Raw genomic sequence first — 115,343 nt, 5'->3', positions numbered from 1 at the left:
CCTTTATCGTTGGGGGTTTGAATATTGACTTGCGGTAGTCCGTTGGCCGTTTGTAGTACGATTGGCTGCTGGTTTTTCGGGGCAGACTTATCAGCTTGGATAATTAAGGTTTCAGCGACTGCACCCTCTGAAAATGCGACAAAACCCAAAACGCAAAATAGACTAAACGCTAAGGGTTTTAATCGAACCGACACATGAGACAGACTAACATCATGTTTTTCAGTTGATTTTCCCTCGGATTTAGCTAACTCGGAGACGACAACAAAACGTTGCAAAGTTTTACTGAAAATGACACGGAAACATTGTTTGTTCATACCTTAATCCTCAAATTTTATCCAAATTGATTTCGCTGAAAAATAAATTAAAAACTATATCCGATATTAAAACCGGCAACCGCATTAGAAGTTCTGAATCCTTCGGGTTTACGTATAGGTTTACCTACAAAGACATCATAACTAAAGCCTTTTATTCCTCCTCGCAAACCGATCGCTGTTCCCATTAAATGGCGACCAAGTTGATTTTCTGTGGACCAGCCTGACACTCGCCCTCCGTCAACAGCCCAATAAGCGGCATGATTGGGGTTAAATTGCCAACTTAGCTCGTTTCGCCAGTTCCAACCACGTTCACCGGAAAGAGAAAGTTCACCATCAAAACCGCGTACGGTATAACGTCCACCAATTGAGAAACGGTCTTGAGCGATCAGTGGGGTTTTATTCCACTGGGCATTCAAGCTGCTTTGCCATTGCCAAGCTTGGCTACCCCATTTAAAGGGTTTTATTAGGTTGATACTTGCTGTAATAATTTTAGGACGAGAGGTGCCTTCACCGAATAGCTCTTCAGGGGCAGATAATGCTCTCCGCGCAGCAGTTCCTCGTTTGAAATTAATTGAAAAATCTACGGTGGCTGTTGGGAAATATTCTTTGTGATTAATCCCGGCTTCCCAGCCGGCCATTCGTCTTCTTTGTACGTCAATTTCTGCACCATCGATATAATTTTGAGATTGACGAGACCAAAAAGAACCTGAAACCAAGGTTTTACGTTTGGCATCACGATAGAGCAGATAGGAGAGTGTCAACTTATCCGTTTCACTTTCACCCGAGTAGATATAACTATTATCAAAAGCACCAAAGACTTCCTGATGATATCTGCTCTGATTATGGGAAAACGCTAAATTCCAGTAACCAAACGGAATAGAATAGTAAAGTGTGAGGTTTTTACTGGCACGGCGACCTCGGTCATCTCCTTTTTGTTTTATCGAATGCGTAAAAGAGGTGTAGAAAAGATCATTTGCTGAAAAAATATTGTCTATGGAGAGTGTGCCATTGGCTTGCCATTTACCAGTAGAAGTCGAGCCGGCATCGTCTAATCCGACATTTAAACGAAATGGAAAGGCTTGATTGTAACTAATTTTTAAATCACTCTCCCCCACCTCTGCTTTATCGCTTTCACTCGGTAAAATTTCGATGTTTGCCTCAACAGTCGGTGCACGTTTTAAGTTTTCAAGGGATTGCTCAATATCTCGAATATTCAGTACATCGCCGGAATGAAACGTCAATCCGGTTAATGCATGTAAGCGGGTAAAACGAGGCACATAACTGCTATCAGCAACAATCGTATTACGCACTTTCCCCGGAATGACGGTTAATACTAATTTCCCATCACGTAAATCTTGTTCTTCTGTCACCACACGTGTTGTCACATACCCTTTCTCAATAATGTTATTTTGAATCTGTTTCATTAAAACACCTAAACCCGCACCACCAAAACAGTGAGGTAACGTCAGTTTTAATGATTTCGCTGCTTTATCAAACGCCCATTGAAATTGACTTTTTAGCAAAGAAGAGTGGTAATCCGTTAAAGTAATTTGATGAATGGTATAACAGGGAGATTCTGCAGAAGAAAGTAAAAGTGATTCACTGTGAGGCGAATCTAGACGAATATCAGGTTGAGTCTGCAATTTGTCTGCTTGTGCCTGTTGATATTGTTTCTGTCGCTGTTGTTGTGCCGCATCAATGTTGTTTAATTGAGGGTCACGCGTATCGGCGAAAGCTACTGTTGATAGTGTAGAAGAAATTAAGCTTAAAACGAATGTTCGATAGTATTTCATAGTTAATAGGCCTCATATTCAGTTTGTAAAGTCTAGAGTGTTTTCCATTTTCTTTCAAATTAATCAAAAAAACCACACTCTATAAGTGCGGTCAAATTTAAAGTCGTTATTCTTTCGCCACAATATGTGGGAATCCACCGAGGGCTTTTAGGTGATTTACCATATAACAAAACAGCTCGGCGGTGCGTTCTGTGTCGTAAAGGGCGGAATGTGCTTGTCGGCTATCGAAAGGAATATTCGCCGCTTGGCAGGCTTTGATCAGCACCGTTTGACCGAACATAAAACCGCTTAATGTGGCGGTGTCGAAGGTGGAAAAGGGATGAAATGGGTTGCGTTTAGCATTGGTGCGCTGTGCGGCTGCCATAATAAATCCCTGATCAAAGGCGGCATTATGCGCCACAATAATAGAACGTTGGCAGTCCGCCTCTTTTTGCGCACGTCGCACCATTTTAAACATCTCGCTGATGGCAATATTTTCACTCACGGCGCCACGCAATGGGTTATCAACATCAATGCCGTTAAACTTAATCGCTTCCGGGTTGATATTGGCGCCTTCAAAAGGTTGAATATGAAAATGGCATTTTTGATCAGGTAAGAGATTACCCTGTTCATCCATTTTGACCGTAATCGCCGCTAATTCTAATAGCGCATCGGTTTTTGCGTTCAAGCCGGCGGTTTCCACATCAATAATGACCGGTAAATACCCCCGGAAGCGGTGTTTTAATAAATGATAGTTGATAGTTTCTTGCGTGTCAGACATACCTATTCCTAAAAATAAAACGTGGATTATCGTTCATAATCCACGTTAAAAAACAGTTGAATTTTTCACCGCACTTTTAGCTTAAGTTTAGCTTAGTTGCCTAAACCGGCTTGTGCGCTTTTATTCTCAATGAATTCGATTTTGTAACCATCCGGATCTTCGACGAAAGCAATCACGGTGGTTCCGCCTTTCACCGGGCCCGGTTCACGGGTAACATTGCCGCCCGCTTGACGCACGGCTTCGCAAGTAGCGTAAATATCATCAACCCCAATGGCGATGTGGCCGTAGGCATTGCCCAAGTCGTATTTCTCGACACCCCAGTTATACGTTAATTCCAAGACGGACGCCTTGTCTTCATCATCGTAGCCTAAAAATGCTAAAGAATATTTATATTCAGGATTCTCGCTGGTACGCAATAAACGCATTCCCAACACGTCTTGATAAAATTGAATGGAACGTTGTAAATCACCGACACGTAACATTGTGTGTAAAATTCGCATTTGGTTTCCTCACTGTGAATAAATCTTGTCAATTATGCCACAGAATGAATGGATTTGCCTGATGAAATTCGTGTTAAAGGTTATCGTAGTTTGTCGTAGGAATACGCAAGGAGGCGCACTAAAAGCACAAAGTGCGGTGAAAATTCACCGCACTTTTAGCCCGCCTTTTTATCGACTTACAACAAAATCTCCGCACACAACCCGATGCGTTCGCCGGCAGCATTTTTACGGTTAGACAGGTTGAGTTGGTAATGATGCAATTCGGCAATGCGGCGAACAATGGACAATCCCAAGCCGCTGCCTTTTTCGTTTTGGCCGGCTGGGCGATAGAACCGTTGACCGAGTTTAGCCAGATCGGCTTCATCCACACCGCCACCGTTGTCTTCCACCAAAATCTTGTTTTTTTCCAACCGCACTTTGACCTGACTGCCCTCCGGGCAATAACGAATGGCGTTGTCTATCAGATTACGCAACATAAGCGCCAACAACAACGGCTGCCCCATTTTTACAGGAGGCGCAGCGATGGGCTCAAATGCCAGCGTGATTTGGTGTTTTTCCGCATGAAAATACAATTCCCCCATCAACGACGGAATTAACTGTTCCCAATGAATTTCCTGTAAATTCTCCAGTTCTTTCAAATTATCTAAACGGGCAAGAGTTAATAATTGCTCGATCAGCTGGGTTGCGCGATCGATACCTTTGGTCAGATTTTCCAATGCCTGTTCACGCAAGTGAGCGTCATCACCGGCAAGTTGTGCCACTTCCGTTTGAATACGCAAAGCGGCAAGTGGGCTACGCAATTCATGGGCGGCATCGGAAGTAAAGCGGCGTTCACGCAATAAGGTGGCAGAAGTGCGGTCAAAAAATTGATTTAAATTTTGAATTAACGGCAAAATTTCCATCGGCAAATTGTCGGTCGGTAACAACGAAGTGTCGTCCGGCGGGCGTTTCGCCACTTGTTCGCCCACTTCTTTTAGGCTGCGTAATTCTCGGCGAATAATCAATCCCAGTGCCGCCAATAAAAACGGCAAACCGGCAAACCAAATCCACATCTGCCCGAATACCATTTTATTGATCAGTTCATCGCGATATTCCTGTTCCTGCCCCACGGCGACCATTAAACGACCACCGGCAACAGGTAACCAGAAAATACGCCAGTCATCGTCGTCCTCACGAATTTTACTGAGTGAAAAACCTTTTTGAGGCGCATAAATAAAGTTTTCGCCATTTTCACCGTCACTCAGCACAATAGTGCCGTCTGTAGTAAAAATCGCAAAGGCCAACGCATCATCGTCAAAACGATGTTTTTTAAAAGGACGGCGTGGTTGTGGGTTGTGACGATCGATTAAAAGATGACGTAAATCAGAAGAAGCAAGCCGTTCGGCAAAGAGAATTTGTTGTGCATCAAAAACTTGATTCACTTCTTTGCGAACTTGAAACCACGCTACCGCCGTGGAGATCAACCACACCAAAACAGACACCAAGGACAAGGTGGCAATTAATCGAAAGCGGAGGCTGCGCTTGTGCCAATTAAGCTTCTTCATCATTTTTTCCTAAGGCATAGCCCACGCCATGCACGGTGCGAATAAACTGTTTACCGAGTTTTTGGCGTAAGTTGTAAATATGCACTTCCAAGGCATTGCTGTTGACTTCGTCATCCCAGTTGTAAAGTTTTTCTTCAATAAAATCACGGGTGAGGACGCGTTCTTTATTCAGCATAAACAGCTCAAGCAGTTTGTATTCGCGTGTGGTTAATGCAATTTCTTGTTCATTCAACAATACTTTACGTTGATTCGGATCGAATTTGACGCAGCTATGCTGAATAATCGGGCTGGCATGCCCATAACGACGACGAATCAATGCTTGCAATCGTGCCACCACTTCCGCCAACGCAAACGGCTTGCATAAATAATCGTCTGCACCGCGTTGTAAGCCGGTAATGCGTTCATCTAAGGTATCTCGCGCCGTTAAAATCAACACCGGCACATCCTGCCCGTTTTTACGCCATGCCTGCAGCACGTCTAAACCGTCCATTTTCGGCAACGTTAAATCTAACACCACCGCATCGTAAGGCGCGGCTTGCGCAGCTGCCAATCCGCTTTTGCCGTCAGTAAACCAATCCACTGCAAAGCCCGATTTGGTCAAACCGATTTGAATGCCGTTGCCAATGAGTGCATCGTCTTCGATCAATAAAATTCGCATAAAAAAATCACCGCACTTTTCACTTGAGAAATTGCTATCATCAAAACAAACAAAAAGTGGCTCATCACCACTTTCTGTTTTTGGTCGGATTATTTTACAATTTTTTCGACACGATCAATATCGACTTCCATTTTATCCCAAGATTTATCCACTTCGCCGTAAAGTTTCACTTCATCGCTTGGGGAAATATCCTGACCTCGCCATGCTTTACGGTCGATTTCCACTTGGATTTCGCCACTGGCATCTTTGAAAATAAAGTCATCCTTGTCTACTTGTTTGATGATGTTACCTTGCAAAATGATGTATTGATCGTCTTTCCAGGTATTTGCATCTGCTGCTTTGCTGACGGTTTGATTACCGTTGACAAAGCCTCCGTGTTTAAATTCACCTTTGTGGTGATACTGTGCATATTGTGCCTGTTGTGTCTGCGGATCTTGGAAACCACCTTTGGCAAAAGCGCCGCTTACGGCAACGGTTGCTAATACGAAAATTGTTGCTAAACTACGTTTCTTCATTTGAAATCTCCTTCATAAAGTTCATTATCACAAAGCCCCCTTGCTTTGTTGAGAGCTATTAAATCAAGTAAAACTGAAGAAAAGATTAAGAAAGCTTAAAATTTTTTAAAAAAGAGAAAAAGGAAATATTATGCGTTACGACAATATGTCTGCGTTTATTGTGATGGATATTGTACGAGAAGCCGCGAAATACCCGAACGCCATTCATTTTGAAATCGGTCAGCCGGATTTACCGCCGTCGGATAAGGTCAAAGCCGCACTGCAAAATGCCGTGCAGAACAATCAATTTAGTTATACGGAAAGCCTTGGGCTTCTGGCGTTGCGAGAAAAAATTGCAGCGTATTATGACCGCACTTATCAGGTAAAAATTAACCCGAATCGGATTTTACTTACGCCCGGCACCAGCGGGGCATTCTTAGTGGCTTATGCCCTTACCTTAAATCACGGTGACAAATTGGGTTTAACGGATCCGTCTTATCCTTGTTATAAAAATTTTGCCTATATGATGGATATTCAACCGGAATTCATGCCGGTGGATAAACAAGATTGTTATCAATTAAGCGTGGAACAATTAAAACGCCATCAAATTAAAGCGTTACAAATTTCCTCGCCGGCAAACCCAACAGGCAATATTTACACCACCGAACGCTTGAAAGCGCTTAACGACTATTGTCGTGAGCACGACATTGCCTTTATTTTCGATGAGTTGTATCACGGTTTGGTGTATGACGAAGCTGCTGCAACAGCATTGCAATTTAACGATAAGGCTTATGTCATTAACGGTTTTTCCAAATATTTCTGCATGCCGGGCTTACGTTTAGGTTGGATTATCGTGCCGGAAGATAAAGTGCGTGAAGCAGAAATCATTGCGCAAAATATCTTTATTTCCGCACCGACATTAAGCCAATATGCCGCATTAGAGGCCTTCGATGACGTGCATTTAGCGCAGGTAAAACAGCAATTCCAAGCGCGTCGCGATTTTTTATATAACGCCTTAAAAGACATTTTTACCATTGAATTTAAACCGCAAGGCGCTTTTTATTTGTGGGCGGATGTATCTAAATACACCGATGACAGTTACGAATTTGCCAAACAAATGCTCCATGAAATTCAGGTCGCGACTACGCCGGGCATTGATTTTGGGCAAAATGGTACGAAGCATTATTTGCGTTTTGCTTACACTAGCAACATCGAGCATTTGCAAGAAGGGGTAAACCGCATTAAACGCTGGCTGGCAAATAAATAAAAATTACCCATTCCAGTCATTGAACCACAAAATTATGCGCCTATAATAGGCGCGAATTTTTACTTTCTATTAACAATAAGCCCTAAAATTATGAGTATTCGAATTCTACCTGAAAATGAAATTAAACAAGCGGCAGCCTCTTATACTGCGCCGCCACTGTTGTTTTCCAGCCCGAAAAATTTATATCAACGTCGCGCTGCGCGTTTAAGAGAGTTAGCCCAAGATCACCCGCTTGCTGATTATCTGCTATTCGCTGCAGCGATTGCTGATGCGCAATTAGAACTGCTTGAAAATATGCCGATTCCGCAAGATCCGAGACTGGAAAAACTGTCCGGCGAACAATTAGCGCATCAACCGTTAAATGCACAACATTGGCAGCGTGATCCAATTTGGCGCAAATTATTGACCGCACTTTTAGAGAAATTAAAACCTTCTGCCAACGACCAGATTCTCACCACCATCGAATGGTTAGAAAAAGCCGCTGACAGTGAATTGGAAGACCTTGCCGATAAAGTCTTGGCGCAAGAATTTGCCACCATTTCCAGCGATAAAGCGGTGTTTGTATGGGCTGCATTATCCTTGTATTGGCTTCAATTAGTGCAACAAATTCCTCATAATGCGAAACAAGAAAGCACGGAAAACCTTCATTGTTGTCCGGTGTGTAACACTGCGCCAACGGCAAGTTTAGTACATTTTGGCAGCCAACAAGGTCTGCGTTATTTGCACTGTGCGCTTTGTGAAAGCGAATGGAATATGGTACGTAGCCAATGTTCTAATTGTGGACAAAACAAAGAATTAGATTATTGGTCAATTGATGATTATATGGCAGCCATTCGAAGCGAAAGCTGCGGCAGTTGTAAAAGTTATTTAAAAATTATGTTCCAAGAAAAAGAACCGAAAGTGGAAGTGATTGCCGATGATTTGGCTTCTCTTTTCTTAGACATGGAAATGGAAGAAAAAGGCTTTATGAAAAGTGGCTTAAATCCGTTTATTTTTCCGGCGGAATAAGCACGAATTTCTACCATGCGCAGTGCAGGATTTCGTTTTAAGCAATTTCATGTCAATCATGATCGTTGCGCCATGAAAGTGGGTACTGACGGTGTTTTATTAGGTGTTTGGGCGGATGTAAATTACGCCCAACAGATTTTAGATTTAGGCACCGGCAGCGGATTGATTGCGTTAATGTTAGCGCAACGCAGTGCCGCAGAAAGTCAAATTCATGCCGTTGAATTGGATCCTGCCGCCGCACAACAGGCACAAGAAAATGTCGCCGCCTCGCCTTGGGTGGAAAAGGTTCATGTGTATCAACAAGATGTTTTTACGTTTTGTCAGCAAACCCCAGTAAAGTTTGATTTAATTGTGGCGAATCCGCCCTATTTTGAAAGTGGCATTGCTTGCCGAGACACTCAGCGCAACACCGCACGCTATGTGATTCAATCTCATGTTGCGTGGTTGGAGGCAGCACATTCTTGCCTCACGTCACAGGGCAAAATCAGCTTTGTCTTACCTTTTGAGGCCGCCGAAACGTTGCTAAAATCCACCGCACTTTCTTGCATTGCCCGTTGCGATGTAGTGACGAAAGCCGGAAAAACACCTCAGCGCGTGTTATTGACTTTTTCTGCGCAAGCACAACAAACGGCATATCAACAACTGACGATTTATGATGCGCAAAATCAGTACCATGAGGATTTCATCGCATTAACGAAAGACTTCTATTTGGCGTGGTAAGTCATGGCAGGGCAAGCATCATGCGTTTTGCTTTACCCGCTCCTCTTATTCAAACTCCAATTCCACCGCACTTTCACCAAGCAACGTCACAAGTTCTGTCAGCAATTCATCGGTTGGATTGACCGACCATTGCACGCCCATTTTGACTAAGGCTCTGCCTTGTGGGCTTTGGTAATAAATATGCACTGGCAGGGAATTGCCGCTGTAAGGCTGTAAAACCCGTTTAAATTGCTTAATGAATTGCGGTGTGATTTGTTCTTGAGACAGGCAAATCGCCAGGCTTTTCGCATAACGCGCACGCGCTTCATCAATCGTCATCAAATCCCGCACAGACATACGCAAACCTTGTGAGAAATCGTCAAAACTGACCTGTCCTGACACCACGATCACCGTGTCTTTTTGCAGTTTCTCACCGAATTTATCTAGCGCTTCGCCAAACAAGGTTAAATCTAAACGACCGGAGCGATCATCAATGGTGGCAATGCCGATATGGTTGCCTTTCTTGGTCACGGCAATGCGAGTATTCACCACCAAACCGCTGGCGGTGCTCATTTGTCCACGATAATTCGGGGTGAGTTCTTTCAGACGAACAGGACTATAATGGGACAATTCTTTCAAATAACGACTCACCGGATGGCTGCTGAGATACAGTCCGAGAGTTTCCCGTTCACCGTCTAAAATCGTTTTTTCCGTCCAAGGGGCAATATTGGCATAGGAATGTTCCACTTCCTCGTTAGTTTCTGTCAACACGCCAAACATATCCGTCTGCCCTAAAGCTTCGTCTTTCGCATGTTGATCGGAAGCACGCAAGGCATCTTCCAGATTTTGCTGCAAGGCAGCGCGATGTGGCCCAAGTTTATCGAAAGCACCGGATTTAATCAGGCTTTCAAACGTGCGTCGATTGATTTTCTTTAAATCCACCCGGGCACATAAATCAAACAAGTTTTTGAAAATACCGTCTTTCTCACGGGCTTCTACTAGCGCCGCAATCGGCCCTTCGCCCACGCCTTTAATGGCACCGATGCCGTACACAATTTCGCCGTTTTCATTCACACTAAAATGATGTTTTCCGGTGTTAATATCCGGTGGAACCACATTCAAGCCCATGCGCATACATTCGTCGTACAAGCCAACGATTTTATCGGTGTTATCCATTTCCGAGGTCATGACCGCCGCCATGAATTCGGCAGGGTAGTGCGCCTTCAGCCACAGGGTTTGATAGGACACTAAAGCATAAGCCGCAGAGTGGGATTTATTAAAACCATAGCCCGCAAATTTTTCCACCAAATCAAAGATTTTCATGGCAAGATCGCCGTCCACGCCGTTCTTGATAGCGCCTTCTTTAAATACGGAACGCTGTTTGGCCATTTCTTCCGGTTTTTTCTTACCCATCGCACGACGTAATAAGTCCGCACCACCTAGCGTGTATCCCGCCAACACTTGCGCAATTTGCATGACCTGCTCTTGATACAAAATAATGCCGTAGGTTGGCTCTAAAATTGGTTTAAGAGATTCATGTTGATAGTTGGCATCCGGGTAAGACACTTCTTCACGCCCGTGTTTACGGTCGATAAAGTTATCCACCATGCCCGATTGCAACGGGCCCGGTCGGAACAAGGCTACTAACGCGATAATATCTTCAAAACAGTCCGGCTTGAGGCGCTTAATCAAATCTTTCATGCCGCGCGATTCCAACTGGAACACCGCCGTGGTTTCGGCATTGAGTAACACTTCAAAAGATTGATGATCATCCAATGGAATAGCACTGATATCCACCAACGGTTTGCCTTCTTTTTCCATACGCGCGTTAATCATGTCCAACGCCCATTTGATGATGGTTAAGGTACGTAAGCCTAAGAAGTCAAACTTCACCAAACCCGCATATTCCACGTCATTTTTATCGAAGTGGGTGACCGGATGTTTGCCTTCCGAATCGCAATACAGCGGCGAGAAATCTGTAATTAACGTCGGCGAAATTACCACTCCACCAGCATGCTTACCGGCATTTCGAGTGACGCCTTCCAGCTTGCGCGCCATATCAATGATGGCGCGGACTTCTTCGTCCGCATCGTAAATTTCTTGCAGTTTTGGCTCGGCTTCAAAGGCTTTAGCAAGTGTCATACCGGGATCCGGTGGCACTAATTTGGAAATGCGATCCACAAAGCCATAAGGTTGTCCCAGCACCCGCCCCACATCACGAATCACCGCTTTTGCCGCCATGGTACCGAACGTAATAATTTGCGACACCGCACCGCGCCCATACATTTCGGCAACGTGCTCAATCACGCGGTCACGTCCGTCCATACAGAAATCCACGTCAAAGTCAGGCATGGAAACCCGTTCCGGATTGAGGAAACGCTCAAAAAGCAAATCGAATTCCAACGGATCCAAATCGGTAATTTTTAACGCATAAGCCACCAAAGATCCTGCCCCGGACCCCCGCCCCGGCCCCACCGGAATATCATTATCTTTTGACCATTGGATAAACTCCATCACGATCAAAAAGTACCCCGGGAAGCCCATTTGGTTGATGACATCCAGTTCCACCTGCAAGCGTTCATCATATTCCGAACGGCGCGCTGCACGCAGTTTTTCATCAGGAAACAGCACCTTGAGGCGCTCTTCCAAGCCCTCTTTGGCGCGTTTCACAAGGTAATCTTCGGTGCTTAAATCACCGGTTGGAAATTGCGGTAAGAAATATTCGCCCAATCGAATGGTGACATTACAGCGTTGTGCAATCAGTAGCGTATTCTCCAAGGCACTTGGCACATCGGCAAACAAATCACACATTTCTTGTTCAGAACGGAAATATTGTTGACTAGTATAATTTTTAGGACGTTTCGGATCGTCTAACGTGAAACCGTCATGAATCGCCACGCGAATTTCATGGGCTTCAAAATCTTCTGCCTGTAAAAAGCATACATCATTGGTCGCCACCACGGGCAATTGTTCCCGTTCAGCCAGTTCTAACGCGGCTTGGATGTAACGTTCTTCATCAGGGCGACCGGTACGAGTAAGCGTCAGATAAAAATGATCAGGGAAAAATTCGTGGTAAAAATCCACCGCACTTTTGAGTTCGTCAGTATTGCTGCGCAGTAATTTTTTACCTACATCGCCATTGACGCCGCCGGATAAAACAATCACCCCGGCACGATGTTCTACTAGCCACTGCTGATCAATATACGGCACATCGACATAACCGCGCTCATAGGCTTTTGAAAGCAACAACGTGATATTTTTATAACCTTCATTATTTTTTGCCAAGAGGGTTAAACGGAATCTTTCCTCGCCACACAACTCACTTTGCACCAGCACATCCGCCCCGATAATCGGCTTCACGCCGGAAGATAATGCCTCACCATAAAACCGCACCAAGCCACAAAAATTCGTGAAGTCCGTTAACCCCATCGCCACCATGTTATTTTCCACGCAGGCTTTTACCAACGGTTTCACTTTGGCGATACCGTCAATCATGGAAAAATCACTGTGAACCTGCAAATGAACAAAACGTGGCGGTGACATAAACATCCTTAAAATAACAAAAAGTGCGGTCAAAAAATCCAATGGATTTTGCGCGTTAGCTTGAGCAACGGTGGCAAAGCCATAGTGGGTAATTTTAGCGGTATTTTGGGAAATTGTAGAGAAAAAATACGTGGCTTATGACGTTCTCTCTCGGCATCAAAGGGGACTGTATGGCATGGTTGAGATAAAAATACGGCGAAAAATACTGAGATTTTTCACCGTACTTTGCTTTTAGGTAATTTAATGCAACGTGGTTACTTTACTTCGCGGAACATAATTTCGCTCGGAATCACCGATCCTTGCCAGTAAAGTTCGCTTGCCACTTTTTCGGCCAATTGCATGAAGGATTTGGCAATGTCGTCTTCAGGCGCAGCGATAACTGTCGGTTCGCCGCGATCCAGATCTTGACGAAGACGGATGTGTAACGGTTGTTGTCCTAATACTTTGATATTGTATTTATCCGCAATGCGTTCTGCACCGCCGGTGCCGAAAATGGCTTCTTGATGGCCACAGTTGCTGCAAATGTGCATGGACATATTTTCTACAATACCTAATACCGGCACGGAAACGCGCTCAAACATGGCAATACCTTTCACTGCATCTAACAAAGCGATGTCTTGAGGTGTTGTCACGACAATGGCGCCGGTTACCGGGATTTGTTGGGATAGCGTCAGCTGAATGTCACCGGTGCCTGGAGGCATGTCGATCACAAGATAATCCAAGTCAGGCCATAGGGTTTCTTGTAATAGTTGGCTTAATGCGCTACTTGCCATTGGACCGCGCCAAATGGTGGCGTTGTCTTCGTCCATGAGGAAACCGATAGAGTTAGCATACAAACCGTGTGCTTCGATCGGGGTGATGTGTTGGTTATCCGGTGAGGTTGGGCGTTGATGCGGTGCACCAAGCATGTGCGGAATAGAAGGACCGTAAATATCCGCATCTAAAATCCCTACGCGCGCACCTTGTTGTTGTAATGCAATGGCAAGGTTGACGGAAACGGTAGATTTACCCACGCCGCCTTTACCGGAGCTCACCGCAATAATATTTTTTACACCTTTCACAGCAGGATGGTTGTTGGCGCGTTTGAGGGTGGCGATTTGGTAGTTTAGTTGCCATTTGACATTTTCTACGTCTGCCGCCGCTTTTAACGGTTCGGTTAAGGCGTTTTTTAATTCGGCAAACGCTGTGTTCCAAGCGAAAGGCATGGATAATTCCACGCGTAGCGTATTTCCGCCTTTTTCGACTTTTTTCAACGCGTTGAGTGAAACAAGATCTTTTTGCAGAGTAGGATGTTGAAAGTGTTTAAATAGCTGAACAAGGTGTTCCTTTTGCTGTTCCGTTAAATTGTCGGAAAATAATGTCGCCATAATGCTTCCTTTTTTATGTCATAAATTCGTCGGGCGCTATTTAATCATGCACGCCTTTATCTGTTAAGTTAAAAATGCGTAAACCGTGATTAAACTAGAAAAAATACCCTCAATAAGGTAACATAAACGCCAATTTTTTTCTGTATTTTTAAGGATTCTGAAGGTCAATATTATGTCGAATTCCAAGCGTAAAATTTTAGTCACTTGTGCCTTGCCGTATGCCAATGGCCCTATTCATTTAGGTCATATGTTGGAACATATTCAGGCGGACATTTGGGTGCGTTTTCAACGGATGCGTGGCAATGAAATTTATTTTGTGTGCGCCGATGACGCACACGGCACGCCAATCATGCTAAAAGCTGACCAAATGGGCATTACGCCGGAACAACTTATTGACGATGTACGCCACAAACATATGGCGGATTTTGCCGGTTTCAACATCAGTTTTGATAACTACCATTCCACACACAGCGAAGAAAATCGCGAGTTTTCAGAGTTTATTTATAACCGCTTAAAAGAAAACGGTTTTATTAAAAGTCGCACGATTTCCCAACTCTATGATCCGGAAAAAGGGATGTTCTTGCCCGATCGTTTTGTGAAAGGTACCTGCCCGAAATGTAAATCGCCGGATCAATATGGCGATAACTGCGAAGTGTGCGCGGCAACCTATAGCCCGACAGAACTCATTAACCCACGTTCTGTGGTATCCGGTGCAACGCCGGTCATGAAAGATTCCGAGCATTTCTTCTTTGATCTGCCAAGTTTTGAAGCCATGTTGAAAAACTGGTTGGGCTCCGGATCTTTGCAGCCGGAAGTGGTGAATAAAATGCAGGAATGGTTTGAAGCGGGTCTTCAACAATGGGATATTTCACGCGATGCGCCATATTTTGGTTTCCAAATTCCGAATACGGAAGGCAAATATTTCTACGTTTGGTTGGATGCGCCTATCGGTTACATGGCATCTTTCAAAAATCTGTGTAAACGTGAGAACCACATTGATTTCGACAGTTTCTGGCGCAAAGACAGCGATGCCGAGCTTTATCACTTCATCGGCAAAGACATCATGTATTTCCACAGCCTGTTCTGGCCAGCGATGTTAGAGGGTGCAGGTTTCCGTAAACCGAGCAATATTTTTGTACACGGCTATGTGACGGTAAACGGCGAGAAAATGTCAAAATCCCGCGGTACATTCATTCAAGCGGCAACTTATTTGAAACACTTGGATCCGGAATGCTTGCGTTATTACTACGCGGCGAAATTAAGTAACCGCATTGATGATTTGGATTTGAACTTAGAAGATTTCGTTCAGCGCGTGAACACGGATTTGGTGAATAAACTGGTGAATTTGGCTTCCCGTAACGCCGGTTTTATCCAAAAACGTTTCGACGGCAAGTTGGCGGCAGCATTAGATGATCAGGCTTTATTTGATGAATTTATTGCACAATCGGAGCAAATCGCCACGTATTACGAAAATCGCGAATTTGGTAAAGCTATTCGTGAAATCATGGCATTAACCGATAAAGCCAACAAATATATCGACGATAAAGCGCCTTGGGTGATTGCGAAAGAAGAGGGCAAAGACGCGGAGTTGCAAGCAGTGTGTTCCATGGGGATTCAATTATTCCGCGTACTGATGGGCTATTTGAAACCGGTGTTACCAAAATTGGCAGAACGTGCAGAGGCTTTCTTGCTGGCGGAATTAACCTGGGCAAATTTAGCGCAGCCATTGTTAAATCATCAAATTGCACCGTTTAAAGCCTTGTTCTCCCGTTTAGATGGTAAGCAAATTGAAGCGATGATTGAGGCGTCTAAAGCGGAAAACGCGCAAGTGAATGCCGCGCCTGCTGCGAAAAGTGCGGTTCAAAATGTCAATGAATCTGCAGGAGCTATCGAGCCGATTGCAGAGACCATCACGATTGATGATTTCGCGAAGCTTGATCTACGTGTAGCGAAAGTATTGAAATGTGAAGCTGTGCCGGAGTCCAATAAATTATTGCGCTTTGAACTGGATTTGGGCGATCACAAACGCCAAGTTTTTTCCGGTATCAAGGCGGCTTACGATAAGCCGGAAGAGCTGGAAGGACGCTTTGTGATTATGGTGGCAAACCTTGCACCACGCAAAATGAAATTCGGTATGTCCGAAGGCATGATTTTAAGTGCGGGCACCGGCGGCGCGGATTTATTCCTGTTGTCTGCTGATGCAGGCGTGAAAGCGGGAATGCAGGTGAAGTAAGCATCATTCCACATTGTGGGGACAGACGTTATGTCTCTCCGACAATCTGATGATACGAATAGGACAGGCATAAAGCCTGTCCCTACGATTAAAGTTTGCGATCAAAGTGCGGTGACTTTTCTGAACGAATTTCTACTCGTATTCTTCCAACCACTTCAGCAAAATAGCTTCTAAAATCCCTTCGTTTGATTTTTGCGGATCATCGTCAAAATCCTCTAACTCACAAATCCAGCGATGTAAATCGGTAAAACGCACAGTTTTTGGATCAAGCTTCGGATTGTTGTCATACAATGCTTCGGCAATGAGTTGGGCGTCCGTCCATTTCATTAGTGGGCTGCCTCGTTTGCGTGGTTAATGTTGTATTTCGGGATTTCGACGACTAAGTCTTCATCACCGACAATACATTGGCAAGACAAGCGGCTGTCCATTTCTAAGCCCCAGGCTTTATCTAACATATCTTCTTCTTGATCGCTTGGTTCATTTAAAGAATCGCCTCCTTCACGCACTACCACATGGCATGTGGTGCAAGCGCAAGAGCCATCGCATGCATGGTGAATTTCTACGCCGGCATTGAGCGCCAATTCAAGCAAATTGTCGCCAGCAGCGGCATCAACCACCATGCCTTCCGGGCAAAATTCTTCATTGGGTAAAAAAATCACTTTTGGCATTTTAACATCCTTACTTTCCTACAATATCGTCAACGGAGTGACCTGCTAACGCAGTGCGAATGGATTTATCCATACGACGGGCAGCAAATTCCTGCGTTGCTAAATCCAGCGCTTTGATGCCTTGTTTGATGGCAAGGGAATCATCCTGCTGTTTTAATTGTTCTAACGAAATAATCGCGTTTTTGACCGCACTTAATTCGTCGTCATCTAATAAATCATAATCTTGTGCCAGAGCAGAGCGTACGCTTTCCAGTACACGTTCCGCTTCTACGCGCTGTTCCGCCAATAAACGCGCTTGAATATCCTCTTTGGCGTTTTCCATGGAGGCTTTTAGCATGTTGGCAATTTCATCGTCCGTTAAACCATAAGACGGCTTCACCTGAATAGAGGATTGGACACCAGTGGTTTTTTCCATGGCGGTAACACTAAGCAATCCATCGGCATCCACTTGGTAGGTCACGCGAATATGTGCAGCACCCGCCGCCATCGGTGGAATGCCGCGCAGCGTGAAGCGTGCAAGAGAACGGCAATCGTTCACCAGTTCCCGTTCACCTTGTACGATATGCACCGACATTGCGGTTTGTCCGTCTTTGAAGGTGGTGAATTCTTGCGCACGCGCCACAGGAATAGTGGTGTTGCGCGGAATAATTTTTTCCACCAAACCGCCCATGGTTTCGATGCCGAGAGAAAGTGGAATGACATCCAACAACAATAGCTCAGAATCCGGTTTGTTGCCGGCAAGAATATCCGCTTGAATGGCCGCGCCAAGAGCGACCACTTTATCGGGATCGATAGAGGTCAGCGGTTGTTTTTGGAAAAATTCGCCCACTTGTTCGCGCACATAAGGCACTCGGGTAGAACCGCCCACCATCACCACTTCATTCACCTCTTCCGCTTCTACACCGGCATCTTTTAAGGCGCGACGACAAGCAAGTAAAGAACGTTTAACCAACGGTTGAATCAGTTCGTTAAATTGTTCTCGGCTGATGTTGCCAAGCCAATTGCGATACTGAATTTTAGCTTCCGTTACGTGAGTTAATTCCACTTTAACGTGATTAGCTAATTCAATCAGTTCGCGATATTGGCTGTCATTTTCCGGTTTTACGGTAGACTGTTCGATAATCCAATTAGCTAAGACCAAATCGAAATCATCACCGCCTAGCGCCGTGTCGCCGCCGGTCGCCAACACTTCAAACACGCCGCGGGAGAGGCGCAAAATGGAAATATCAAAGGTGCCACCGCCTAAATCATACACGGCAATCACGCCTTCTTGTCCGCTATCCAAGCCGTACGCAATGGCTGCCGCAGTCGGTTCGTTTAATAAACGCAGAACATTGAGCCCTGCCAATTTCGCCGCGTCTTTGGTACTTTGGCGTTGTGCATCATCAAAATAGGCAGGCACAGTAATTACTGCGCCGACAAGGTTTCCGCCCAAGCGTTGCTCACCAAGTGCGGTCAATTTTTTCAGTATTTCTGCGGAAATTTCAATCGGGCTACGTACACCTTGGTGTGTTGCTAATAAAGGCAAACCGTTTTCACTGGCGACAAATTGATAAGGTAAATTCGGATAACGTTGTTGAATATCCGCAAGACTGCGACCGATTAAGCGTTTGACGGAAATCACCGTATTTTGCGGATCTTGCGTGGCAAGTTCGGCGGCTTCGTAGCCGACAATCACGTTGTCATCTTTGCCAAAATGCACAACAGAGGGCAATAACGGGCGATTTTGTTCGTCCAATAAAACATCACTGTGGCCGTTGCGTACGGTAGCAATCAGGGAGTTTGTGGTGCCGAGATCGATGCCCACGGCAAGTTTTTGTTGATGGGGTGCGGCACTTTGTCCCGGCTCTGCAATTTGAAGTAACGCCATGTTGTTTCTCGATATGCTTTACATTAAAAATCTAAAAGAGTCTCTTCAACTCGCTCAATTTCTGTTTGAAGTTTTTTGATAAAACGTAATTTGTCTGTTATTGCCTGTGCGATGTCCCATTGTTGTGTATCAAGTGCGGTGGATAATTCGCTTAAAATGGCATGACGGATTTGGTTAATTTCTTGGGCAAATGCGGTTAATTCATCCGTGTCTTTACGGTTTTCAATATTTTCTAGGGTTTCACGCCATTCCATTTGCTGCATCAGAAAACCAATGTCTTTGTTGCTTTTTTCTTCCTGGTTTTCTTGTTCGCCGGTATTGAGGGCAATGATACTGTCGGCGCGTGCAATCGGGTCTTTTAAAATACGCAGCGCATCATTAATTTCCGCTGACTTTTGCATGGCAAGGCGTTGTTCTTGCGCAGAGGCCGCTGAAAAATTATCCGGATGAAGGGATTTTTGCAGCGCTAAATAACGCTCATTTAATAACGCGCTGTCCACCTGAAAAGCTACGGGCAAATCAAATAAAGCAAAAGGATTATTCATCATCATCTCGATTACACGTTAAAACTTTCACCGCAGCCGCATTCGTCTTTGACGTTCGGGTTGGTGAATTTGAAGCCTTCATTTAGGCCTTCTTTGACAAAGTCTAATTGGGTGCCATCTAAATACACGAGACTTTTGGTGTCCACGATCACTTTTACGCCATGTTGTTCAAACACTTGATCGTCTTCGTTTAATGTGTCCACGAACTCCAGCATATAAGACAAGCCGGAGCAGCCGGAAGTTTTGATCCCCAAACGTAAACCAATCCCTTTCCCGCGTTTTTCTAAAAATGTTCTGGCGCGATTTGCTGCGCTTTCGGTTAATGTGACTGACATATTTTATTTCTCCAAAATCAAATGCTACTTAAGGGGTTCGCGGTGTTATAAGTAGACGGAAGTAACACTCAGGATATCAAAATACTCTATTCGTCATTATCGTCTTTCCTGACTTAAGGAAAAGACAAAGTGCGGTTCGTTTTCTCAGCATTTAAAAAATGCGTTGAAAACTGACCGCACTTTTATTGTCTTAAGAGCCTTTTTTTGCTTTGTAATCAGCAATCGCTGCTTTGATGGCATCTTCTGCCAAAATAGAGCAGTGTACTTTCACCGGCGGTAATTCGAGTTCTTCAGCAATTTGGCTGTTTTTGATTGCACCTGCTTCTTCTAAGGATTTACCTTTCACCCATTCAGTGATTAACGAGCTGGAAGCGATTGCGGAACCGCAGCCGTAGGTTTTGAATTTGGCGTCTTCGATAATACCTTCGTCATTTACACGAATTTGTAATTGCATCACGTCACCGCATGCCGGTGCGCCCACCATGCCGGTGCCGACGGCGCTGTCTTTTTTGTCCATAGAACCCACGTTACGTGGATTTTCATAATGATCGATCACTTTTTCGCTGTATGCCATTTTTTGTTCCTTCCTAAAATACTCTTTTTATTGGGCGGTTTGCTCCGCCCGTCAAATTAGTGGGCAGCCCACTCAATGGTGTTTAAATCGATGCCTTCTTTGAACATATCCCAAAGCGGAGACAATGCGCGTAATTTTTCCACTGCACTTTTCATTAAGCTGATGGTGTAGTCGATTTCTTCTTCGGTGGTGAAGCGGCCTAAGGTGAAACGAATCGAGCTGTGCGCCAATTCATCATTGCGCCCTAACGCACGTAACACATAAGACGGTTCTAGGCTTGCAGAGGTACACGCGGAGCCGGAAGATACCGCAATGTCGCGTAACGCCATCATTAAAGATTCACCTTCCACATAATTGAAACTGATGTTGAGGTTGTTGGCGACACGGTGTTCCATGGAGCCGTTAACGTAGGTTTCTTCGATATCTTTTAAACCGTTGTATAAACGATCGCGAAGGGCTTTAATGCGTGGAATTTCTGTTGCCATTTCTTCTTTTGCGATGCGGTAGGCTTCACCCATCCCAACGATTTGATGAACAGGCAATGTCCCGGAACGCATACCGCGCTCATGACCGCCGCCGTGAATAATGGCTTCTAAGCGGATACGTGGTTTACGGCGAACATATAACGCACCGATCCCTTTTGGTCCGTATAATTTGTGGCTGGACATGGACATTAAATCCACCGGTAATTCGGCAAGGTTAATCTCCACTTTGCCCACGCTTTGGGTGGCATCTACATGGAAAATGGTTTTATTCGCACGACATAATTCGCCGATAGCTTGAATATCCTGAATCACGCCGATTTCGTTATTCACGTGCATGATAGACGCCAAAATGGTATCCGGACGCAATGCTGCTTTGAATTTTTCTAAATCGATTAAGCCATCGGATTCCGGTTCTAAATAGGTGACTTCAAAGCCTTCACGTTCTAATTGGCGGCAAGTGTCCAACACCGCTTTATGCTCGGTTTTGCAAGTGATAATGTGCTTGCCTTTGGTTTGATAAAAATGCGCCGCACCTTTGATCGCCAAGTTGTCTGATTCTGTTGCACCGGAAGTGAACACAATTTCACGAGAATCCGCACCAATGAGATCGGCAATTTGATTACGTGCAATATCAACGGCCTCTTCTGCTTGCCAGCCGAATTTATGGGAACGCGATGCCGGGTTGCCGAACACACCGTCAATGGTTAAATATTCCATCATTTTTTTTGCAACGCGTTCGTCCACCGGACAAGTCGCCGCATAATCCAAATAAATAGGTAATTTCATTATTCACTCCTAAATAGTTTTATTTTAAACCACACTTCTAGCTATGTTGTGGGGCATTTGTAATCACGAGTAGATTTTCAAAATCCTCGTGTTTATGATGACGAACATTTTGTTTCTCTTTATGTTGAGAAACCAATTCCGCCAAAGTAATTTCATTGAGAAAATCGGCAATGCGTTGGCTAAGTTTGTCCCATAATTTGTGTGTGAGACATTCGCTTCCATTTTGGCAATTACCTTTCCCTAGGCATTTGGTGGTATCGATATTTTCATTAACAGCAGCGATGATCATGCCGATGGAAATTTCATCAGGCGCATAACCCAATTTATAACCACCGCCTGGGCCGCGTACGCTTTTAACTAAATGATTGCGACGTAGCTTAGCGAATAATTGTTCTAAGTAAGAAAGAGAAATGTTTTGGCGCTCGGAAATATCAGATAAACTTACGGGCCCATCATTGGCATGAATGGCAATGTCAAGAATTGCGGTGACTGCATAACGACCTTTTGAGGTTAATTTCATCTTTTATGTTCCTAAATAATAAACTAAACAAAGAAATCTTACATTGTTGACTTTTACAGTCAACTATTATTCTTTTACGATTTAAGCTTTTTTCTCACCGCACTTAGCATTCCGAGCAGAATATTGAGCTCTGTTTTTTCCAACTCGGCACGACCGTATAAACGACGGAGTTTTTGCATAACCCCTTGATTTTGAATAAAGCCAAGGGATTGATAAAGCTGCTCCGTATGATGATAAAAATATTCCAGCTCCTGCATCGATGGATAAATATCGGTATTGACGGATGTGGCTTTCGCTTCTGTCGTGGTGGCTAAATAAGCCATGCGTATTTCATAACTGATCAATTGCACTGCCATAGCAAGATTAAGCGACGCATAATCAGGATTGGCAGGGATAGTGACGTGATAGTGGCATTTGAGCAATTCTTCATTGGTCAATCCCACACGTTCACGCCCAAAGACAATCGCGACTTTTCCGTTTATTGCATGATGAATGGCTTTTTCACCACATTCGCGCGGTTCAATCAGCGAGTTTTGCAAATGACGCAATCTTGCGCTAGTACCAATTACTAAAGAACAATCGGCAACAGCTTCGGAAAAAGTGTTGACGACAACCGCACTTTTCACGACATCTTCCGCACCGGCAGCCAGCGCAATCGCTTGATCGTCTATGCCTTGTTTCGGTGCCACCAACACCAAATCGGTTAATCCCATTGTTTTCATTGCCCGCGCTGCAGAACCGATATTGCCACTGTGCGAGGTTTCAATTAAAACAATTCGAATATTTTTTAACATGATGTTTATTGTATGACTGAAAACGGCGCGTATTTTAGCATAATACCCTTTGTTTTTAGTCAACAATTCTAAAAATTTTTCTGATAGCTATTTTCTTCCAAATCTCTTATACTCTTAGCCCAAATTTGTTCTTTAAAATCCGGTGGAATCTATGAATCCTATGTTAAATATCGCGATTCGTGCAGCACGAAAAGCAGGCAATATTATTGCAAAAAATTATGAGCGTCGTGACGACATCATCACGATGGAAAAAGGTAAAAACGATTATGTGACTAATGTCGATAAAGCTTCGGAAGAAGCCATTATTGAGGTCATCAAAAAATCTTACCCTAACCACACCATCATCACTGAAGAAAGCGGTGCGTTAGAGGGCAGTGATAACGATGTTCAATGGGTGATTGATCCGCTGGATGGCACCACAAACTTTGTAAAAGGTTTGCCTCATTTCTCCGTTTCTATTGCTATTCGTGTTAAAGGCCGCACCGAAGTTGGCGTGGTTTACGATCCTATCCGTAATGAATTATTCACTGCCGTGCGCGGTGAAGGCGCAAAATTAAATGACCTGCGTTTACGCGTGGAAAATAAGCGTGATTTATCCGGCGCTGTACTTGCCACCGGTTTTCCGTTTAAACAAGCTAAATATATGCCAATGCAATTCAATATGATGCAAAGCTTGATTGAAGAGGCGGCGGATTTCCGTCGCACCGGTTCTGCAGCGTTAGATCTTTGCTATGTGGCAGCTGGTCGTGTTGACGGCTATTTTGAATATGGCATTAAAGCCTGGGATGTGGCAGCTGGCGATTTAATCGTTCGTGAAGCCGGCGGTATCGTGACCGACTATCATGCCGGCCATGGCTACTTAAAAGCCGGTCATATTGTTGCCGCCGCGCCGCGCGTGCTGAAAGATATGTTGAATAAAATTCAGCCTTGCTTAGCCGAAGATTTAAAATAAGAAGAAAATCGACCGCACTTTCCACCCAAAGTGCGGTCGTTTTTTTACGTTCCGTGTGTGGTTTGTTCGTGCATCAAGATGCACGCTACGCATAAAATCGATAAAAATCCCACCTGAATTACCTTGCGTTTTAGGGCTAAAGGCGTATTATAGCCGTCTAGATGTAAATCCCTCTAAACATCTTTGCGTTTGTTATTACACAGAATTATTTTGGAGAAGAGTATGAGTCAATATTTATTTACGTCCGAGTCCGTTTCTGAAGGGCATCCGGATAAAATCGCCGATCAAATTTCTGATGCGGTATTAGATGAAATCATTAAACAAGATCCGAAAGCCCGTGTTGCCTGCGAAACCTATGTAAAAACCGGGATGGCATTAGTGGGCGGTGAAATCACCACCTCTGCTTGGGTTGATATTGAAAACTTAGCGCGTGAAGTGATTTGCGATATTGGCTACACCAGCTCTGAAATGGGCTTTGATGGTCGTTCTTGCGCGGTATTAAATGCGATTGGCAAACAATCTGCCGACATCAACCAAGGCGTGGATCGTGAAAGTCCGTTAGATCAAGGCGCAGGCGACCAAGGCATTATGTTCGGTTATGCCACCAATGAAACCGATGTGTTCATGCCGGCCGCTATCACTTATGCGCACCGTTTAATGGAACGCCAAGCACAAGTGCGTAAAAGTGGCAAATTAGATTGGTTGCGCCCGGATGCGAAAAGCCAATTAACCTTTAAATATGAAGATAACAACATTGTCGGCATTGATGCCGTGGTGCTTTCTACTCAACATGCTGAAACCATCAGCCAAAAAGACTTGCACGAAGGCGTGATGGAAGAAATCATCAAACCGGTATTGCCGGCGCAATGGTTATCCAAAGACACCAAATATTTTATCAACCCAACCGGCCGTTTTGTGATTGGTGGCCCGATGGGGGACTGTGGTTTAACCGGTCGTAAAATTATTGTGGATACTTACGGCGGTGCAGCTCGTCATGGTGGCGGTGCATTCTCCGGTAAAGACCCATCGAAAGTTGACCGCTCTGCTGCTTATGCTGCCCGTTATGTGGCGAAAAACATTGTTGCAGCCGGTCTTGCCGATCGTTGTGAAATCCAACTTTCCTATGCGATTGGTGTGGCTGAACCGACATCCATCATGATCGAAACTTTCGGCACAGGTAAAGTGGCCAATGAATTGTTGGTCAATTTAGTGCGTGAATTCTTTGACTTACGTCCGTACGGGTTAATTAAAATGTTAGATTTAATCCAACCGATTTATCGCCAAACAGCGGCTTATGGCCACTTTGGTCGCGAACAATTCCCTTGGGAAAAAATCGATCGCGCAGCAGACTTACGTGCTGCGGCAGGATTAAAATAATCACTCCTGTGAAAATAAAATCCTAATGTGCGTTTGCCCGTTAGGATTTTTTTTGAATCGTAGCGTGCAACTTGTTGCACGAAATCATGAGTGCCAGAAAGGGTTAAATAACGTTCCGTGCGTGGTTTGGTCGTGCATCAAGATTGCACGCTACGCACGAAATCGTGAATGCCAGAAAGGGTTAAATAACGTTCAGTGCGTGGTTTGGTCGTGCAACAAGTTGCACGCTACGGGGGAGGAATCCTCCTGTGAAAATTAAAATCCTAACGCGCGTTTGCTCGTTAGGATTCTTTTTAGTGGTGGCGCTCAATCACAATAAAATGAGGTGCCATTCATTTGTTTTTGTTGATTAGTGGTTACATCCACAGCCACAACCATGGCTTTCATGCGCTTCTTCATGGTGCTCATGAGCGTGATCATGATGGTGGTGATGACCGCCACAACCGCAGCCATGGCCTTCTTCATCGCTGTCATGACCGCCGCAGCAACCGCCTTCTTGGTGTAAATGGCCGTGTGCGATTTCTTCCAATGTTGCTTCGCGTGTATCGATGACTTCTACCGTGAAATGTAACTCTTGACCGGCTAACATATGGTTACCATCGACGACAACATCCTTGTCACCCACTTCCGTAATGACCACAGGCAACGGTCCCATATCGGTGTCGGCAATAAAGCGCATGCCTACCGCCAGATCATCTACACCAACGAAAACGTCTTTCGGCACGCGTTGTACCATGTTTTCATTGTATTCACCGTAGCCTTCTTCCGGTTTTACACGAACTTCAAATTTGTCACCTACCGATTTGCCTTCCAAGGCATTTTCTAAACCGATCACAAGGTTATTATGACCTTGTAAATATTGTAACGGTTGATTTGCCGGTGCTTCATCCACTAACACACCGTCTTCAGTACGAACTTGATAAGCGATACTTACCACCACATTTTTTGCAACTTTCATTGTTTACCTCATTTGTTGAAAGGAAGATTTCTACGGCAATCTTTACCGTAAAAAACATTGTCATTCTATAAAAAATCGCTTTCGGGAAAAAGAGATTAGTTGAATAACTTAATTTGTGCGCTCACTGTCGCTTTTAATTCCGCCTTACTGTGGCTATCTAAGTTAACTTCATCTGCATTTTCTGAAGCGAATGCGCTCGCTTTAGACAGTGGCATCATGCGGCCTTCAAAATAGGGAAGTTCATTTCGGCTATCCAAATTTAAATTGAGAATTTCATAGCCTTTTGCATTGAGTGAAGTTTGGATTAATTGGGCTTTATGTTGGAATTGCGCTAAAGCACTTTTCATCATTTCATCTTCAAATTTAGCCGTAGCTTCTTTGGAGAGTTTTTGCATCACCTCGGCAATGGCGAAGGTGTCATTGAGGTCAGAAATCACTTGAGACAGTGCCACAAAATCCTTGCTTTCTAAGACTAAATCGGCACGCTCAACCCAGCCGGCTTGTTTGCCTTTGTCATCGTAACGTACTTGTGTGTTACGGGCATTTTTCTTAATTTCTACCGCACTTTGTTTTTTAATCACGTCTAAGGCGACATTGACTTTTTCATTGATGGTTTGGTTTAAGGCTTTTAAGCTTTTATTTTCTTCTTTGATGAAAAGTGTCACGGCCATTACGTCATAATCCACTTCTTTGGACACTTCTGTGCCAAAAGAAATAACATTTTTGCTCGCTTCATCGACAGATTGGGGTTCTGCGTGAGCGGTTAACGCAAGGCTTAAAGGCAAGAGTAATAAAGTGAACGATTTTAATTTCATGCGACTCTCCTACATAACGTGTGGTGGATATAAAGTGCGGTTGTTTTTACGACTGTTTTTTTAATGCTTAATGAACGCTTCTTCGTCATCATCTAAGTCATCTTCATCATCAAAAAACTCGCCATCATCGCCGTATTCATCTTCTTCTGCATTCGGATCTTCAAAATAAGTGCCCCAACCGTCATAGTTGCCTTTATATTTTTCTAACAGTGGCAATAATTCTTTTTGTTGTGCATCAATGATTTCCGGTTTCAGTTCCACTTCGCTGATAATATCGCAACAGAATACCGCTTTGCCATTTTCTTCTTCAAACTCTTCCGCTTCGGACACTTCATAGCCGGCTTTAAACGCCTCCATGACAATTTTTTCTAATTTATCGAAGTCATGATGAGAAATATGGTGTTCAATAATATACAGCGCATCCGGATCGCTGCCGTCATTTAATAAATCAGTAATAATGTCTCGGGTTTCGGCTTTTAATTCATCTAAATGACTCATAGAGATTCCTTGTTAAAAATGGGATGGGCGAGTGCAAATATGATACAGGAATAAAAAGAAAAATCTTCTCACAAGGAGAAGATTTTGATGTGATGTTTCTTATTTTTTCAATAAATCGCGAATTTCGGTTAATAATTTTTCTTCGCCGGTCAATTCTTTGACTTTCTCTTCCGGTTTTTTCAGTTTATTTAACGCTTTAATCATCATGAAAATTGCAAATGCGATAATGATGAAATCAAAAACGTTTTGAATAAACACACCGTAATTTAATGTCACTGCCGGGGTTTCTCCCACAGCATCGGCGAGCGTGATTTTAAGATCTTTAAAATCCACGCCACCGGTTAAAATACCCAATACCGGCATAAAAACATCTGCCACTAATGAGCTGACAATCTTCCCAAATGCGCCACCGATGATCACACCGACAGCCATATCAACAACGTTACCGCGCATAGCAAATTCGCGGAACTCTTTAATAAAACTCATAGCAATCTCCTCATAGTCATGAAAATACGTAGGGCTATTCTCCCTACGGGTTGAAAAGGCGCACATTATAGGCAGTTTATGCCCGAAGCACAATTTTTTCTTGTTTAAATAAAGAACGCACTCGGTTGGAATAATTTCTCCACATCAGAAATGTATTTTTTCTCACTTAAATACACGATGACATGATCGCCCTCTTGAATCAGCGTTTGGCTGTTGCCGATAATCACATCATTGTCACGCAAAATAGCACCGATTAAGGTCCCGGTCGGCAGTTTCAGCGATCCTATTTCACGGCCAATGACATTGGAGGTGTTTTCATCGCCATGAACCACAATTTCTAATGCCTCTGCCAAACCATGGCGTAAAGACACGACGTTTGCCACATCTCCTTTGCGGACATGACCTAGCAAGGCTGAAATCGTGGCTTGCTGTGGCGAAATGGCAATATCAATGGTACCGCCTTGAATCAAATTGATATAGGCCATACGCTGAATTAATACCATCGCTTTCTTCGCACCAAGACGCTTGGCAAGCAAGGCCGACATAATATTCGCTTCATCGTCACTTGAAAGGGAAAGGAACACGTCAATGTTTTCAATATGTTCTTCAAATAATAGGTTTTGATCGGAGGCATCTCCGTGAAACACTAAGGTTTTTGACAATTTTTCTGCCAGCGCGGTTGCCCGTTCGGCATTTCGTTCAATGAGTTTCACCGAGCAATGGGCTTCCAATTGTTTTGCCACGCCGGCACCGATATTCCCACCACTGACAATCATCACGCGCTTATAGGGTTTTTCGAGGCGTTGCAGTTCACTCATGACCGCTTTAATGTGTACGGTAGCACAAATAAAGGTAACTTCATCGCCAGCTTCAATGATTGTTGAGCCCTGTGGGCGAATGACTTTATCTTGGCGCAAAATCGATACGATACGGCAATCAATGTGCGGCAAATGTTCTTTTAGTGTGGAAATGGAATACCCCACCAACGGCCCACCGTAATAGGCTTTCACCACAACCAAACTGATCTTATCTTTCGCAAGATACGCCACCTGTAATGCACCGGGATAGCTAATTAAACGGACAATATCCTGCGTGACCAAATTTTCCGGAGAAATAATGTGATCAATCGGAAAGGCATCGGTAGAAAATAATTTTTCTTTTTCTTTCAAGTACTCACTGTTACGAATACGGGCAATTTTGGTGGGCGTATTAAATAAGGTATAGGCAATTTGGCAGGCAACCATGTTAATTTCGTCAGAACTGGTTACGGCAATTAATAAATCTGCGTCGGGCGCACCGGCATCACGCAAAATTTTAGGCGAGGAGGCGAGGCCTTGCATGACGCGTAAATCATGTTTGTCCTGTAAATGTTCTAAATTCAACGACTCATCGTCAACCAGCGTGATGTCATTATCTTCACTCACTAAATTCGTTGCCAAGGTCGAACCCACTTGTCCGGCGCCTAAAATAATTATCTTCATTTGATTCTCTCCATGGCTAACGTTAGCCCTGACGTTTTACCAATTTCGCATAATAAAAGCCATCGCCACCGTCAATTTGTGGAATAAACTGAAAACCGACCGCACTTTGATTGTGCGCCAGCACATCAGGCGGCAGATCTAGTGCCGCCAATTGTGCGTCCGGCGTCTTTTGCAAAAAGCGCTCAATTTGCTGCGCATTTTCTTCCGCAAGCACAGAACAAGTGGCATATAACAACACCCCGTTGGGTTTTAAATAATGCCACAATGCATCCAAAATCTGCCCTTGCAAAGCGACTAACTGCTCGATATCAGCCTCTTTACGTAACCATTTAATATCAGGATGACGGCGAATTACCCCGGTGGCAGAACAAGGTGCATCTAATAAAATGCGGTCAAAACGCACCGCACTTTTACCCAATTTATCTAGCCATGCTTGTGGATTCGCTGCGTCGCCACACACGATAGTCGCCTGTTGCTGCATGCGTGCTAAATTTTCTTTCACCCGTTGTAAACGGTTTTCTTCCACATCCAACGCCATCACATCAGCCTGCGGCGCCAATTCTAAAATATGGGTGGTTTTGCCGCCCGGTGCCGCACAGGCATCTAAAATAACCTCATGATTTTGTGGCTGTAATAATAACGCAGCCCATTGCGCATGAAGATCTTGGACTGTCACACCACCTTCGGCAAACAACGGTAAATTTTGCACGGCTGTCGGCTGAGTTAACCCCAGCGCCTGCGGATGAGACGTCACCTGCGTTTCCATCTGCTGCGCCGATAATAAAGTGCGGTAAGTTTCCAAGCTGTTTTTTTGCGTATTCACCCGCAACCACATTGGTGGCTTTTGATTATTGGCGCCAATGATCTCACGCCAGTTCGGATAAACCTTTTTCAGTTTATTCACAAACCAATCGGGATGCAGCGTTTGCCAATGTTTATCCACAATCGCAAGAATATCCTCTTGTTCACGCAAAAATCGACGCAGCACCCCATTCACCAAACCACGAAAGCTGTCGGATTTTAAAGATTTCGTTGCATTCACGACTTCATCTACCGCAGCATGCGCTGGCACACGCATATAAAGCAGCTGATATAAACCGACCAACAACAAACAATGCACAATACGCGTTTTGCCTTTAAGCGGCTTATCCACAAGACGCTTAATAATTTGTTCCAAACGAGGCAAGACGCGACATACGCCGAAACAAATTTCTTGCAACAAGGGGAAATCTTGCGCTTTCACCGAAGATTGCGCTTCCGGTATTAACGTGGACAAGGATTTCCCTTCATCCAATACTTGCAAAATCACTTTCGCCGCCATCGCTCGTGTCGAAAGTGCGGTGGTTTTTGGCGGTGTTTTTTTAGAGGAGCGTTGATTTTCCATTAGGCAAGCACCTTACCCACTTGGAACCAATCAGCCCGTCCGTTTAATAAATCCTGAGCAGACATTGGTTTCTTGCCCGCGGGTTGTAATTGCAATAAATTCAGTACACCATCCGCTGTCGCAATTTGAATACCCTGTTTATCAGCGGCTAAAATCGTCCCCGGTATTTTATTCACATGGGGTAACACGGTTGCCTGATACACTTTCAGCGTTTGCGGATGAGTCTGTCCATCCATTAATTCCAAATAAGCGACTGGCCAAGGATTAAATGCGCGAATGTTGCGTTCCAGTTGTGCTGCCGATAACTGCCAATTTAACTTCGCTTCTTCTTTGGAAAGTTTATCGGCATAATTACTTTGGGTGTCATCTTGTTTTTCCGCGGTGAATTTACCGGTTCCTAAATTATCCAATACATCAATTAATGCTGACGGCGCGAGCTCCGCCAGTTTGTTGTAAAGACTTGTGGACGTTTCTGTCGGCAAAATATCACAATACACTTTGTGCAACATATCGCCCGTATCCAAACCGGCATCCATTTGCATAATCGTGACACCGGTCTGTGTATCGCCTGCCCAAATTGATCGTTGAATCGGTGCGGCACCACGCCAACGCGGCAACAAAGAACCGTGCACATTTAAGCAACCATAAGTCGGCATATCCAAAACGGCTTGAGGCAAAATCAAGCCATAAGCCACCACAACCATCACATCCGTATTTAATGCACGCAATTCTGCTTGGGCTTCCGGCTTTCGCAAGGATTTCGGTTGATAGACAGGAATCTGATGTTGCTCAGCTAACTGTTTCACAGGGCTGGCTTGTAATTTTTTACCACGCCCGGCAGGTTTATCTGGCTGAGTGTAAACGCCAATAACGTTATGGGAAGAATTGAGCAAAGCGTGTAAATGCTGTGCAGCAAAGTCCGGCGTGCCGGCAAAGAGAATATTGAGTGGTTTCATCATGTTCTGCGTTATGGTCAGTGTGATTTTACAGTTTGCGGTGCGAATGCTGTGGCGCAGATCTTCTTCTGCAACACGGGGCATACGACAGTGCGTCTTTCTTGAATGTCAATTATTATGCAACAAGGGCAGGCATAAAAAAAGTGCGGTTAATGTTAACCGCACTTTGATGTGGTTGCGTAAATAGCGGAACTTACGCTTCACCCAATAATTTCAAGTCGCGATTTCTCACTTGTGTTTTCAGAATCTCTAAGAATTCTTCCACCGTGAATGTGCCGAGATCTTGACCTTTACGGGTACGCACCGCCACTTTGCCGGCTTCGATTTCTTTATCACCGCAAACCAGCATATAAGGCACGCGGCGTAAAGTGTGTTCGCGGATTTTGAAACCGACTTTTTCGTTACGTAAATCGGTTTTCACGCGTAAACCTGCATCAGATAACTGTTTCGCCACCTGTTGCACATACTCGGATTGAGAATCGGTGATGTTCATCACAACCGCTTGCGTTGGCGCTAACCATGCCGGGAAGAAACCAGCATATTCTTCGGTGATGATACCGATGAAACGTTCGATAGAACCTAAAATCGCACGGTGAATCATTACCGGCGTACGGCGATCATTATCTTCCGCCACATAAGACGCATTTAGACGACCCGGTAGTGCGAAGTCTAATTGGATAGTACCGCATTGCCATTCACGATCTAAACAGTCACGTAATGCAAACTCAATTTTCGGGCCATAGAATGCACCTTCACCCTCTTGAATTTCATATTCAAGACCATTGTGTTTTAACGCGTTGGCTAAACCTTGCTCTGCGCGATCCCACATTTCATCCGCACCGATACGTTTTTCCGGACGGGTTGAAAGTTTAACGAAGATATTGGTAAAGCCAAAGGTACTGTAAATATCGTAAACCATGCGAATACAGCTGGTTACTTCGCTTTCAATTTGATCTTCGGTACAGAAAATATGGGCATCGTCTTGGGTGAAACCGCGGACACGCATTAAACCGTGTAAAGAACCGGAAGGCTCATTACGGTGGCAAGAACCGAATTCCGCCATACGAATTGGTAAATCACGATAAGATTTCAAACCTTGGTTAAAGATTTGAACGTGTCCCGGGCAGTTCATCGGTTTGATGGCGTATTCACGGTTTTCCGATTGTGTGGTAAACATCAAATCACCGTAGTTTTGCCAGTGACCGGTTTTTTCCCACAACACGCGGTCCATCATGAACGGACCTTTCACTTCTTGATAATCGTATTGTTTTAATTTGGTACGTACGAAGGTTTCCAATTCGCGGAAAATCGTCCAACCGTCGTTGTGCCAGAACACCATACCCGGTGCTTCTTCTTGCATGTGATATAAATCTAACGCTTTACCGATTTTACGGTGGTCACGTTTTGCCGCTTCTTCTAGGCGTTGCAAATAGGCATCCAGTTGTTTTTTATCTGCCCACGCGGTGCCGTAAATACGTTGCAACATTTTGTTTTTGCTGTCGCCACGCCAGTAGGCTCCGGCAATTTTTTGTAATTTGAAATGATGGCAGAAACGCATATTCGGCACATGCGGGCCACGACACATATCAATATATTCTTGGTGATGATAAAGCGCAGGCGTTGCAGTACGTTCGATGTTTTCATCTAGGATCGCCATTTTGTACGGCTCGCCACGTTTTTCAAACGTATCTCTTGCTTCTTGCCAACTGACCGGCGTTTTAATCACGTCATAATTGGTTTTCGCCAATTCCAACATGCGTTTTTCAAGGGCATCAATATCTTCTTGGGTTAAAGAGCGGTCTAAATCCACGTCATAATAGAAACCGTTGTCGATCGTCGGACCGATGGCCATTTTGACATCCGGGAATAATTGTTTAATCGCATGACCGAGTAAGTGCGCTGTGGAGTGACGAATAATCTCCAAACCGTCTTCGTCTTTGGCTGTAATAATTTCTAATGTGCTATCTTCAGTAATCAGATCGCAGGCGTCTTTACGTTCGCCGTTGACACGACCGGCAATGGTCGCTTTGGCAAGACCTGCACCAATACTTTGTGCAACTTCTAATACGGTAACAGGTTTATCGAATTGACGTTGTGAACCGTCAGGTAAAGTAATAACTGGCATAATGCATCCTTATACAGTGGTCACCCATACGCAAGGTGGCTTGTTTTCTTTCATTAAAAACGTTTTAAAAAAGCACCGCACTTTTATCGTCCTTACCACGGACAAGCCAAGTGCGGTGCGAAATTCTAGCATATTTTAGAATGACAACCAAATGCTCAAATTTTGACTTATATCACAGTAATTTTCCTTTAATCTTTTACACTGTCCTTATGATTCACCAGCAAAAGGAACAGCGTATGTGGAAGTCGATTTCTCAAGTTTTAGCTGATCAATTCGGGGCGTATTATTCCATCAAAAATAAAACCAAAATTCACACCGGCGAAATGCATGAATCTTGGATCATTGATGACGGCATTCAACCTGTTTTTGTGAAAATGAATGAAAAGTCCTACCGTTCCATGTTCCGTGCTGAAGCGGATCAGTTAATCATGTTGGCAAAAACCAATACCGTTCGTGTGCCACAAGTCTATGGCGTCGGTTGTTCTCAAAATCACAGTTTTCTGTTGTTGGAAGGATTAGCAATACAGCCGAATACGCCACAAAATATGGCAGAATTTGGTGAGCAATTGGCTCGCTTACACCAATATCAAGGTTCTGAAAATTACGGCTTATCTTTTGATACCTGGCTCGGGCCACAATATCAACCGAACGAATGGGGTTCCCATTGGGCGAAATTCTTCAGTGAACAACGCATTGGTTGGCAATTGCAACTCTGCGCGGAAAAAAATCTGCATTTCGGGGATAAAGAAAAAATCATTAAAGCCGCTGCTACATTATTGGCAAAACATCAGCCAAAACCCTCGCTTTTACACGGCAACTTGTGGATTGAAAACTGCGCCAACATTGATGGACACACTGTGACTTATGATCCGGCTTGTTATTGGGGCGATCGGGAATGTGATTTGGCTTTTACCGAATTATTTGAGCCTTTCCCACAAGAATTCTATGAAAATTACCACCGCACTTTCCCGTTAGAGGAAGGGTATCAAGCGCGGAAAATCATTTATCAGCTTTATCATTTGCTTAACTTCAGTAGCCGTTTCCATGGCAACTATGTGGCACTTGCCAATAAGCTTGTGCATGATGTGTTACAACGCTGTGAGGTGCTTGAAAGAAAAATTTGAAGAATTAAGAGGAAAGGTAACATTAAGAAAAATGAAAAAGAAAGGGCAGATTAAATTGCCCTTTCTATGGAATAGCTTGATGTCAATATGACAATGCGTACGTACTTAGTACAAGTATGCTGGATCGCGATGCCCGCTTTGAACACCTTTCAATGTTGGCATTGCGCCTGAGGCGGTGTTGAAAGAGGTAATTTCAACGCGACGGTTAGGGTGTAAACAACGAATTAATTCTTGACCTTTTTCACTGTTACACGCTTTCACTTGGTGCGCTTTACCGTAACCGATAGCCGTAATTGGAAGCGCGATACCACGTTCGATTAAACGTGATTTAACACGTTCTGCACGACGTTGGGAAAGATCCAAGTTATAAGATTCAGAGCCTAAACGGTCAGTATAACCAGCGACTCTTACTTCTTTCGCCGGAGATGATCTTAATTGCATTGCCACGTTATCTACTACGGATTTGCCTTGTTCGGTTAAGGTATCTTTGTCGAAGTCAAACAAGAAATCAGCCGTTAAAGAAAATGTGGAGTTGCCGTTACAGCCGTTTGGATACCAGAAGAAGCTTTGGGCATCCATGTTTTTGTCAAATAAGATCTTGTATTGGCAGATTTTATGCTCACCGTTTTCACGATAGTGAAATACATAATCCCATTCACGAACAGCAAATAAGCCTTCGCTAAAATGAGGTACGCCGATGAGGTTATAAATTTGGTCTTTGTTCATACCTCTTTCGATCATACGAACATTATCCCAATTCGGCCATGAACCGAGTTGTGTGCCATCGTGGTTAAACTTAGATTTTTCAATCTTCGGCCACACTAACTCTGTTCCCTCAACAGGTGTCCCTTCTTTGGATACTTTGCTGAGGTTACCGCAACCAACCAACGTCGTGACTGCGATAGCTGAAAGTAAAAAATGTGATAATTTCATTTAATTTACCTTATAGGTTAGTGAAATGATTTATGTGTAAGTTTTGGTTAAAAGCGACTCATATTAACAAACTTTCCTTACCCATGTAAAACAAAAAACGGAAAAATCACAGGGATTTACATAAAATTGACACCCTAAAAATAACAAGTATAACAAAGTCAATAAGTTATTCTTATTGTCAAGGATCCATGACAACGATCCTTATTTTACATAAGTGTATTTCCATTCTTTTTTAGTAAATTTAATAATAGGTTATCGGCACTTTCTTCCGCTTGTTTACCGATCCTTTGTAATAACGGCTTTTTCACTGTATAGCGAAGCCCCAAAACACGTTTTTCTTTCATTGCCTGTAATAGTACGTCATCGCTTGTGAGGATCTCATCCACTAAATTTAACCGTAACGCCTGCTGTCCAAACCAATGTTCTCCCGTTGCCACACGATCCACGTCTAAGTGCGGTCGATGTTGAGCGACAAATTGTTTGAAAAGTTGATGGGTTTCGTCTAATTCTTGTTGGAATTTTTGTTTTCCCTTTTCCGTATTTTCTCCCAATATCGTCACCGTGCGTTTATATTCACCCGCGGTCATGACATCTACATCCACATCATGTTTTTTCAGTAACCGATGAAGGTTAGGCACCTGTGCCACCACGCCGATTGAGCCGATAATCGCAAAGGGCGCCGAAACGATTTTATCGGCCACACAGGCCATCATATAACCGCCACTCGCCGCCACTTTATCTACCGCGACCGTGAGTTTAATGTCATGCTGTTTTAAACGTGCCAACTGTGAGGCAGCTAAGCCATAGCCATGCACCATGCCGCCCGGGCTTTCTAAACATAACAAGACCTCATCATCAGACTTTGCAGTTTGAATAATGGCACTGATTTCCTCTCTTAACGCCATGGTTTCGCTGGCGGCAATATCCCCTTTAAAATGCAACACATAAAGCGTCGGCTTTTGTTCTCCCTCTGTTGCTTCGCCTTTTTTGCGCTGTGCTTTCAGGGCTTTTGCTTTCATTTTTTCTGCTTTCTTCTCGGCTTTTTCCACCGCTTTTAATTCCTCCTCCGAGAGATGAAATTCGCGCAATGCTTTACCGGTTTCTTCAAAGGCTTGGGATAAATCTGTGATCACCAACTCCCCTTGTTGCGTGTGTTTTTTCTGTTTAATTGAGATGACCGTTGTCACCACGGCGGCAACGATCAAAAGCAACGTAATCACTTCTAAAATAAATACGCCATAGCCAATAAAAATCTCTGACCACATTATTTTTTCCTTACATTAAAGAGATGAAATTCATATTAAATTATAACCGCACTTTTTCGCCGCCGAAGTCGTGCAAGAGGTTTTCAGTGAGCTGACTGAGTAAACCGGTCATCAGCACAAAATCGGCATCGAAACGCTGTGCATAATCTTCTTTTAAAATATCGTCATTTTTTTCCCGGATGGCATTGGCAAATTTGAGACGCTTTAAGCTACAGTCTTCGTTTAACACAAAACTGAGGAGATCTTCCCATTCCAACGCCAGCTTCGTGACATATCGGGAATGGACAAGACTGAGGATGTCTTCGCTATCCAGCGCATGTTGTTTACAACGAATAACCCCATTGTTAACATCGCGCAACTCCGCTTCTTCCAACGGAACCAGCCATTCCGGCACCTGCGTCTGCGCGATCCATTCTTGCATCACCAGCCCGGGTTCATTAGCAAAGGTTAACGGTACGACCGGCAAAGATCCTAACGACTTGCGTAACAACGCCAACGCCTCTTCTGCACGTTTGGCGGATGCCGCATCAACATAAATGAGCCGGTTTTCCGCATCAATCCACAAGGCAGTTTGTTGATATTTACTAAACGCGCGCGGCAATAACGTAGCAATCACGTCGTCTTTTAAGGTTTGTTTCTCCACTTTTTTTAACTTGCGGTTTTCCGCCTGTTCGATTTTTTCTACGCGCGCATCCAATTCACGCTTAATGACGTGTGCCGGCAACATTTTTTCTTCTTTTTGGGCAAGCAATAAAATCTGTTTGCCCACGGCAAAATACAGGGATTCGCTGCCTTTCAACGGCGTTGACCAACCAAACTTAAGGATATCCGATTGTGCGCAAGGCTGATAGCGGTGTTGTTCAAGCTGTGGCGCAAGGGTGTCGATTGACCAATCTAACGGCTTGGTGATTCGATAAATCAGGGCATTTTTAAACCACATGATGAGAGTCCTATAATCATTACATCAACAGGGCGGGATGAAAAAAGTGCGGTTAAAAATCACCGCACTTTGGGAGGTTACTATGCTTTTTGTTTTTCGTGTTGTTTTTTCAATTTAACAAGCTTTTCTTTAATTCGTTGGCGTTTGAGCGGAGAAAGATAATCCACAAACAAAATGCCGTTGAGATGATCGATTTCATGTTGAATACAAATCGCCAATAAGCCGTCTGCTTCCAGCGTAAATTCATGACCATTGCGATCAAGCGCTTTAACGGTGACTTTTTCTTTGCGAGGAATTAACGCACGAAAGCCCGGAATCGACAAACAACCTTCTTCAATACCGGTTTCCCCTTCGGATGCCAAAATTTCCGGGTTGATGAATACCAACTGATTTTGTTTATCGCCCTCAATATCAATGGTGATAATGCGCTGCAAAATATCCACTTGCGGTGCAGCCAAGCCAATGCCTTCTTCCTGATACATGGTGTCGAACATATCATCAATAATGTTGCGTGTGTTATCATTCACATCCACAACCGGATCACACACCACTTTCAGGTGATCTTCTGGGTAAATTAATACATTAAGTGCGGTCATAACTTCTCTTTTAAGGGTTAATAAGTGCGGTATTGTAGCGTTTTTTTCTTGAAATGCCTATGAACAAAAAAAGAGCCAAGGCATTTACTTGGCTCAAATCACTTGGCTGTCTTATTAATAATAAGAATGTTCGCCACGTTGGTGTTCGGTAACGTCTTTCGCGCCCTTGAGTTCGTTCGGGAAGAGGCTGATTAATTGTTTTTCCACGCCGTCTTTCAATGTCACATCTACCATGGAACAACCGTTACAACCGCCACCGAATTGCAGAATCGCATAACCGTCATCGGTGATTTCTAATAAGGTAATTTTACCACCATGGCTAGCTAATTGCGGATTAATTTGGGTTTGAATCACATATTCTACGCGTTCGATTAACGGCGCATCGTCTGCCACTTTGCGCATTTTGGCATTTGGCGCTTTTAAGGTGAGTTGTGCGCCTAATTCTTCCGTCACATAATCAATTTCGGCATCTTCTAAAAACGGTAGGCTAATGTCGTCCACAAAGGCAGAAAAGGTGTCGTATTTCATTTCGGTATCGCTTGCTTCCACCGAATTGGGTGGGCAGTAAGACACACCGCACTCGGCACTTGGCGTACCCGGATTGACAACGAAAATACGAATGTTAGTGCCTTCTTCTTGCTGATCTAATAAACGGCGGAAATGGGCTTGTGCTTCCGCTGAAATGGTAATTTGTTGCATAACGCTCCCACAATAAAACCTAATTAAATTTGTCGGATATGATACGCTTCATGCGGTTTTTTTTCCACCTTTTGGTGTAATAAAAAATGCCGCTGCCTTATCATGCGTTTTATGTTCGCGCCAATCCCCATACTTGAATATGCGCCACATTGGCTTGGCGTAACAGCTTGGCAATTTCGTTTAATGTTGAACCGGTGGTGATCACATCGTCAATTAATGCCACATGACGATACGGAAAATGCCGGCGTTTGGCGGAAAGTTGGAAGGCATTTTTCAAGTTTTTTCGCCGATCTTTGGCGCTCAAGCCCCGTTGGGTCGGCGTCCGTTTGGTGCGAATTAACACATCATTGACACAAGGAATGTGTAACCACTTAGCCAGTTGGCGCGCCAAGAGATCGGCTTGATTATACCCTCGTTGCCACTGTCGAAAATGGTGTAGCGGTACCGGCAGAATCGCCTCAGGCAGCATTAATCTGTGCGTACGACGGGCATTGCGAATAGCTAAATATAATAAACGTGCCAGCGTGCGATCCAGCCAAAATTGCCGTTGAAATTTAAACCGATGAATCAGCGTAGAAAGCGGTTCGTTGTAACGCCCGATAATCACCATGCGATCCCACGCGGGTTCTTGCTGCAAACAGTTGCCGCAGTGCAAGGCGTTTTCCCTCAGTTCCGCACCGCAACAACCGCAATAAGGAAAACGCCGAATCGTTCGATTACAACGGCTACATAAGCCGTGTTTGGCAAGTTTAAGAGGCGCATGACAATGCACACAGCAGGATTGAAAAAGGTTCATAAAAACGCCCGCACTTGATTGAGAGAAAACAGATTCATCATAAAGTGCGGTGTGTTTTTTCGGTGTTTTTGGGCGCAATTTTAGGATCTCCCTCGCAAAAATGCTAAAATCAAGCCGTTTTGCCTGACATTGACAGAAAAGAGAAAGAAGATGACTATTCCGAATTATCGCGACCAAATTAAGCTGGTCTTTTTTGATATCGATGACACGTTGTTTATGAAGCACCGCGATTTCCTGCCGGCAACGGTGCCGGTGTTTATGCGTAAGTTGAAAGAAAATGGCATTATCCCAGCCATTGCCACAGGGCGCACGCGCTGTGCTTTCCCGCATAAATTAAATCAGGTGATTGAGCAGGAAGGCATTGATTTATTTGTGACCATGAACGGGCAGATGGCAACCTATCAAGGGCAAGTGATTGAAAAACATGTGATTCCAATAGAAAAAATTCGCCGTTTAGTGCATTTTTTTGAACAGCATAATATGCCTTATGCCTTTGTGTCGGATCATACGGTCGCGGTTTCGGAGCGGAATTCCGTGGTGCAGTTCGCGATGGATCCGATCTTGAAAGATTACATTGTGGATAAAGCCTTTTTTGAAGGAAACGATATTGGGCAAGTGTTGCCGTTTTATCGTGCAGAGCAGGATGAATTGGTACAAAATTCAGGCGTATTGGATGGCTTGCGTGTGGTGCGTTGGCATGAGGATTCCGTGGATTTATTTGACGCGGAAGGCTCAAAAGCCCGTGGCATTCAAGCGGTGGTCAAGCATTTGGGACTACAGATGGACAATGTGATGGCGTTCGGTGATCAATTAAATGACTTGGAAATGCTCAGCACCGTGGGCGTAGGGGTCGCCATGGGTAACGGCCATGAAAAACTTAAAGCGATTGCCCATCATGTGGCGGAACCGATTGATCAAGACGGCATTTATCGCTTTTTAATGAAGGCGGGTTTGATTGATTAATCACGCCTTTGGGCAATACGCTTTCTGCCTTTTGCACGAATGAAAATATTAACTAAAAACAAACCGCACTTTATCTCGTAAAATAAAGTGCGGTGTTTTATTTTTATGTTTTTACAACAACATTTCTGTCTCGTAGAGCTAACGCTTATTCTTTGAACGAATCTTTCAAACGCTCATCGGCACGGCGCGCTTCGCTTTTGTGTTGTAATTTGTTGAGTTGACGTTCCAGTTTTTCTTCAACGTCATTAATTGCTTTATACATATCTTCTGCTTCTGCCGTGGCTAAAAGATTGCCGTTCGGCGTGCCGATAGAGGCTTCCACAGAAAAACCTTTCGGGGTTTTATTCAAAATAAAATGAGGATTAATCAACTGAGTTTGCCATTTCTCCAACTTGGCAAGACGCTCTTCAACATGTGCACGGATTGCAGGGGTGATGTCCATTTGTTTGCTGGTGATATTCACTGTCATAGCATTTACCTCTTGTGTAATGAGTCGAACGACTCGGTTTGAATCCTTAGTTCTAACATAGTGACCTTGCCTGTGATTTTCAAGCGGAAATGTTTAAAAATATGATCTACGTCTAAAAATAAGGCCGCCTAGTGTGGCGGCCTTGTTTGGGTGGTGAAAATGCGGTCATTTTTAAACGCGTTTTTAATCGCGGAAATTATTGAATTGGAATGGTTGTCCCAGTTCGGCGGTTTTGACGAGTTGAATCACGGCTTGTAAATCATCGCGGGATTTTCCGGTAACACGGACTTGCTCGCCTTGGATTTGGCTTTGGACTTTTATCTTGGAATCTTTGATAAGCTTAGTGAGCTTTTTCGCCATATCGGTTTCAATGCCTTGTTTCAGTTTGATTTCTTTGCTGTATGTTTTGCCGCTGTGTTCATAGTCGGCAGTTCGTAGCGTGCATCTTGATGCACGACCAAATTACGCACGGAACGTTATTTAACTCTTTCGGACATTCATGATTTCGTGCAACAAGTTGCACGCTACGATTCTGCGCTTTTCAAGCGGAAATGTTTAAAAATATGATCTATGTCTAAAAATAAGACCGCCTAGTGTGGCGGTCTTGTTTGGGTTGGTGAAAGTGCGGTCGATTTTGAACGCGTTTTTAATCACGGAAATTATTGAATTGGAATGGTTGTCCCAGCTCGGCGGTTTTGACGAGTTGAATCACGGCTTGTAAATCATCGCGGGATTTGCCGGTAACACGGACTTGCTCGCCTTGGATTTGGCTTTGGACTTTGATTTTGGAATCTTTGATAAGCTTAGTGAGCTTTTTCGCCATGTCGGTTTCAATGCCTTGTTTCAGCTTGATTTCTTTGCTGTAGGTTTTGCCGGTGTGTTCATAGTCGGCAGTTCGTAGCGTGCATCTTGATGCACGACCAAATTACGCACGGAACGTTATTTAACTCTTTCGGACATTCATGATTTCGTGCAACAAGTTGCACGCTACGATTCTGCGCTTTTCAAGCGGAAATGTTTAAAAATATGATCTATGTCTAAAAAGAAGACCACCCGTTGTGGCGGCCTTGTTTTTTATTGTGAAAGTGCGGTCGATTTTGAACGCGTTTTTAATCGCGGAAATTATTGAATTGGAATGGTTGTCCCAGTTCGGCGGTTTTGACGAGTTGAATCACGGCTTGTAAATCATCGCGGGATTTGCCGGTAACGCGGACTTGCTCGCCTTGGATTTGGCTTTGGACTTTGATTTTGGAATCTTTGATCAGCTTGGTGAGCTTTTTCGCCATGTCAGTTTCAATGCCTTGTTTCAGCTTGATTTCTTTGCTGTAGGTTTTGCCGCTGTGTTCATAGTCGGCAGGAATATCCAAGGAATTGGATTCGATGTTACGTTTAATACACGCGTTACGTAAGATGTCGATGAGTTGCTCCACTTGGAAATCCGATTCGCTGCTCACTTTAATGCTTTCGTTTTTTTCGTTAAATTCAATCGCAGCTTGTACGTTGCGGAAATCCCAACGGTTAGTGAGTTCGCGGTTGGCGTTTTCCACGGCGTTGCGGATTTCGTGTCCGCTGATTTCGGAAACAATGTCGAATGATGGCATGGTTTTCTCCTTATTTAATTTTGTCGTTTGCACTTAAAATACATAAAAGTGCGGTTAAATCGGTGAAATTGACGATAACTTGCGCCAATTGTTGTACTTTTGGTTTAGCGTGATAAGCCACGCCTAAATTAGCAACTTGCATCATCGCGAGATCGTTGGCGCCGTCGCCGATGGCAACGGTGTTTTCTTTGGCAATGTGAAATTGTTGTGCCAACTGTTGTAAGGTTTGCGCTTTGTATTGCGCATCCACAATGGCGCCTTGTACGTTGCCGGTGAGTTTGCCGTCAATAATCTCGAATTGATTGGCAGCAATAAAATCTAAGCCGAGTTTTTGTTGTAATACTTCGGCAAAATAGGTAAATCCACCAGACGCAATCGCCACTTTCCAGCCGTGATTTTTGAGCTCTTTGACTGTTTCGACCAATCCCGGCATCAGCGGTAAATGTTGTTTGACCTCTTGCAAAATGCTTTCCGGTGCGTCTTTTAAGGTCGCCACCCGTTGGCGCAGGCTTTGACTAAAATCGAGCTCACCACGCATGGCGCGTTCCGTAATAGCGGAAACCATCTCACCGGTGCCGGCAAGTTTGGCAATTTCATCGATACATTCAATTTGGATGGCGGTGGAATCCATGTCCATCACCAATAATCCTGCTTGCTTCAAACTGGCGTGAAAGTTGAGCGGTGCAATATCCAGTGCTAATTCATGGGCAATGCCAATCCATTCCGCTTTCCAGTTGCCTTTGAGCAACACTACGGTGTTATGCAACACCGTCCATGCAGCAAAACACAAAAAATTTTCACCGCACTTTTGCTGAAAAGCCTGTAGCGTTGTGAAGTTTAGCTTATCGGAATAAAGCACAAACGCCTGTGTGGCTTCACAAGGTTGATCGGCAATTAATGAGGCGGGCAATGAGGGAAAATGACGAAGAATATCGGTCAGATTTTGTGTTTGCATAAAAATCCTGTAAATTGTAGCGATTCTCAAAAAAGCGATTTATTCTAGCTTACTTATCCATCTTTGGGGAAAATAACTTGCATTTAGTAAAAGAAAAAATGATGAAATGGATGATGTTATTCGGCATTATGTTGCTATGTGCCGGCATCATGACGATCATTTTATTTGGTATAAAACAGTTCAAAATCGGCTCACAGCTTTCCAGTGTCAACCAAGTGGCGAACGTGTCCCATTTACTGACGCGCCAACAAGCCAGTTTGTTCTCAATGTTGTTAGTTAATAATGCTAAAACTGAACAACTGGTGGAAAATTTAGATAACTTTGTCAAAGAGGAATTTGTGTTGGATGCCGCCGTTTATGCCCGTAATGGCGAATTATTGGCGCAAAGCACCAACTCACCGAATCTCCGCAGTTTATTGGGATTGGATAAACCGGAAGAAAAAGACACGGATTCACAACAAATTGTCGAACCGATTTATTCTTCAAACGGCGTAGAAGGTTTTCTGCGTGTGACTTTTGATGCCAAATATGCCCAATCGACAAAAAGCAAAATTAATCAGATGTTTCATCGGCTTTATGGCGAAATCATTATTGTGTTTTTAGTGGGCGTCTTATTTGCCGGCAGCCTGCATTATTTCTTCAGCCAGTATCATCGTAGCCGTGTTCATGTTGCAGAAAAAGCCCCAATGCCAAGCAATAAAGCTACACAGTCTATGAGCAAGCTATTTCACCAGCGCAGAAGACGAGTGCGGTAGTTTTTTTAATATAATTTATATGATAAAAGTCATTGTTTAGTCGTTTCTGCCACAATTTTTACATATATAGCTAACTGAATAATTGGAAGGTACTCAAAAATGAGTGAAGTTAAATGCCCCTCTTGCGGAACAAAAATAACGTTCATCACGAAATTAAAACTTATGACAATCCCTGTGTTAGGCGGTCTTTCTGCAGGATATCTCATTGCCGATGCGCCTGAGCTTTTTCAGACAAAAAATGATGTTGTTTTAATGTACGAAAAAATGACGGCTTGTATGAAATATAATAATAACTATGCGGATCGAAATAAGTACCGTGATTTATGCGCTTGTGCATTAATGAAAACTTATGAAGATTTTAAGTTTTTTAATGTGGAAAAACGATTTGAGGAAAATTTAGAAAAGTGTTTGTAAAAAAGCGTGGCTTAATACCACGCTTTTTCGCTATTTTCTAGATGGGTTGTTACCACGACCGCCACCTGACGGATTATCTGTTTTACTTGGCCAATTAGGGTTGGAATTACCAGTGTTATTTTTTGTCATTTTTTTCTCCAATGTCTTTTTATTAATCATAGAAACAAAATTTTGTTTCATTCTTCTGCCTTTCAGCATTGATGGTAAATATAAACACCCACATGTGGACAAAAAGGGACAATATGATGAATAAATCATCAAATGAACAAGAATCTAAAGAATTACTTGATGAACTTAAAGCATTAATTAACTTTTTAAATATAAGTCAATCTGAAGCAGTTTTAATGATAGATGAATATTATTCTGAATGTCGTGAACCTTATGATGTTCATGAAGAGAGTGGATTATCATATGAATCATTTAAAAAAATATTACAGGGGCGTAAAACCTCTCCTGATACATTACGATTTTATATCAATTGTTTGAAACAGAGTAAGAAATATTATCGTATAACAGGGCTTATGGCAGCGAAAGAAGGGGATGTAGAGGTGCTTGGTGTGGAATACCAAAAAGAACTCCATCAGCTAAGTAAGCGTATTCATGATTTTCTTGAACAAGAAAAAAAGCATTCTTCTACTTAATTAAGGTGTTGTAACGGGGAAACAGTTATATTTTAGATAAAAAAGTGCGGAACGAAAGTCTAGGTGAAATCTCCTCAATTTTCTACCGCACTTTTGTCGAGGGCTAAACAGCAGTTAATTCGGTCATTGCCCAGCGCGGATGCACTTCAATGGCAAGATCTTGCTGCTGTCCTTGTTTTAAACGTAGAAAACCGGCATAAGCAATCATGGCGCCGTTATCGGTGCAAAATTGCGGTTGTGGGTAAAACACTTCACCCCCTAATTGTTGCATCAGCTCCGCCAAGGTTTGGCGCAACTGTTTATTGGCGCTCACGCCACCGGCAATCACTAAACGCTTCAAGCCTGTTTGCTTTAACGCACGCTTGCATTTGATGGCGAGCGTGTCCACCACCGCCTCTTGGAACGCATAGGCAATATCTGCTTTGCTTTGTTCGGTTAATTCCCCTTCGTCTTGCATCACTTGATGAAGCGTATTGGCGGCAAAGGTTTTTAAGCCGGAAAAACTGAAATCCAAACCGGGACGATCGGTCATCGGACGTGGAAAGGCAAAACGGTTCGGCGTACCCTTTAACGCTAAACGGGCTAACGCCGCTCCGCCGGGATAATCCAAACCGAGTAATTTTGCCGTTTTGTCAAACGCCTCCCCGGCGGCATCATCAATAGATTCGCCTAATAATTTGTAACGTCCAACACCGTCCACCCGTACTAATTGGGTATGTCCGCCGGACACCAACAATGCCACAAAAGGAAAGTGCGGTGGATTTTCTTCCAACATGGGTGCCAGTAAATGCCCTTCCATATGATGTACCCCAATGGAGGGGATGTTCCACGCATAGGCTAAAGAACGTGCTACGGTAGAACCTACCAACAACGCACCAACCAAGCCGGGGCCACTGGTATAGGCTACGCCGTCAATGTCTTTGGCGGTGAGATGGGCTTCTTCAAGTGCGGCTTGTAATAAGGGGGCAAGTTTGCGGATATGATCGCGCGAGGCGAGTTCCGGCACCACGCCGCCGTAATCGGCGTGCAGCGCAATTTGTGTGTGTAACTGATTGGCAATCAAGCCTTTTTCTTCGTCATAAATGGCAACGCCTGTCTCATCACAGGACGTTTCGATGCCTAAAATTCGCATTTGTATTCTCTGTTTATCTTGGATTTATGCCACAAATTTTACCTTTTTTACTCAGGTTTAACCAGTTTATCAACACGGATTTCAGGAAAAGGTGAATCTTTCCTTTACTTTTCCTGTTAAATTAGATTAAAATTGCGACCTTTATTGAATCTGCCACGACTTGTGGCAACAAATAAAATTTAAATTGCAATTAAATTAATTAAACTCATTGAGGTGATTGGCTTATGCCTGTAATTAAAGTTCGTGAAAATGAATCCTTTGACGTAGCATTACGTCGTTTCAAACGCTCTTGCGAAAAAGCTGGTATCTTAGCAGAAGTTCGTGCTCGTGAATTCTACGAAAAACCAACAACGATTCGTAAACGTGAAAATGCCACCCGCGCAAAACGTCACGCAAAACGCGTTGCTCGTGAAAACGCACGTAATACACGTTTATACTAATAACCGCATTTTAACTCGAGTTATTCAAACCGTGAATCTTCCAAGGCTCACGGTTTTATTTTCTCTTAATCTCATCAGTTAGGCTCATATTTCGTTCACAATAAGAGGCAGAATACTCGATGAAAGGTTCCATTCCCCGCACATTTATAGACGATATTTTAACCAAAACGAACATCGTCGATTTAATTAATTCTCGCATAAAACTGAAAAAAGCCGGCCGTGATTATCAAGCCTGCTGCCCGTTTCACCATGAAAAAACACCTTCTTTTACCGTGAGTGATAAAAAGCAGTTTTATCATTGTTTCGGTTGTGGTGCGCATGGCAACGCGATTTCCTTTTTGATGGAATATGACAAGCTGGAATTTTTGGAGGCGGTGGAAGAACTGGCAGGGTTTCTTGGCTTGGAAATTCCCTACGAAAAACGACCGCACTTTAACGATAACGGCAAGCAGGTTAATTTCCAGACCAAGCGAAATCTGTATGAGTTAATGCAGGAAATTGCCAAGTTTTATCAGCAACAATTGCCGTTAAATATTCCTGCACAAAGTTATCTGCAGCAGCGTGGTTTATCACCGGAAATCATTGAACGTTTTCAAATCGGTTATGTGCCGAATGCCATGGATACCGTGTATCGTCAATTCGGCAAAACCCGTGAAGAGCAACAAAAACTGTTCGATTTAGGCATGCTGTCGCGCAATGATCGTGGCAACGTGTACGACAAATTCCGTAATCGGATTATGTTCCCCATTCGTGATCGTCGTGGGCGTACGGTCGCGTTTGGTGGGCGCGTGTTAACCGATGAAAAACCGAAATATTTAAACTCACCGGAAACCATTACCTACCACAAAGGCAGTGAACTCTACGGTTTATTTGAAGCCTTACAGGCGGAGGATTCACCCCAAAAACTGCTGGTGGTTGAAGGTTATATGGATGTGGTGGCATTAGCCCAATTCGGCGTCAATTATGCCGTAGCCTCTCTTGGCACATCAACAACCTCGGAACAAATTCAATTACTTTTTCGCTCCACGGAACAAGTCATTTGCTGTTATGACGGCGATCGCGCGGGACGTGATGCCGCATGGCGTGCCTTAGAAAATGCCTTGCCTTATTTAGAAGACGGACGGCAGCTAAAATTTATCTTTTTACCGGACGATGAAGACCCTGATAGCTTCATTCGTCAATACGGTAAACAAGGTTTCGAGGAATACATTGAGAACGCGCAATCCTTGAGCGAATTCTTGTTTGCGCACTTAACTCCGCAAGTGGATTTTTCTTCAAAAGAGGGCAAAGCGAAACTTGCCGCACTGGCGATTCCGTTAATTAAGCAAATTCCGGGTGATGTATTGCGGTTGGATTTGCGTAATACGCTTGCGAAAAAATTAGGCATTTTGGATCCGACACAGCTGGAAAGTCTGCTCCCGAATCCTGCCAAACCACACAATGAAACCACCGTGCCGACCATGCAATTCAAGCGCACGCCAATGCGTATTCTCATTGCGTTATTGTTACAAAATCCGGAATTGGTGAAATTCATACCGGATTTGGAACCGCTCAAAAACTTAGACGAGCCGGGCTATGATTTACTCGCAGAACTGACCGCACTTTGTCGTGAAAAAATTGGCATTAGTGCCGGTCAACTACTGGAGCATTGGCGCGATACACCGCAACAAGGGACGCTTGAAAAATTGCTGGCGTGGAACCATTTGATTGAAGACGATAAGATCGAAGACACGTTCCGCGAAACATTGCGTTATTTTTATCTGCAACTGGTGGATAAGCGCATCCAATGGCTCATTGCAAAAGATCGTGCGGAAGGCTTGGATCTTAACGAAAAGCAAGAGCTTTCACATTTGTTAGTAAAAAAACAAGAAAAGAAATAGTTAAACCCTAGTAAGAATGCTAAAATCCCTAGCATTTTATCTTCACTAAATAAGTCAGCAAGGCGGATATTAAATATGGATCAAAATCCACAATCTCAATTGAAACTACTCATCGCACAAGGGAAAGAGCAAGGTTATTTAACTTATGCCGAGGTCAATGACAGCCTGCCTGAAGAATTAGTCGATGCGGATCAGATTGAAGATATTATTCAAATGATTAACGACATGGGCATTCAGGTGTTGGAAGCCGCACCGGATGCCGATGATCTGATGCTCAACGAAAATATCGCTGATGAAGATGTTGTCGAAGAAGCCACCCAAGTGTTATCCAGCGTAGAAGCAGAACTTGGTCGCACCACCGATCCTGTGCGGATGTATATGCGCGAAATGGGAAGCGTGGAATTGCTCACCCGCGAGGGCGAAATTGACATTGCCAAACGCATCGAAGAAGGCATCAACGAAGTGCAAAGCGCCGTTGCCGCCTATCCTGAAGCCATTACCCATCTCATTGAACAATATGACGCAGTGGAAAGAGGGGAAGCCCGCTTAGCGGATTTGATTACCGGTTTTGTTGATCCGAATGTCATCACCGAAGCCGACAATGCTGAATTAGACGAAACCTTCGCGTCAGATGAAGAACGCGAAAGTGTCGATGCGACAGATGAATTAGAGGACGAAGAAGGCAACGAAGAAAATAGCAGCGATGAAAGTGATAGTGATAACAGCATTGATCCTGAAGTTGCGCGCGAAAAATTCACCGCACTTAAAGATCAACATCAAAAAACACTGGCAAGCATTGCAAAACACGGTCGCACCTCAGCCAAAACCAAAGCGGAAATTCAAGTATTATCTGAGATTTTCACCACATTCCGCTTAGTGCCGAAACAGTTTGATGCCTTAGTGTTGCGTATGCGCGACATCATGAAGCAAGTGCGCGACCAAGAACGCACGATTCAAAGAATCGTGGTGGATAATGCCAAAATGCCAAAAGCAACTTTCCAAAAAAGCTTTATCGGACACGAAACCCAAGACGTTTGGCTGGTGAAAGCCTTAGCGGCAGGAAAGTCTTGGTCGGAAAAATTAGTGCAATATGAAGCGGATTTACGTCAGGCGATTGCCAACTTAGTTCAAATTGAACAAGACACCAACCTCACCATTCAGCAAATTCGAGACATTTGCGAACGCATTTCGCAAGGCGAACTCAAAGCGCGCCGTGCCAAAAAAGAAATGGTGGAAGCGAACCTGCGTTTGGTGATTTCCATTGCCAAAAAATACACCAACCGTGGCTTGCAGTTCCTTGATTTAATTCAAGAAGGCAATATCGGCTTAATGAAAGCCGTGGATAAATTTGAATACCGCCGTGGTTACAAATTCTCCACTTATGCCACATGGTGGATTCGTCAGGCGATTACACGCTCTATCGCCGACCAAGCACGCACCATTCGCATTCCGGTGCATATGATTGAAACCATCAACAAACTCAATCGTATTTCTCGCCAAATGTTGCAAGAAATGGGACGTGAAGCCACACCGGAAGAACTGGCAGAGCGCATGGGAATGCCGGAAGACAAAATCCGCAAAGTGCTGAAAATCGCCAAAGAACCGATTTCCATGGAAACCCCAATCGGCGATGATGACGACTCCCATTTAGGCGATTTCATCGAAGATTCCACCTTGGAACTGCCATTGGATTCCGCCACCGCACAAAGCCTAAAAGCCGCCACACACGAAGTATTGGAAGGCTTAACGCCACGTGAAGCGAAAGTGCTTCGTATGCGTTTCGGCATCGACATGAACACCGACCACACATTAGAAGAAGTCGGCAAACAATTCGATGTAACCCGTGAACGTATTCGTCAAATCGAAGCCAAAGCACTACGCAAATTGCGCCACCCAAGCCGCTCCGAAACCTTACGCAGCTTCTTGGATGAATAGCGAACACATCAACGCAAAACACCAAACAAAGAGAGGAAAGGAAACCTTCCTCTCTTTTTATTTGCCCGTAGCGTGCAACAAAGCATTGTGCAAATTGAATCCCCGTAGCGTGCAACTTGTTGCACGAAATCGTCAATCACGCACCGAGGTGGAATCCCCCCGTAGCGTGCAACTTGTTGCACGAAATCGTGAATCACGCACTGAGGTGGAATCCCCCCGTAGCGTGCAACTTGTTGCACGAAATCATAAATACCCGAAAGAGGTTGAATAGCGTTCCGTGCGTGCTTCGGTCGTGCATCAAGATGCACGCTACGCACGAAATACACACAACGTAAAAATACGCTCAAAAATCACCGCACTTTATGGATGGCTTGCGTGATAATTGCAGGAATTGTAGAATGAAACCAAACTTCAACGAACAGAGAATCCTATGCAAATCACCCTCTCATCTCCGCCTGTATTCAAACAAAAAGAGCCGTATTACACCGAGGAAGAACAACGTCTGCTCGAACAGTTAGAAAACGGCTCAGTGAAATCCATTGCACATGAACAAGTTATGGCAAATTTACGCCGAGAATTAAAGTTAGATGAAGTTTGATTACCTCATTAAATGGCATAGTGTGGCGGAGGAAAAATTACGCAGCCAAGCTCGCTACATTCTACAACAATCCCAAAATAGGCTTATTGCAGAGCATTTTTACGATGCCGTTAAAAGCGAAATAGACAAGCTTTCCTACACAGCAGACGTTTACCGGCTCAGAAAGAAAAAAGAAATTCCCCTATTGAACGGAAAGTACATCGTTAAATTTCTTGTCGGCACACACACCGTTTATATCATCGACTTCAAATCCGCAAAACAACAACATTATTCCTCACCGTAGCGTGCAACTTGTTGCACGAAATCGTGAATCACGCACCGAGGTTAAATCATTCTCCCCGTAGCGTGCAACTTGTTGCACGAATAAAAAACGCTCATAAGGGCAATCGGTCGTGCATCAAGATGCACGCTACATGGTGACTGAGGTGTGCATGGTGGATAAATGGAGGAAATAAAAAGCCCGATAATTGATTATCGGGCTTTCTTAAAAGACATCTTGATGAATTCGGTGTGTCGAACCATAATAATTTCACTTTCAAGGGGTAATCTTGAAAGTGAGTGTAAGGCTTAAACCTTACAATGAAGAGGATAATATAATGTTGAAGACCATTATCCTAGTTATCGTGTTGTTGCTCTGGTCTTTGCCGGCTTACTAACCCGATAATTTACTGGGGGAGGACCAGTCTCCCAGTTCTTCAAAATTATGGCGTATCACAAAAAAATTGTCAATTAACGAAATCCACCCCGCAACGCCGGATCGCCTCAAAAAACACACTCAAAAATCACCGCACTTCATTCCGTACCGAGGTTGAATCATTCGTGCAACAAGTTGCACGCTACGCACGAAATCGTGAATACAGGCTACGGACTTAAGGTGAAAATGAGGGTTGGGGATAAAGTCGGCGGCTATGAACTACCGTTTTGATATACACGGTTTCTTCAATAACGCGATAAATAATACGATAATTTCGACAAAAGGCTTCACGCTCACCGTCTTCGCGCAAACGACCGATGGCATCAGGCATAAAGGCAATCAAACGGAAAGTTTTTTCAAATTCGGCGAGGAGTTTTTCCGGAGTAGAAATAAACCCGGTGAATTCGTAAACATTGGCGAGGATTTCATTGATATTGTCTGTGGCGAGTTTAGACAAAATCACATTAGCCATAAACCGACTCATGTTGCTCATCCAACTGCGCGAGTTCCGCCGCTTTCTGTTGAATAGTTTGTTGCCATGTTGCGCACGCCTCTTCTAACGAATGACAACGCCCCATCAGAATATCCTCATTGCCTCGCGCAATATTCTCAGCTAAAAATGCGTCATAACCTTTTTCAGTCAGCAACATAGTTTTCTCCTTAATAAATTGCGTTTTACTATAATCTTGAGCACCCACAAAATCAACTCCCGTAGCGTGCAACTCGTTGCACGAAAAAACACGTTAAAAAAACACCGCACTTCATTCCGTACCGAGGTGAAATCATTCGTGCATCAAGATGCACGCTACGGAGTGTGCGTCTAACCGGCAAGCTCCAATAATACATCGGGGTGGTGGGTGGCGATTTTTAATAACGTTGCTGCTGCGCCTGTGGGTTTGCGTCTGCCTTGTTCCCAGCCTTGTAACGTGCGGACGGAAATTCCCATAAGTTGCGCAAAGGCGGATTGCGACAACCCGGTGTTTTTGCGTGCGGCAATTGCCTCATTGGTGATCTCGCGCTCACGGCATTGCCCGGTCTTAATTTGGCGTACGGAGCTTAACAACAGCTCGCCGATTTCTTCGCCGGTGAATTCGTGTTCGGCAATATTGATTTTCTCTAAATCTATCGTCATTTTTCCAATTCCTCCTTTAATTGCTTCAGCAAGTGCGCCGGAATCGTCTCGGATTTTGCTTTTGCATAAATTAACAACAGACATATTTTGCCGTCGTTAAGTTGATTAAAATAAATCACCCGACTTCCACCGCGCCGACCCATACCTTGCCGTTGCCAGCGTAATTTGCGACAACCGCCCGAATGCGGAATCACATCACCCGATTCGGGTTGCATTGCGATAAACGTGGCAAGCGCTTCTTGCTCATCTTGCGTTAAAATCGCAGAAGCCATTTTTGTGTAAATATGAGATTCAACAATTGTGTACATATCCCTCATCCTTTATGCGTCATTGTAGTAGTGTGTGCGCATAATGTAAACCCGTAGCGTGCAACTTGTTGCACGAATAAAAACGCTCGTGAGGGCAATCATTCGTGCATCAAGATGCACGCTACAATATGAATCTCCCCTTTTTGATGGCGCGCGTTTCCTAACGCGTGCCTTTTATATCAATCGATTATCGGCACACGCTGTGAAGCGTGCGCCATCAAAAGCCTTGAAAATAAAAGAATCGTAGCCTGAACTCGTTGCACGAATAAAAACGCTCGTGAGGGCAATCATTCGTGCATCAAGATGCACGCTACAATATGGAACGAGGCGATGGTGGGAATGGATTAATGATTGATGCCACGAGGTAAAAAGGCGGCAATCATAATATACGAACCGACCACTAAAAATTTAACGGAATGCCCATTTTTTAGCGGAAAAACATGAAATCGCCCATCGGCGTACGCATCTGCAATAAAGCTGAGTTTTTCTGCTAAACGCACAATCTCATCAAGAAATTTATCTGCAATCTTATCGCTATTGGCTTGTGCGCGAATATATTCCGCTTTGTCCAATAGCTGAAAACGCGCCATTCCAGACCAACGAACGACATAATCCTGCTTCATCGTTTTAACATCTCACGCAAGGTGGCGACAACTTCTTCGTGTGAAAATGTTTGTATCTCACCGCGCAAAATGCCTTGTAAAAAACGCTGTTCTTCGGTTAAGGATTGTTCAAATAGAGATGAGATTTTCTCCTGAAAAGGCGTCTGCGGTTTGGTTTCATTTAACATATCATCTCCTGTGGTGTTCAATTTTGCCTTAGCATACAACGCCCCACGCAAAAATGCCAATAGTCGCCGCATACAGAAATAATAAACGCTCCCCGTAGCGTGCAACTTGTTGCACGAATAAAAACGCTCATAAGGGGAATCATTCGTGCATCAAGATGCGCACGACAATATGAAATCACGCTGCGCACTAAACAATGCGTAACTCAAATTGTTTCCCAAGTGCGGTAATCGCTTTTGCGATGGTGTCAATTTTTGTGATATGCCCAAGGTTTGTGATACGCTGAACTTCCTGTGGTTTTGCATTGATACGGCGGGCTAATTCAGCGTTTGATACATTTTGTTCGATCATCTCATTGAGCAATAAAACCTTGGCAAAAACACTTGCCGGCAATTCGATAAGCACCTCGCCCTCCGCCGGTGCGCTTGGCAACGGAACGCGGCGATGATCTTCAAAATAAAAATCCATACAAGTAAGCAACGCGTCTTTTGCCATCTTCACGGCATCGTCATAATCATCTCCACAAGTAATCGCTTCCGGAATATCACGAAAAGACACAGCATAAAGCCCGCTTTCTTCTTTTTCAAATTTTGCTGGATATAACATAGTCAACCTCTTTAAAAAATGCCCCCTTTCGAGGGCATTCGTTTAATTAAGACCTAATTGCTTTTTAATGGCAAACTCCGTTCCTTTGGCGATTTCCTTCGTGGGATGTCGCGGCAGAACCGATTGTTTACCGTTTAGGTATAGCTTAATGTGGTTGGTACCCTCTTTTGTTTCTACACCTTGTGCTTTCAGCCACCTTAAAAACTCTCGTTGTTTCATCGTTCCTCCGTGTTTTTAAGTGGCAATGATTATAAACAAAAATGTTTATATTTTCAACCTAATCCCCCGTAGCGTGCAACTTGTTGCACGAAAAAACACGCTTGTGAGGGCAATCATTCGTGCATCAAGATGCACGCTACGATATGGAATAACCTTTTTTGATGGCGCGCGTTTCCTAACGCGTGCCTTTTATATCAATCGGTTATCGGCACACGCTGTGAAGCGTGCGCCATTAAAAGCGTTGAATAACGTTCCGTGCGTGATTCGGTCGTGCATCAAGATGCACGCTACAATATGGAATAACGCTCCTGTAGCGTGCAACTCGTTGCACGAAAAAACACGTTAAAAAACCACCGCACTTCATTCCGAGCCGAGGTGAAATCATTCGTGCATCAAAATACACGCGACAATATGGAAAAACGCCCCATTGCGCAAATGTAAAACAATGTAAACTCAAGGCATGGGGTGTTGCAGTGGTTGACCTGTGGTTATTTTTTGAATATCATGCCGAGGTTAAGGTATAGGTTGAAATAATACCCTTTAAAATGCCCTGCGATGTGAATTAAAGTGCGGTCATTTTTCATGGTGTTTTTCAGCCGACACTTTCAATACTTTTAAGGAGGATTGTGAGCAACAAAAGCATTCACTTCTAAAAAGCAGAACGGTTAAAAGCAAAGCAAAAAAAGTTTTACGGCTGGCGACAGCCTTCGTTTTCTTCATAAAAAAGGAAATCACTTATGAATCATATTTACAAAAGCATTTTTAATAAGGCGCTTGGTGTGTTCACCGCCGTCCCTGAATTTGCTTCTGCACATGGCAAGGGTTCTGAAAGAACTGTTGTCGGTCGTGTTGCGAAAGGCACCGCCGGCTTTGCTGCCAGTGCGCTTGCCATCTCCGTTGGGTTGGCGTTAACCTCTACAAGTGCGGTGGCTGCACCGGGTATTTATATTAATGATAAAGCGGATCCTAGCTGTTTAGCTGTCCCTGACTCTCCTCCTCCTTATGTAGGTATCAACGGTATAGCAAATAATCAGGTTCCAAGTAGTCTGTCTATTTTGGGTCCGTCACAAACACCTCCCCCACCGCATTATTATGCGCTGGATTCGATGAACCCTTGCTTGTCGTCAACTGGTGCAAATGCAACGGAACATTTCAGTACTCAAACTAACCGCACTTTATTTTACGGTACCTCTGCTCCTGCGACTGTTGAAAACAACGGTTCTAAAAACCTCACCCTTGGCGGTCGTTTAGACGTGAACTCCGGTATCATCGGCGTGGGTGATCGTGGTACTAACGGCGCAGGCGCAACCAACAGCATCCGTATGGGTACAGGTACCACGTTGGATAATGCGAATAAGATAGAAAATGCCATTTCTATTGGTGTAGATGCGGGGGTTAATGGCATAAGTTCCATCGCTATCGGTGACGGTGCGAAATCTGGTGGAAAAGGTGCTAATGATCCGTTTGATGGTGATGCAGGGCTCGCAATTGGTCATCAGGCACAAGGCTTAGGTACTGGTGCGGTGGCGATTGGTCAAAATGCTTCTGTACAAAACGGTCATGATTCCATCGCAATGGGCGTGTATTCTAAAACCTCAAACCCAAAAGCCATCAGTATTGGTGCTTATAATGAAGCAAGTGGTGTGCAAAGTACCGTTATCGGAAGTAACTTCGATACCAATAGTAAGGCAGCGGTTTCCACAGCAAGCGGAACTCGTTCACAAGTTTACGGTGTGGAAACTACGGTTTCTGGCAACAACTCCGTTTCTATCGGTGATACAAACACCATCGCAAGCGCACGTACTTATGCACTTGGTAACAATATCAATGTAGCAGCAGGCACAGACGATTCATTGGTGTTTGGTACGAGAGCAGCCGTTGGGGGAAATAATGCTATTGCGATGGGTAACACTGCGGCAGCTACTTCAAACTATGCGACAGCTATTGGTGTAGAAGCATTGGCACATGGATCTGATGGTGCACTTGCTGTTGGTAGAAAAGCTACGGCAAATGCAAACGCCGGTGCTATGGCTATCGGTTTCGATGCAGTTACAACAGGTAAATCCGGTATTGCACAAGGTTATCATGCACACACTAATGCACAGTCCGGTTTAGCGATCGGTGATAACGCAAAAGCTTCCGGTATTGGTCAAGTGGCAGTCGGTTATGCATCAAATGCTCAAAAAGCAGATATTGATAAAGCCGCTACCGCAGCACCGAATAAAGCGGATTATGCTGTAACTATCGGTCACTATGCTGGTGCAGATTACACAGGCACGAACAATATTCGTTCCACTTTAGTTGGTGATAGCGCAGGTCGTTATGGTGAAGAAGGTACTCAAAATACAGCTGTCGGTTCACTTGCAGGTATGTATGTGAAAGGTTCAAATAACGTTGCTTTGGGTATAGGTGCTGGTTCTGGTAGTGCTGCGGATAAGCTTGTAGTAAACAACACCACTGCAATTGGTAATGCTGCTAAAGCACTTACTAGTGATTCCATCGCTATTGGTACCGCGGCAAAATCCGGTAAGGCTGACAAATTTAGTGGTGAAAGAGCCGTTGCAATCGGTTATAACGCTCAAGCTCTAGGATCTGCCGGTATTGCGATAGGTGAAGAAAGTGCCACAACGAATGGGCATAATGGTGTCGCGATAGGTGCGTATTCAAAAACTAGCAATGAGAAAGCGATCTCTATTGGTGCATTTAATGCTGCAACTGGTGCACAAAGTATCGTAATGGCAGGCAACTATGATACGAATTCAAGTGGTCCTGTTTCTGTTGCAAGCGGAACTCGTGCGACAGTCATTGGTGCTGAAACCACCGTTTCCGGCAACAATTCCTTAGCTATCGGTGATAAAAACACCGTTGCAAGCAACCGCACTTATGCGATTGGTAACAATATTAATGTAGCCGCAGGTGCAAGTGATTCACTTGTGTTTGGTACGAAAGCGTCTGTTGGTGGACCAGAGGCGATTGCATTAGGTAATACTGCAAATTCAAAAACAGATGGTGCCATTTCTATCGGTGCTCATACTGTTTCCGGTGACGGGGATCTTGTAGCGGGAGTAGAAGGTAATAAGTCAATTTCAATCGGTTATGAGTCAATTGCCAACCGATATGATACTATTGCTATGGGTGTTCAGGCGAGTACGCAAGCCGCAGATTCGGGCGTTGCTCCTTGGGATGCTGTTGCTATTGGTTCAAAGTCTAAGGCAACAACCTATAAAGCTTTAGCTATCGGTGCATACTCACAAGCAACCGGTCGTCAAAGTACTGTGATTGGTAATGACATTCAAGGTCAAAATTCTACCGCGAGCGGTGAACGTTCCCAAATTTTAGGTGTTCAATCTAATGTTTCCGGTGATAACTCCGTTTCTATCGGTGATACAAACAATGTTGCAGCTGCCCGCACTTATGTAATGGGTAACAACATCAATGTTGATAGTGACAAGGCAGTTGACTCATTAGCATTTGGTACAAGTGCTAACGTAAAAGGTCAAGATCAAATTTCTATTGGTCATAATGCGGGTGCGGATGCGGTTGCTACTGCTAAGAATGCCTATGGTATTGCGCTTGGTCTGAATGCAGGTCGCTATCAGCAAGGTGGTGAAGATAACTATGCTATCGGTCAAAATGCCGGTCAGTATGTAAATGGTACACACAGTGTTGCTTTAGGTCTTAATGCAGGTTCTCACATTGAAGGTGATGGCAACTTTGCGGCAGCGGATGGCGCAGGTAATTACATTAAGGGTCGTAACAACATTGCGATCGGTAACAATGCCGGTTCCGGGGCAGCAGGTGCTATCGTTGAAGCTGACAGAACTATTTCTGTAGGTACACGTACTCAAGCTCGTGGGGATAATGCTGTTGCTATCGGTACCGATTCTAAAGCGTTAGCAGTAGATGCAACTGCTGTAGGTCAAGCGGCTCAAGCGAGTGCAGAGAAGACAGTAGCTGTTGGTCAGGGAGCAAAAGCCACTGAAAGATTCACAGTAGCAATGGGTCATAATGCGACAGCCTCTCATGCAAATTCTGTTGCATTAGGTACTAACTCTGCAACTTCCGATGCTCACACCGGTGATTACACCCTTAACATGTCCTACACTGCTGCAGGCTTGCCTAATGCAGCGAACGGCACTGTGTCTGTGGGTTCTGCAGGTAAAGAGCGTCAAATCCAAAACGTGGCTGCAGGCGTGATTAGCGCAACCAGCACCGATGCGATTAACGGTAGCCAACTTTATGCAACTAATAACTACTTAAGCAATCTCGCAGGTGGCGTGAAAAACGTCCTTGGTGGTAATGCGGCAGTTGATAATGCCGGTAACGTAACCATGAGTAACATTGGTGAGACGGGTGAAGGCACAGTGCATGGTGCAATTAAAAACTTGAAAGACGCCATCGACAGCAAAGTAGATACTACTGCCAGCGTAACATCGGAAGATCCGGCGGATATTAAAGTCGAAAAAGAAGCACCGGTTGGCAATACAACAAACTACAAGTTGTCTCTTGGTGATGATGCGAAAGCGAAATTAGCCAAAGCCGCGACCGCACTTCAAACGGTGGAAGGTGATAGCAATATCACGGCAACCAAAGATGCGACTGACCCAACGAAAGTGAAATTGGCGTTAAACAAAGACTTAACGGCAGATTCCGTGACGTTAGGGGATAAAGCAGGTGATCACGCTGTAGTGAACAAAGATGGCTTAACCATCGCGAATGGTCCTTCTGTGAAGAAAGACGGCATTAACGCAGGTGATAAGAAAATTACCGGTGTGGCTGACGGCAATGTTGCCGCAGGCAGCAAAGATGCGGTGAATGGCGGTCAATTAGCGGAAGTGAAAGCCAAAGCAGATAGCGCAGTACAAGACGTGGTATCTTCAAATCCAACCGCACTGACTGCAAACAAAGTAGGCAACACAGTTACGTTAACACCGAACTTTATCGCAGGCGACTTAGTGAATGCTGACGGTACAGTCAATGCCCCAGCAACCGCAGATGAAGGCAAATTGGTGAGCGCGAAAACCGTTGCTGACGCATTAAAAGCAAACCACTTTGTAGTAGATACCAAAGGTAATACTGAAACGGGTTCTGAAGCAGATGCGAAAGTGGGTTCAGGCAACAAAGTCACCTTTGAAGCGGGTAATAACTTAGTCGCTAAACAAGCTAACACCGCAAACGGTGGTGCGACAGTGAAATTCTCACTTAAAGACGATATTAGCTTGAACAGCGTGACTGCAGGCACTGGTGCAAACCAAGTTGTATTAGGCAACGATGGCGTGAAAGTAGGTGGCAACACTTACATCAACAACGACGGCTTAAATGCGAACAGCAAAGTGATTTCTAATGTCGCTGACGGCGTTAATCCAAATGATGCTGTGAACAAAAGTCAGTTAGACGCTGTGAAAGGCGTTGCTGACAGCGCAGTGAAATCTGTGGACACAGTGGCTGGCGAAGAGAACTTGGTGGTGGATAATAACGATCCGCAAAATCCAAAACTACGCTTGAAAAAAGCTGTGAATCTAACCAGTATCAAGTTAGACGGTGCCACACCAGGAAATACGACCTATGTATCTGGTTATGGTTTAACTATCGAAGACGGTCCTTCTGTGAAGAAAGAAGGTATCAACGCAGGTGATAAGAAAATCACTAACGTAGCAGCCGGCGATGTTTCTGCAACCAGCAAAGATGCGGTTAACGGTGCTCAGTTACATAACGTAGCAAGCAGTGTCGCAAATGTGTTAGGTGGCAACGCAGCAGTTGATGGTAATGGTAATGTCACCTCAAGCGACATCGGTGGAACCGGTGCAAATACCGTTGACGATGCAATTAAAGCCGTGAACGCGACTGCAGCGAAACACACCACTGTTGTTGAAGGCAAAAACGTGAAAGTAACGAAAGGCAAAAATGCCGCTGGCGGTGATGAATACACTGTGGCGACAAAAGATGACCTTGATGTCACTTCCGTCACTGCGGGTAATACCACAGTGAACACCAACGGTTTAACTATCACAGGCGGTCCAAGCGTAACGCGCGGCGGTATTGATGCAGGCAATGCGGTTATCACTAACGTTCGTGACGGCAAAGTGGAAGCAAACAGCAAAGACGCAGTCAACGGCGGTCAATTACATGCAACCAACACCAAATTGGATGGCGTGAAAGCGAAAGCCGACACCGCAGTACAAGATGTGAAATCCGGTGATGAAAATGCATTAACTACAGTGAAAGATCCGAACACCAACATCGTAACTGTAACGCCTAAACTTAGCGGTGATTTAGTGGATGCCAATGGCAACATCACAGCACCAACAACACCGGCAGAGAAAGGCAAGTTAGTGACTGCAGGCACCGTTGCACAAGCGCTTGCAAACACCCACTTCGTGGTGGATACCAAAGCGACTGACGGTGAATTGGATACAGCTTCTCAAGCTGACCAAAAAATTAAAGCCGGCAACAAAGTCACTCTTCAAGCAGGTAAAAACTTGAAAGCGAAACAAACCAACGCAGCCGATGGCGCACAAGTGGAATTCTCGCTTAAAGACAGCATCAGCTTGACTGAAGTGACTGCAGGCACAGGTGACAACCAAGTTGTATTAGGCAACAACGGCGTGCAAGTAGGTGGCAACACTTACATCAACAAAGACGGCCTAAATGCGAACAGCAAAGTTATCAGCAATGTCGCTGATGGTGTTAATCCAAATGATGCTGTGAACAAAGGTCAGTTGGATGCAGTGAAAGGTGTGGCTGACAGCGCAGTGAAATCTGTGGATGTTGCAAACGGTGAACAAAACTTAGTGGTTGACAACACCGATCCGAAGAATCCGAAATTAAGCTTGAAGAAAGATTTAACCGTGGATTCAGTGAAAGCGGGTGACAGCACATTGAACACCGATGGCTTAACCATTGCTGGCGGTCCTTCTGTGAAGAAAGACGGTATTGACGCAGGTGATAAGAAAATTACCGGTGTGGCTGACGGTAACGTTGCCGCAGGCAGCACAGATGCTGTGAACGGTGGTCAGTTGTACAACGTGGCAAATAACGTGAAAGACTTAATCGGTCCGGATGCAGCTATCGATCCTGCGACAGGTAAAGTCACTGTAGCGGATCCTGCGAAAGGTATCGGTGAAACCGGTAAAGGTACTATCGGTGATGCGATCAAACACGTTAATGATGCAGCGAAAGCCGCAGCAGACACTGCGAAGAAACACACCACTGTAGAACAAGGCGACAACATTGTTGTGGAAGAATCCCTCAATGCTGACGGCGGTAAACACTACAAAGTGTCCACTGCAAAAGACTTGAACGTGGATTCTGTGAAAGCAGGCGATACTACCGTGAATAACGATGGTGTAACCATCGCAGGTGGTCCTTCTGTAACGAAAGGTGGCATTAACGCAGGCGGTAATACCATCACTAACGTTGCTGACGGTGTGAATCCAAATGATGCAGTGAACAAAGGTCAGTTAGACGCTGTGAAGAACGTGGCTGACAGCGCAGTGAAATCTGTGGATGTTGCAAACGGTGAACAAAACTTAGTGGTTGACAACAGCGATCCGAAGAATCCGAAATTAAGCTTGAAGAAAGACTTAACCGTGGATTCTGTGACAGCGGGTGACAGCACATTGAACAACGATGGCTTAACCATCGCAGGCGGTCCTTCTGTGAAGAAAGACGGTATTGATGCAGCTGATAAGAAAATCACTAACGTAGCAGCCGGCGATGTCGCAGAAAACAGCAAAGATGCGGTTAACGGCGGTCAGTTGTATGATGTAGCGAAAAACGTTGCAGACCTTGTAGGTCCGGATGCGAAGATCGATCCTGCGACAGGTAAAGTGACTGTCACTGATCCTGCGAAAGGTATCGGTGAAACCGGTAAAGGTAACATCGGTGATGCGATCAAACACGTTAACGATTTAGCGAAAAATGCAGCAGACACTGCGAAGAAACACACCACTGTAGAACAAGGCGACAACATTGTTGTGGAAGAATCCACCAATGCTGACGGCGGTAAACACTACAAAGTGTCCACTGCAAAAGACTTGAACGTGGATTCTGTGAAAGCAGGTGATACTACCGTGAATAACGATGGTGTAACCATCGCCGGTGGTCCTTCTGTAACGAAAGGTGGCATTAACGCAGGTGGTAATACCATCACTAACGTTGCTGACGGTGTAAATCCAGATGATGCAGTCAATAAAGGTCAGTTAGACAAAGTGGATACCAAAGTCTCTAACGTGGCTCAAAACGTTGTTAATGTGTTAGGCGGCGACGCGACAGTGAATGGCAATGGCGACATTACCATGACCAACATCGGTGAAACCGGTAAAGGCAACATTAACGATGCAATTAAATCGGTAAACGACCTTGCGAAGAAAGCAGCTGCTGAGAAAACCAGCGTGAAAGCTAAAGAAGGCCGTTCTAACGTGACTGTGACTGAAGGCGTTAACGCAGCAGGCGGTCATGAATATACCGTTGATGTTGAACGTTCTGTGACTAACGCAGGCAGCAACTATGTCACCGTGACTAACAACCACGATGCCGACACCAACACAACCACTTACACTGTGGATGTGTCTGCTAAGACAAAAGCAAGTCTTGCAAAAGCTGACAGTGCGGTACAAGGTTTAACCTCTAAAGATGGTAACCTAAACTTCACTAAAGGCGCGAACGGTAACGTGGAAGTGAGCTTCAACGATAACCTTAACGTGAAGAACGTAACGACAGATCGTGTTCAAGTTGCAAACGGTCCGAGCATGAGCAAAGACGGCATCAATGCTGCGGGTAAAGCCATCAGCAACGTTGCTAACGGCAATGTCGCGGCTGACAGCAAAGATGCGGTCAACGGCGGTCAATTACATGAAACTGCGAAGAGCGTAGCTGATGTGATTGGCGGCGGCGCAACCGTGAAAGACGGCAAAGTGGTTGCAGGCCAAAACGGTATCGGTAATACCGGACAAAATACCGTTCATGGCGCGATTGCGGCAATTAACCAAAATACCGCAAACAACTTCAACCAAATCCGTGGCGATCTACGTAAAATGGATCGTGACTTACGCGGCGGTATCGCGGGCGCATTGGCAACAGCCGGTCTTCCGCAAGCCTTCCGTCCGGGTAAGAGCATGGTTGCAGCAGCAGCAAGTACCTATCGCGGTCAAAGCGGCTTAGCGATTGGTGTATCCCGTATTTCTGATAACGGTAAAGTTATCTTGAAAGTCACCGGTAACACCAACTCCCGCGGCGACTTCGGCGGTACAATCGGCGCCGGTTACCAATGGTAATCACTCCGCAGCTCACCTAATCGGTGAACTCGCTTAACAAAAAAGCACGACATGAAAATGCCGTGCTTTTTTTATTTGTAACGGTAACGTTTTATACAATGCCCGTAACGTGCATCTTTTACACCGCGTAGCGTGCAACTTGTTACACGAATGAATCAACCTCGATACGTAATTCACGATTCCCTCGTAGCGTGCAACTTGTTGCACGAATGAATCACACACGGAACGAAATAAAGCGCGGTGATTTTTGCGTGTGTTTTTTCAAACAATATATTATCAACCATCAAGAGCGTTATTCATTTCGAATGTAGCGTGCAACTTGTTGCACGAATGATTCACAAAGGGAACGAAATAAAGTGCGGTGATTTTTGCGTGAGTTTTTTCAAACAACGTATTATCAACCATCAAGAGCGTTATTCATTTCGAATGTAGCGTGCATCTTGATGCACGAAAGATTCAACCCCGATACGCGATTCACCGATTCCCTCGTAGCGTGCAACTTGTTGCACGAATGATTCACAAAGGGAACGAAATAAAGTGCGGTGATTTTTGCGTGAGTTTTTTCAAACAACGTATTATCAACCATCAAGAGCGTTATTCATTTCGAATGTAGCGTGCATCTTGATGCACGAAAGATTCAACCCCGATACGCGATTCACCGATTCCCTCGTAGCGTGCAACTTGTTGCACGAATGATTCACAAAGGGAACGAAATAAAGTGCGGTGATTTTTGCGTGTGTTTTTTCAAACAACGCATTATCAACCGTCAAGAGCGTTATTCATTTCGTGCAACAAGTTGCACGCTACGATCCACGATCAACCCACGCACGGTACGAAATAAAGTGCGGTGATTTTTGCGTGAGTTTTTTCAAACAACGCATTATCAACCGTCAAGAGCGTTATTTATTTCGTGCAACAAGTTGCACGCTACGATCCACGATCAACCCACGCATGGAACGAAATAAAGTGCGGTGATTTTTGCGTGTGTTTTTTCAAACAACATATTATCAACCGTCAAGAGCGTTATTCATTTCGTGCAACAAGTTGCACGCTACGATTTACGACCGAACCACGCACGGAACGAAATAAAGCGTGGTGATTTTTGCGTGAGTTTTTTCAAACAACACATTATCAACCGTCAAGAGCGTTATTCATTTCGTGCAACAAGTTGCACGCTACGATCCACGATCAACCCACGCACGGTACGAAATAAGGTGCGGTGATTTTTGCGTGTGTTTTTTCAAACAACGTATTATCAACCATCAAGAGTGTTATTCATTTCGTGCAACAAGTTGCACGCTACGATTCAGATTTTGTCTGTAGCGTGGATACAAACAGAGGCGACGTGCCTGACGTTGCAAGGACATTATGATTTAAGTAGAATAAATAGAGTAGAAAGATAAATCATATATACATTTGTCGCTGTTTTATGGTTTTATTGATTAATTTATAAGAGGTGCAACAAGGAGGAGCGATGTTTAAATTTGACATGTCCCTTTCTCAAAATTTTGCTATTTTTTATGATGGCGATGATGTAGTTCTTGTAGATTCATTTGATAATAACCACTTTGATGTTCGTATGGGAACTATGACAAATTCTGAAATGATTGGTAGCATTACTGCAAGCTCGGATTCAGAGCTTAATATTGCCTTAGAGGGATTAATCAATAGTATTAGAGAGCAAAAATGATTACTCGCGATGATTTACTTAACTTAACCAAAAGTATAAATACTAAAGTAGCTCAATACGCTATGCAGTTTTCTCTCACTTTTCATTTTTCCGAAGATCGGGTGAATGATGCTCGTAATAATCCGCCAATTGATTTGCATGAGCTAGAAGACTTGTTTGATCGTTTTATTTCAACGCATATTATGGCTGTTGTTGCGTTAAATGATAAGGATACTTTCGTTATTGCCTGTTCCCGAACCAATATCCACATCCCTTGTGCGGTGCAAAAAACGACTGATGCGAATGGTGGTGCTTCTCATAAAAATATTGTAATAACGATTATGAGAAAATCTAATTTTGGTGCGAAACAAGAAGATATTATATTTAAAATCAGTTAGATTCTTTCCCTCGTAGCGTGCATCTCGATGCACGAATAATTCAACCCCGATACGTGATTCAGGATTCCCTCGTAGCGTGCAACTTGTTGCACGAATAATCACCCCGATACGTGATTCACGATTCCCTCGTAGCGTGCAACTTGTTGCACGAATAATCACCCCGATACGTGATTCACGATTCCCTCGTAGCGTGCAACTTGTTGCACGAATGAATCAACCTCGATACGTAATTCACGATTCCCTCGTAGCGTGCAACTTGTTGCACGAACGAATCACAAAGGGAACGAAATAAAGTGCGGTGATTTTTGCGTGTGTTTTTTCAAACAACGCATTATCAACCGTCAAGAGCGTTATTCATTTCGTGCAACAAGTTGCACGCTACGATTTATGATTTCGTGCAACGAGCTACACGCTACGGAGATTATTCTTGATATAAATTTTGTATTTTGACGCTGATATCGCCACCCCAATCGAGAGGATATATTTGATCGGTTACATCACGGTGAAATGATGAATATGGCCAATCTTTAACGGCGGTGACGTAGCCATGCTTGACAGGGTTATAATAAATATAATCCCAATGGTTTGAGAGGTCTTGCTCGTTACGGATGAGATGTTCCCAAAAACGGCGTTGCCAAATACCAAGATCCCCTCGTCTTCGTTGGCTTTGATTTGGCAGTCGGCAATGTGCGGGGATTTTTTGGCTAAATAGGGTTTTTAATAAACGAATTCGGGTGGCATAACGATGATCATTTTCAGGTAATTCCATTAGCCAATGAAGATGATCCGGTAATATACAGATGGCAATTGTTTTGAAAGGATAACGTTGTTGTGTTTCGATAAAAGCCGCCCGCAGTTCGTTAATATAGCGAGTTAGCCAATCTTTTGAACGATCTTGAAGCGCAAGCGTGAAAAAATAGGTACCACCCTCAGTGAGGTCTCGTCGATAAGTTGCCATAGGGGTTTCTTGTGCAGTTGTTCACATTCTATGCACCATTATACCAAATAAGCTTTTTGTATTCAGTAGCACGAATGAATCAACCTCGGTGCGTGCCTCACGATTCCCTTGTAGCGTGCAACTTGTTGCACGAATGATTCAACCTCGATACGTAATTCACCGATTTCCTCGTAGCGTGCATCTCGATGCACGACGGAACCACGCAAGGAACGAAAAAAAGTGCGGTGATTTTTCCGTGCATTTCAGACAACGTATCATCCACCGTCAAGAGCGTTATTCATTTCGAATGTAGCGTGCAACTTGTTGCACGAATGATTCAACCCCGATACGTAATCCACGATTCCCTCGTAGCGTGCATCTCGATGCACGAATGATTCAACCTCGATAGGTGATTTATGATTCCCTCGTAGCGTGCATCTTGATGCACGACGGAACCACACACGGAACGAAATAAAGTGCGGTGATTTTTGCGTGAGTTTTTTCAAACAACATATTATCAACCGTCAAGAGCGTTATTTATTTCGAATGTAGCGTGCAACTTGTTGCACGAATAATGAATCCCGATACGTGATTCGCGATTCCCTCGTAGCGTGCATTTTGATGCACGAAAGATTTAACCTCGGTGCGTGCCTCATGATTTCGTGCAACAAGTTGCACGCTACGCTCCACGACTAAACCACGCACGGAACGTTATTTAATCCTTTCGGGCATTTCCGATTTCGTGCAACAAGTTGCACGCTACGATAGACAAAAAAGTGCGGTGAAAAACAAGGTATTTTTTCACCGCACTTTATTTGGATTCAACGACAAGCTGAGCTTATAAAATTACGTCCAATTTATCATAAGCACGACGGGCTTTTTCTAAGGCTTTTTCAACGCTGATGTCACGTGCCAAAATCACCCCTAAACGGCGATGACCATTCACTTCGCCTTTACCAAAAAGGCGTAAGTTGGTTTGCGGTTCGGCAAGTACCTGCTCTATGTTGGCAAATTGTACTTGGTTGGATTTGCCTTCCACCACAATGGCTTTGGACGCGGACGGGCTGATGAAATCGATGCTTGGAATCGGCAAGCCTAAAATGGCGCGAGCGTGTAAGGCGAACTGTGATAACTCTTGCGAGATCATGGTCACCATGCCGGTATCATGTGGGCGCGGGGAGACTTCGTTAAAAATCACGTCATCGCCACGCACGAACATTTCTACCCCGAAAATCCCACGACCACCTAATGCACCGGTGATTTTCTCTGCAATGTCTTGCGCTTTTTTCAATGCGGTTTCTGACATGGCTTGAGGTTGCCAAGATTCACGGTAATCCCCATCCACTTGAATGTGTCCAATAGGGGCAAGGAATGAGGTGCCATTGACATGGCGCACCGTGAGCTGGGTAATTTCGTAATCAAATTTAATGAACCCTTCCACAATGACACGCCCTGCGCCGGCACGTCCGCCTTCTTGGGCGTAATCCCATGCCGATTGGATTTGATCGAGGGTGCGAATGACGCTTTGTCCATGACCGGAGGAGGACATAATCGGTTTGACCACGCACGGAACACCGATTTTTTCGACCGCACTTTTGAAGTCGTCAAAGTTATCTACGAATTCATAAGGTGAGGTTGGCAAGCCCAATTCTTCGGAGGCTAAACGACGAATGCCTTCACGGTTCATGGTTAGTTTCGTAGCTTTGGCGGTCGGGATAACGGTGAATCCTTCTTGTTCCAGTTCAAGTAAAGTATCGGTGGCGATAGCTTCCACTTCCGGCACGATAAAATCAGGACGTTCCTTTTCCACAACGGCGCGTAATGCCGCGCCATCCAACATGGAAATGGTGTAAGCACGGTGTGCCACTTGTTGTGCTGGCGCGTTTTCATAGCGATCTACCGCAATCACTTCAACACCTAAACGTTGTAATTCAATGACAACTTCTTTGCCCAATTCTCCCGCACCAAGCATCATTACTTTTAGTGCTTTTGGGGTTAATGGCGTGCCGATTGTGGTCATGGGGGGCTCCTTATTGTTTGAGTAAACTTTCGTCTAAGGTTAAATCTTCGTTTTTATTCACGCCAATACCGCGTGCTAATACGTTTTGCGCGATTTGATGGGCTTCTTCCAAAGAATGTTCGGTGTATGTTCCGCATTGGTATTCATTCAGTTCAGGAATTTCACGTTGATTTTTCACATTAAGGATATCCTGCATGGAGGCTGCCCAAGCCTGTGCAACTTGGGTTTCGTTCGGGGTACCGATTAAGGACATATAAAAACCGGTGCGGCAACCCATCGGCGAAATATCAATAATTTCGACCTCTTGACTATTGAGATGATCACGCATGAAACCGGCAAATAAATGTTCCAATGTGTGAATGCCCTTCGGTGGCAAATTTTCTTTATTAGGAATGGTAAAACGCAAGTCAAAAACCGTGATGGTATCGCCTTTTGGCGTTTGCATTGTTTTGGCGATTCGCACTGCGGGCGCATTCATTCGGGTATGATCCACTTTGAAGCTATCAAGTAATGGCATAATCTCTCCTTAATTGGTGTCATTTAGGGCTAAAAAACAGCGGTTATAAAAAATTGATAAAATTTTTTAAATTTTTGCGAACTTTTTCCGTTATACTGCAGTCTTAGATAGCGAGCAACTTGCAGTTGTTTTAATAAAATTGGTTCCTTAGGTTATTCGCCTCTCCTTGTGAGAGGCATTTTTTTCGCCATTCTACAGGAAAATTCCAGCGTTACAGAAGAGCGAGTCCAAAAAATAGCAAAAAAACATACCGCACTATTTTGCCCAGCGTCATAAAAATCAGACACATCACCCAGTTTAATCGTAACCATCCTGCCACTGCACAAAAGAGATCACCGACAATCGGTAACCAGCTAAAAAATAACATCACACTGCCGTAACCTTGTGTTTTGGCTAATACCCACGCGAGTTTGGCATTTTGGGGCGGTGTATTGAAAGTGGGGAGCCAACGCCCCAGCGCATAGGTAGTCAGGCTGCCCAATGTATTTCCGGCAATTGCCGTCCACAATAGGCTTTGAATATCCAAAGAAAAATAAGGGGAGCCCGTCCATAAGCGCGGTGTGACGAGGGTGAGAAAAATAATTTCGGAATTGCCGGGAAGTACGGTGGCACTGAGGAAGGCGCTGGCAAACATTATCCAGAGTCGATGCTCGCCTAGCAATGCAAGCCATCCCTCCCCGCTAAAAAGATCAAACATGATGTAATAGGTCAAAAATCAGTGCATTAGTCATTTTTAGCATTGACGCGGAACGCTTTTCATCACGCCGGGCGACGTAATAATTTATTTACCCGCACATCAAACACATCCATGCCCGCATTCAATCCAGCCTGAATACCCAAATCGCCATCTTCAAACACTAAACAGCGTTGCGGTTTCACTTGAATCAATTCAGCACAACGTAAAAACGTATCCGGTGCCGGTTTGTGATGTTGAATATCTTCGGCAGTAACAATCGCGGAAAAATATTTCTCAAAATCAAACTTATCTAATAAAATTTTGGCGATGGGGCGATAAGAGCCTGTGCCAAGGGCAAGCGGTTTTTTATTATAAAAATGACGAACAACATCCGCTGCAGGAAGCAATGTGGCGTGTTTCATGATCAGGTGTTTGCCATATTCTCTTTTTAATTCGATTACATCATCTAATTTATCTAACGGCATGGCATGACGTTTCATCATTTCTAACGCAATGTCTTTCACCGGCGCGCCACCCATTTCATACAATAAATTGCCATCAAATGGATAACCAAAATGTTGTCCAACCATTTCCCACGCTTTCGCATGACTCGGCATCGTATCAATAACTGTGCCGTCCATATCAAAAATCAAACCGTCATATTCATTAATGAAATTATTCTGTAACATCTCGCTTTCCGAATTATTTTAAATAAGAAGAGTGCGCTATTTTCCTACAAATTTGTGATCAATGCACCGTTTAATTCATACGAATTTCGTTATACTGAGATCATTTCATTGAGAGTGAATACATGGATCTTCGACAGCGACTTGAGGCATTTCAAGCCCGAGAATTAATTGACGAACATATTGTACAAACGGTACTGAACATACGTTGCCACTTGCAACAAGATTGGTTGGCAGACGTAGAAACCGAGCAGGTTAAAATGATGTTAGTGCATCTCGCCAGTGCTTTGGGTCGGATTCAACGTGGGCATTGCGTTTCACCGTTGTATGCCGATTTTTTAGCAGAAATCCAAAGTGCGGTGGTTTTTCCGCAAGTTTTACAGATTCATCAAAAAATATTGGCATGCCTTCCGTTTGCCATTCCCGAAGAAGAACAAACCTATTTTCTCGCCAATGTGTATGCCTTAGTGCTGGATCAGCCACAGGTGCTGGCTTTTGTGGACAAAATTGCTTGAGAAAATGACCGCCCTTTAGGCAATGCGGCTATCCGTTATGGCGTTATCATGTCCCTGTTCGATATAAATAAAGACAGGCATAAAGCCTGTCCCTACAATGTTTATTTTAATAGACTTTTATCCCGCACGGCGCCTTTATCCGCCGATGTCGCGAAATGCCCGAAGACTTTCAATGCAAAGGATACTTCACGTTGGCGGTTTGCCGGTTGCCAGCCTTTGGCATCTTGTTCGGCGCGGCGTTTGGCTAATTCTTCATCGCTGATCTTGAGGTTAATCGCACGATTCGGAATGTCGATTTCGATAATGTCGTTATCCTGTACTAAACCAATCGCACCACCGGAAGCCGCTTCAGGTGAGGCATGACCGATAGATAAGCCGGATGTGCCACCGGAGAAACGACCATCTGTTAATAAAGCACATTTTTTGCCTAAGCCCATGGATTTTAAGTAGCTGGTTGGATACAACATTTCTTGCATACCCGGGCCGCCTTTTGGACCTTCGTAACGGATAATCACAACGTGACCTTCTTTGACTTTACCACCTAAAATACCGGCTACAGCGTCTTCTTGGCTTTCAAACACGATGGCACGACCGGTGAATTTCCAGATAGACTCATCCACTCCCGCAGTTTTGACGATACAACCGTCTTCGGCAATGTTCCCGAACAAGACGGCTAAGCCCCCTTCTTGAGAAATCGCATTTTCTTTGTTGCGGATACAGCCGCTTACACGGTCATCGTCCACGCTGTCCCAACGACAATCTTGTGAGAAGGCTTGGGTGGTGCGAATGCCTGCCGGGCCGGCGCGGAAGAATTTGTGTAATGCTTCGTCTTGGTTACGGATAATGTCGTATTGATTGAGCTGCTCGCCCATGGTTAAGCCCAACACGGTGTGAGTGTTTTTGTGAATTAACCCCGCACGATCTAATTCGCCCAATAAGCCCATAATGCCGCCTGCGCGGTGTACGTCTTCCATGTGGTATTTGTTGGTGTTCGGCGCAATTTTACTTAAGCAAGGCACGACGCGGGATAAGCGGTCGATGTCTGCCATTTTGAAATCTACCCCTGCTTCTTGCGCCGCTGCGAGCAAGTGTAAAACGGTGTTACTGGAACCGCCCATGGCGATATCTAAGCTCATAGCATTTTCAAAAGCGTCAAAGGTGCCGATAGAACGAGGTAATACGCTTTCGTCGTCCTGTTCGTAATAACGTTTGCACAGTTCCACAATTTGGCGACCGGCTTTTAAGAACAAGTCTTTACGGTCGGCGTGGGTGGCAAGCATAGAACCGTTGCCCGGTAAAGATAACCCTAAGGCTTCTGTTAAACAGTTCATGGAGTTGGCAGTAAACATCCCTGAGCAGGAACCGCAAGTCGGGCAGGCGCTACGTTCGATAGCATCAATACGCTCATCACTGACATTAGGATCCGCCGCTTCAATCATTGCATCCACTAAGTCTAAACGAATCAGTTGATCCGATAACTTGGTTTTGCCGGCTTCCATCGGACCGCCTGATACGAAGATGGTCGGAATGTTCAAGCGCATTGCCGCCATTAACATTCCCGGGGTGATTTTGTCACAGTTGGAAATACACACCATCGCATCAGCACAGTGGGCGTTCACCATATATTCCACGCTGTCGGCGATTAAGTCTCGACTTGGTAAGGAGTAAAGCATTCCACCATGTCCCATGGCAATACCGTCATCCACCGCAATAGTGTTAAATTCTTTTGCCACGCCGCCGGCTTTTTCAATTTCTGCCGCGACCAGTTGTCCCATGTCTTTTAAATGCACATGCCCCGGCACGAATTGGGTGAAGGAGTTCACCACCGCAATAATGGGTTTGCCGAAGTCATTTTCTTTCATTCCTGTGGCACGCCATAAGGCACGTGCGCCTGCCATATTACGACCTTGTGTGCTGGTCGCTGAACGTAGTTTTGGCATAAATAAGTTCTCCGAGTAAGTTTTCGTTAAGGTTTATATGAATTTCTTCGTTAATTAATACTGCCAAATCTCCCCTAACCCCTCTTTACTAAAGAGGGGGATTTCTTTAGCTGTTTAATTTATCTGGCTCATTTATGTCTCGTTTTATTGATATTTTAATCTTAAATTCATGAGACGATATTTAAATTCTCAACTTATTCCCCTCTTTAGCAAAGAGGGGTTAGGGGAGATTTGGCAGAAGATAAAACGGAGAAATTATTCAATAAAATATTGTTTTATTTAATCTCAATCACATCCGGCAATTTCTCCAACTGACTCACCAACAACTCCAAAGTGCGGTTGGATTTTACGGTGAATTTTAACCGCACTTTGTCGTTAATCAGTTGCATATCCATTTGAGTCACGGTGAAACCACGGTGGCGGATGACGCGGAGAATGCGTTCCAGCACTTCGGGGCGGTGTTGGGCGGTGAGGTCGATTTGGTGTTCCATGTGATTACTCCATACTTTCCAACATATCTGCGTTGCACGCGCCCGGCGGCACTAACGGCCACACGTTTTCGTCAGAATGAATGCAAATATGCAATAAATAAGCCTCTTGGCTGTTGAATAAGCGTTCTAGCGCGGCATCCACTTGATGAGCGGAATCAATGCGTTCCCCTTTAATGCCGAACGCTGAGGCAAGCACTACGAAATCCGGGTTGTCGTCTAGAATCGTGCTGCTGTGACGAGCATTGAAAAAGAGGGATTGCCATTGGCGCACCATGCCGAGGCGTTGGTTATCCAATAACACGATTTTAATTGGAGCTTTGCCGCGACCAATGGAGCCGAGCTCTTGAATATTCATCATGATGGAGCCATCACCGCTGACTAAAATCACTTCATCTTCCGGGCGGGCTTTTTTCGCACCGATGGCGGCAGGCAAGCCGAAACCCATGGTGCCGAAACCGGCGGAGGTGATGAAGTTTTCCGGTGCGTGATGTTGCACATGTAGTGCCGACCACATTTGATGTTGTCCCACGTCAGTGACGATGATAGTTTCCGGTGTTTTTTTGCGTGAAATGCTGTTGAGCAACCATAACGGGTTGATGAGTTGTTCGCCGTCATGTTCACCGTAGCTGAACGCAAATTGTTGTTTATATTGTGCGACGGTTTGTTGCCAAGGGGCGATGTCAAGCGGCACGCTGAGGTTTTCTAGCGTGGCGATTAGATGGCCGCGTAATGCTACATCTGGTCGGCGTAATTTACCTAATTCGGCGCCGTCGATATCCACATGAATCACTTTGGCATGTGGTGCGAAGGTGTCGAGTTTGCCGGTCACGCGGTCATCAAAACGCGCGCCGAACACGAGCAATAAATCGGCTTCTTGGGTGGCATAGTTGGCGGCTTTGGTGCCGTGCATACCGATCATGCCGAGATAATAAGGATCGTCAGGCGAGACTGCGCCTAAGCCTTTTAGCGTCACAATACTTGGCATTTGAGTCGTGTGTAAAAAATAACGCAATGCCGGCACGGCGCCTGCCATGCCCACACCTCCGCCGATGTAAGCCATCGGGCGTTTGGCCTGTTTTAATAGCTCAAGCGCCTGGGTTAGTTGCTTGTCGCAAAGTGCGGTCGTTTTTGGCGGCGAATTCACGATAGGTTTTGCCGTGGTTGGCGCAACTTGGACGTCTTTCGGCACATCGATCAAGACGGGGCCCGGTCTGCCACTTTTGGCAATTTCAAAGGCTTTGGCAATAATTTCCGGTAATTCGTCAATATTCTGTACGATAAAGCTATGTTTGGTGCAGGCGAGGGATAAGCCAAGTACATCTGCTTCCTGAAAGGCGTCAGTACCGATAAGTGGCGAAGCTACTTGACCTGTGATCGCTACAATCGGAATAGAATCCATTAAGGCATCGCCCAGTCCGGTGATGAGGTTAGTTGCGCCGGGGCCGGAAGTGGCAATACATACGCCAACTTTGCCTGAGGCACGCGCATAGCCAATAGCCGCCATGGCAGCACCTTGTTCGTTGCGGCAAAGTAAATGGTCTAAGCCGGAATCATAAATTGCATCATAGGTCGGCATGATGGCACCGCCGGGATAGCCGAAAATGGTATCCACGTGATGTGCTTTTAAGCACTCGATGATTAAATTTGCACCGTTCATATTCGTAGCTGTGTTCAATTGTTAGGGAAGCGGTTTTTTCGTGTGAAAGGTTTAATCTTTTATTACATTTTCTGAAAAAATTCAAGAAAACCTCAAATATTTTTATATAAAATTTGCTACCATTAGCCATTATTTCATTTAAGGTGAAAAATTATGCAAAAACGTCCCTATCGCGCCATCGTGTCGGACATGGATGGAACCTTGCTGAACGAACATCATGTTATCGGTGATTTTACTGCGCAAACCTTGGAACATCTGTATGACAACAAAGTCGATATTATCCTTGCCACAGGGCGTAATTACTTTGATGTATCCAGTATTTTAAAGAAAACCAAGGTGAAAGAGGCGGTGTTGATTACGTCAAATGGCGCACAAGCGCATAACTTGCAAGGAGAGTTATTGCTAAATAATTCCTTGCCGGAAGAAATTGCGTATCAAGTGATGAATTTGCCCTTTGACGACAACCGCGTCTGTGTCAACAGCTATCAGGCTGATGGCTGGTTTATCAACAAAGACATTCCTGAGCTTTACAAGTATCACAAAGATTCCGGCTTTTTATACAATGTGGTGGATTTTAAGCAACATCACGGACGAGATACCGAGAAAGTGTTTTTTATCGCCCGTACACCCGCAGATTTGGTGGAATTGGAACAGCGTATTCGTCAGAACTTTGGCGAGAAAATCAGCATGACTTATTCCACACCGATTTGCTTGGAAGTGATGAATAAAAATGTGTCAAAAGCCACCGCACTTGTACAGGTGATTGAGCAACGGGAATACGGTTTGCAAGATTGTATCGCCTTTGGTGATGGCATGAATGACGTCGAAATGTTGGCGGAAGTGGGCAAAGGATGCATGATGGGCAACGCCGATCCGCGTTTGATACAACGTTGTCCGCAGCTGGAAACCATCGGTTGCAACACAGACGAGGCTGTTGCGGTTTACCTTCGTGCAATTTTCGGGATGGATTAATGCCGTTCTTATCTTCTTTACTCTGGATTAGTGGCGGTGCCGTGCTCGGTGCTTGCTTGCGTTGGGGCTTGGGCTTGTTGCTCAATCCGTGGTTTAGCGCTTTTTCTTTCGGCACGTTGATCTCCAATTATTTAGGTTGTTTTATTATTGGTGTGTTGTTTGCCGTTTTTTGGTCTTTCCCATCACTTTCTTCGGAATGGAAGCTCTTTTTAGTCACCGGCTTTCTTGGCAGCTTGACCACCTTTTCTGCCTTTTCGATGGAGGTGGTGGAGGATCTCTTAAACGACAAATTCACTGTCGGTATTGGATTAATTGCGGCCCATGTCTTTGGTAGTTTGCTTTTCACCCTCTTTGGCGTGTGGCTTATGCGTTATGTGTTGAAGTAAAAAATGCCTGAATTTGCTGTAACACCGGTGAACGAATATCGTCGGTTTCAAACAGAATTTCATGTTTTGCCCCAGCAATTTTTTTCAGACTGCCGTGCATGAAAAGTGCGGTGAGTTTTTCCAACGTTTTATTATTGACGATTTGTTCTTGTTCCGCCTCTAACACCAATACCGGCGTTTCAATGCGTGGCAACATTTTCGGCAAATGCTTAATGGCGATCAGACACAAATACGCCCACCGGAACGTCGGTCCACCCAAACGAATCGCTGGATTTGCCAAATTAATGTTATTCATTCTTTGCATTCGCGTGCTGTCATGGCTTAACAAATTTTCCTGCACATCCACCGGTTTATAAGGCCCTTTACCAAACACATAACGCTTTCCTTGCCCAAATAACATCATCAGACTTAACAGCATTTCATCACGCACAGGGTGCTTTAAAGGCATACCAAAAAACGGCGCAGAGAACACGGCACGTTGAATGTGATGATCACAATTTGCCAAATAATAGGTCGCCACTAACGCACCGAGCGAATGCGCCAAAATATATTGATTAGGATAGGGATAAAGTGCGGTCAGATTTTCAATAATTTCTGCCATGTCCTCGACATAAAAACGAAATTCATCCAAATGGCCTTTTTCGCCATCGTTCAGTAAACGCTGGGAATAACCTTGTCCGCGATGATCAAAAATCAGTACATCATAGCCTTGTTGATAAACATCGTAAGCCAATTCCGTCCATTTCAACATATTTTCCGCCCGACCATTGACCATGATCACCAACTCACGTGCTGTCGGATGATGAATAAAATGACGATATGCCAGCCGACAGCCGTTTTTTCCATGAAGATATTGCAAGGGATATTGTGCGGCGAATTGAGAAAATTGAAAGGACATCATTGTATGCAAATTCGTAGTATAATGGTCAGAGCACAGCATTTTATCATGCGCCGCTCCATGAGAACATGGCCTCCAACAGAAAGGGATTGCCTTAAGGTGACGAAGAATCGGAACGCAGGTTGATCTAGAACAAGTTAATCATAAAATTCAGGGAAAATACCTCTTTATGGTGATGATTCTGGTGGGGCAAGTAATTATTATGCAACATTCAAAATGGCTCATCGGACCTTATGTCAAAGATGACAATAAAATAGATTATCTGAACAATGAATAAAACTGAAATCTTATCAATGGAAGAAGCGAAAGACTGGCACGTTGTTGGTTTGGTGGTGCAAGGAAATCCCAAAAAAATACCGGCAATTCGTACCGCACTTTTAGCCATTCCACACACAGAAGTGCCAACTTTTGATGAAAAAATCGGCAAGATTGTTGCGGTAATGCAATCTCACGATCAGCATATTTTGCTTAACAACATGGAATCTGTGAAAGATATTGACGGTGTTATTACCGTCTCGCTGATTTATCATCAACAAGATGAGCAGCCTGAATAACTCAAAAATCATATAGTGGGGGGAAAACACTATGAATTTAAGTCGTAGAGACTTTATGAAAGCGAATGCTGCTATGGCTGCAGCAACCGCAGCCGGACTTGCAATTCCGGTGAAAAATGTAGAAGCCGCTGAAACCGAAATCAAATGGGATAAAGCGGTATGTCGTTTCTGTGGTACCGGTTGTGCTGTATTGGTGGGAACAAAAGACGGTCGCGTTGTGGCGTCCCAAGGTGACCCGGATGCAGAAGTAAACCGTGGTTTAAACTGTATCAAAGGCTATTTCTTACCGAAAATCATGTACGGTAAAGACCGTCTAACCCAGCCAATGTTACGTATGAAAGACGGCAAATACGATAAAAACGGTGATTTCACACCGGTTAGCTGGGATGTCGCCTTTAAAACCATGGCAGAAAAATTCAAAGCTGCGATTAAAGAGCTTGGCCCTAATGGTGTTGGGATGTTTAGTTCCGGTCAAACCACCATTTTTGAAGGCTACGCAAAATCCAAACTTTGGAAAGCCGGTTTCCGCTCTAACAACATCGACCCAAATGCCCGTCACTGTATGGCATCTGCGGCGGTTGCATTCATGCGTACTTTCGGTATGGATGAACCGATGGGTTGTTATAACGACATCGAAAATGCCGAAGCTTTTGTGCTTTGGGGTTCCAACATGGCGGAAATGCACCCGATCTTATGGTCCCGTATTACTGACCGTCGCTTATCCAATCCGGATGTTAAAGTGGCGGTACTTTCCACCTATGAACACCGTAGTTTCGAATTAGCCGATTATGGTTTAATCTTCAAACCGCAAACGGACTTGGTTATTTTAAACTACATTATCAATTACTTAATTCAAAACGATGCCATTAACTGGGATTTCGTTAATAAACACACCAAATTTAAACGTGGTGAAACCGATATCGGTTATGGTTTACGTGATAATCACCCATTACAAAAAGCCGCTAAACATCCAAACAGCGGTAAGATGTATGACAGTAACTTCGAAGAATTAAAAGCTTTAGTTTCTGAATACACCTTAGATAAAGCTCACGAAATGTCAGGTGTGCCAAAAGATGTATTGGAAGAGCTTGCGAAATTGTATGCGGATCCAAAACGTAAAGTGGTGTCTTATTGGACCATGGGCCTTAACCAACATACACGCGCTGTGTGGGCAAACCACTTAATCTATAACATTCACCTCTTAACCGGTAAAATTTCTATTCCGGGTTGCGGTCCGTTCTCTTTAACCGGTCAACCGTCCGCCTGTGGTACAGCGCGTGAGGTAGGTACCTTTATCCACCGTTTACCGGCAGACTTAGTGGTGACCAATCCAAAACACCGTGAAATTGCAGAAAAAATTTGGAAATTGCCTGCAGGATTAATTACAGACGTGTTAGGTTTCCATGCCGTTGCGCAAAGCCGTGCATTAAAAGACGGCAAAATGCGTGTGTTATGGCAAATGTGTACCAACAATATGCAAGGCGGTCCGAATATTAACGAAGAAACCTTCCCTGGCTGGCGTAATCCGGACAACTTTATCGTGGTGTCCGACCCATACCCAACCGTTTCTTGTTTAGCGGCTGACTTAATGCTTCCAACTGCCATGTGGGTAGAAAAAGAAGGGGCTTATGGTAACGCGGAACGTCGTACTCAATTCTGGCGTCAACAAGTGAAAGCACCGGGTGAAGCGAAGTCTGACGTATGGCAATTAGTGGAGTTCTCTAAATATTTCACCACCGATGAAATGTGGCCGGCAGAAATTTTAGAGAAAAATCCGGAATATAAAGGCAAAACCTTATATGAAGTGTTATACCGCAATGGTCAAGTGGATAAATTCCCATTAAGCGATCTTGCAGAAGGCCAATTAAATGATGAGTCTTACCACTTCGGCTTCTATTTACATAAAGGCTTATTTGAAGAATACGCGTCATTTGGTCGTGGTCATGGTCATGACTTGGCACCGTTTGATATGTACCACAAAGCACGCGGCTTACGCTGGCCTGTTGTTGACGGTAAAGAAACCTTATGGCGTTACCGTGAAGGCTTTGACCCGTATGTGAAAGAAGGCGAAGGTGTGGCGTTCTACGGCTATCCGGATAAAAAAGCGATTATCCTTGCTGTGCCTTATGAGCCACCTGCAGAATCACCGGATGAAGAATACGATTTATGGTTATGTACCGGTCGTGTGTTAGAGCACTGGCACACAGGAACAATGACCCGTCGTGTACCGGAATTGCACCGTGCTTTCCCGAATAACGTAGTTTGGATGCACCCGAACGATGCACAAAAACGCGGATTACGTCATGGCGACAAGATTAAAATCGCTTCACGTCGTGGTGAGATGATTTCTTACTTAGATACCCGTGGCCGTAATAAAGTGCCGGAAGGCTTGGTTTACACCACTTTCTTTGATGCCGGTCAGTTAGCCAATAAGCTTACCTTAGACGCAACCGATCCGATTTCCAAAGAAACCGACTTCAAAAAATGTGCGGTGAAAGTGGAAAAAGCTTAATAAACAATGAAAAAAACGACCGCACTTCGGTGCGGTCATTAAGACAATGAAAAAACCGACTGTCACGCCTGAACGCCGAAAATTTCTCAAAGATGCAACCCGTACTGCGGGGGGGCTAGTGGGTCTTGGACTCTTATTAGGTTTACAACAAAAACAAAGCTTAGCCCGTGAGGGGGTGGCATTACGCCCACCATTTGCCATTGAGGATGATGAAAAGTTTGCTGCTGCCTGCATTCGTTGCGGTCAGTGTGTCCAAGCTTGTCCATACGATATGTTGCATTTGGCCTCCTTGCTTTCGCCAATGGAAGCCGGTACGCCGTACTTCATTGCGCGAGATAAGCCTTGTGAAATGTGTCCGGATATTCCTTGTGCGCATGCCTGTCCGAGTGGTGCTTTAGATCGTGATGCACAGGATATTAACCAATCCCGTATGGGACTTGCAGTCTTGTTGGATCATGAAACTTGCCTGAATTGGCAAGGGTTACGTTGCGATGTTTGCTATCGGGTTTGTCCGTTAATCGACAAAGCCATTACGTTAGAAAGTCATCGTAATGAGCGTACCGGAAAACACGCCATGTTTATTCCGACCGTACATTCAGATGCTTGTACCGGTTGTGGTAAATGTGAAGAGGCTTGCGTATTGGAAGAAGCCGCGATCAAAGTGCTTCCAATGTCCTTAGCGAAAGGTATGCTAGGCAAACATTACCGATTAGGTTGGGAAGAAAAATCCAAAGCTGGGCATTCACTTGCGCCAAATGATTTGATTTCCATGCCGACCCGATTACCGGACGGCGTCGCTCCACCGGCGGGAGCCATTCCTGCAGCAGGTGTAGAAGAGATTCCGGAACCTATTTTGGCACCGGTATTAGGAGGTAAGTAATGGCTAATGCACCAAAATTTGCCGGACGAGAAGCCAGAGAAAAGCTAGGGTGGTGGCACGCCAATCGTTTCTTATTTTGGCGACGTCTAACCCAATTAAGCATTTTGTTGATGTTTTTAAGTGGACCTTACTTCGGCGTTTGGATTTTAAAAGGCAATTATAGTGGAAGCTTGTTATTTGATGTAATTCCATTAAGCGATCCGTTGATTACCTTAGAAAGTCTTGCCAGCGGTCACTTACCGGGAATTCTCACACTCAGTGGCGCATTAATTATTTTTATCACCTATGCGTTATTGGGCAGCAAAGTATTCTGCGGTTGGGTTTGTCCGCTAAATGTCGTCACCGATTGTGCGGCTTGGATTCGCCGTAAGTTAGGCATTCGCCAAACGGCAAAAATTCCACGCAGTTTACGCTACGCCATCTTAGTGATGATTTTAGCCGGTAGTGCCGTCAGTGGCTTATTATTATGGGAATGGGTCAACCCCGTTGCCGCCTTAGGAAGAGCCTTAATTTATGGCTTTGGCGCAACAGTGTGGTTAATCCTCGTTGTCTTCTTCTTTGATTTGTTCATTGTTGAACACGGATGGTGTGGACACCTCTGCCCAATAGGGGCAACTTATGGTGTTATCGGTGCAAAAAGCTTGCTTCGGGTCAAAGTCATTGACCGCGCAAGATGTGATAATTGCATGGACTGCTACAACGTTTGCCCGGAACCGCAAGTGTTACGCTCACCATTACACGGAAAAAATAGCGAAAGCCTCCTTGTGCTTTCACAAGATTGTATCAGTTGCGGACGTTGTATTGACGTTTGTCCTGAAAAAGTATTTACCTTTAGCCATAGGTTTAATAACGACATTCCTGTCGTCACATTAAACCAATAAAAATAAAAAAATTTCCATCATTCGGGGGAGTGATTAAAAATGACTAGAAAAAACCTCTTTACTTTTGGTAGTGCTGTATTGACGGCATTGTTTGCAACATCCGTCATGGCAGACCAAGCCAACACAGGTGCTGGCGACTTTTTCAATAATTCACCGGAGAGTGTCAAACCGGCATTCCACGATGCACCAAAACAAAGCGAATTGCCGGCATTAAACTATGTCAACCAACCACCGATGGTACCGCATAGTGTAAAAAACTACCAAATCACAAAAAATGTTAACCAATGTTTAAACTGCCACAGCGTTGAAGCGTCTCGCGTTACCGGTGCAACACGCATCAGCCCAACGCACTTCGCCGATCGCGAGGGTAACATTGGCGCTAGCGCATCTCCACGTCGTTATTTCTGTTTGCAATGTCACGTATCTCAATCGGATGTTGAGCCAATCGTGCCAAACGAATTCAAACCAATGAAAGGTTACGGACAATAAGAGGTGACTATGTCAGACAAAAAAAGCAACATCCTCAAGAGATTCTGGCACTGGTTTAGATCGCCTAGCCGTATCGCAGTAGGAACTATCATTGTATTGTCATTTATCGGCGGTATTCTATCTTGGGTAGGATTCAACTATGGTTTAGCACAAACAAACACGGAAGAATTCTGCGCAAGTTGCCACACCAATGATGCCTATCCGGAATATTTGCACAGTGTACACTATCAAACCCGTACCGGTGTGGGCGCAAGCTGTCCGGACTGCCACGTTCCGCATGAATTTGGTCCGAAAATGTGGCGAAAAGTGGTGGCAGCAAAAGAAGTGTATGCCCATTACATGGGCTTAACCGATACCCTTGAGAAATTTAATGCCCGTCGTCCGCACATGGCAGAAAATGAATGGGCACGGATGAAAGGCAACGATTCACAAGAATGTCGCAACTGCCACAAAATGGATCGTATGGACTTCTCCCAACAAAAAACCGTGGCACAAAAAATGCATAAATTTGCTCAAGAAAATGGCAAAACCTGTATTGATTGCCATAAAGGTATCGCACATAACTTACCGGATATGAGCAAAGTGGCACCGGGCTGGTTACAAGGCGCAGAGGCCAAACCGGAAGCGTCAAAAGACAAAAAATAAATCGGTTAACTGAAAACATTACGTTTTCTTACCGCACTTTAAAAACAAATAGGCACCTTGAAGGTGCCTATTTTGATCCCACGTAAATTAATTTACCTCATCGCATGCAACCTGTTACACGAAATCGTAAATACCCGAAAGAATTAAATAACGTTCCATGCGTGATTCGGTCGTGCATCGTAGCGTGCAACTTGTTGCACGAAATCGGAAATGCCGGAAAAGGGTTAAATAACGTTCCTTGTGTGGTTCGGTCGTGCAACAAGTTGCACGCTACATTCGAAATGAATAACGCACAATACGTTGATTGGAAAAATATTTCCAAAGAACACTGTGCTTTCTTTGTCTATCGTATGTCTCTTTGGAGAGAGTGGTGGGTTGAGATTGCCTTAATAGCACAAGCCGCTATTCCACAGACAAAAAAAGCAAGGTCATTAACCTTGCTTTAGTAATTTGGTGGAGATAATCGGGATCGAACCGACGACCTCTTGAATGCCATTCAAGCGCTCTCCCAACTGAGCTATATCCCCATAAGTGGCGGTTATGATAAATTCCGCTACTTAGTCTGTCAATATTAAATTTTTAATTCATTGCCATCAGATTAAATCTTAAGCATTTTGCCCGTGAATAAAATCAATCGCACGTTGAATTCGGCTTAATACGCGCTCACGTCCGATTCCGACTAAGGTCACATCCATAGACGGCGATTGTCCTGCACCGGTCACAGCGACGCGCAGAGGCATTCCCACTTTACCCATACCAACCTCTAATTCGGCAGCGGTTTGTTCAATGGCTTCGTGCGTAGAATGCAAATCCCAAGTAGAAAGTGCGGTCAGTTTTTCTTTTACTTTTTCAAGGGCTTCAACTGCGCCCGCTTTGAAATGTTTTTTCACTGCGGCTTCATCGAAAGTTTCAAACTCTTCAAAGAAATAACGGCTGGCAAGCGCCATTTCACGTAACGTTTTACAACGATCCGCAAGCATAGCGATGATTTCCGTTAATGCCGGCCCGTTGGACGTGTCAATGCCTAAATCCTGATATTGCCATGCTAAATGTTTCGCGACGTAGTCCGCTGGCAATTCACGAATGTAATGATGGTTTAACCACAATAATTTTTCGGTGTTAAAGGCACTAGCAGATTTACTCACAGAGTGTAAATCAAATAAATCAATCATTTCTTGGCGGGTGAAAATTTCCTGATCACCGTGGCCCCAGCCCAAACGCACTAAATAGTTAATCAGCGCTTCCGGCAAATAGCCTTCATCACGATATTGCATCACGCTCACTGCGCCGTGACGTTTAGACAGTTTTTGACCATCGTCCCCGTTAATCATGGAAACGTGCGCATACACCGGAATCGGTGCTCCTAGAGCTTTTAAAATATTAATTTGACGCGGGGTGTTATTAATATGGTCTTCACCACGCACAACGTGGGTGATGCCCATATCCCAGTCATCCACCACCACGCAGAAGTTATAGGTCGGTGAACCGTCGGTACGGCGGATAATTAAGTCATCCAATTCGCTGTTGCTGATTTCAATGCGTCCACGCACCGCATCATCAAATACCACAGACCCCTCAGTTGGATTTTTAAAACGCACTACATGCGGTTCATCGGCAGAATGTTCGGAGTGTTCATGCAAGCAATGGCGGTCATAACGTGGTTTTTCTTTATTTTGTTCTTGTGTATGACGTAATGTTTCCAAACGTTCTTTCGTACAGTAACAACGGTATGCCAAACCCTGTTCAATCATTTGATCGATAACTTGGTTATAACGGTCAAAGCGCTTAGTTTGATAGTATGGACCGTGCTCCCAAGCCAAATCTAACCATTCCATTGCTTCTAAAATCGCCTGTGTAGCTTCCGGTGTGGAACGCTCTAAATCGGTATCTTCAATACGTAACACAAATTCACCGTGATTGTGTTTGGCGTATAACCAGGAATAAAGTGCGGTACGCGCGCCGCCAACGTGTAAATAACCGGTTGGGCTTGGCGCAAAACGGGTGCGCACTTTCACGTTGGGATCCAAATCAAATAATGCTTCTAATTTCATGTTATAACCTTTTTTATGTGCAAATAATTGTGCGGTATTGTACTACGAGTTGTTTGGATTCTTAAGGAAAAATCACGAATTATGCCTATTTTTGAAACAACTGACGGATTTTTGGTAAAAATCTGTTGACTGAAATCATTGAGCAATTATAATGCACGCTCACAACATTGAGGGCGATTAGCTCAGTTGGGAGAGCACCTCCCTTACAAGGAGGGGGTCACTGGTTCGAGACCGGTATCGCCCACCACTTTTTAGGTTTTCAATGTTGTCAATGTAATGACGTGGGCGATTAGCTCAGTTGGGAGAGCACCTCCCTTACAAGGAGGGGGTCACTGGTTCGAGACCGGTATCGCCCACCACTTCTTACATACTTCCCTATTTTAAGATTCTAACGTGGGCGATTAGCTCAGTTGGGAGAGCACCTCCCTTACAAGGAGGGGGTCACTGGTTCGAGACCGGTATCGCCCACCACTTAAAATCTTAAAATACCGATTCGTCGGGCGATTAGCTCAGTTGGGAGAGCACCTCCCTTACAAGGAGGGGGTCACTGGTTCGAGACCGGTATCGCCCACCACTTCATTTCTTATTTTATATACCTTACTTTGCTTAATACATTCTTCTTTCACGGTAAAAAGTGATAGGATGATGCTTTCACATGGATTCACAAATTCACGCTAAAAACGAAGATTTATTAAAATAACAATCAATCACACCAAAAGTGCGGTCAAAAAAAGCCAATTTTTTGTTGATCGCCTTTTTTGTTTCTGTGCTATATTTTTTAACCAATTTCACCAATTACAAATCAGAGGATTCTATGGCACTTTGGGGTGGACGCTTTACGCAGGCGGCGGACAAGCGTTTTAAAAATTTTAACGATTCATTACGCTTTGACTATCGTCTTGCCGAGCAAGATATTGAGGGCTCCATCGGCTGGTCGAAGGCTTTGGTTTCCGTCAATATTTTAACCGTACAAGAACAGCAACAATTAGAACAGGCACTGAACGAATTATTAATTGAAGTGCGGTCAAATCCGCAAGCGATTTTGCAAGATGATGCGGAAGACATTCACAGTTGGGTGGAAAGTAAACTGATCGACAAAGTAGGCAATTTAGGCAAAAAACTGCACACCGGTCGCAGTCGTAACGACCAAGTGGCGCTCGACATCAAAATGTGGTGTAAAGAACGGGTGGCCGAATTGCAACATTCCCTTCGCGAGTTACAACGCAAATTGGTGCTTACCGCAGAAAATAACCAAGATGCCGTGATGCCGGGCTACACGCACCTGCAACGCGCCCAACCGATTACCTTTGCACATTGGTGCATGGCCTATGTTGAAATGTTGGATCGCGATTATTCCCGTTTAGCCGATGCTTACCGCCGCATGAACAGCTGCCCGCTAGGCAGTGGCGCCCTTGCCGGTACGGCGTATCCTATCGATCGCGAACAGCTCGCCAAAGATCTCGATTTCGCCTTTGCTACCCGTAACAGTTTGGACAGCGTATCTGACCGCGATCATATTGTTGAACTACTTTCAGCCGCCTCGCTGAGCATGGTGCATTTATCCCGTTTTGCCGAAGATATGATTATTTTCAACAGTGGCGAATCTAACTTTGTGGAACTCTCCGATCGCGTGACATCGGGCTCCTCCCTCATGCCACAGAAGAAAAACCCTGATGCTTGCGAATTGATTCGCGGCAAAGCAGGACGTGTCATCGGTGCATTAAATGGCATGTTAATGACCTTAAAAGGCTTACCATTAGCCTATAACAAAGACATGCAGGAAGACAAAGAAGGCATTTTCGATGCATTGGACACTTGGCAAGATTGTTTAGACATGGCGTCATTGGTGTTAGACGACATCAAAGTGAACGTGGAACGCACCCGTGAATCTGCCCTGAAAGGCTATTCGAACGCCACCGAACTGGCCGATTATTTGGTTGCCAAAGGCGTACCGTTCCGTGATTCCCATCACATTGTGGGCGAAACCGTGGTCTATGCCATCAAGCAACACAAAGCTTTAGAAGACCTGACGATTCCTGAATTTCGTCAATTTTGTGAAAAAGTGTCAGACGATGTGTACGACATTCTTTCTTTACAATCTTGCTTAGATAAACGCGCCGCCAAGGGTGGAGTATCACCGTTGCGTATCGCAGAAGCCATTGCCGAGGCTAAAGCAAGATTGGCATAAAGCTATTCACTTTCAAAAGTGCGGTGTTTTTTCGCAAAATTTATGGCTCATGAGATCGCCTAGGTCAATAGCCTAAGATTAGCGTATAATGACCGCACTTTTTTATTCTTACAAGGATTCCGTATGTTGCCACTATCTCAAGCACTTGAACAAATGTTAAATCAACTTCCTTCTCCGACTGACACGGAAACGTTGCCGATACATCAAGCCAGTCAACGAATTTGTGCTGAAAATGTCATTTCGCCGATTAATGTGCCTTCGTTTGATAACTCTGCGATGGACGGTTACGCAGTACGGTTGGCGGATTTACAACAATCCATGACGCTATCCGTTGCCGGAAAATCCTTTGCCGGTGCGCCTTTTGAAGGAGAATGGACGGCACAAAGTGCGGTCAGAATCATGACCGGTGCGATGATTCCGCAAGGCGCTGACGCGGTGGTAATGCAAGAAGAGGTTCAAGTGAACGATGACGGCACGGTAACGTTTACCAGTCTGCCTAAATTGGGTCAAAACATTCGCCGTATTGGGGAAGATGTGAAACTGGGCGATGTGGTGTTAAAACAAGGGGCATTACTCAATTCCGTTTCCTTACCCTTACTCGCCTCTCTCGGCATCGAAAACGTGGCTGTGTTTCCACGTTTAAAAGTAGCGGTGCTTTCTACCGGTGATGAACTGGTGCCAGTCGGCCAAGCGTTACAAGCCGGTCAAATTTATGACACAAACCGCTTTACCGTAAAACTGTTGTTAGAAAAACTCAATTGTGAGGTGTTGGATTTCGGCATTTTACCGGACAACGAGGCGCAATTTGAAAAAGCCTTTTTAGACGCCCAACAACAAGCGGATTTGGTCATCACCAGTGGCGGTGTGTCTGTGGGCGAAGCGGATTTCACCAAACATATTTTAGAAAAAGTCGGCAAAATCAACTTCTGGAAAATCGCCATTAAACCGGGCAAACCGTTTGCCTTCGGAAAATTAGAAAAAGCGTGGTTCTGTGGTTTGCCGGGCAACCCGGTGTCAGCATTAGTCACCTTCTATCAACTAGTGCAACCGGCAATTGCCAAGTTGAGCGGTTATAGCCAATGGAAAGCGCCGATGCGTTTACCGGCGATTGCAGCAACTAATCTAAAAAAAGCACCGGGACGCTTGGATTTCCAACGAGGTTTCTATCAACTCAATGCACAAGGTCAAATTGAAGTACAACCGGTAGGCTTCCAAGGCTCGCATTTGTTTAGTTCCTTTGTGAAAAGCAACTGTTTTATCGTGCTGGAACAAGAGCGTGGCAACGTTGCCACGGGCGAAACCGTCACCATCGAGCCTTTCAACGATTTATTACGCTAATATATTGAGTTTGTTATGGAATTAACTCATCAAGAAGAATTGCGCTACAACCGCCAAATCGTGTTGAAAGACATTGATTTTGACGGACAAGAAACGTTAAAAAGTAGCAAAATGCTAATTGTCGGTCTTGGCGGATTAGGTTGTGCCGCCGGGCAATATTTAGCCGTTGCCGGTGTGGGACATTTAACCTTACTGGATTTCGACACCGTGGATTTATCTAATTTACAGCGCCAAGTCTTACATGATGACAGTCGCCTTGGGATGCCGAAAGTGGAATCGGCGAAACTTTCCTTGCAACGTCTGAACCCGCACATTCAGGTGGACACTATCCATCAATTATTGGATGAACAGCAACTTCACGACTTGGTTGGAAAATTTGATGTGGTATTGGATTGCACTGACAACATCACGACACGCAATCAATTAGATTTAGCTTGTGCCGCCCATAAAATCCCACTCATTTCCGGTGCGGCAATTCGTATGGAAGGACAGGTTTCCGTTTTCACTTATGAAGACAACACGCCAACCTATCACACCCTCAGCCGCTTATTCGGTGACAACGCGTTAAGCTGTGTAGAAGCCGGTGTGTTGGCACCGATTGTCGGTTTGGTTGGTTCTATTCAAGCCTTAGAAGCCATCAAAGTGCGGTTAAAAATCGGCACGAATTTGTGTGGCAGGTTATTGTTGATTGATGGAATGACCATGTCGGTAAGAGAAGTTAAATTACCGAATAGCAATATACGGTAACGTTATCAATGAGTTCGTGCATTTTGAGGCACGAACAATTTCCTCTCCGCGTAGGATTCTAAATTCAACGTAGCGTGCATCTCGATGCACGACCGAATCACGTACGACGCCTTATTTATTTCGTGTAACGAGTTGCACGCGACAGACTACACCACGTATGGCGCATTATTCATTTCGTGCAACAAGTTGCACGCTACAGACTGCACCACGCACGACGCCTTATTTATTTCGTGTAACAAGTTGCACGCGACAGTCCCCGCTGGTCGTTATTCTAATTTGGCAATGGGTTGCACACGCTGGTGCAGATTAAAGTGCGGTCGTTTTTATTTCGTTTTTTAATGCTCGTGTGGTGTTACAGCACACTTAGCCTCATCATTTTGTAATGCCTTTACTGCTTGACGAACAACGTTAATGCCACTGCGTAATACGAGTAGGCTCAAAATACTGCTGGCGATAAGGTCAACCCATTGCCAGTTTAGTAACCATGCGCTTAATCCGGCGATAATTGCCGCCAGAGAGCCAAACAGGTCAGCTAATACGTGTAAATAGGCGGCTTTGATGTTTAAGTTTTCATGATCGCCTTTCATCATTAGCCAAGCTACGAAAATGTTTACCAAGAGTCCAGTGATGGCAACGCCTAGCATAGGCAACGCCAACATTGTCGTTGGGTATTGCCAACGTTCTGTCGCTTCCACCAAAATCCATACTGCCACCACAATCAGAGAAGTGCCATTTAACAGCGCGAACCTTTTTTGGTTTTGTGCATTTAAAAACAAAGCAATGAGGGCGAGGAGCAACGATAGGCTGTCATTTGCCATATGCCCGGCGTCAGCTATTAAGGCGAGGCTATTAAAATAATAGCCACCTAAAAACTCGATGATCATATAGCTACCGATAATTGCCAAACTGGTGCTTAAAATCTTTTTATTTGTTGGCGCATGGGAGTGTGAATACGTTCCATGTTTGTGCTGATGTGACATCGTTTTCCTCGCTTATTTAATTTGTTTATCTGATATACACAGCTTAAAGTCCGTAGGGACTACGGGGTCAAGTATTTTTTGTTAGAATGGTAAAAATTTTTGGGGAGGAAGAAATGAAAGTCAATGAGCTGAGTAAACGTACCGGGATTCACTTAGAAACCATTCGTTACTATGAAAAACAAGGTATCTTACCGGAACCAAAACGACAGGCTAACGGTTATCGATCGTATGACGAAGAAAGCATAACTCAGCTTATTTTTATTAAAAACTGCCGTACGCTAGGTTTTTCTTTAGAAGATATTAAACAACTCAATGCACTCAAATTTCACACTGCTAATCATTATGACGCTGACAAATTGGTGCTTAAGCAACTGGCGTTAGTAGAAGAAAAAATTTCTCAATTACAAGAGATTAAAGTATTTTTACAATCCATCGTGATTAAGGGTAAACATAGCGAGGATGAATGCAAGGCTATAGCCGGGCTTCAAGAAAAAATAAAGGAGACGGTTTAAGGTGTCTCCTAACAAAATGTGTTCACGATTTTATTTCGTGTAACGAGTTGCACGCGACAGTCCTGTTGTTCCTTTGACATATCAACCTTCTTGTTTGGTGTCGTGTAAAGTGCGGTCGTTTTTTAACGTGTTTTTAGTCGAATTTTATGCCCAACGCTATTAAATCCTGTTTCAGCTTTTGCGCGTCGGTAAATTGTAAGGCGTGTAAGCCGACGTTACGGGCACCTTCTACATTGCGTAGGCTGTCGTCAATGAAGATGGTGCGCTGAGGTGTGAGGTGATAGCGTTCAATAAGCAGGTTGAAAATACGCGGATCAGGTTTGGCTAGGCGTTCATAACCTGACACTAAAATGCCTTCAAATTGGGTTAAGAAAGGAAATTGTTCTTCGGCGAAATGGAAGGTTTCATTAGACCAGTTAGTCAGTGCCAGTAAGCGAATGCCACTACGATTGAGTGCTTCCAACAGTACGACGGTGTCGTCGATAGCGCCATTTAGGGTTTCCGACCAGCGTTCATGATAGGCTCGAATTTCGGCTTCATAGTGTGGATGTTGTTTGATGGCCTCGGCAATGCCTTCTGTCCAAGGTCGCCCTGCATCTTGTCGTTCGTTCCATTCGCTATTACATACCTCCGTTAAAAATCGTTCCATTTCCACTTCGTCGTTGAAAATTTTGCGGTATAAATGACGTGGGTTCCAATCTATCAGCACACCGCTTAAGTCAAAGACGATAGTGTCGATATGTTGTGTATCGTTCATGTTTGTCTCCTTTTGAGCACTTAGACTTTATAGCCTAATATAGAACAAGGCACGCGTTGGGAAACGCGCGCCATCAATATTGCAAAAATGTGGTTGTTTTTTTACAACGTTTCTAATTAAACAACATGAACGCCCAAGTTATCGCGACAATAATCAGTGCAACAAACACGGCGGCAGAGCCTTGATCTTTGGCACGACCGGAAAGTTCGTGACGTTCTGTGCCAATGCGATCCACTACGGCTTCGATAGCGCTATTGAGCAGTTCTACCACTAAGACTAACAATACGCTGCCAATCATCAGGGCTTTTTCAACTGCATCATCACCAAGCCATAGGGCAAGTGGAATCATGAAAAGGCAGCAAAAAAGCTCGTGGCGAAAAGCCGTTTCATATTTGACCGCACTTTTTAAGCCTTGCATGGAATATTGAGTGGATTTGATTAAGTGGGTTAGCCCCGTCGTTTTGTCCATTAGGTTTTCCTTTGTTTCTTTATTGTTATTAGAGGCGTTTGGCTTCAATGACATCATCCAGTTTTTCTAAACGGGATAGAATCTTACTCAACATTTCTACGTTGTTGAGTTCAATTTGCATGTCAATGTTTGCCACTTGGCGCTTCGTATCCGTACGGGAAGACACGCCGAGTACGCTGATTTTGTCGTTTGCCAGCACGGTGGTGATGTCGCGCAATAAGCCGTTGCGATCTGACGCCACAATACGAATGTTGAGATGGAAGCCATTGGAATAATTGTCGCCCCAACGGGATTCCACCACACGTTCCGGGTGAACGCTTTGTAGCTCAAGGAATTGTTCGCAATCACAACGGTGAATGGAAATACCACGCCCCATGGTGATGTAGCCCACAATGCTGTCGCCCGGAATCGGTTGGCAGCAGCGGGCAATATGGTGCATCAAGTTGCCGACGCCTTCGACGATAACGCAGTCTTTGCGTTCGGTTTTTTGTTGGGCGTTGGCCGCACTTTTGGTGCTGACGTGACGCAAGATTTCTTCATCCACTTCCTGCGCGGAGATTTTGATGAATTTGTTTTGCAGGAAGTTGATTAACGGCCCGATACGAATATCACCGCCGCCAATGCCCGCGTATAAATCATCAAGATTTTTTAGGTTGTAACGCGGCAAGGCTTGTTGTTCAACTTGTTTTAAGCTGATGCCCAAGCGGTTGATTTCACTTTCCAACAATTCTTTGCCGGCCGGAATATTTTTATCACGATCCTGTTTTTTGAACCACGCGTGTATTTTTGCACGGGCTTTTGCTGTGTGGGTAAAGCCGAGATTCGGGTTGAGCCAGTCACGACTCGGGTTCGGGTTTTTCTGCGTGATGATATCCACCTGATCACCCATTTGGAGCTGATAGGTGAACGGCACAATGCGTCCGCCCACTTTGGCGCCGATACAACGGTGGCCGATTTCACTGTGAATAGCGTAGGCAAAATCGAGTGGTGTTGAGCCTGTAGGCAAATCCACGACTTCGCCTTTCGGCGTAAAGACATACACGCGATCATCGAATACTTGGCTGCGTAATTCCGCCATCACTTCGCCGGAGTCGGCAATATCATCTTGCCACGCCAAGAGTTTGCGTAGCCATGCGATTTTTTCTTCGTAACCGGAACGGCCGGCGCTGGCGCCTTCTTTGTATTTCCAGTGTGCCGCAACACCAAGTTCGGCATCATCGTGCATTTGTTGGGTACGAATTTGCACTTCTATCGGTTTGCCGCCTTTACCCAACACCACGGTGTGAATAGATTGGTAGCCGTTTGGTTTTGGGTTGGCAACATAATCGTCGAATTCTTTTGGCAGATGTTTGAAATGGGTGTGCACAATGCCAAGTGCGGTGTAACAATCTTGTAATTTTTGCACGACGATGCGCACCGCGCGGACGTCATATAAGTCAATGAACTCTAAGTGCTTTTTCTGCATTTTTCGCCAAATACTGTAAATGTGTTTTGGGCGACCGTACACTTCCACTTGTGGGATGTTTTCTTGTAAATAACCGGAAAGTTCGGCGACAAAATCGGCAATATATTGTTCGCGGTCAAGACGACGTTCTTTTAATAATTTGGCGATGGCGCGATATTGTTCTGGGTGCAAATAACGGAAACAGTAATCTTCCAGTTCCCATTTGAGCTGTCCGATGCCTAAGCGGTTGGCAAGTGGGGCGTAAATATTGGCACATTCTTTCGCGGCGAGAACGCGTTCTTCTTCCGTGTAATTTTTTTCGGCATCACGCAAAAAGGCGATACGCTCCGCTAATTTGATAATCACACAACGGAAATCATCTACCATGGCGAGCAACATTCGGCGCACGTTATCCACCTGCAAGCTGCTGGCAGAATGGGTGATGTTGAGTTGGCGGATATTATCCATTTCGATAACACCGCGTACCAGTTTGCTGATATTAGCGCCGAAATCTTCTTCGATTTGGGCTAAATCCACCAGTTGATCGCGGACAATAGGGAAGAGCATGGCGGTGAACAAGCTATCGGCATCCATGTTTAAGCTGTTGAGGATTTCCACCATTTCCACGCCGAACGTCAGCAAATGGGCTTCTTCCTGCTGATGCTCGGCACGCAAGGTCATTTTCTGTTGCGAATAACGCCACGCCGTCATTAAATTGGCTTTGACATTTTCCGCTACATTCAAGTTAGCGCACCATTTTTCAATCTCAAAATCTTTAGGATTTAATAAATGAGATCCTCTCACAGCGACCATAATGAATCCTTATCTTTTTCGAAATAAACTTATCGACTCCAAATGACCGGTTTGTGGGAACATATCGATCATGGCGACTTTATCCAATTGATAGCCTGCGTCACGCAAGATTTCCGTATCTCGCACGAGTGTTGCAGGATTGCAAGAAACATACAGAATGCTTTCAGCCTGTAACTGACAGAGCGCATTTAAAGCAAATGCTGCCCCTGTGCGTGGTGGGTCGAGCAAAATTTTATTGAAGGGTTGCTGCGCCCACGGTTGACTGATAAAGGGTTTATCCAAATCGGTCCGGTAAAATTGGACATTATGACAACCGTTTCGTTCGGCATTGGCGCGGGCTTTTTCCACCATCGCAGAAACGCCTTCAATGCCTACCGCACTTTTTACTTTGCGACTCAGCGGTAAGGTGAAGTTGCCCATACCACAGAATAAATCTAACACATGATCCTGTGGATTAAGCTCCAACCAGTCTAACGCTGTTGCGATCATTTGACGGTTTAATTGTGCATTAATTTGAATGAAATCGCGAATATCAAATTGCAACGTGATGTCATCACCCAAACGGTAATAAGGCTGTTCGCCATACCAATGTTCAATGCTGTCATGTTCTTGTACAAATAACATGAGTTGGTGTTGTTCGGCAAATTGCAGCAATAAAGTGCGGTCGGTTTCATCGATGTTTTTTACATGGCGCAATAACATGGCGATGCCATTGTCTGCCGCAACAAGTTCAATATGCCCCAGTTGTTGTGGTGTTGTCCATTGCTCGAAAAGTGCGGTCAGTTTGGGTAATAAATCATTCAGCGGCTGTTCCAGCACCAAGCAATGTTCAATCGGAATGATTTGCTGTGAATTTTTACGCCGTAAGCCGATATTCAGCTTACGGTTTTTGCTGTCAAATAATACGCTTAAACGTGCCCGACGACGGTAATGCCAAGGCTCGCCTTGCAATAACGGCATGAAATGAATGGGTTCCGGCTGTAAACGGGATAGGCGTTGAACCAATGCGGTTTGCTTGGCAGAACGTTGTAATTCAATAGGAATGTGTTGATTTTGGCACCCCCCGCATTGTTCAAAATAAACGCATGGAGGAGTCTGGCGCTGAGGACTTGGGTGTAAAATACGCTGTGCTACGCCTTGACCATATTGGCGTTTTTCTTCCAATACGCGAACCTCTACGCTTTCTTGCGGCAACGCGTTTTCAATAAACCAGGTTTTGCCGTTGATTTTAGCCACACCTAAGCCTTGATAATCTAAATCAAGAATGTGTGCGGTGAAATTTGCGGTCTTTTTCTTTGGTTTGTTGTCGCTGTAAAGTAATGCCATGTTATTTTGAATATAAGCTGTGTTGGGTGAATAATTCTCGACTTTTCAAGGGTTTGTCGCCTAAATAGGGTTTTAATGCAATGCGCGTGAAGCGTTTGGCTGCCGATAACACGGCAGGATCATCAAATTGGGTTTGCTCAAAGGCCAATAATTCGCGTCCGTAAAAGGTTAAATTATCTTTGATTAAGGAAGCAATAAAGCCTTTTTCTTCGCGGTAACGATAGGTCATGTCCGCTTCCACGGCTTTACCTGAACCTGCGCAATGAGTGAAATCAATGCCATAGCCTAAGGTGCGCAAAAGTTGAAATTCAAAGGTGCGTAGCGCAGGTTCCACGTGGGTTTGTGATACGGCTAATCGCGTTAAACATTGCAAATAGTGTTGGAACAATTGCGGATAGGCTGTTTCCGGTTCCAATACACGGCAAATGAGTTCGTTTAAATAAAAGCCACTGCATAAGGCGACATTTTGTAAGGGTAAGGCAATGGCAGCAGGTTCTGCTTTGGTGAGAATTTTCAGATCACCGCGACCGCTCCAACGTAGCAGGAGCGGCGTAAAGGGTTGTAGCACGCCTTTTAGCATGGAACGCTTTGCCCGTGCGCCTTTTGCCAATACGCTGATACGCCCGAAATCTTCTGTTAGTAAATCTACCAATAAACTGGTTTCGCTGTAAGATTTGCGATGTAGTACGAAACCGCGTTGCCAATTTTCGATGATGTCGCCCTTTCGTCGATAAAAAACCGGTGTTTATTTTAGCAGATTTCCCACCGCACTTTGTGGGATTTTGTAGGCGATTTTAGAAGAAAAGGAAATGGGATGACGGCATGGCTGACACAAAATGTGGAAAGAACACTCAAGCTAAGATCGCGGCCCATTTTTCACAAGCCACGATCGCCAGCCTTGCTATGCCTTAAAGCAATATTCCGTCCATTGATAATACTCACTGTCGACTTTTACAATACCGCCGTAATTTTGCCATTCCGGGTGATTTGGCGTGTCCGGAAGACATTGGGTTTCCAACGCAACGCCACTGTAATCGGCATATTGTGTACCATGTCGAGTGGGTGTGCCGGCGAGAAAATTGCCGGTGTAAACCTGCAATGCCGCTTGCGAAGTCAACACTTCCAAATGCAAATCGTCATTCGGTGAACTGAGCAAAACACAAGGTTTTTGCCAGGCTTTGTTGACGACAAAAGAATGATCGTAGCCTTTGGTGGCAAGCTGTTCGCCTTGCAGAAAATCCTGTTGAATCGGCTTGGCAACGCGAAAATCAAAACTGGTGCCGATAACGTGTTTTAACGGCGAATTTGGAATCCCTTCGCTATTTACCGGCAAATAGAAATCCGCATTCAAGCGCAAGCGGTGATGGCGAACATCTGTCCCCAGCTCGGCATTTTCTAAATTGAAATAAGCATGGTTAGTTAAATTCAATGCCGTATCCTGATCGCTTTTACCGGCATACTCAATTATGACCGAATTTTCTTCCGTTAAGGTGTAAGTCACTGTCACATCCACATTGCCGGGAAAGCCTTGATCGCCGTCGGCGGAATGTAAGGAAAAACACACGAAATTTTCACCGCACTTTTCTAATGTCCAACGGCGTTTATCAAAGCCGTTTACGCCGCCGTGAAGTTGGTGCTTTCCTTGATTGGCGGTTAAGGTCACGGTTTTATCATTAAACGTAAATTGCGCATTGGCAATGCGATTGGCATAACGCCCGACACTTGCGCCTAAATAGGCTTGCTGAACGGAATACTCTTCCAATTTGCAACCCAGCAAGACTTCACGCAATTCTCCGTTGACCGGCACGCGACAAGACGTCCACGTTGCGCCCCAATCGGTAAATTGCACACGCATTCCTTGCGCATTTTGCAACGTGAAAAGCTGAAACGGCAAACCGTCCGGCGCAGTGCCTTGGGCGTGTTGTTCTAGCATACACGCACTCCTTGTGAAGCCGTGCAAACATAAAAGTCTTCTTTCAAGCCTGTTTGTTTTTCGTAATTGTCTGCCACGATTTTGCGTACGGCTTCTACTTTATCGTGTGGTGCAAGGGCAACAATACAACCGCCGAAGCCCCCTCCTGTCATGCGTGCACCACCCTGTTTACCGATGACCAACTGTGCCAATTCCACTAAGTAGTCAATTTGTGGCACGGTGATTTCAAAATCGTCGCGCATGGAATCATGCGACTGCCCCATTAATTCGCCAAGACGAGTTAAGTCATTATGTTTCAAGGCGTCTACCGCATCTAATACGCGCTGATTTTCTGTCACCACATGGCGGGCGCGTTTTGCCACCAGCGGATCAAGTGCGGTCAATTCTGCTTCTCTTTCTTTAAACTGTGCCACAGACACATCACGCAGGGCTTTCACGCCGAAAAATGCCGCTGCACGTTCACATTGCTGACGGCGGGTGTTGTATTCGCCGGTGACCAAATCATGCGGCACATTCGAATTCACGATAATCACCGCCACATCGTGCGGCACAGGTGTTGGTTGGGTCTCAAGGCTACGGCAGTCAATCATCAACAAGTGATCTTGTTGCCCGAGCGCAGAAATTAGCTGATCCATATTGCCACAGTTGGCACCAACAAATTTGTTTTCTGCTTTTTGCCCGATAAGTGCAATGTCTGTATGGCTTAAAGGCAAATCGCTCAGCTGCTGACAGAATTTTCCTGTTGCCACTTCTAACGCAGCAGAAGAACTCAAGCCGGAAGAATGCGGCACGTTACCGGAAATCACCAAATCCGCCCCTTGTTTAAAATCAGGACAACGTTCCTGAATGAATTTCACCACACCACGTACATAATTCGCCCATTTTTGTTCACTTTGAGGGATTTCTTTATCGAGTGAAAACTCATCAGACAAATCCAAATCAGCGGCATACACATTCCAAACATGATCGTTGCGTTTCGTTCCGGCAATCGCCGTGCCATAGTTAATCGCACATGGCATCACAAAGCCATCGTTGTAGTCGGTATGTTCGCCGATGATATTAACGCGACCCGGCGCATACACGGTCAATTCAGGTTGTTTGTTATATTTTTGGGGGAAAATGTGTTGGGATTTTTGGATTGGGGTCATGTTATTTCCTTTCTCTTTGTCATATCTCTCAAACCACTCCCCTCTTTTGTAAAGAGGGGCAGGGGGAGATTTAATTGTGATATTTAAATTTCGTATGAGGTTGGTATAGCTTCTGCCACAAACGCTTGCGTTTGAACGTTGCTTTAGCAACGGCACGAAGTGCGAGCGAAGCGAGTAAATCTCCCCTAACCCCTCTTTGCTAAAGAGGGGAATTGGGCGCATTATTTCAGTTTATAGTGAATTTCACTCAACTCACGCAGTCTTTCTGCTGCTTGTTCTGCCGTTAAATCACGTTGGCTTTCGCCGAGCATTTCATAGCCCACCATAAACTTGCGAACGGTAGCGGAGCGTAAAAGCGGCGGGTAGAAATGGGCGTGCAATTGCCAATGGTTGTTTTCTTCGCCGTTAAACGGTGCAGCGTGGAACCCCATGGAATACGGGAAAGAGGTTTCAAATAAGTTGTCGTATTTGGTCGTGAGTTTTTTCAATATCACCGATAAATCTTTCGCTTGCGCGTCAGTTAATTCCGTTAAGCGTTTAACCTGTGCTTTTGGCAACAACAACGTTTCAAACGGCCAAACCGCCCAATACGGCACCACGGCAATCCAATGTTCTGTCTCCACAACGATGCGTTCTTTGCGTTCCAATTCTTGTTGAGCATAATCCACTAACAGCACGGAGCCGTGTTTCTCATAATATTGACGTTGTGCTTTATCTTCTCTCGCCACTTCATTCGGTAAAAAACTGTTTGCCCAAATTTGTCCGTGTGGATGTGGGTTAGAACAGCCCATCGCTGCGCCTTTGTTTTCAAAGATTTGAACCCATTGGTATTTTTGACCGAGTTCACGGAGCTGTTCCTGCCAGACTTTAATGACTTCTTCGATCTCAAGTGCGGTCAATAATGGCAACGTTTTACTGTGATCCGGCGAAAAACAAATCACGCGACTTTCCCCGCGCGCTTGCGAGCTTTGGAATAACGGATTGTCATTCTGCTGTGGTGCCGGTGTGTCTTCTAACAGCGCGGAGAAGTCGTTTTTAAACACATAAGGTTTGTGATAATCGGGATTCGGTTCACCGGTAATGCGTTTATTACGCGGGCAAAGATAGCAATTCGGATCGTGACTTGGCTTTTGTTCTTCATTGACTTTCTCTTGTTGTCCTTGCCATGGACGTTTAGCGCGATGAGGAGAAACTAAAACCCATTGGTCGGTTAACGGATTATATCTGCGGTGCGGATGATCGGTAGGTTCAAAAACAGTTGTCATAATGTACCTCTGTTCGGTTGTATTTAATTTATGAAAACGATTACAAAAATATGACATAAAATAGCATATTTCACAAATTAAACTGTTATCAAGATCACAAAAATGCATTTCTTTTTATTCAAGCAATCAGGCTATTAGAAAAACTGTGACAGAGACAACACTTTTAAAAGTAAGCGTTTCCAAAAAATCTTTTTTCCGATTATTATTTCCGTTGTTTTCATTTTTATCTAGAAAGGGGGCTGCATGGTTACGATTCGTGATGTGGCAAAACAAGCCGGTGTTTCTGTCGCGACGGTCTCTAGGGTATTAAATAACCATCCTTGTGCAAAAGAACACACCCGCGCCGCTGTACTGAATGCGATTGAGCAATTAGGCTACCGTCCGAATGCCAATGCGCAAGCTTTGGCTTCGCAAAGTTCTGATACATTAGGTGTCGTGGTGACCGATGTAACGGACGCTTTTTTTGCGATTTTAGTGAAAGCGGTCGATCACGTCGCCATGGAACATGGCAAAAATATTTTGATTGGTATGGGCTACCACCAGGCGGAGAAGGAAAAAGAGGCCATTGATACCCTGCTGCGTAAACGTTGCCATTGTTTGGTCGTGCATTCCAAGGCGTTAGACGATCAAACTTTAGCAGATTATTTAGAAAGTGTGCCGGGCATGGTGATTATCAACCGCTGTATTAAAGGTTATGAATCCCGTTGTGTTGGCTTGGATAATCAAAAAGGCACCTATATTGCGACCAATACGCTGATTAACGCAGGGCATCGCCATATCGGTTATATTGGTTCGAACCATAGAATTAACGACGAAGCTGAGCGTAAACAAGGTTATTTGAATGCGCTTACAGAACAGGGGCTCCCCATTGTCGAAAATGCCATTGTGCATAGCACACCGGATTTTGAGGGCGGGGAGGAGGCCATGATTAACTTATTGAGTTATAACGATAATTTAACAGCAGTCGTTGCCTACAATGATTCTATGGCGGCAGGTGCGCTATCCGTCCTTAATGAAAACAATATTAACGTGCCGAAACAATTCTCTATTATTGGTTTTGATGATATGCCGATTGCACGTTATTTGGTGCCAAAACTCACAACCATTCGCTATCCTATTGATCTTATGGCAAATTATGCCGCAAAACTGGCGTTAAGCTTGGTGGATAAAAGCTTATCTATGCCTATTAATCCGCAATTTAATCCAACATTAGTCAGACGTTTTTCAGTAGCAAATAGAGAAGCACGGGAAAAATAGGATTAAAACTGCATTATTTTTAAGCGAAAAGATGTAATCGTTTTCATAAATGTGAATATGATCACATTCTTTCACCAAAAAACAAGGTATCCTTACCGCCAATTACCCGAGTAGCGATTGCAGTGTAAAAAGGTAAGATGATTGATAATAATGCTTTAATGAATTATCACTGAAACAAAGCCCTCTTATTATTTATACCCACAATGAATGGAGAACATGCATTATGAAAAAAACCGTATTAAGTGCAGTTGCTTTAGCCGTAGCTTTCGGTGCCGGCATCAGTGCAGCACAAGCAGAAACCCGTATCGGTGTGACAATCTATAAATATGACGACAACTTTATGTCTTTGATGCGTAAAGAAATTCAAAAAGACGCAGATCAATTAAAAGACGTGAAATTATTAATGAATGACTCTCAAAACGCACAGTCTATTCAAAACGACCAAGTTGACGTATTACTTTCAAAAGGCGTAAAAGCGTTAGCGATCAACTTAGTTGACCCATCTGCTGCACCAACCATCATTGGTAAAGCAAAACCGGACAATATTCCTGTTGTGTTCTTCAACAAAGACCCGGGTGCAAAAGCAATCGCTTCTTATGATAACGCTTACTTTGTCGGTACCGATCCGAAAGAATCCGGTATTATCCAAGGTGACTTAATTGCCAAACAATGGAAAGCCATGCCGGCATTAGACTTAAACAAAGACGGTAAAATCCAATACGTTTTATTGAAAGGCGAACCGGGTCACCCGGATGCAGAAGCACGTACCAAATATGTGATTGAACAATTAAATGCACAAGGTATCCAAACCGAACAACTCTTCATTGATACCGGTATGTGGGATGCAGCCTTAGCGAAAGATAAAGTGGATGCCTGGTTGTCCAGCTCTAAAGCAAATGACATTGAAGTGATCATTTCTAACAATGACGGTATGGCATTAGGCGCATTAGAAGCAACCAAAGCACACGGTAAAAAATTACCAATCTTCGGTGTTGACGCACTACCTGAAGCATTACAACTTATCAAGAAAGGTGAACTTGCCGGTACGGTGTTAAATGACGGTGTAAACCAAGGTAAAGCAGTTGTTGAGTTATCGAATAACTTAGCGAACGGCAAACCGGCAACTGAAGGCACCAAATGGGAACTTAAAGACCGTGTGGTACGTGTTCCTTATGTGGGCGTAGATAAAGATAACTTATCTGAATTCTTAAAATAAATTTGTTTTATTAATGTAAGGGGAAGCGTAGGACAACACTTATGTCCCTTCCCCTTTATTTATGAGGTTGGATATGACAGAACAAATTCACAGTCAAAGCGGAAGCCAAAATGGCGAAGTCCTGCTTACCATGACTAATGTCAGCAAGTCCTTTCCGGGCGTAAAAGCCTTAGATCACGCAAACTTAAGCGTCCGTTCGCATTCTGTACACGCATTGATGGGGGAAAACGGTGCGGGTAAATCCACGTTGTTAAAATGCTTGTTCGGCATTTACGCTAAAGACGAAGGTGAAATCTTGTTTTTAGGCAAACCCGTGAATTTTAAAACCTCAAAAGAAGCTTTAGAAAACGGCATTTCCATGGTGCACCAAGAACTTAACCTTGTGCGCCAAACCAGCGTCATGGATAACCTGTGGCTAGGTCGTTACCCGCTGAAAGGGCCTTTTGTGGATCACGCAAAAATGTACCGTGATACCAAAGCGATTTTTGATGAATTGGACATTGATGTTGATCCAAGAGAAAAAGTCGCCAAACTTTCTGTTTCACAAATGCAGATGATCGAAATCGCGAAAGCGTTTTCTTACAACGCGAAAATCGTGATTATGGATGAACCAACATCCTCACTTTCCGAAAAAGAAGTGGAACATCTGTTTAAAATCATTCAAAAATTAAAAGATCGCGGTTGTGGCATTATTTATATTTCTCACAAAATGGACGAAATCTTCAAAATTTGTGATGAAATCACTATTCTACGCGATGGCAAATGGATTAACACTATCCCGGTGAAAGGCACAACTATGGATCAAATTGTGTCCATGATGGTGGGCCGTGAACTGACTCAACGTTTCCCGGAAAAAACTAACGTTCCAAAAGAAATCACCTTAGAAGTGGAAAACCTGACAGCGTTAAACCAACCTTCTATTCAAAATGTGTCTTTCAATTTACGTAAAGGGGAAATTTTAGGGATTGCAGGTCTCGTCGGCGCGAAACGTACAGATATTGTTGAAGCCATTTTCGGCGTGCGTGAACTGAAAAGTGGCACGATTAAACTCAACGGAAAAATAGTAAAAAATCACACCGCACTTGAGGCAATCAATAATGGTTTTGCGCTCGTGACCGAAGAACGTCGTTCAACAGGGATTTACTCTAACTTAAGCATTGAGTTCAACTCGTTGATTTCCAACATGAAATCTTATTTAACCCCTTGGAAATTGCTCAGTAATAAGAAAATGAACAGTGACACACAATGGGTTATTGATTCCATGAATGTCAAAACGCCATCGCACAAAACAACGATTGGCTCACTTTCCGGCGGTAACCAACAAAAAGTCATCATCGGTCGTTGGTTATTAACCCAACCGGAGATTCTGATGTTGGACGAACCGACCCGCGGGATCGATATCGGTGCAAAATTTGAAATTTACCAATTAATTCAGGAACTGGCGAAAAAGGATAAAGGCATCATCATGATTTCTTCCGAAATGCCTGAACTCCTTGGGGTAACCGACCGCATTCTCGTCATGAGTAACGGTAAAGTTGCCGGTATCGTTGAAACGGCAAAAACCTCTCAAGAAGAAATTTTGCAACTTGCCGCAAAATATTTATAAATAACAAAGGAACAAATTATGAGTGCCTTAGAAAAAAATAAATCATTCGATTTCCTAAAACAAAATGCGATTTATTTTGTGTTGTTGATTTTACTTGGCATCATCATCGCACAAGATCCGACATTTCTTAACTTGGTTAACTTCAGTAACATTCTGACCCAATCCTCCGTGCGTTTAATCATCGCTCTTGGGGTTGCTGGCTTATTGGTCACTCAAGGTACCGACTTGTCTGCCGGTCGTCAGGTTGGTCTCGCCGCGGTAATCTCCGCGACCATGTTGCAATCCATGGAAAACATGAACCGTGTTTTCCCTGACCTCGGTGAAATTCCAATTCCGGTAGTTATCCTTGCTGTTTGTGCTGTGGGTGCAGTCATTGGTTTAGTCAATGGTTTGGTTATCGCTTACTTAAACGTAACGCCGTTTATCGCCACCATGGGTACTATGATTATCGTTTACGGTTTCAACTCCCTTTATTACGATGCCGTAGGCGGCTCCCCTATCGCCGGTTTCAGCGAAAACTTCTCCACCTTTGCACAAGGCTTTATCCGTCTAGGTTCGTTTAAGCTTTCCTATATCACCATTTATGCTGCTATTTGTGCTTTCGGTGTGTGGGTGATGTGGAATAAAACACGCTTTGGTAAAAACATTTTTGCTATTGGTGGTAACCCTGAAGCGGCAAAAGTTTCCGGTGTAAACGTTGCTCGTAACCTTGTTGTCATCTATATGATTGCCGGTATGTTCTATGCGTTCGGTGGTATGTTGGAAGCCGGCCGTATCGGTTCAGCAACCAATAACCTCGGTTTCATGTATGAATTGGATGCTATCGCAGCCTGCGTGGTAGGCGGTGTGTCTTTCGCTGGTGGTGTGGGTACGGTTATCGGTGTGATTACTGGGGTAATCATCTTCACCGTCATTAACTATGGTTTGACGTATATCGGTGTAAACCCTTATTGGCAATACATCATCAAAGGTAGCATCATCATCCTGGCTGTGGCTATCGACTCCTTGAAATACGCGAAGAAAAAATAATCTTCCGATTCATGAAACGTTAAAAAACGCCATAAAAAACGACCGCACTTTATATGTTATGGTTCGATGGCATAAAAAGAAACCCGATGTAATATCGGGTTTCTTTTTTTATCAGTTAATCTTTTACCAGCCCTAAATTGCCGATTTTAATCCCCAAATGCCCCAATGCTACCGGAGAAATTTGCTCACTCAAATAAATGAACAATTCATCCAAATCGGTGAAGTCTTTTTTAATTTTAATTTGGTCTTCCACTTTGCGGGTAAAGGTATAGTTTGTTTCATTGCCGTTGATGTGCGCTTCTAAGGTCACATAAATGGTCTCAAAAAAGTGGCTTTTCGCCCCTTCTTCGCCCGGATCGCTGATTCTGACGTTCCATGTGTTGTTAAATAAAATTTCTGTTTTCACTGTCATAATAACCTCATTCATATCAATACATTACATAAACTTTACGAATAGAAAAAAGCCCGATAATAAAATCTCTTATCATAGAAATCTTATTATCGGGCTTTTCGTAATAACGATTCGCGTGTTTCGCTTGACGTTGATAGCTGCCTTTGCCTTTCTTATTTCGTTCAATGCGTTGGCGAAAGAGTTTATCGTGTAATAACGCTTGAATTGCATTCTCTTTAATCACACCGCGCTGATGCTGATAGGTCATTGTTCCTTGCGAATGTTGAGGCGGTGTCTGCAAGGCATGTTTTTGTTTTGCCATGATTCTTCCTCTTGTGAATGAAAATATAATGTGTTTTTTAAGGGCTAAAAAACGGCACACATTATAGCGGATTCCGCTGAAATGAAAAGCTGTTGCACGGAAAGCGAAACGCGAAAACCCAATTTTTATTGGCATTTCACTGTCGCCTTTTTGTACAAAAAAAGGTAGAATTAGCCCCTTTTTTATTACCCGCGATAGACTTTTTGAGAAAATTTATGAGTTCTACCCCAAACATCGGCTTTGTCAGCCTTGGTTGTCCCAAAAATTTAGTGGATTCAGAACGTATTCTGACGGAATTACGTTCCAACGGTTATAACATTATTCCGAGCTATGAAAATGCTGATTTAGTGATCGTGAACACCTGTGGCTTTATTGACAGCGCCGTACAAGAATCTTTGGAAGCCATTGGCGAAGCGTTAGAAGAAAACGGTAAAGTAATTGTGACCGGCTGCCTTGGTGCAAAAGAAGATCAAATTCGCCAAGTGCATCCAAAAGTGTTGGAAATCAGCGGCCCACACAGTTATGAAACCGTGATGAACCAGGTGCAAAAATATGTACCGAAACCGGCCTATAATCCATATGAAAGCCTGCTACCGGCGCAAGGTGTGAAACTCACGCCAAAACATTACGCCTATTTAAAAATTTCTGAAGGCTGCGATCATCGTTGCACTTTCTGTATTATCCCGTCTATGCGTGGCGATTTAGATAGCCGTCCGATTACTCAAGTCTTGGATGAAGCTAAACGTTTGGTGGATGCCGGCGTAAAAGAGCTGTTAATCGTTTCCCAAGACACCTCCGCTTATGCCTTAGACCAAACCAAAGAAAACCAAAACAAAACCGTCTTCTGGAACGGCATGCCAATTAAAAACAATTTAATCAGCTTGTGTCGCCAATTAGGCAATTTGGGCATTTGGGTTCGCTTGCACTATGTTTATCCGTATCCGCACGTGGACGAATTGATTCCACTGATGGCGGAAGGCAAGCTGTTGCCTTATTTGGACATTCCATTGCAACACGCCAGCCCGAAAATCCTGAAAGCCATGAAAAGACCCGGCAAAATCGACCGCACTTTAGAGCGCATTAAAGCTTGGCGTGAAATTTGCCCGGAATTAACCTTACGCTCCACCTTTATCGTTGGCTTCCCGGGGGAAACGGAAGAAGATTTCCAAATGCTGTTGGATTTCTTGAAAGAAGCCCAGTTAGATCGCGTGGGTTGTTTCAAATTCAGTCCGGTAGAAGGTGCGCCGGCGACAGAGATGCCGGATCAAGTACCGGAAGACGTGAAAGAAGAACGTTATCATCGTTTCATGCAACTCCAACAAGCTATTTCCGCCGCCCGTTTACAACAAAAAATCGGCAAAACGTTGAAAGTCATTGTGGATGAAATCAACGAAGAAGGCATTATTGGTCGTTCCATGGCGGATGCGCCGGAAATTGATGGCTTGGTCTATGTAGATAATCAAAGCCAAAGTGCGGTCAATATTGGCGACGTTATTTCTGTGCAGATTACGGATGCCGATGAATACGATTTATGGGGAACCTGTTAATTCCTTCAACAAAAATCCTCGCCATGAGGATTTTTTTATGACTTTAGAGAGAGAAAAAGAATGCAACCAATCAACATCCTTTTCGTTTGTTTAGGCAATATTTGTCGTTCCCCGATGGCGGAATATTTAATGCGGGAAAAAATTAAACAAGCCCATTTGCAAGATAAAATTTTTACTGCCAGCGCCGGTACCTCCGGCTGGCATGACGGTGAAGGCATGCACTGTGGCACGGCGGACATCCTGGATCAACATAAAATCGCGTCGAACGATTTTGTCAGTCGCAAAGTGCGGTCAAAAGATTGGGCAGATTTTGATTATCTCATTGCTATGGACAATGAGAATCTACGGGATTTGGAAACACTATTTGGACATCATCCGGAAAAACTGTTTCAAATCACCGCACTTTGCCCAGATTTAGGCATCGATCACATTCCGGATCCGTGGTTTACCAAAAATTTCAATCAAACCTATGAATTATTAGATGCGTGTTGCGATGCGTTGTTAGATAAAATTAAGCAAGAACACAGATTGTAGTAAGCGTTATACGTTATACACTTATTTTGTGATCTCTCGCACATTTATTTCCGGTGAGATTTGCTACTATAACCCTAACATAACAGTCGTTATGTCGAATCAAAACTTGATATGAGGTATTTCCACTATGTTTCCTGAATTTAGAGATCTAATTACTAAACTTAAAACTGAAGATGCACATTTTGCCAATTTGTTTGATAAACATAATGAGCTCGATCAACGTATTAAAAACATCGAATCCAATATTGAATTGGGCACGCACAATGAAGTGGAATTGTTGAAGAAGGAAAAATTACGCTTAAAAGATGCCATGTACGAAGTGTTGAAAAAGGCTGACGCAAAATAAGTTAATGGCAGAGAATGCACGTGTAAAGTGCGGTCAAAAACTCAGTAATTTATCGCTGACTGCGGCACGATAAGGCTCATTGTGCCAATGTGTCTTAAGTAAGATTTAAGCGCCACGGCACGGAATCTAATGTGGAACGTGCATGATGGCGCTTAATTAATGTAAGAAAGACAAGCACTGAGGTTGTTAGGATTACGTTAAGTGATTATATCGCAGCTCACTTCAACAGAAATAAAAAGGACTGATTTCGATGTAATATCGTTGTCAGTCCTTAATTTTATTGTCTCGTTTTTCGTGGGCGGATTCAATTCTTAATTATTTTCCACCGCACTTTTAGTGTTTCGTCGTTGGCTTATTTAATTACACCACATGCCATACGTGCACCGCCACCGCCAAGTGGTGCTGGGTGATCAGAGTGATTGTCGCCACCGGCATGGATCATGATGGAATGACCACGAACCTCATCAAGGTGTTTAAGGCGTGGCGCAAGAACCGGATTGGTGGCTGTGCCATCATGTAATACGGTTAATGCCGGTAGATCCCCTAAATGGGCGTCATCTTGCCATGGATAGCCATGTTGTTTTGTGCCTTTAGGATCCCAGTGACCGCCAGCGCCTAAGCCCGCAGTGAGTTTTCCTTCTTTTTCTTTTGGTTCACAACTTGGATTTTCATGAATATGGAAACCATGTAATCCTTCGCTTAATCCTTGCAAATTCGGGGTAAACACTAAACCGTAATTGGATTCAGTAATGGTAACGGTCCCCACATCTTTATTACCGTTTACCGGATCAAGTTGTTGTACTTTCACTTCAATGGAAGCACCGGTAGGTGCCATATGGTCGTGTTTGTGTTCATGCGCATTGGCGACAGCGCTCGCACAGATTGCGCTGATGCTTACGGCTAAGAGCGTTTTAAATTTCATTTATGTACTCCTTTTATGTTAAAGATCTCTTATATTCTAACTAAAATAAGGCATAAATCGAGCATTTTTAGAATGTTATTGACTATCAACGACATTTGAATTTTTTATCTTTTTTCTTTAATCGAAATGAGATTTATTTATAATAGGCATCACTGCTATTTTATTTAGGAGAAATCAGATGGCTAAAGAAGAAGTCGGTCATAATTTTTTGGCACGTTTAGGTAAAACCCGTTTGCGCCCTGGCGGTCGTAAAGCCACCGATTGGTTGATTGCAAGCGGTGATTTTAATAAAGATAAAAAAGTCCTCGAAGTGGCCTGCAATATGTGCACCACCGCCATTGGCTTGGCAAAACAATATGGTTGCCGGATTGAAGGTGTTGATTTAGATGAAAACGCCTTGGAAAAAGCTAGAGCCAATATTGCTGCGAATAATTTACAGGATAAAATCCATGTGCAACGTGCCAATGCGATGAAATTGCCTTTTGAAGATAATACGTTTGACATTGTGATTAATGAGGCGATGCTCACCATGTTGCCTGTTGAAGCCAAAATGAAGGCCGTTGCCGAATATTTTCGCGTATTGAAACCGGGTGGCTTTTTGCTGACTCATGATGTGATGTTAGTAGGGGATGACCATAAAACCATTTTGGAAAATATGCGCAATGCCATCAATGTGACGGTCACGCCATTAACCAAAGAGGGGTGGAAACAAGTATTTTTAGACAGTGGTTTTCGTAATATTGAAACCTTTTCCGGTGAGATGACACTGTTGTCGCCAAAAGGCATGATCTATGACGAAGGCGTGTTAGGTACACTGAAAATCATTAAAAATGCCATGAAAGCGGAAAATCGTGAGCAGTTTAAGAAAATGTTTAGCACCTTTAATGACCCTGAGCATAAATTGCATTTTATTGCGGTTTGTAGTCAGAAGTGATCTACTTTCTTGAGATTAGCCTCCCAAACTGGAGGCTAATTTCTTTTATAATGATTCAATTTTGCCTGACTCGATCTTAAAAGTACGGTGCTTTTTCGGTTGCATTTCTTTGAGCTGGTTTTGTGTAATGGCGGTGACAAAAACTTGTGAGCCGCTGTTTTGTAGGCGTTCAGCGAGAAGACTGCGTTTAGTTTGATCCAACTCGGAGGCAAAGTCATCAATGAGGAAAATACAATGGCGCTGTTTTTGTTGCATCAAATGTTCACCCTGAGCCAAACGTAATGCACACATTAATAATTTCAGCTGACCACGCGATAAAATATCTTCCACCGGCAATCCATTGGCTTTAAAGCGAAAATCGGCTTTTTGCGGACCGGAAACCGTATAGCCTAATGCACGATCCCGCTGGAAATTACGCTCTAGCAATTCTGCGTAGCTTTGTTCTTTTTCCCAGCCTTGATGAAAACTCGCGCTAATGTCGAGTTCCGGCAGGAATAAACGGCAGGTTTGTTCAATTTCCAGTTGTAGGGCCTGCGCATATTCGGCTCTGAGCAGACTTACCTGCTCAGCAAGTTTGACTAATTCCACATCCCAAATTTTCATTTGTTGATAACCGGAAATTTGCTGTAAGGCGGCATTTCGTTGTTTGAGTAAACGGCTTAAACTCGCCCACAGGTTATAAAAACTCACGTGATGATGAAATAAGCCCCAATCAAGAAAGGCGCGGCGATAGCTAGGGCCGCCGTTGAGCAAATTTAAACCTTCCGGCGTGATGATTTGCATGGGCAATAAGTGTGCGAGGTCGGAAATTTTATTGCCGTCTTCGCCATTGATTTTCACGAGCGTGTTGCCTTGGCGTAGCTTTTGTAAACCTACCGACCATTGATGTTGCTGTTCTTGAATTTGCCCAAAGAGGGTAAAGTGCGGTTGATCGTAAGAAATAATCCGATTACTGACCGCACTTTTAAAAGAGCGTCCGTGACCTAAATAGAAAATGGCTTCCAATAAGCTGGTTTTGCCGCTACCGTTGTTGCCAACCAAAAAGTTAAAGCCGTGATCTAATTCCAGATCCACGGCTTGTAAATTACGAAAATTTTCAACGGTTAAACGTGAAATCGCCATAGATTATAAGCGCATCGGCATAATCACATATTCTGCGCTGGCGTCTTCACAATCTTCAATTAAGCAGCTGGAAGAAGCATCGGTTAAGCGCATACGCACTTGATTGCATTTCAACGCATTCAATACATCAAGAATATAGCTGACGTTAAAGCCCACTTCCATTTCTTCGCCACTGTAAGAGACATCGATAATTTCTTCTGCCACTTCTTGTTCCGGGTTGGTGGCGGTGATTTTCAGTTGGTTTTCACTAAGTTGTAAGCGTACGCTACGGAAACGTTCGTTAGATAAAATTGCCGCGCGTACAAAGGCTTGTTTTAAGGTTTCCCAACCGGCTTCAACGATGCGGGTGGCGTTGCGTGGCAACACACGACGGTAATCAGGGAAACGACCATCAATAAGTTTTGATGTGAATGTAATATTGTTTAATTGAATGCGCAGGTTATTGGTACCGATTTGCAAACGCGCCGGTTGATCGCTTGGTTCCAACAAACGAGCCAGTTCTAACACGCCTTTACGCGGTAAAATCACCGAATGGGTTTGTAAATCTTGTTCTAATGGAATAGTACAAACCGCCAAACGGTGCCCATCGGTTGCAACGGTGCGTAATAAATTACCTTCCGTTTCAAATTTCATACCATTTAAGAAATAGCGCGCGTCTTGATTTGCCATGGAAAATTGAGTGGCTTCAATTAAACGGCGTAGTGTCGCTTGCTCAAGGGTGAAATCCACTTCTGATTGCCAATCCGTGAGATTCGGATAATCTTCCGCGGGTAACGTGGATAAATTAAACTTACTGCGATCAGAACGCACAATGGCGCGATCTTCTTCAAATGTGACGGTAATTTCCGCATTCTCCGGCAAACTACGGCAAATATCTAAGAATTTCTTTGCCGGCATGGTGAATTTGCCATCTTGTTCGGCATGAAGCAATGGTGTTTTGGTGGAAAGCTCCACTTCTAAATCCGTGCCGGTAATGGTTAATTGATGATTCTCAATGTGTAATAAGACGTTATTTAACACGGGAATATTCGGGCGACTATTTAATACGCCACACACTTGTTGCAACGGTTTCAATAAATTTTCGCGGGAAATAATAAATTGCATTTGGTGACTCCTATACGGATAAAATTCGAATTAAATTAGCCCAATCTTCTTGGATATCCAGCTCGGATTCCCGTAATTCAACGACTTTACGACACGCGTGTAATACTGTCGTATGATCGCGATCCCCGAAAGACTTACCGATTTCCGGCAGGCTGCGGTTGGTCAATTCTTTTGCTAACGCCATTGCCACTTGGCGCGGACGAGCCACTGAGCGGGAGCGGTTTTTTGATTTTAAATCGGAGACTTTAATGCGGTAGTATTCCGCCACCACTTTTTGAATATTGTCAACCGTGACTAACTTATCTTGCAGTGCCAACATATCTTTCAGGGTTTCACGCACAAAATCGATAGTAATCGGTTCACCTTTAAATTCCTGCATGGCTTTCACTCGATTTAAGGCGCCTTCCAATTCTCGCACATTGGTGCGTAATTTTTGACCGATGAAAAACGCCACATCGTGGGGTAAATTCACGTTATTTTCTTCCGCTTTTTTCATCAAAATGGCAACACGGGTTTCAAGATCAGGCGGTTCAATGGCGGTTGTCAGTCCCCAGCCAAAACGAGATTTTAGGCGTTCTTCAATTTTTTCAATTTCTCGTGGATAACGGTCTGAAGTCAAAATGATTTGGCGACCACGTTCAAATAAGGTATTGAAAATATGGAAAAATTCTTCTTGGGTTTTTTCTTTATCGCTGAAAAATTGAATATCATCCACTAACAACGCATCTAAAGATCGGTAGAATTTTTTAAACTCTTCCATTTTGTTATCGCGAATATAAGCCACAACCTGTTGAACGAAGCGCTCAGAATGAATATACACCACGCGCGCCTCCGGATTGTTGGCAATAATACCGTTGCCGATAGCATGCAATAAGTGGGTTTTACCTAAGCCTGTACCGCCATATAAAAAGAGCGGATTAGCGGTTTGTTCGCCGGGATTATCTGCGACCTTTTGCGCCACTGCGCGCGCCAGTTGGTTGGATTTCCCCTCAACAAAATTTTCGAAAACTAATTTGGTATTTAGGTTGGAATTGTAAGGTGTTTTACTGGTGTTTTTTTCTTCCGAAAAACCGACCGCACTTTGTTTTTTCGTAGGTTTCTCTACTTTTGGTGCAGTGGGTTTAATGCCTTCAATAACAGATACATTGAGATTTGGGTTTGCGCTAGCTTGACGGGCAACATCTAGAATTAATGGCAGGTAATTATCGATCACCCATTTTTGCACAAAGGCATTTGACGCATAAAGCAAAAGGCTCTCAGCCGTTGCCTCTGCTTGCAACGGATAAAGCCAAATTTTGAAATCGTCTGCAGGAATTTTATCTTGAATTTGTAACAAACAGCTTTGCCAAAGTGCATCAGACCGGTTTTCCAC

General features: G+C 44.3%; 110 protein-coding genes, 5 tRNA genes and 2 pseudogenes (1 of these 117 running past the window's edge). 44 read left to right on the top strand and 73 right to left on the bottom strand.

Features of this window, described 5'->3' with window-relative positions:
* The 7 genes from J5X96_RS00585 to J5X96_RS00555 form a co-directional block, all read right to left on the bottom strand.
* Window positions 1-314, bottom strand: the beginning of a protein-coding gene (locus J5X96_RS00585; protein ID WP_209363611.1) for a hemagglutinin repeat-containing protein. 6,628 nt of this gene lie to the left of the window's left edge; 314 of the gene's 6,942 nt are visible here — the first part of the coding sequence; it begins with the start codon at window positions 312-314; its stop codon lies beyond the left edge, outside the window.
* 47 nt (window positions 315-361) lie between these two features.
* Window positions 362-2,107, bottom strand: coding sequence for a ShlB/FhaC/HecB family hemolysin secretion/activation protein (locus tag J5X96_RS00580; protein WP_209363609.1), 1,746 nt, complete (start codon window positions 2,105-2,107; stop codon window positions 362-364).
* A 106-nt stretch (window positions 2,108-2,213) separates the two neighbouring features.
* Window positions 2,214-2,867 carry a ribonuclease T gene (gene rnt, locus J5X96_RS00575; protein WP_021616889.1) on the bottom strand — a complete coding sequence of 218 codons (654 nt, stop codon included), beginning with the start codon at window positions 2,865-2,867 and terminating at the stop codon, window positions 2,214-2,216.
* A gap of 92 nt (window positions 2,868-2,959) precedes the next feature.
* Window positions 2,960-3,367 carry a lactoylglutathione lyase gene (gloA, locus tag J5X96_RS00570; RefSeq protein WP_033002744.1) on the bottom strand — a complete coding sequence of 136 codons (408 nt, stop codon included), beginning with the start codon at window positions 3,365-3,367 and terminating at the stop codon, window positions 2,960-2,962.
* A gap of 176 nt (window positions 3,368-3,543) precedes the next feature.
* A complete protein-coding gene (qseC, locus tag J5X96_RS00565) occupies window positions 3,544-4,914 on the bottom strand; it encodes a quorum sensing histidine kinase QseC (protein WP_209363607.1) in 1,371 nt (456 codons plus the stop codon).
* Window positions 4,898-5,569 carry a response regulator gene (locus tag J5X96_RS00560; protein ID WP_209363605.1) on the bottom strand — a complete coding sequence of 224 codons (672 nt, stop codon included), beginning with the start codon at window positions 5,567-5,569 and terminating at the stop codon, window positions 4,898-4,900. Before J5X96_RS00560 ends, qseC begins: the two co-directional genes overlap by 17 nt.
* A gap of 89 nt (window positions 5,570-5,658) precedes the next feature.
* Window positions 5,659-6,084 (bottom strand): YgiW/YdeI family stress tolerance OB fold protein, encoded by a 426-nt coding sequence (locus tag J5X96_RS00555; RefSeq protein ID WP_021616864.1) that lies wholly within the window; start codon window positions 6,082-6,084, stop codon window positions 5,659-5,661.
* Window positions 6,085-6,214: 130 nt separating this feature from the next.
* Here J5X96_RS00555 and J5X96_RS00550 point away from each other — a divergent pair, with 130 nt between their 5' ends.
* From J5X96_RS00550 to J5X96_RS00540, 3 genes are all read left to right on the top strand, one after another.
* Window positions 6,215-7,330, top strand: a complete 1,116-nt coding sequence (locus J5X96_RS00550) for a pyridoxal phosphate-dependent aminotransferase (protein ID WP_209363603.1) — start codon at window positions 6,215-6,217, stop codon at window positions 7,328-7,330.
* 90 nt (window positions 7,331-7,420) lie between these two features.
* The gene (gene fdhE, locus J5X96_RS00545) at window positions 7,421-8,338 is read left to right on the top strand and encodes a formate dehydrogenase accessory protein FdhE (RefSeq protein WP_021616862.1); all 918 of its coding nucleotides are present in this window, start codon (window positions 7,421-7,423) and stop codon (window positions 8,336-8,338) included.
* Between the two features lie 15 nt (window positions 8,339-8,353).
* Window positions 8,354-9,058, top strand: coding sequence for a tRNA1(Val) (adenine(37)-N6)-methyltransferase (locus J5X96_RS00540; RefSeq protein ID WP_021616861.1), 705 nt, complete (start codon window positions 8,354-8,356; stop codon window positions 9,056-9,058).
* A gap of 45 nt (window positions 9,059-9,103) precedes the next feature.
* Here the strand turns inward: J5X96_RS00540 and dnaE are convergent, their stop codons facing one another.
* Complete coding sequence (gene dnaE, locus J5X96_RS00535; protein ID WP_209363601.1) at window positions 9,104-12,580, bottom strand: DNA polymerase III subunit alpha; 3,477 nt, start codon at window positions 12,578-12,580, stop codon at window positions 9,104-9,106.
* A gap of 254 nt (window positions 12,581-12,834) precedes the next feature.
* Window positions 12,835-13,947 carry an iron-sulfur cluster carrier protein ApbC gene (apbC, locus tag J5X96_RS00530; protein ID WP_021616859.1) on the bottom strand — a complete coding sequence of 371 codons (1,113 nt, stop codon included), beginning with the start codon at window positions 13,945-13,947 and terminating at the stop codon, window positions 12,835-12,837.
* A gap of 172 nt (window positions 13,948-14,119) precedes the next feature.
* Here apbC and metG point away from each other — a divergent pair, with 172 nt between their 5' ends.
* Window positions 14,120-16,180, top strand: a complete 2,061-nt coding sequence (gene metG / locus J5X96_RS00525) for a methionine--tRNA ligase (RefSeq protein ID WP_209363599.1) — start codon at window positions 14,120-14,122, stop codon at window positions 16,178-16,180.
* Between the two features lie 132 nt (window positions 16,181-16,312).
* Here metG and iscX read toward each other — a convergent pair whose 3' ends face one another.
* The 9 genes from iscX to trmJ all read right to left on the bottom strand — a co-directional run bounded on the left by iscX (window position 16,313) and on the right by trmJ (window position 22,757).
* Entirely contained in the window at window positions 16,313-16,507 is a 195-nt protein-coding gene (gene iscX, locus J5X96_RS00520) for a Fe-S cluster assembly protein IscX (protein ID WP_209363597.1), read from the bottom strand.
* Complete coding sequence (gene fdx / locus J5X96_RS00515) at window positions 16,507-16,848, bottom strand: ISC system 2Fe-2S type ferredoxin (protein ID WP_209363595.1); 342 nt, start codon at window positions 16,846-16,848, stop codon at window positions 16,507-16,509. The genes iscX and fdx overlap by 1 nt, the downstream gene beginning before the upstream one ends.
* 10 nt (window positions 16,849-16,858) lie before the next feature.
* A complete protein-coding gene (gene hscA / locus J5X96_RS00510) occupies window positions 16,859-18,718 on the bottom strand; it encodes a Fe-S protein assembly chaperone HscA (RefSeq protein WP_209363593.1) in 1,860 nt (619 codons plus the stop codon).
* 23 nt (window positions 18,719-18,741) lie between these two features.
* The gene (gene hscB, locus J5X96_RS00505; RefSeq protein ID WP_209364719.1) at window positions 18,742-19,263 is read right to left on the bottom strand and encodes a Fe-S protein assembly co-chaperone HscB; all 522 of its coding nucleotides are present in this window, start codon (window positions 19,261-19,263) and stop codon (window positions 18,742-18,744) included.
* An 11-nt stretch (window positions 19,264-19,274) separates the two neighbouring features.
* Window positions 19,275-19,598, bottom strand: a complete 324-nt coding sequence (iscA, locus tag J5X96_RS00500) for an iron-sulfur cluster assembly protein IscA (RefSeq protein WP_021616853.1) — start codon at window positions 19,596-19,598, stop codon at window positions 19,275-19,277.
* A gap of 190 nt (window positions 19,599-19,788) precedes the next feature.
* Window positions 19,789-20,172 carry a Fe-S cluster assembly scaffold IscU gene (gene iscU / locus J5X96_RS00495; protein ID WP_021616852.1) on the bottom strand — a complete coding sequence of 128 codons (384 nt, stop codon included), beginning with the start codon at window positions 20,170-20,172 and terminating at the stop codon, window positions 19,789-19,791.
* Between the two features lie 56 nt (window positions 20,173-20,228).
* Window positions 20,229-21,443, bottom strand: a complete 1,215-nt coding sequence (locus J5X96_RS00490) for an IscS subfamily cysteine desulfurase (protein ID WP_021616851.1) — start codon at window positions 21,441-21,443, stop codon at window positions 20,229-20,231.
* Between the two features lie 37 nt (window positions 21,444-21,480).
* Window positions 21,481-21,963 carry a Fe-S cluster assembly transcriptional regulator IscR gene (gene iscR / locus J5X96_RS00485; RefSeq protein WP_209363591.1) on the bottom strand — a complete coding sequence of 161 codons (483 nt, stop codon included), beginning with the start codon at window positions 21,961-21,963 and terminating at the stop codon, window positions 21,481-21,483.
* A gap of 74 nt (window positions 21,964-22,037) precedes the next feature.
* Window positions 22,038-22,757 (bottom strand): tRNA (cytosine(32)/uridine(32)-2'-O)-methyltransferase TrmJ, encoded by a 720-nt coding sequence (trmJ, locus tag J5X96_RS00480; RefSeq protein ID WP_209363588.1) that lies wholly within the window; start codon window positions 22,755-22,757, stop codon window positions 22,038-22,040.
* A gap of 151 nt (window positions 22,758-22,908) precedes the next feature.
* Here trmJ and suhB point away from each other — a divergent pair, with 151 nt between their 5' ends.
* A complete protein-coding gene (suhB, locus tag J5X96_RS00475; RefSeq protein WP_209363586.1) occupies window positions 22,909-23,709 on the top strand; it encodes an inositol-1-monophosphatase in 801 nt (266 codons plus the stop codon).
* Window positions 23,710-23,931: 222 nt separating this feature from the next.
* A complete protein-coding gene (metK, locus tag J5X96_RS00470; RefSeq protein ID WP_021616847.1) occupies window positions 23,932-25,086 on the top strand; it encodes a methionine adenosyltransferase in 1,155 nt (384 codons plus the stop codon).
* Window positions 25,087-25,435: 349 nt separating this feature from the next.
* On the opposite strand, the gene slyD is transcribed toward metK, so the two are convergent.
* The 8 genes from slyD to thrS form a co-directional block, all read right to left on the bottom strand.
* Window positions 25,436-26,044 carry a peptidylprolyl isomerase gene (gene slyD, locus J5X96_RS00465; protein ID WP_209363584.1) on the bottom strand — a complete coding sequence of 203 codons (609 nt, stop codon included), beginning with the start codon at window positions 26,042-26,044 and terminating at the stop codon, window positions 25,436-25,438.
* 95 nt (window positions 26,045-26,139) lie between these two features.
* On the bottom strand, window positions 26,140-26,859 hold the full coding sequence (locus tag J5X96_RS00460) for an SIMPL domain-containing protein (RefSeq protein WP_209363582.1): 720 nt from the start codon (window positions 26,857-26,859) through the stop codon (window positions 26,140-26,142).
* Between the two features lie 60 nt (window positions 26,860-26,919).
* A complete protein-coding gene (gene rraB, locus J5X96_RS00455) occupies window positions 26,920-27,357 on the bottom strand; it encodes a ribonuclease E inhibitor RraB (RefSeq protein ID WP_209363580.1) in 438 nt (145 codons plus the stop codon).
* Window positions 27,358-27,456: 99 nt separating this feature from the next.
* Window positions 27,457-27,843, bottom strand: a complete 387-nt coding sequence (gene mscL / locus J5X96_RS00450; protein ID WP_209363578.1) for a large-conductance mechanosensitive channel protein MscL — start codon at window positions 27,841-27,843, stop codon at window positions 27,457-27,459.
* Window positions 27,844-27,947: 104 nt separating this feature from the next.
* The gene (gene trkA / locus J5X96_RS00445) at window positions 27,948-29,324 is read right to left on the bottom strand and encodes a Trk system potassium transporter TrkA (RefSeq protein ID WP_021616841.1); all 1,377 of its coding nucleotides are present in this window, start codon (window positions 29,322-29,324) and stop codon (window positions 27,948-27,950) included.
* A gap of 22 nt (window positions 29,325-29,346) precedes the next feature.
* Window positions 29,347-30,708, bottom strand: a complete 1,362-nt coding sequence (gene rsmB / locus J5X96_RS00440; RefSeq protein WP_209363576.1) for a 16S rRNA (cytosine(967)-C(5))-methyltransferase RsmB — start codon at window positions 30,706-30,708, stop codon at window positions 29,347-29,349.
* Complete coding sequence (gene fmt / locus J5X96_RS00435) at window positions 30,708-31,664, bottom strand: methionyl-tRNA formyltransferase (protein ID WP_209364713.1); 957 nt, start codon at window positions 31,662-31,664, stop codon at window positions 30,708-30,710. Before fmt ends, rsmB begins: the two co-directional genes overlap by 1 nt.
* 193 nt (window positions 31,665-31,857) lie before the next feature.
* Window positions 31,858-33,789, bottom strand: a complete 1,932-nt coding sequence (gene thrS / locus J5X96_RS00430; RefSeq protein ID WP_209363574.1) for a threonine--tRNA ligase — start codon at window positions 33,787-33,789, stop codon at window positions 31,858-31,860.
* A gap of 236 nt (window positions 33,790-34,025) precedes the next feature.
* Here thrS and J5X96_RS00425 point away from each other — a divergent pair, with 236 nt between their 5' ends.
* On the top strand, window positions 34,026-34,913 hold the full coding sequence (locus tag J5X96_RS00425; protein WP_209363572.1) for a fructosamine kinase family protein: 888 nt from the start codon (window positions 34,026-34,028) through the stop codon (window positions 34,911-34,913).
* A 105-nt stretch (window positions 34,914-35,018) separates the two neighbouring features.
* On the opposite strand, the gene J5X96_RS00420 is transcribed toward J5X96_RS00425, so the two are convergent.
* From J5X96_RS00420 to J5X96_RS00395, 6 genes are all read right to left on the bottom strand, one after another.
* Entirely contained in the window at window positions 35,019-35,846 is an 828-nt protein-coding gene (locus J5X96_RS00420; protein ID WP_209363570.1) for an OmpA family protein, read from the bottom strand.
* 206 nt (window positions 35,847-36,052) lie between these two features.
* On the bottom strand, window positions 36,053-37,111 hold the full coding sequence (gene sohB, locus J5X96_RS00415) for a protease SohB (protein ID WP_209363569.1): 1,059 nt from the start codon (window positions 37,109-37,111) through the stop codon (window positions 36,053-36,055).
* Window positions 37,112-37,151: 40 nt separating this feature from the next.
* The gene (rdgC, locus tag J5X96_RS00410) at window positions 37,152-38,054 is read right to left on the bottom strand and encodes a recombination-associated protein RdgC (RefSeq protein WP_209364712.1); all 903 of its coding nucleotides are present in this window, start codon (window positions 38,052-38,054) and stop codon (window positions 37,152-37,154) included.
* A 77-nt stretch (window positions 38,055-38,131) separates the two neighbouring features.
* Window positions 38,132-38,647 (bottom strand): peptide deformylase, encoded by a 516-nt coding sequence (gene def / locus J5X96_RS00405; protein WP_209363567.1) that lies wholly within the window; start codon window positions 38,645-38,647, stop codon window positions 38,132-38,134.
* Between the two features lie 114 nt (window positions 38,648-38,761).
* Complete coding sequence (gene nfuA / locus J5X96_RS00400) at window positions 38,762-39,346, bottom strand: Fe-S biogenesis protein NfuA (RefSeq protein ID WP_021616831.1); 585 nt, start codon at window positions 39,344-39,346, stop codon at window positions 38,762-38,764.
* Window positions 39,347-39,455: 109 nt separating this feature from the next.
* Window positions 39,456-40,142 (bottom strand): phosphoribosyltransferase family protein, encoded by a 687-nt coding sequence (locus tag J5X96_RS00395; RefSeq protein ID WP_209364710.1) that lies wholly within the window; start codon window positions 40,140-40,142, stop codon window positions 39,456-39,458.
* A 150-nt stretch (window positions 40,143-40,292) separates the two neighbouring features.
* Between J5X96_RS00395 and J5X96_RS00390 the strand changes: the two genes are divergently transcribed.
* Entirely contained in the window at window positions 40,293-41,105 is an 813-nt protein-coding gene (locus tag J5X96_RS00390) for a Cof-type HAD-IIB family hydrolase (protein ID WP_209363565.1), read from the top strand.
* A gap of 145 nt (window positions 41,106-41,250) precedes the next feature.
* Here J5X96_RS00390 and raiA read toward each other — a convergent pair whose 3' ends face one another.
* The 5 genes and pseudogenes from raiA to serB form a co-directional block, all read right to left on the bottom strand.
* Window positions 41,251-41,574: a ribosome-associated translation inhibitor RaiA gene (gene raiA, locus J5X96_RS00385; RefSeq protein WP_209363563.1), complete on the bottom strand. Its 324-nt coding sequence runs from the start codon at window positions 41,572-41,574 to the stop codon at window positions 41,251-41,253.
* A 183-nt stretch (window positions 41,575-41,757) separates the two neighbouring features.
* Window positions 41,758-42,003, bottom strand: a pseudogene (locus tag J5X96_RS00380) (DUF520 family protein); the annotation flags it as partial.
* 217 nt (window positions 42,004-42,220) lie between these two features.
* Window positions 42,221-42,466: pseudogene (locus tag J5X96_RS00375) on the bottom strand (DUF520 family protein); the annotation flags it as partial.
* Between the two features lie 217 nt (window positions 42,467-42,683).
* Complete coding sequence (locus tag J5X96_RS00370) at window positions 42,684-43,175, bottom strand: YajQ family cyclic di-GMP-binding protein (protein WP_111295418.1); 492 nt, start codon at window positions 43,173-43,175, stop codon at window positions 42,684-42,686.
* 10 nt (window positions 43,176-43,185) lie between these two features.
* Complete coding sequence (gene serB, locus J5X96_RS00365) at window positions 43,186-44,130, bottom strand: phosphoserine phosphatase (protein ID WP_209363561.1); 945 nt, start codon at window positions 44,128-44,130, stop codon at window positions 43,186-43,188.
* Window positions 44,131-44,207: 77 nt separating this feature from the next.
* On the opposite strand from serB, the gene J5X96_RS00360 reads away from it, so the two are divergent.
* Together J5X96_RS00360 and J5X96_RS00355 are read left to right on the top strand one after the other, a co-directional pair.
* The gene (locus tag J5X96_RS00360; protein WP_209363559.1) at window positions 44,208-44,885 is read left to right on the top strand and encodes a YtjB family periplasmic protein; all 678 of its coding nucleotides are present in this window, start codon (window positions 44,208-44,210) and stop codon (window positions 44,883-44,885) included.
* Between the two features lie 99 nt (window positions 44,886-44,984).
* Window positions 44,985-45,299 (top strand): hypothetical protein, encoded by a 315-nt coding sequence (locus J5X96_RS00355; protein WP_209363557.1) that lies wholly within the window; start codon window positions 44,985-44,987, stop codon window positions 45,297-45,299.
* Window positions 45,300-45,329: 30 nt separating this feature from the next.
* On the opposite strand, the gene J5X96_RS00350 is transcribed toward J5X96_RS00355, so the two are convergent.
* Complete coding sequence (locus J5X96_RS00350) at window positions 45,330-45,479, bottom strand: hypothetical protein (protein ID WP_209363555.1); 150 nt, start codon at window positions 45,477-45,479, stop codon at window positions 45,330-45,332.
* A gap of 65 nt (window positions 45,480-45,544) precedes the next feature.
* Here J5X96_RS00350 and J5X96_RS00345 point away from each other — a divergent pair, with 65 nt between their 5' ends.
* Window positions 45,545-45,940, top strand: coding sequence for a hypothetical protein (locus tag J5X96_RS00345; RefSeq protein WP_209363553.1), 396 nt, complete (start codon window positions 45,545-45,547; stop codon window positions 45,938-45,940).
* Between the two features lie 103 nt (window positions 45,941-46,043).
* Here the strand turns inward: J5X96_RS00345 and tsaD are convergent, their stop codons facing one another.
* Window positions 46,044-47,072, bottom strand: a complete 1,029-nt coding sequence (gene tsaD / locus J5X96_RS00340) for a tRNA (adenosine(37)-N6)-threonylcarbamoyltransferase complex transferase subunit TsaD (RefSeq protein ID WP_209363551.1) — start codon at window positions 47,070-47,072, stop codon at window positions 46,044-46,046.
* A 224-nt stretch (window positions 47,073-47,296) separates the two neighbouring features.
* On the opposite strand from tsaD, the gene rpsU reads away from it, so the two are divergent.
* From rpsU to J5X96_RS00315, 5 genes are all read left to right on the top strand, one after another.
* Window positions 47,297-47,512, top strand: a complete 216-nt coding sequence (rpsU, locus tag J5X96_RS00335; RefSeq protein WP_005701713.1) for a 30S ribosomal protein S21 — start codon at window positions 47,297-47,299, stop codon at window positions 47,510-47,512.
* Between the two features lie 119 nt (window positions 47,513-47,631).
* A complete protein-coding gene (gene dnaG, locus J5X96_RS00330; protein WP_209363549.1) occupies window positions 47,632-49,392 on the top strand; it encodes a DNA primase in 1,761 nt (586 codons plus the stop codon).
* Between the two features lie 75 nt (window positions 49,393-49,467).
* Window positions 49,468-51,327, top strand: coding sequence for an RNA polymerase sigma factor RpoD (rpoD, locus tag J5X96_RS00325; RefSeq protein ID WP_209363547.1), 1,860 nt, complete (start codon window positions 49,468-49,470; stop codon window positions 51,325-51,327).
* A gap of 430 nt (window positions 51,328-51,757) precedes the next feature.
* Entirely contained in the window at window positions 51,758-51,925 is a 168-nt protein-coding gene (locus tag J5X96_RS00320) for a hypothetical protein (protein ID WP_209363545.1), read from the top strand.
* Window positions 51,915-52,208 carry a type II toxin-antitoxin system RelE/ParE family toxin gene (locus J5X96_RS00315; RefSeq protein ID WP_209363543.1) on the top strand — a complete coding sequence of 98 codons (294 nt, stop codon included), beginning with the start codon at window positions 51,915-51,917 and terminating at the stop codon, window positions 52,206-52,208. The genes J5X96_RS00320 and J5X96_RS00315 overlap by 11 nt, the downstream gene beginning before the upstream one ends.
* A 586-nt stretch (window positions 52,209-52,794) precedes the next feature.
* Here the strand turns inward: J5X96_RS00315 and J5X96_RS00310 are convergent.
* From J5X96_RS00310 to J5X96_RS00275, 8 genes are all read right to left on the bottom strand, one after another.
* On the bottom strand, window positions 52,795-53,091 hold the full coding sequence (locus J5X96_RS00310; protein WP_209363541.1) for a type II toxin-antitoxin system RelE/ParE family toxin: 297 nt from the start codon (window positions 53,089-53,091) through the stop codon (window positions 52,795-52,797).
* Complete coding sequence (locus tag J5X96_RS00305) at window positions 53,084-53,269, bottom strand: hypothetical protein (protein WP_245193465.1); 186 nt, start codon at window positions 53,267-53,269, stop codon at window positions 53,084-53,086. The genes J5X96_RS00310 and J5X96_RS00305 overlap by 8 nt, the downstream gene beginning before the upstream one ends.
* A gap of 170 nt (window positions 53,270-53,439) precedes the next feature.
* Window positions 53,440-53,751, bottom strand: a complete 312-nt coding sequence (locus J5X96_RS00300) for a DNA-binding transcriptional regulator (RefSeq protein WP_209363539.1) — start codon at window positions 53,749-53,751, stop codon at window positions 53,440-53,442.
* A complete protein-coding gene (locus J5X96_RS00295; RefSeq protein WP_209363537.1) occupies window positions 53,748-54,059 on the bottom strand; it encodes a transcriptional regulator in 312 nt (103 codons plus the stop codon). Before J5X96_RS00295 ends, J5X96_RS00300 begins: the two co-directional genes overlap by 4 nt.
* 344 nt (window positions 54,060-54,403) lie before the next feature.
* The gene (locus J5X96_RS00290; protein WP_209363535.1) at window positions 54,404-54,682 is read right to left on the bottom strand and encodes a type II toxin-antitoxin system RelE/ParE family toxin; all 279 of its coding nucleotides are present in this window, start codon (window positions 54,680-54,682) and stop codon (window positions 54,404-54,406) included.
* On the bottom strand, window positions 54,679-54,849 hold the full coding sequence (locus J5X96_RS00285; protein WP_209363533.1) for a hypothetical protein: 171 nt from the start codon (window positions 54,847-54,849) through the stop codon (window positions 54,679-54,681). Before J5X96_RS00285 ends, J5X96_RS00290 begins: the two co-directional genes overlap by 4 nt.
* Window positions 54,850-55,036: 187 nt before the next feature.
* Entirely contained in the window at window positions 55,037-55,453 is a 417-nt protein-coding gene (locus J5X96_RS00280) for a type II toxin-antitoxin system HicB family antitoxin (RefSeq protein ID WP_209363531.1), read from the bottom strand.
* A gap of 42 nt (window positions 55,454-55,495) precedes the next feature.
* Window positions 55,496-55,672 carry a type II toxin-antitoxin system HicA family toxin gene (locus J5X96_RS00275; protein ID WP_209363529.1) on the bottom strand — a complete coding sequence of 59 codons (177 nt, stop codon included), beginning with the start codon at window positions 55,670-55,672 and terminating at the stop codon, window positions 55,496-55,498.
* A 737-nt stretch (window positions 55,673-56,409) separates the two neighbouring features.
* Here J5X96_RS00275 and J5X96_RS00270 point away from each other — a divergent pair.
* From J5X96_RS00270 to J5X96_RS00260, 3 genes are all read left to right on the top strand, one after another.
* The gene (locus J5X96_RS00270; protein ID WP_209363527.1) at window positions 56,410-64,947 is read left to right on the top strand and encodes a YadA-like family protein; all 8,538 of its coding nucleotides are present in this window, start codon (window positions 56,410-56,412) and stop codon (window positions 64,945-64,947) included.
* Window positions 64,948-66,421: 1,474 nt separating this feature from the next.
* On the top strand, window positions 66,422-66,637 hold the full coding sequence (locus J5X96_RS00265; protein ID WP_033002593.1) for a hypothetical protein: 216 nt from the start codon (window positions 66,422-66,424) through the stop codon (window positions 66,635-66,637).
* Window positions 66,634-67,014: a hypothetical protein gene (locus tag J5X96_RS00260; protein ID WP_209363525.1), complete on the top strand. Its 381-nt coding sequence runs from the start codon at window positions 66,634-66,636 to the stop codon at window positions 67,012-67,014. The genes J5X96_RS00265 and J5X96_RS00260 overlap by 4 nt, the downstream gene beginning before the upstream one ends.
* A gap of 421 nt (window positions 67,015-67,435) precedes the next feature.
* On the opposite strand, the gene J5X96_RS00255 is transcribed toward J5X96_RS00260, so the two are convergent.
* From J5X96_RS00255 to J5X96_RS00235, 5 genes are all read right to left on the bottom strand, one after another.
* Window positions 67,436-67,972 (bottom strand): transposase, encoded by a 537-nt coding sequence (locus J5X96_RS00255; protein ID WP_209363523.1) that lies wholly within the window; start codon window positions 67,970-67,972, stop codon window positions 67,436-67,438.
* Between the two features lie 817 nt (window positions 67,973-68,789).
* Window positions 68,790-69,971 (bottom strand): formate-dependent phosphoribosylglycinamide formyltransferase, encoded by a 1,182-nt coding sequence (gene purT / locus J5X96_RS00250; protein ID WP_209363521.1) that lies wholly within the window; start codon window positions 69,969-69,971, stop codon window positions 68,790-68,792.
* A gap of 10 nt (window positions 69,972-69,981) precedes the next feature.
* Window positions 69,982-70,488 (bottom strand): S-ribosylhomocysteine lyase, encoded by a 507-nt coding sequence (gene luxS, locus J5X96_RS00245; RefSeq protein ID WP_209363519.1) that lies wholly within the window; start codon window positions 70,486-70,488, stop codon window positions 69,982-69,984.
* Window positions 70,489-70,699: 211 nt separating this feature from the next.
* Window positions 70,700-71,185: a YqaA family protein gene (locus J5X96_RS00240; RefSeq protein ID WP_209363517.1), complete on the bottom strand. Its 486-nt coding sequence runs from the start codon at window positions 71,183-71,185 to the stop codon at window positions 70,700-70,702.
* Window positions 71,186-71,247: 62 nt separating this feature from the next.
* The gene (locus J5X96_RS00235) at window positions 71,248-71,853 is read right to left on the bottom strand and encodes a beta-phosphoglucomutase family hydrolase (protein WP_209363515.1); all 606 of its coding nucleotides are present in this window, start codon (window positions 71,851-71,853) and stop codon (window positions 71,248-71,250) included.
* Window positions 71,854-71,975: 122 nt separating this feature from the next.
* On the opposite strand from J5X96_RS00235, the gene J5X96_RS00230 reads away from it, so the two are divergent.
* On the top strand, window positions 71,976-72,365 hold the full coding sequence (locus J5X96_RS00230) for a PRD domain-containing protein (protein ID WP_209363513.1): 390 nt from the start codon (window positions 71,976-71,978) through the stop codon (window positions 72,363-72,365).
* A gap of 101 nt (window positions 72,366-72,466) precedes the next feature.
* Here J5X96_RS00230 and ilvD read toward each other — a convergent pair whose 3' ends face one another.
* The 3 genes from ilvD to ilvG form a co-directional block, all read right to left on the bottom strand.
* Complete coding sequence (ilvD, locus tag J5X96_RS00225; RefSeq protein ID WP_209363511.1) at window positions 72,467-74,305, bottom strand: dihydroxy-acid dehydratase; 1,839 nt, start codon at window positions 74,303-74,305, stop codon at window positions 72,467-72,469.
* Between the two features lie 275 nt (window positions 74,306-74,580).
* On the bottom strand, window positions 74,581-74,796 hold the full coding sequence (ilvM, locus tag J5X96_RS00220; protein WP_209363510.1) for an acetolactate synthase 2 small subunit: 216 nt from the start codon (window positions 74,794-74,796) through the stop codon (window positions 74,581-74,583).
* A gap of 4 nt (window positions 74,797-74,800) precedes the next feature.
* Window positions 74,801-76,453, bottom strand: a complete 1,653-nt coding sequence (gene ilvG / locus J5X96_RS00215) for an acetolactate synthase 2 catalytic subunit (protein WP_209363508.1) — start codon at window positions 76,451-76,453, stop codon at window positions 74,801-74,803.
* Between the two features lie 153 nt (window positions 76,454-76,606).
* Between ilvG and J5X96_RS00210 the strand changes: the two genes are divergently transcribed.
* Window positions 76,607-77,425, top strand: coding sequence for a Cof-type HAD-IIB family hydrolase (locus J5X96_RS00210; protein WP_209363506.1), 819 nt, complete (start codon window positions 76,607-76,609; stop codon window positions 77,423-77,425).
* Window positions 77,425-77,811, top strand: a complete 387-nt coding sequence (gene crcB, locus J5X96_RS00205; RefSeq protein WP_209363504.1) for a fluoride efflux transporter CrcB — start codon at window positions 77,425-77,427, stop codon at window positions 77,809-77,811. Before J5X96_RS00210 ends, crcB begins: the two co-directional genes overlap by 1 nt.
* Here the strand turns inward: crcB and J5X96_RS00200 are convergent.
* Entirely contained in the window at window positions 77,789-78,712 is a 924-nt protein-coding gene (locus J5X96_RS00200; protein WP_245193464.1) for an alpha/beta fold hydrolase, read from the bottom strand. The two genes, crcB and J5X96_RS00200, sit on opposite strands and share 23 nt — an antisense overlap.
* 266 nt (window positions 78,713-78,978) lie before the next feature.
* On the opposite strand from J5X96_RS00200, the gene J5X96_RS00195 reads away from it, so the two are divergent.
* From J5X96_RS00195 to J5X96_RS00170, 6 genes are read left to right on the top strand one after another with little or no spacing between them, the layout of a single operon-like run.
* A complete protein-coding gene (locus J5X96_RS00195) occupies window positions 78,979-79,263 on the top strand; it encodes a chaperone NapD (protein ID WP_209363500.1) in 285 nt (94 codons plus the stop codon).
* Window positions 79,264-79,294: 31 nt separating this feature from the next.
* Window positions 79,295-81,775, top strand: coding sequence for a nitrate reductase catalytic subunit NapA (gene napA / locus J5X96_RS00190; RefSeq protein WP_209363498.1), 2,481 nt, complete (start codon window positions 79,295-79,297; stop codon window positions 81,773-81,775).
* A 46-nt stretch (window positions 81,776-81,821) separates the two neighbouring features.
* Window positions 81,822-82,655 (top strand): ferredoxin-type protein NapG, encoded by an 834-nt coding sequence (gene napG / locus J5X96_RS00185; RefSeq protein ID WP_209363496.1) that lies wholly within the window; start codon window positions 81,822-81,824, stop codon window positions 82,653-82,655.
* On the top strand, window positions 82,655-83,536 hold the full coding sequence (gene napH, locus J5X96_RS00180) for a quinol dehydrogenase ferredoxin subunit NapH (protein ID WP_021616333.1): 882 nt from the start codon (window positions 82,655-82,657) through the stop codon (window positions 83,534-83,536). Before napG ends, napH begins: the two co-directional genes overlap by 1 nt.
* Window positions 83,537-83,575: 39 nt before the next feature.
* A complete protein-coding gene (locus J5X96_RS00175; RefSeq protein WP_209363494.1) occupies window positions 83,576-84,025 on the top strand; it encodes a nitrate reductase cytochrome c-type subunit in 450 nt (149 codons plus the stop codon).
* 9 nt (window positions 84,026-84,034) lie between these two features.
* Entirely contained in the window at window positions 84,035-84,670 is a 636-nt protein-coding gene (locus tag J5X96_RS00170) for a NapC/NirT family cytochrome c (protein ID WP_021616331.1), read from the top strand.
* A 451-nt stretch (window positions 84,671-85,121) separates the two neighbouring features.
* Here the strand turns inward: J5X96_RS00170 and J5X96_RS00165 are convergent.
* Window positions 85,122-85,197: transfer RNA gene (locus J5X96_RS00165), tRNA-Ala, on the bottom strand.
* 78 nt (window positions 85,198-85,275) lie between these two features.
* Window positions 85,276-86,721: a glutamate--tRNA ligase gene (gltX, locus tag J5X96_RS00160; RefSeq protein WP_209363492.1), complete on the bottom strand. Its 1,446-nt coding sequence runs from the start codon at window positions 86,719-86,721 to the stop codon at window positions 85,276-85,278.
* A gap of 171 nt (window positions 86,722-86,892) precedes the next feature.
* Between gltX and J5X96_RS00155 the strand changes: the two genes are divergently transcribed.
* From J5X96_RS00155 to moeB, 7 genes are all read left to right on the top strand, one after another.
* Window positions 86,893-86,968 (top strand) — tRNA-Val (locus tag J5X96_RS00155).
* A gap of 36 nt (window positions 86,969-87,004) precedes the next feature.
* Window positions 87,005-87,080, top strand: a tRNA-Val gene (locus J5X96_RS00150).
* A 36-nt stretch (window positions 87,081-87,116) separates the two neighbouring features.
* Window positions 87,117-87,192, top strand: a tRNA-Val gene (locus J5X96_RS00145).
* A 27-nt stretch (window positions 87,193-87,219) separates the two neighbouring features.
* Window positions 87,220-87,295, top strand: a tRNA-Val gene (locus tag J5X96_RS00140).
* A gap of 240 nt (window positions 87,296-87,535) precedes the next feature.
* Entirely contained in the window at window positions 87,536-88,909 is a 1,374-nt protein-coding gene (gene argH / locus J5X96_RS00135) for an argininosuccinate lyase (RefSeq protein ID WP_209364706.1), read from the top strand.
* A 123-nt stretch (window positions 88,910-89,032) separates the two neighbouring features.
* Complete coding sequence (gene moeA, locus J5X96_RS00130) at window positions 89,033-90,247, top strand: molybdopterin molybdotransferase MoeA (protein WP_209363490.1); 1,215 nt, start codon at window positions 89,033-89,035, stop codon at window positions 90,245-90,247.
* A 15-nt stretch (window positions 90,248-90,262) separates the two neighbouring features.
* Window positions 90,263-90,994 carry a molybdopterin-synthase adenylyltransferase MoeB gene (gene moeB, locus J5X96_RS00125; protein WP_209363488.1) on the top strand — a complete coding sequence of 244 codons (732 nt, stop codon included), beginning with the start codon at window positions 90,263-90,265 and terminating at the stop codon, window positions 90,992-90,994.
* A gap of 335 nt (window positions 90,995-91,329) precedes the next feature.
* On the opposite strand, the gene J5X96_RS00120 is transcribed toward moeB, so the two are convergent.
* Window positions 91,330-91,974 (bottom strand): cation diffusion facilitator family transporter, encoded by a 645-nt coding sequence (locus J5X96_RS00120; protein ID WP_209363486.1) that lies wholly within the window; start codon window positions 91,972-91,974, stop codon window positions 91,330-91,332.
* 113 nt (window positions 91,975-92,087) lie between these two features.
* Here J5X96_RS00120 and J5X96_RS00115 point away from each other — a divergent pair, with 113 nt between their 5' ends.
* On the top strand, window positions 92,088-92,486 hold the full coding sequence (locus J5X96_RS00115; protein WP_209363484.1) for a MerR family transcriptional regulator: 399 nt from the start codon (window positions 92,088-92,090) through the stop codon (window positions 92,484-92,486).
* A gap of 133 nt (window positions 92,487-92,619) precedes the next feature.
* On the opposite strand, the gene J5X96_RS00110 is transcribed toward J5X96_RS00115, so the two are convergent.
* The 8 genes from J5X96_RS00110 to galT form a co-directional block, all read right to left on the bottom strand.
* Window positions 92,620-93,243 (bottom strand): HAD family phosphatase, encoded by a 624-nt coding sequence (locus J5X96_RS00110; protein WP_209363482.1) that lies wholly within the window; start codon window positions 93,241-93,243, stop codon window positions 92,620-92,622.
* A gap of 112 nt (window positions 93,244-93,355) precedes the next feature.
* Window positions 93,356-93,712 carry a diacylglycerol kinase gene (locus J5X96_RS00105; RefSeq protein WP_209363480.1) on the bottom strand — a complete coding sequence of 119 codons (357 nt, stop codon included), beginning with the start codon at window positions 93,710-93,712 and terminating at the stop codon, window positions 93,356-93,358.
* A gap of 28 nt (window positions 93,713-93,740) precedes the next feature.
* Window positions 93,741-95,969 (bottom strand): GTP diphosphokinase, encoded by a 2,229-nt coding sequence (gene relA, locus J5X96_RS00100; RefSeq protein WP_209363478.1) that lies wholly within the window; start codon window positions 95,967-95,969, stop codon window positions 93,741-93,743.
* Window positions 95,970-95,978: 9 nt separating this feature from the next.
* Entirely contained in the window at window positions 95,979-97,295 is a 1,317-nt protein-coding gene (rlmD, locus tag J5X96_RS00095; RefSeq protein ID WP_209363476.1) for a 23S rRNA (uracil(1939)-C(5))-methyltransferase RlmD, read from the bottom strand.
* A gap of 1 nt (window position 97,296) precedes the next feature.
* A complete protein-coding gene (recO, locus tag J5X96_RS00090; RefSeq protein ID WP_209364704.1) occupies window positions 97,297-98,010 on the bottom strand; it encodes a DNA repair protein RecO in 714 nt (237 codons plus the stop codon).
* A 186-nt stretch (window positions 98,011-98,196) separates the two neighbouring features.
* Window positions 98,197-99,228, bottom strand: coding sequence for a galactose-1-epimerase (gene galM, locus J5X96_RS00085; protein WP_209363468.1), 1,032 nt, complete (start codon window positions 99,226-99,228; stop codon window positions 98,197-98,199).
* The gene (galK, locus tag J5X96_RS00080; RefSeq protein ID WP_209363466.1) at window positions 99,222-100,376 is read right to left on the bottom strand and encodes a galactokinase; all 1,155 of its coding nucleotides are present in this window, start codon (window positions 100,374-100,376) and stop codon (window positions 99,222-99,224) included. Before galK ends, galM begins: the two co-directional genes overlap by 7 nt.
* Before the next feature lie 221 nt (window positions 100,377-100,597).
* On the bottom strand, window positions 100,598-101,641 hold the full coding sequence (gene galT / locus J5X96_RS00075) for a galactose-1-phosphate uridylyltransferase (RefSeq protein WP_209363464.1): 1,044 nt from the start codon (window positions 101,639-101,641) through the stop codon (window positions 100,598-100,600).
* Between the two features lie 243 nt (window positions 101,642-101,884).
* Here galT and J5X96_RS00070 point away from each other — a divergent pair, with 243 nt between their 5' ends.
* The 4 genes from J5X96_RS00070 (at window position 101,885) to mglC (ending at window position 106,749) form a co-directional block, all read left to right on the top strand.
* On the top strand, window positions 101,885-102,898 hold the full coding sequence (locus J5X96_RS00070) for a substrate-binding domain-containing protein (protein ID WP_209363462.1): 1,014 nt from the start codon (window positions 101,885-101,887) through the stop codon (window positions 102,896-102,898).
* A 223-nt stretch (window positions 102,899-103,121) separates the two neighbouring features.
* Window positions 103,122-104,114, top strand: coding sequence for a galactose/glucose ABC transporter substrate-binding protein MglB (gene mglB / locus J5X96_RS00065; RefSeq protein ID WP_021616310.1), 993 nt, complete (start codon window positions 103,122-103,124; stop codon window positions 104,112-104,114).
* Between the two features lie 73 nt (window positions 104,115-104,187).
* Window positions 104,188-105,720: a galactose/methyl galactoside ABC transporter ATP-binding protein MglA gene (gene mglA / locus J5X96_RS00060; protein WP_371812525.1), complete on the top strand. Its 1,533-nt coding sequence runs from the start codon at window positions 104,188-104,190 to the stop codon at window positions 105,718-105,720.
* An 18-nt stretch (window positions 105,721-105,738) separates the two neighbouring features.
* A complete protein-coding gene (gene mglC / locus J5X96_RS00055) occupies window positions 105,739-106,749 on the top strand; it encodes a galactose/methyl galactoside ABC transporter permease MglC (RefSeq protein WP_021616308.1) in 1,011 nt (336 codons plus the stop codon).
* Between the two features lie 115 nt (window positions 106,750-106,864).
* On the opposite strand, the gene J5X96_RS00050 is transcribed toward mglC, so the two are convergent.
* Both J5X96_RS00050 and J5X96_RS00045 read right to left on the bottom strand, forming a co-directional pair.
* Window positions 106,865-107,161, bottom strand: a complete 297-nt coding sequence (locus tag J5X96_RS00050; protein WP_245193495.1) for a DUF5377 family protein — start codon at window positions 107,159-107,161, stop codon at window positions 106,865-106,867.
* Window positions 107,162-107,177: 16 nt separating this feature from the next.
* Window positions 107,178-107,462: an alternative ribosome-rescue factor A gene (locus tag J5X96_RS00045; protein ID WP_209363458.1), complete on the bottom strand. Its 285-nt coding sequence runs from the start codon at window positions 107,460-107,462 to the stop codon at window positions 107,178-107,180.
* Between the two features lie 215 nt (window positions 107,463-107,677).
* On the opposite strand from J5X96_RS00045, the gene rimO reads away from it, so the two are divergent.
* From rimO to J5X96_RS00030, 3 genes are all read left to right on the top strand, one after another.
* The gene (gene rimO, locus J5X96_RS00040; protein WP_209363456.1) at window positions 107,678-109,009 is read left to right on the top strand and encodes a 30S ribosomal protein S12 methylthiotransferase RimO; all 1,332 of its coding nucleotides are present in this window, start codon (window positions 107,678-107,680) and stop codon (window positions 109,007-109,009) included.
* A gap of 60 nt (window positions 109,010-109,069) precedes the next feature.
* Complete coding sequence (locus tag J5X96_RS00035; RefSeq protein WP_209363454.1) at window positions 109,070-109,543, top strand: low molecular weight protein-tyrosine-phosphatase; 474 nt, start codon at window positions 109,070-109,072, stop codon at window positions 109,541-109,543.
* Between the two features lie 127 nt (window positions 109,544-109,670).
* Window positions 109,671-109,889, top strand: coding sequence for a YdcH family protein (locus tag J5X96_RS00030; RefSeq protein WP_021616303.1), 219 nt, complete (start codon window positions 109,671-109,673; stop codon window positions 109,887-109,889).
* A 352-nt stretch (window positions 109,890-110,241) separates the two neighbouring features.
* Here the strand turns inward: J5X96_RS00030 and sodC are convergent, their stop codons facing one another.
* Window positions 110,242-110,811, bottom strand: a complete 570-nt coding sequence (gene sodC / locus J5X96_RS00025; protein ID WP_209363452.1) for a superoxide dismutase family protein — start codon at window positions 110,809-110,811, stop codon at window positions 110,242-110,244.
* Window positions 110,812-110,989: 178 nt separating this feature from the next.
* On the opposite strand from sodC, the gene J5X96_RS00020 reads away from it, so the two are divergent.
* Window positions 110,990-111,745 carry a class I SAM-dependent methyltransferase gene (locus J5X96_RS00020; RefSeq protein WP_209363450.1) on the top strand — a complete coding sequence of 252 codons (756 nt, stop codon included), beginning with the start codon at window positions 110,990-110,992 and terminating at the stop codon, window positions 111,743-111,745.
* Between the two features lie 45 nt (window positions 111,746-111,790).
* Here the strand turns inward: J5X96_RS00020 and recF are convergent, their stop codons facing one another.
* The 3 genes from recF to dnaA are packed head-to-tail and all read right to left on the bottom strand — an operon-like array spanning window position 111,791 to window position 115,343.
* A complete protein-coding gene (gene recF / locus J5X96_RS00015) occupies window positions 111,791-112,867 on the bottom strand; it encodes a DNA replication/repair protein RecF (RefSeq protein WP_209363448.1) in 1,077 nt (358 codons plus the stop codon).
* A gap of 3 nt (window positions 112,868-112,870) precedes the next feature.
* Window positions 112,871-113,971 (bottom strand): DNA polymerase III subunit beta, encoded by a 1,101-nt coding sequence (gene dnaN / locus J5X96_RS00010; RefSeq protein WP_209363446.1) that lies wholly within the window; start codon window positions 113,969-113,971, stop codon window positions 112,871-112,873.
* Window positions 113,972-113,981: 10 nt separating this feature from the next.
* Window positions 113,982-115,343 carry a chromosomal replication initiator protein DnaA gene (dnaA, locus tag J5X96_RS00005; RefSeq protein WP_209363444.1) on the bottom strand — a complete coding sequence of 454 codons (1,362 nt, stop codon included), beginning with the start codon at window positions 115,341-115,343 and terminating at the stop codon, window positions 113,982-113,984.

This window comes from Aggregatibacter sp. 2125159857 (assembly GCF_017798005.1).
GTDB lineage: Bacteria > Pseudomonadota > Gammaproteobacteria > Enterobacterales > Pasteurellaceae > Aggregatibacter.
This window is presented reverse-complemented; position numbering and strand designations above follow the sequence as displayed.

Bases quoted from the DNA above. Each gene is read 5' to 3' on its own strand.
- J5X96_RS00580 (WP_209363609.1), bottom strand. From the start codon at position 2,107: ATGAAATACTATCGAACATTCGTTTTAAGCTTAATTTCTTCTACACTA.
- rnt (WP_021616889.1), bottom strand. From the start codon at position 2,867: ATGTCTGACACGCAAGAAACTATCAACTATCATTTATTAAAACACCGC.
- gloA (WP_033002744.1), bottom strand. From the start codon at position 3,367: ATGCGAATTTTACACACAATGTTACGTGTCGGTGATTTACAACGTTCC.
- qseC (WP_209363607.1), bottom strand. From the start codon at position 4,914: ATGATGAAGAAGCTTAATTGGCACAAGCGCAGCCTCCGCTTTCGATTA.
- J5X96_RS00560 (WP_209363605.1), bottom strand. From the start codon at position 5,569: ATGCGAATTTTATTGATCGAAGACGATGCACTCATTGGCAACGGCATT.
- J5X96_RS00555 (WP_021616864.1), bottom strand. From the start codon at position 6,084: ATGAAGAAACGTAGTTTAGCAACAATTTTCGTATTAGCAACCGTTGCC.
- J5X96_RS00550 (WP_209363603.1), top strand. From the start codon at position 6,215: ATGCGTTACGACAATATGTCTGCGTTTATTGTGATGGATATTGTACGA.
- fdhE (WP_021616862.1), top strand. From the start codon at position 7,421: ATGAGTATTCGAATTCTACCTGAAAATGAAATTAAACAAGCGGCAGCC.
- J5X96_RS00540 (WP_021616861.1), top strand. From the start codon at position 8,354: ATGCGCAGTGCAGGATTTCGTTTTAAGCAATTTCATGTCAATCATGAT.
- dnaE (WP_209363601.1), bottom strand. From the start codon at position 12,580: ATGTCACCGCCACGTTTTGTTCATTTGCAGGTTCACAGTGATTTTTCC.
- apbC (WP_021616859.1), bottom strand. From the start codon at position 13,947: ATGGCGACATTATTTTCCGACAATTTAACGGAACAGCAAAAGGAACAC.
- metG (WP_209363599.1), top strand. From the start codon at position 14,120: ATGTCGAATTCCAAGCGTAAAATTTTAGTCACTTGTGCCTTGCCGTAT.
- iscX (WP_209363597.1), bottom strand. From the start codon at position 16,507: ATGAAATGGACGGACGCCCAACTCATTGCCGAAGCATTGTATGACAAC.
- fdx (WP_209363595.1), bottom strand. From the start codon at position 16,848: ATGCCAAAAGTGATTTTTTTACCCAATGAAGAATTTTGCCCGGAAGGC.
- hscA (WP_209363593.1), bottom strand. From the start codon at position 18,718: ATGGCGTTACTTCAAATTGCAGAGCCGGGACAAAGTGCCGCACCCCAT.
- hscB (WP_209364719.1), bottom strand. From the start codon at position 19,263: ATGAATAATCCTTTTGCTTTATTTGATTTGCCCGTAGCTTTTCAGGTG.
- iscA (WP_021616853.1), bottom strand. From the start codon at position 19,598: ATGTCAGTCACATTAACCGAAAGCGCAGCAAATCGCGCCAGAACATTT.
- iscU (WP_021616852.1), bottom strand. From the start codon at position 20,172: ATGGCATACAGCGAAAAAGTGATCGATCATTATGAAAATCCACGTAAC.
- J5X96_RS00490 (WP_021616851.1), bottom strand. From the start codon at position 21,443: ATGAAATTACCTATTTATTTGGATTATGCGGCGACTTGTCCGGTGGAC.
- iscR (WP_209363591.1), bottom strand. From the start codon at position 21,963: ATGAAATTAACCTCAAAAGGTCGTTATGCAGTCACCGCAATTCTTGAC.
- trmJ (WP_209363588.1), bottom strand. From the start codon at position 22,757: ATGTTAAAAAATATTCGAATTGTTTTAATTGAAACCTCGCACAGTGGC.
- suhB (WP_209363586.1), top strand. From the start codon at position 22,909: ATGAATCCTATGTTAAATATCGCGATTCGTGCAGCACGAAAAGCAGGC.
- metK (WP_021616847.1), top strand. From the start codon at position 23,932: ATGAGTCAATATTTATTTACGTCCGAGTCCGTTTCTGAAGGGCATCCG.
- slyD (WP_209363584.1), bottom strand. From the start codon at position 26,044: ATGAAAGTTGCAAAAAATGTGGTGGTAAGTATCGCTTATCAAGTTCGT.
- J5X96_RS00460 (WP_209363582.1), bottom strand. From the start codon at position 26,859: ATGAAATTAAAATCGTTCACTTTATTACTCTTGCCTTTAAGCCTTGCG.
- rraB (WP_209363580.1), bottom strand. From the start codon at position 27,357: ATGAGTCATTTAGATGAATTAAAAGCCGAAACCCGAGACATTATTACT.
- mscL (WP_209363578.1), bottom strand. From the start codon at position 27,843: ATGAGTTTTATTAAAGAGTTCCGCGAATTTGCTATGCGCGGTAACGTT.
- trkA (WP_021616841.1), bottom strand. From the start codon at position 29,324: ATGAAGATAATTATTTTAGGCGCCGGACAAGTGGGTTCGACCTTGGCA.
- rsmB (WP_209363576.1), bottom strand. From the start codon at position 30,708: ATGGAAAATCAACGCTCCTCTAAAAAAACACCGCCAAAAACCACCGCA.
- fmt (WP_209364713.1), bottom strand. From the start codon at position 31,664: ATGAAACCACTCAATATTCTCTTTGCCGGCACGCCGGACTTTGCTGCA.
- thrS (WP_209363574.1), bottom strand. From the start codon at position 33,789: ATGCCAGTTATTACTTTACCTGACGGTTCACAACGTCAATTCGATAAA.
- J5X96_RS00425 (WP_209363572.1), top strand. From the start codon at position 34,026: ATGTGGAAGTCGATTTCTCAAGTTTTAGCTGATCAATTCGGGGCGTAT.
- J5X96_RS00420 (WP_209363570.1), bottom strand. From the start codon at position 35,846: ATGAAATTATCACATTTTTTACTTTCAGCTATCGCAGTCACGACGTTG.
- sohB (WP_209363569.1), bottom strand. From the start codon at position 37,111: ATGTGGTCAGAGATTTTTATTGGCTATGGCGTATTTATTTTAGAAGTG.
- def (WP_209363567.1), bottom strand. From the start codon at position 38,647: ATGACCGCACTTAATGTATTAATTTACCCAGAAGATCACCTGAAAGTG.
- nfuA (WP_021616831.1), bottom strand. From the start codon at position 39,346: ATGCAACAAATTACCATTTCAGCGGAAGCACAAGCCCATTTCCGCCGT.
- J5X96_RS00395 (WP_209364710.1), bottom strand. From the start codon at position 40,142: ATGAACCTTTTTCAATCCTGCTGTGTGCATTGTCATGCGCCTCTTAAA.
- J5X96_RS00390 (WP_209363565.1), top strand. From the start codon at position 40,293: ATGACTATTCCGAATTATCGCGACCAAATTAAGCTGGTCTTTTTTGAT.
- raiA (WP_209363563.1), bottom strand. From the start codon at position 41,574: ATGACAGTGAATATCACCAGCAAACAAATGGACATCACCCCTGCAATC.
- J5X96_RS00370 (WP_111295418.1), bottom strand. From the start codon at position 43,175: ATGCCATCATTCGACATTGTTTCCGAAATCAGCGGACACGAAATCCGC.
- serB (WP_209363561.1), bottom strand. From the start codon at position 44,130: ATGCAAACACAAAATCTGACCGATATTCTTCGTCATTTTCCCTCATTG.
- J5X96_RS00355 (WP_209363557.1), top strand. From the start codon at position 44,985: ATGAGTGAAGTTAAATGCCCCTCTTGCGGAACAAAAATAACGTTCATC.
- J5X96_RS00350 (WP_209363555.1), bottom strand. From the start codon at position 45,479: ATGAAACAAAATTTTGTTTCTATGATTAATAAAAAGACATTGGAGAAA.
- J5X96_RS00345 (WP_209363553.1), top strand. From the start codon at position 45,545: ATGAATAAATCATCAAATGAACAAGAATCTAAAGAATTACTTGATGAA.
- tsaD (WP_209363551.1), bottom strand. From the start codon at position 47,072: ATGCGAATTTTAGGCATCGAAACGTCCTGTGATGAGACAGGCGTTGCC.
- rpsU (WP_005701713.1), top strand. From the start codon at position 47,297: ATGCCTGTAATTAAAGTTCGTGAAAATGAATCCTTTGACGTAGCATTA.
- dnaG (WP_209363549.1), top strand. From the start codon at position 47,632: ATGAAAGGTTCCATTCCCCGCACATTTATAGACGATATTTTAACCAAA.
- rpoD (WP_209363547.1), top strand. From the start codon at position 49,468: ATGGATCAAAATCCACAATCTCAATTGAAACTACTCATCGCACAAGGG.
- J5X96_RS00320 (WP_209363545.1), top strand. From the start codon at position 51,758: ATGCAAATCACCCTCTCATCTCCGCCTGTATTCAAACAAAAAGAGCCG.
- J5X96_RS00315 (WP_209363543.1), top strand. From the start codon at position 51,915: ATGAAGTTTGATTACCTCATTAAATGGCATAGTGTGGCGGAGGAAAAA.
- J5X96_RS00310 (WP_209363541.1), bottom strand. From the start codon at position 53,091: ATGGCTAATGTGATTTTGTCTAAACTCGCCACAGACAATATCAATGAA.
- J5X96_RS00305 (WP_245193465.1), bottom strand. From the start codon at position 53,269: ATGTTGCTGACTGAAAAAGGTTATGACGCATTTTTAGCTGAGAATATT.
- J5X96_RS00300 (WP_209363539.1), bottom strand. From the start codon at position 53,751: ATGACGATAGATTTAGAGAAAATCAATATTGCCGAACACGAATTCACC.
- J5X96_RS00295 (WP_209363537.1), bottom strand. From the start codon at position 54,059: ATGTACACAATTGTTGAATCTCATATTTACACAAAAATGGCTTCTGCG.
- J5X96_RS00290 (WP_209363535.1), bottom strand. From the start codon at position 54,682: ATGAAGCAGGATTATGTCGTTCGTTGGTCTGGAATGGCGCGTTTTCAG.
- J5X96_RS00285 (WP_209363533.1), bottom strand. From the start codon at position 54,849: ATGTTAAATGAAACCAAACCGCAGACGCCTTTTCAGGAGAAAATCTCA.
- J5X96_RS00280 (WP_209363531.1), bottom strand. From the start codon at position 55,453: ATGTTATATCCAGCAAAATTTGAAAAAGAAGAAAGCGGGCTTTATGCT.
- J5X96_RS00275 (WP_209363529.1), bottom strand. From the start codon at position 55,672: ATGAAACAACGAGAGTTTTTAAGGTGGCTGAAAGCACAAGGTGTAGAA.
- J5X96_RS00270 (WP_209363527.1), top strand. From the start codon at position 56,410: ATGAATCATATTTACAAAAGCATTTTTAATAAGGCGCTTGGTGTGTTC.
- J5X96_RS00265 (WP_033002593.1), top strand. From the start codon at position 66,422: ATGTTTAAATTTGACATGTCCCTTTCTCAAAATTTTGCTATTTTTTAT.
- J5X96_RS00260 (WP_209363525.1), top strand. From the start codon at position 66,634: ATGATTACTCGCGATGATTTACTTAACTTAACCAAAAGTATAAATACT.
- J5X96_RS00255 (WP_209363523.1), bottom strand. From the start codon at position 67,972: ATGGCAACTTATCGACGAGACCTCACTGAGGGTGGTACCTATTTTTTC.
- purT (WP_209363521.1), bottom strand. From the start codon at position 69,971: ATGACCACAATCGGCACGCCATTAACCCCAAAAGCACTAAAAGTAATG.
- luxS (WP_209363519.1), bottom strand. From the start codon at position 70,488: ATGCCATTACTTGATAGCTTCAAAGTGGATCATACCCGAATGAATGCG.
- J5X96_RS00240 (WP_209363517.1), bottom strand. From the start codon at position 71,185: ATGTTTGATCTTTTTAGCGGGGAGGGATGGCTTGCATTGCTAGGCGAG.
- J5X96_RS00235 (WP_209363515.1), bottom strand. From the start codon at position 71,853: ATGTTACAGAATAATTTCATTAATGAATATGACGGTTTGATTTTTGAT.
- J5X96_RS00230 (WP_209363513.1), top strand. From the start codon at position 71,976: ATGGATCTTCGACAGCGACTTGAGGCATTTCAAGCCCGAGAATTAATT.
- ilvD (WP_209363511.1), bottom strand. From the start codon at position 74,305: ATGCCAAAACTACGTTCAGCGACCAGCACACAAGGTCGTAATATGGCA.
- ilvM (WP_209363510.1), bottom strand. From the start codon at position 74,796: ATGGAACACCAAATCGACCTCACCGCCCAACACCGCCCCGAAGTGCTG.
- ilvG (WP_209363508.1), bottom strand. From the start codon at position 76,453: ATGAACGGTGCAAATTTAATCATCGAGTGCTTAAAAGCACATCACGTG.
- J5X96_RS00210 (WP_209363506.1), top strand. From the start codon at position 76,607: ATGCAAAAACGTCCCTATCGCGCCATCGTGTCGGACATGGATGGAACC.
- crcB (WP_209363504.1), top strand. From the start codon at position 77,425: ATGCCGTTCTTATCTTCTTTACTCTGGATTAGTGGCGGTGCCGTGCTC.
- J5X96_RS00200 (WP_245193464.1), bottom strand. From the start codon at position 78,712: ATGATGTCCTTTCAATTTTCTCAATTCGCCGCACAATATCCCTTGCAA.
- J5X96_RS00195 (WP_209363500.1), top strand. From the start codon at position 78,979: ATGAATAAAACTGAAATCTTATCAATGGAAGAAGCGAAAGACTGGCAC.
- napA (WP_209363498.1), top strand. From the start codon at position 79,295: ATGAATTTAAGTCGTAGAGACTTTATGAAAGCGAATGCTGCTATGGCT.
- napG (WP_209363496.1), top strand. From the start codon at position 81,822: ATGAAAAAACCGACTGTCACGCCTGAACGCCGAAAATTTCTCAAAGAT.
- napH (WP_021616333.1), top strand. From the start codon at position 82,655: ATGGCTAATGCACCAAAATTTGCCGGACGAGAAGCCAGAGAAAAGCTA.
- J5X96_RS00175 (WP_209363494.1), top strand. From the start codon at position 83,576: ATGACTAGAAAAAACCTCTTTACTTTTGGTAGTGCTGTATTGACGGCA.
- J5X96_RS00170 (WP_021616331.1), top strand. From the start codon at position 84,035: ATGTCAGACAAAAAAAGCAACATCCTCAAGAGATTCTGGCACTGGTTT.
- gltX (WP_209363492.1), bottom strand. From the start codon at position 86,721: ATGAAATTAGAAGCATTATTTGATTTGGATCCCAACGTGAAAGTGCGC.
- argH (WP_209364706.1), top strand. From the start codon at position 87,536: ATGGCACTTTGGGGTGGACGCTTTACGCAGGCGGCGGACAAGCGTTTT.
- moeA (WP_209363490.1), top strand. From the start codon at position 89,033: ATGTTGCCACTATCTCAAGCACTTGAACAAATGTTAAATCAACTTCCT.
- moeB (WP_209363488.1), top strand. From the start codon at position 90,263: ATGGAATTAACTCATCAAGAAGAATTGCGCTACAACCGCCAAATCGTG.
- J5X96_RS00120 (WP_209363486.1), bottom strand. From the start codon at position 91,974: ATGTCACATCAGCACAAACATGGAACGTATTCACACTCCCATGCGCCA.
- J5X96_RS00115 (WP_209363484.1), top strand. From the start codon at position 92,088: ATGAAAGTCAATGAGCTGAGTAAACGTACCGGGATTCACTTAGAAACC.
- J5X96_RS00110 (WP_209363482.1), bottom strand. From the start codon at position 93,243: ATGAACGATACACAACATATCGACACTATCGTCTTTGACTTAAGCGGT.
- J5X96_RS00105 (WP_209363480.1), bottom strand. From the start codon at position 93,712: ATGGACAAAACGACGGGGCTAACCCACTTAATCAAATCCACTCAATAT.
- relA (WP_209363478.1), bottom strand. From the start codon at position 95,969: ATGGTCGCTGTGAGAGGATCTCATTTATTAAATCCTAAAGATTTTGAG.
- rlmD (WP_209363476.1), bottom strand. From the start codon at position 97,295: ATGGCATTACTTTACAGCGACAACAAACCAAAGAAAAAGACCGCAAAT.
- galM (WP_209363468.1), bottom strand. From the start codon at position 99,228: ATGCTAGAACAACACGCCCAAGGCACTGCGCCGGACGGTTTGCCGTTT.
- galK (WP_209363466.1), bottom strand. From the start codon at position 100,376: ATGACCCCAATCCAAAAATCCCAACACATTTTCCCCCAAAAATATAAC.
- galT (WP_209363464.1), bottom strand. From the start codon at position 101,641: ATGACAACTGTTTTTGAACCTACCGATCATCCGCACCGCAGATATAAT.
- J5X96_RS00070 (WP_209363462.1), top strand. From the start codon at position 101,885: ATGGTTACGATTCGTGATGTGGCAAAACAAGCCGGTGTTTCTGTCGCG.
- mglB (WP_021616310.1), top strand. From the start codon at position 103,122: ATGAAAAAAACCGTATTAAGTGCAGTTGCTTTAGCCGTAGCTTTCGGT.
- mglA (WP_371812525.1), top strand. From the start codon at position 104,188: ATGACAGAACAAATTCACAGTCAAAGCGGAAGCCAAAATGGCGAAGTC.
- mglC (WP_021616308.1), top strand. From the start codon at position 105,739: ATGAGTGCCTTAGAAAAAAATAAATCATTCGATTTCCTAAAACAAAAT.
- J5X96_RS00050 (WP_245193495.1), bottom strand. From the start codon at position 107,161: ATGACAGTGAAAACAGAAATTTTATTTAACAACACATGGAACGTCAGA.
- J5X96_RS00045 (WP_209363458.1), bottom strand. From the start codon at position 107,462: ATGGCAAAACAAAAACATGCCTTGCAGACACCGCCTCAACATTCGCAA.
- rimO (WP_209363456.1), top strand. From the start codon at position 107,678: ATGAGTTCTACCCCAAACATCGGCTTTGTCAGCCTTGGTTGTCCCAAA.
- J5X96_RS00035 (WP_209363454.1), top strand. From the start codon at position 109,070: ATGCAACCAATCAACATCCTTTTCGTTTGTTTAGGCAATATTTGTCGT.
- J5X96_RS00030 (WP_021616303.1), top strand. From the start codon at position 109,671: ATGTTTCCTGAATTTAGAGATCTAATTACTAAACTTAAAACTGAAGAT.
- sodC (WP_209363452.1), bottom strand. From the start codon at position 110,811: ATGAAATTTAAAACGCTCTTAGCCGTAAGCATCAGCGCAATCTGTGCG.
- J5X96_RS00020 (WP_209363450.1), top strand. From the start codon at position 110,990: ATGGCTAAAGAAGAAGTCGGTCATAATTTTTTGGCACGTTTAGGTAAA.
- recF (WP_209363448.1), bottom strand. From the start codon at position 112,867: ATGGCGATTTCACGTTTAACCGTTGAAAATTTTCGTAATTTACAAGCC.
- dnaN (WP_209363446.1), bottom strand. From the start codon at position 113,971: ATGCAATTTATTATTTCCCGCGAAAATTTATTGAAACCGTTGCAACAA.